This window comes from Streptomyces sp. NBC_01283, assembly GCF_041435335.1.
Classification (GTDB): domain Bacteria; phylum Actinomycetota; class Actinomycetes; order Streptomycetales; family Streptomycetaceae; genus Streptomyces.
Genome location: NZ_CP108430.1, coordinates 4,644,742 through 4,760,084, shown reverse-complemented (window position 1 = coordinate 4,760,084; position 115,343 = coordinate 4,644,742). Strand labels below are relative to the sequence as shown.

The following is a 115,343-nucleotide window of genomic DNA, read 5'->3' as shown; positions in this document are numbered from 1 at the left end:
CAGATACTCCTGCTCGCAGTCCGTGGCCACCACGGAGGTGTACCCCGCGCCGTCCAGGAGCGCGAACAGCTCGTCGTATGCCGCCGAACGCCCGTCGTGTCCGGAGAGCCCGCCCATGGTCCACGCCTGGAGCATGGTCGGCGGCGCGATCGGATCCGGCCCCGCATAGGCCGAGTTCGTGTCGCCCATGGCCTCGCACCAGTGCCGGATCATCGGCTCGTTGACCGGGTCCTTGCCCATCCCCGACGTGGCGGCTGCCCGCCCCTCGAACACCTTCAGCGTCTCGTGCGAAAGATCGGTCATCGCCGTCCCCTCCGCATCCCGAGGCGCATCGTCGCCACGATCTCCCGCTGCACCTCGCTCACCCCGCCCCCGAACGTATTGATCTGCGCCGCTCTGTTCATCCGTTCCAACTCCCCCTCACCGGCCGGGCCGAGCACCAGTGACCCGGGTGAACCGGCCCGGACCAGCCCCGCCTCGCCCGTGACTTCCTGACATATTCGGTACACCTCCACCGCCGATTCGGTTCCCACGAATTTCACGCCGCTGGCGTCTCCCGGCGCCAGCGCACCCGCCCCCACATCCCCCACCAAACGCCAGTTGAGCAGGCGCGTTGCCGCCAGCCGCGCCTGTGCCTCGGCCAGCCTGGAACGGACCCACGGAGCGTCAATCCGGCGCTCACCCGTCACCGGATCGGGTGTACGGGCGAAGGCGAGGGCCGCGGCGTAGAAATCCTCGGCCTGCATTCCGATCGCGGCGAGCGCCACCCGCTCGTGGTTGAGCTGGTTGGTGATGAGCCCCCAGCCGCCGTTCTCCTCGCCGACGAGGTTCGTGGCGGGCACGCGAATTCCGTCGTAGTACGTCGCCGTCGTCGTCAGACCGCCCACCGTCTCGATCGGCGTCCACGAGAAACCGGGTGCGTCGGTCGGCACGAGGATGATCGAGATGCCTTGGTGCTTGGGGGCTTCGGGGTCGGTGCGGCAGGCCAGCCAGATCCAGTCGGCGTTCTGGGCGTTCGACGTGAAGATCTTCTGCCCGTCGATGACCCACGTGCCCTCGGGCCCCTTGGACCCCTTGGACCCTGCGGGCCCCCCGGACCCTTCGGCACCGGGGTCCCCGGCCTCAGGAGGCCCCGCCGCAGGAGCCCCGACCTCGCCGGAAGCCTCACCCTCACGCACCGCCCGCGTCCGCAGCGAGGCCAGGTCCGTGCCCGCCGACGGCTCGCTGTACCCGATCGCGAAGACCAGGTCTCCGCTGAGGATGCGCGGCAGGAAGGCCGCCTTCTGCTCCTGGGTGCCGTACTTCATGAGGGTCGGCCCGACGGTGTTCAGGGTGACCATCGATACGGGCGCGCCCGCGCGGTACGCCTCGTCGAAGAAGACGAACTGCTCGTCGGGCCCGCGTCCTTGGCCGCCGTACTCGACCGGCCAGCCCAGGCCGAGCATGCCATCGGCCCCGATGCGCCGCAGCAGCCGCCGCTGCCCCTCCAGATCGCCCCCTTCGGGCGGACCTGCCGGCATCAGATCACGGAAGTAGGCGCGCAGTTCGGCACGCAGCTGCTGTTGGCGTTCGGTGGGGGCGAGGTGCACGGCGGCGGCCTCTCCTTCGCGTAAGGGCGTCGCACCGACAATGGTTTCTGACTGTCCGTCAGAAACTGTGGCGGTGTCAAGAGATCACGCTCCATACGCCTGCGGTCCGCCAGAGAAACGGACGCCCAGCACCTCGCGCGGCGAAAAGAGCCGCGACCGCCCTCCGAACACGCCTGCGCGGCGGTGCAGTTGCACCGCCGCGCAGAACGCCACACACCCCATCGAGCAGGCCCCGGGAGCTACCCCGGAGTGCCGTCACCTCACCAGAGGTGGGTGAAATTGACGGCGATGTTCTCGTTCGACTGGTCGATCGCCGTGAACGCCGATCCGTTCACCTGGGCGGTGTTGTTCTGGTTCGAGGCGCCCGAGCCGACGGCCTGCTGCTGCGACGTGTTCGAGTTGCCGCTGTTGTTGCCGCCGACGCCGCTGCCGTTGACAGTCGCCACGCCCGCATTCGATCCGTCGTTCGCGAAGGCGCCGTTGTCAGCCATCGCGACACCCGAGAAGAGTGCGGCAGCCAGGGGCAGGGCCGCGGCTGCAGCGATGACGCGGGCGGTACGGATGCTTGCCATGTCAATTCCTCCGTTACGGGGGTACGCACCGGCGATGTGCCGGTAGTACCTGAAGTGCTTCTTGTTCCAAGGCGGTTGGCCGACCGACTTGAGGGTTCTGCACGACGTCGCGAGTCCAGAGTTGCCCACCGAATCCCCGGCGAACCACCCCGGAAGCCCCAATTCCCCCGCAAGCGTGAGTACAAGTCGATAAACACGCTTCGCGCCCCATAGCCGCAGATCAGCCCCCACGACCGGGCCCAAACCCAGGCGCCGCAAGCGCTGAACCGTTCCGTCACTTCATGAAGATCGACGACCACACCCGCGTTTCGTCCGCGCGCCGCACCGCCCCCTCTTCCTTTCTTCGAACACTTGTACGAAAATGAAGCCATGGCCACCATCGACCGCCATGCCACCGCACTCGCACTCGCCCACGCCTTGTCCGCCGCCGAACGCGGCCTCGCCGTCATCCCGCTCTCCCGCAGCAAGCTGCCTGCGCTCCGCTCCCCTCACCACGAGCAGCCCGAACAGACCCCCTGTCACGGCGAATGCGGCCGCCTCGGGCACGGCGTGTACGACGCGTCGACCGACCCGTGGCGCATCCGCGAGCTCTTCACCGCGGCCCCTTGGGCCACCGGCTACGGCATCGCGTGCGGGCTGGCCCCCCACCACCTGATCGGCATCGACCTCGACACCAAGTCCGGTACGGACGCTCCGGCGGCCCTGCGGGAACTGGCGCTGCGCCATCTGTTCACCATCCCGCCCACGGTCGTCGTGGCGACCCCGAGCGGCGGCCGCCACATCTGGCTCGCGGGCCCGCCCGACGCCGTCGTCCCCAACTCCGCGGGGCGCCTCGCCCCCGGCATCGACATCAGGGGCGCGGGCGGCTATCTCGTCGGCCCCGGCTCGCGCACCGAGCACGGCGTCTACAGCGCCGTGGCAGGCACCGCCCATCTCCCTCCGGCGAACTGCCCGCCCGCCCTTCTGCGCCTGTTGACGCCCCCGCCCCGCGTCCACCACCCCACGCTCCCGCAGATGCCGACCCCGGTCCAACGGGGCCAGGGCCTGGTGCAGTTCGTGCTCGCCGCACACGAGGGCCAGCGCAACACCCGGCTGTTCTGGGCCGCCTGCCGCGCCTACGAGAACGGCATCGGCGAGACCCTGGCCGATGAACTCGCCGCTGCCGCGCTCCGGGTCGGCCTCACGGAACGGGAGGCCCGCTCGACGATCGCGTCGGCGGCGCGGCTGACGGGCCACGCGTGACGGAGACCCAGGCATGACGGGGCACGACGAGGCCCGACGAAGTAAGGGGCGTCCGCAGTGGCGGACGCCCCTTACTGCATGCGGTCTGGCGCACCCGGTCACTTGCCGAGCATCGACCGCACCGCCGCACGGTCGATGTTCGTCAGGGCGCGGACCAGCTTCGGGGTGAGGAAGACGATGACGAGGCCGAGCAGGGACGCCCCCGCGATCTGCACCGGCGACTCCAGGTAGAACTCGTGGCGCTCGCCGCCGGAGGTGTAGTCGAACACCCGGTAGCCGGGCCAGTCGAGGTAGCGCGGGAACACCCAGGAGTACGCCGGGAGGAGCGCGACCACCCAGCCGGTGACCAGGAACGTCACGCTGAGGACGAAGGACACGACCCGCGTCGGGAACGTCACGACCTGGAAGAGCAGCGCCCGCCAGCCCGCGCCGTCCGAGAGCCGTGCCCGCATCCCCGCCCACGCACCCGCCTCCCGCGGCGTCTCCACGGCAACGGGCCCGGCCACGTCGAGCCCCAGCTGCGACCGGGCCCGTCCCCTCTCGGCGGCCCCGAGCCCCCGCGCCCCGGCCAGCGCGACCGCGAGGACCGGAAGGCCGAGCACGGTGACGAACAGGCCCACGCCGAGCGAGAACATCGTCACGGCGAAGGTGAAGCCCACGATGGCGATGGGCAGCGACGCCACCGTGTAGCCGATCTCCCGGTACGTGGAGCCGGCGAACGGCGCCCGCCAGAAGCCCGGGGCCCCCGCGGAGCGCTCGGCGGAAGGAGCGGCAGGAACGGAGGGAGCGGCAGCAGCGGCTGCGTACGGACGGGCGCTGATGTTCATGACGGGCCTCTGATCTTCGCGGTGGGGACGTGCTGGGGACGTGCCGTGCTTCGTCCTCCACGATCGCGAATCCGAGCGGCCCGGAACATCCGGCGACCCGGCCTCTCAGGGGTGTTGCTGACACCACCCCCGTACGGAACCGAATCCTCCGGGTAAAGAGGCAGCGAAAGGGGGGTGCCCCTCAGCGAGAAGCACTGAGGGGCACCCCCTGGCCTGACGGGAGAAACCGTCAGCCGTTGTAGCCGAAGAGGCCGTCGAGCGACGAACCGTCACGGTGGCCGCCGTCCGCCTGGCCGGCCGTGGTGATCCCGTAGGGGCCGCCCATGTTGGTGAAGGACTGGCCCGCGTAGCGGCCCTCGCTGAAGGTGCTGCTCGGACCGTCGGAAGCGACGGCGGTGCCGGTGGCCAGGACTCCGGCGACGGTGGCCACGGCAAAGGCGGCTGCGATGCGCTGCAACACGGTTATCTCCTTTTGGGGTGATTCCAGTGATCCTTGGCAGCGACAACACCTCAATCGGCCCGCACCTTCTCCCAGGCTCGCCGGGCAGCGGCCACGTGGAGTACCAGGTTCATCCAAGGTGACCTACGCGCGTACGCGCGGCTGCGAACCATCTGGAAACACGAGAGCCCCTGACCGAACTCGCTGGTCAGAGGCTCTCAAGAACTGCGGTGGGTGTGGGATTTGAACCCACGGTGACTCTCGCCACGACGGTTTTCAAGACCGTTCCCTTAGGCCGCTCGGGCAACCCACCCCGCACCGCCGATCAGGGCGGTGCGGGGACAAGAGTAGCGGGTCAGCTCTCGCCCTTGCGCTGGCCCAGGACCACGTCGGTCTTGTGCTCCTTGCCGTCGCGCTTGTACGTGATCTCGACGGTGTCGCCCGGCTTGTGGGTCCAGATCTGGCCGATCAGGGTCGGGCCGCTGTCGATCGCCATGTCGTCCAGCTTCGTGATGACGTCGCCGGGCTTGAGGCCCGCCTTGTCCGCGGGACCGTTCGGGGTGACCGCCTGCGAACCGCTCGCGCCCTCCCGGGAGATCGTGGCGCCGCCCGTGTTCTCCTGCAGGGCGACCGAGGCACCGATCACGGGGTAGACGGCCTGGCCGTTCTTGATCAGCTGCTGGGCGACGTACTTGGCCTGGTTGACCGGGATCGCGAAGCCGAGGCCGATCGAGCCGGACTGGCCCCCTCCGCCACCGAGGCCGCCGCCGCTCTCCGCGGGCTTGATCGCGGAGTTGATGCCGATGACCGCGCCGCCCGCGTCGAGCAGCGGACCGCCGGAGTTGCCGGGGTTGATGGAGGCGTCGGTCTGCAGGGCGCTCATGTACGAGCTCTTGCTGCTCGCGCCGTCGCTTGAGGTCACCGGGCGGTCCTTGGCGCTGACGATGCCGGTGGTGACCGTGTTCGAGAGGCCGAAGGGGGCTCCGATGGCGATCGTCGAGTCGCCGACGGCCACCTTGTCGGAGTTGCCGAGGGGGAGGGGCTTCAGGTTCGACGGCGGGTTCTTGAGCTTGATGACCGCCACGTCATAGCCCTCGGCACGGCCGACCACCTCGGCGTCGTACTTCTTGCCGTCCGAGAACGTCGCCGCGAGCTTCCCGCCGTCGGCCGCGGAGGCCACGACGTGGTTGTTCGTAAGGATGTGGCCCTGCTTGTCGTAGACGAAGCCGGTGCCCGTGCCGCCCTCGCCGTTGCCGCCCTGGGCCTCGATGGTGACGACGCTGGGCAGCGCCGTGCCCGCGATGTCGGCGACCGTGCCGGGGTCGCGCTTGAGGTCGGCGGGGGTGTTCGACGCGGAGACGGTGGTCGAGCCCGTGCTGTTGTCGTTCCGGTCGGCCGCCCAGAAGCCGATGCCGCCGCCGACACCGCCCGCGACCAGCGCGGCCACGAGCACCGCGGCGATCAGGCCGCCGCGACGGCCCGCGGGCTTGGACCCCTCGGGGTGCTGCGCCGCGTACGACGAGCCCCAGCCGGAGCCTCCGCCGTGGGCGTACGAGGGAACGGTGGGCGGCGGCGGAGGCGGCCAGGCGCCGGCACCGGAGGCGTGCGGGGGCGTGCCCTCGGTGGTACCGGCGTGCGGGGGAACCTGGTGCGCCGCCGGTTCCTGGCCGGGCGCGGCGGACGGCGCCGCGGGATCGGGCGCGGCGGACGGCGCCGCGCGGTCGGCGGAAGCAGCGGGAGATTCCACCGGCACAGGAGGCGCTGACGGGGCCGGGGGTACCTCGTTGCCCTCGTTCTCGGTGCTCACAGCTCTTCTCCTCGGTCCACGCTGTCGTTCTCGGTCACGGCCTGGCTGTGCCCAACTGTGCATGTGTCTGCAGTCAGCTTTTCCCATGGGCTGTCAGGGCACCATAAGCCGATCCTGTGGATCCGGCTCTGTGTGCACCACCTGGGCAAGCCTGCGGGTACCCCGTGATGGCACCATGACGCGGTGACCCTCGCACGACAGCAACAGATCCAGGTCGTCGCCCACCGCGGAGCTTCCGAAGACGCCCCCGAGCACACGCTGGCCGCGTACAAGAAAGCGGTCGAGGACGGTGCCGACGCTCTCGAATGCGACGTACGCCTCACTGCGGACGGGCACCTCGTCTGCGTCCACGACCGTCGCGTGAACCGGACGTCGAACGGCCGGGGCGCCGTGTCGGCCCTTGAGCTCTCCGACCTCGCGGCCCTCGACTTCGGATCCTGGAAGAACAATCACGGTGAGGCCGACGAAGGGCCCGACTGGGAGGACACCTCCGTCCTCACCCTGGAGCGGCTCCTGGAGCTGGTGGCCGAAAGCAATGCTTCGGGGCGCAACGTCCAGCTGGCCATCGAGACCAAGCACCCGACCCGCTGGGCGGGGCAGGTCGAGGAAAGGCTGCTCCTTCTACTGAAGCGCTTCGGTTTGGACTGTCCACCCGCCGATGGCCCCTCTCCCGTACGCGTCATGAGCTTCTCGGCGCGCTCCCTGCATCGGGTGCGGGCCGCGTCCCCCACCCTGCCGACGGTCTATCTGATGCAGTTCGTCTCGCCGCGCCACCGCGACGGCCGTCTGCCCGAGGGCGTCCGGATCGCCGGTCCGGGCATGCGGATCGTCCGCAATCACCCCGCGTACGTGGCCAAACTCAAACGCGCGGGACACCAGGTGCACGTGTGGACCGTGAACGAACCCGAGGACGTGGAGCTCTGCGCCGAACTCGGCGTCGACGCCATCATCACCAATCGCCCCAAGCAGGTGCTGTCCCAGTTGGGCCGTCGCTAACCGCCATCCCGTCAGTTACAGGGTGTGCACCGGCGCGTTCGGTCCGTATTCGATCGTTACGAGTGCGTCACCGCACAAGGATTGGCCGGTTTCCGGTCCAGTCCATTGGGGCATTCACACCGTGGCGTGGGGCGAAGGAGGTCTCGGGGGTGGCGTTGGTGGTGGCACGGGAGGTGCCCGCGTCGTCGAGCATGGCCGTACCCCATGGCCCTGCGGGCGTGGGAGAAGCAAGGCACCGGATGCGCGATCAGTTGCGCGGGAACGGGGTGCCGGAAACGGTCGTCGACGATGCCGTACTGATCCTTTCGGAATTGCTCAGCAATGCCTGCCGGCACGGCAGGCCGCTGGGCGAAGGAATGGTCGGCGACGGTGATGTCCGGGCCGCCTGGCGCGTGGACGCGACAGGCAGGCTGACGGTCGAGGTGACGGACGGCGGTGGCCCGACCCGCCCCGTTCCGGCCACACCCTCGGTCACCGCGCACGGCGGGCGCGGGCTCAACATCATCACGGCCCTCGCCGAGACCTGGGGCGTGCGCGACGACACCCACGGCGAGGTCACGGTGTGGGTGGTCGTCCATGCCGGGCAGTGCCACGAGGACTTCGCTACGCGCGTCGCGGCCCCGTCGGCCGCCGGGATACCCGACCTCGCGTACGCCGACCCGTTCGACGACCGCGACTGAGGCCCACGACCGTCGACCGCGACTGACGCCCGCGACCGTCGACCGCGCCTGACGACCGCGACCGCCCGCTGCGACCGACCGGTCCGCGGGCGGCGACCACGGACCAGGATCACGACCTGCGACCGCGGCCGGCGGTTCCCACCCGCCCAGGCTGAATCCCGACGCCCCCTGGGCGAGCGGCTAGGCTCGCGCCCGTACGCCCCAAGGCGTACGAAGAGCCACGCTGTAAAGCCGCATCCGGGAGACACCCAAGATGGCCAAGAAGCGCCCTCAGACCAAGGGCAAGCAGCCGCAGCTGACGGACGGACAGGTCCCTGTCGTCGGCGCCCGCGAACCCTGCCCCTGCGGTTCGGGCCGCCGTTACAAGGCCTGTCACGGCCGGGCCGCCGCGCACGCGGCGACCGAGCTGGTGCACCGCCCCTTCGAAGGCCTGCCCGGTGAGGGCGACTGGGTGGCCCTGCGCGAGCTCGTCCCGGCGGCGACCGTCGAACTGCCCCTCAAGGACGGGCTGCCGGACGGCGTGCCCTCCGTCTCCCTGGCGACCGTCCTGCCGATGGCCTGGCCCGCGCTGCGCCGCGACGACGGCTCGGTCCTGCTCGGCCTGCAGAACGACACCGCGTCCGGTGACATCAGCCGCGACCTCGCCGACACCCTCCAGCGCGCCCTGACCGCCGAGCCCGGCTCTCCGGTCCAGGCCCGCCGCGCCCCTGCCGACGGGCCGCGCCTGCAGGACCTCCTGGACCCCGAGGGCGTATTCGAGCCGATCGTGCACGCCGGCTTCGAGTTCTGGGTCCCGGACTCGGAGAACGCGTCCACGGAGGTCTCCGCGTCCCTGGAGCGGGCGAACGCCGCCGCCATCCCGACCGTGCGGCTCTCCGGCGTGGACTGCGCGTACTGGTGCGAGACCCCGGACAAGAACCACCTGCGCTGGGTCATGCCGCACCCCGAGGAGCAGCTCCTCGACGCACTCGCCCGGCTGCACGCGGCCGGTACGTCGAGCCTCGGCGACGGCACCCGTCTGGTCGGCTCCTTCCGGGCGCACGGTCTGACGGTCCCGGTGTGGGACCTGCCGACCGGAATGGGCGCCGAGGACATCGAGAAGCCCGCCGCGGAGTTCGCCGAGCGGCTCGCGACGGCGCTGAGCAGCGATGCCCCGCTCACGCCGGAGGAGCGGCGGGCGCGCGGCGGTCTCACCAACCGCCAGGTGACGCTGAGCTGACCCACCAGTCAGTCGGACGGGGAGCGTGACTCCTGTCACAACTCCCCGTCGTCGCAGGTAAATCCCTGTCTGGATATCCGAGATCGAATTTGCCCAGAGCAGATCTCTTGTTACCGTTCAGGTAGCCCGGTTGCTGGTGCATCCCCCGTCGCCAGCAACCGGGCGCTTTCATGTCCGGCCCACTGTCCGGCCTGACCTGCTGTCTCAACTGGCCTTCGGTCGAGCGGAGTTGCTCCCGGAGCGCAGGAGCAACGGTCCGCCACTCCCGTCGGCGAACTCCACCACCGCCGAATACGCCTCGGCATTCCCCGCCGTGCGCTCACGGGGTGTCTCGCACGCCCCCGGCTCGTCCGCCGCGCCGACCGCGCAATGCATCTGCACGGTGCGTGCGCCGGGGCCCATAACGGTCAGTACGGCGCTCAGCTCATCACCGGTCGTGTTGCGGTAGTAAGTGCGCCCCCAGGTGTCGTGCCCCTGGGTCAGGACGCACGTCTGGGCCTCGATGCCCTTGGGGGAGGTCACTTCGGGTCCGCACTGTGCGGCAGTGTCGAGGCCGAGCCCCGTGAGGAGCGACGAGTCGTCCGCGGATGAGGACGCGCCCTCCGTAGAGGCCCGTTTCGAAGTGGGCCTCTCCGTGGAGGGCTGTTTCGCGTCGGGATCCGGCGCCGTTCCCGGTGCCGCGTCCGCCGGCCGCTCCGACGGCTTGGCGTCGGCGTCGCCGTCACCCACAGGCCCCGCGGACGCGCCGGCGAGCGGCAGGAAAACCGTAATGGCCACGACGCCCATGAGCGCGATCAGGCGGGGGTTCATAAGGCCTGACAGTAACGACGTTTGATGGGCGCCCGGCTCGCCGCGCGCCCATTTCCCCTACAACTCGGGCGCGCTCACACCCGTACGAGTGAGCGCGTCGACCACCGCGTCCACCACGGCCTCGACATCGGGGACCCACGGGGCTGCCGAGCCGGGCAACGGAGCCCGCTCCCAGCCCACCGGTCCCTGTCCTGTCTCCGAAGGCGGCAGCGCGATGTATCCGCCCTCTCCGTGGAAGCGCAGTGAGCCCGGTACGTAGTCCTTGGCGTACAGCAGCTCGCCCAACTGCTCCATGGAGTACGGCGCTACGAGCAGAAAAACGCGGGCGGGGGTCGCCACGACCGGGCCGAGCCTGATGCCCATCTCGTCGAGCGCGGCAAGCGCGCGCTCTCCCGCGATGACGGGCAGGCTGACGGCGCATGGGGCGCCGACGCCGGTCGCGAGCACGATGGGAGCGTCCGGGCGGTTCGTCCACCACCAGCTCACCATGCGCTCGTCGGTCGTCGCGGTCAGCAGACCGGGGTCGAGGGGGTGGGCTCCTGGCACCGTGCAGTCGGGGTCGGGGCAGGCGCAGCGGGTGCCGTCTCGCCGGTCGAGGCCGACGCCGGGCACCACGGGCCACTTCCATGCCGTCGCAAAGGTCAGGGCCGCGCCCTTCAGGCTGGGACTCCGGTCAGACTTCCTGCCGGTGAGCCTGGACAGGAGCCTGCTTCGCCTTCCGAGGATCTCGCGCATGAGCGCTCGTTCCTTTCCGTTTACACGCCGAGGAACACGGCGGGCCACATCACACCATGTGTGGATCACTTCGCTGTGCGTAGAACTGGCGCATCACACCCCAGCCTGCGGCATGGGGAACCCCGAAGGGCCGAGCGTTAGCGTGGCGTGGGGTGGCGGTGCCTGGCGTTTGCTGTCCCGCGTGCTTCTCGCCGCCTCCCCCACGGGAGGATGGGGCACGGTCGTCGTGAGTTAAGACGCCCGGGTCCGTCGCCAGGTTCCGGGCTGATCTCAACTGCCCCTGGTCATCACCGAGTACGTACCCATCACGGCCGCTGTGACGCGCCTCCCGTGCCTGAGGGCTCGGGAGTACCCCTTGTTGAACAATCCCAGTCGATCGCAATAGGCCGTCGCCTCAGGCACTTTTGAGCCAAGTTACCAAGATCGCGATACGTCACAGAATTCCCACGGACACCAGGAATCCCAGCTGGACAATGCTGGACATCCCCTAACCAGTGCGTGTAGATGTGGAGAACATTGCTAGCGGCGCAGAATGACATGGGGGTTTGCGATGCTATTGAGCAATACGCACCGGCCGGAAAGCCGTCAGCCATGAACGCTCCGCACCTCCCGAAAGTGGCCGGAATCGATTCAACTGTTCCGCCACCAGCCCACACTGTCGCGCCCGCCCCACAGGCCAAGGGTGCACCGACCCTCATGATCCAGGACCGGCTCGCGGGCTGGATCTCCGATCTGACCACCCTGCAGGAGCTCACCGAGCGCCTGGCCCGCACGGCCACCCTCGACGAAGCCCTGCACGAACTGCTGCACGCCGGAGCCGCCCTCGTCGGCGCGCGCCGCGGCCTGCTCGTCCTCGAACCCGCCGACGGGATCGGCCCCGACACCGCCATCGGCCTGGGCCTCACCCGTGCCGACCTCGGCCACATCGAGACGGTCCCCCGCGCCGTCACCGCCTTCGGGCGGCTCCTTGACGCGCCGCCCACGCCCCCGGGCGCCGAGACCGAGATCGTCAACGCCGACCTGCTCGCCGACGGCAGCCTCGACCCCCGTCACCGCGAGGTGGCCGCCCGGCTCGGCTACGCCGCGACGTACGCACTGCCCCTGTCCAGCGAGGCGGCGGGCCGAATCGGCGCCGCCGTCTGGCTGTACGACGAGCCCGCGGAGCCCGGCGAGCGCCAGCGCCACCTCGTCGGCCTCTACGCGCGCCAGGCCGCCGAGCATCTGGCGCGGCTGATCGAACTGAACCGCGCCCGCACGACGGAGGCCACGCTGCGCGAGGAGCTGCTGCCCTCGCGCCTGCCGCGGGTCTCCGGGGTGCAGCTCGCCGCGCGGCACCGCACCTGCGCGCTCGGCGGCGGCGACTGGTTCGACGCGCTGCCGCTGCCCGACGCCGCGCTCGGCCTCGCGGTCGGGTCCGTCACCGGGTCCGGGCCGAGCGCCGTCGCCGCGATGGGGCGCCTGCGGGCCTCCTTGCGGGCGTACGCCGTCATGGAGGGCGAGGACCCCGTCGCCGTACTGTCCGATCTGGAGCTGCTGCTGCGGCTCACCGAACCGGCACGGTCGGCGACGTCTCTCTTCGCGTACTGCGAGCCGGCCCAGCGCAAGATCATCCTGGCCGGTGCCGGGCACAGCCCGCCGCTGGTGATCGGTGAGCGGCGCACGGAGTTCGTGGAGACCTCGCTGTCGGCGCCGCTGGGAATGCTCGCGTGCTGGGAGGCGCCCAGCGTGGAGTTCAAGACGGAGCCGGGAGAAACGGTGCTTCTCTATACGGACGGCCTGCTGCACCGCACCGGTGACCCGATGGACCGGGCCTTCGCGCGGCTGCACGCGGCGGCGGCCGGGGTGCCGAAGGCGGTGCGCGACGACCCGGACGCGCTCACCGATCACATCCTGCGGACGGTGCTGCCGGACGGGCTCGACACGGTCGACAGCGACGAGGACGTGGTGCTCCTTGCGGCCCGTTTCGAGTGACTCCCGCGATACGCCATGTAATGGGCCTTCTGGCTCTGGGCCCCCTTCCGTACGCCCGTACGATGGAGGGGGCCCAGTGTCGTACATAGGAGGCAGATCGTGTCGGAGGAGCTCAATCCGGAGAACCCGGAGATCGAGTCCGAGGAAGAGCCGATCAAGCAGCGCAAGAACGGCCTGTACCCGGGAGTCTCCGACGAGCTCGCCGAGAACATGAAGGCCGGCTGGGCCGACACGGAGCTGCACGACCTGCAGCCGATCGCCCAGACCGCGCACACCGCCGCCCGCCGTGCCGCGCTCTCCGCGCGCTTCCCGGGCGAGCGCCTCGTGATCCCCGCGGGCAACCTCAAGACCCGCTCGAACGACACGGAGTACGCCTTCCGCGCCTCCGTCGAGTACGCGTACCTGACCGGCAACCAGACCGAGGACGGCGTCCTCGTCCTGGAGCCGACGGACTTCGCGGACGGCACGAGCGGCCACGAGGCCACCATCTACCTGCTGCCGCGCTCCGACCGCGAGAACGGCGAGTTCTGGCTGGACGGCCAGGGCGAGCTGTGGGTCGGCCGCAGGCACTCCCTCACCGAGGCCGAGACGCTGTACGGCATCCCCGCGTCCGACGTGCGCGAGCTCGGCGCACACCTGCGCGAGGCGACCGGTTCCGTCCGCGTCGTCCGCGGCTACGACGCCGGCATCGAGGCCGCGCTGACCGACAAGGTCACCGCCGAGCGCGACGAGGAGCTGCGCGTCTTCCTCTCCGAGGCCCGTCTGGTCAAGGACGAGTTTGAAGTCGGCGAGCTGCAGAAGGCGTGCGACGCGACGGCGCGGGGCTTCGAGGACGTCGTACGCGTCCTGGACAAGGCCGAGGCGACCAGCGAGCGCTACATCGAGGGCACCTTCTTCCTGCGCGCCCGCGTCGACGGCAACGACATCGGCTACGGCTCGATCTGCGCCGCGGGCCCGCACGCCACGACCCTGCACTGGGTGCGCAACGACGGCGCCGTGCGCTCCGGGGAGCTGCTGCTCCTCGACGCCGGTGTGGAGACGCACACGTACTACACCGCCGACGTGACGCGCACGCTGCCGATCAACGGCCGCTTCAACGAGCTGCAGCGGAAGATCTACGACGCCGTGTACGAGGCCCAGGAGGCCGGCATCGCGGCCGTGCGGCCCGGCGCCAAGTACCGCGACTTCCACGACGCCGCGCAGCGCGTGCTCGCCGAGAAGCTCGTGGAGTGGGGCCTCGTCGAGGGCCCGGTCGAGCGCGTCCTGGAGCTGGGCCTCCAGCGCCGCTGGACCCTGCACGGCACCGGTCACATGCTCGGCATGGACGTCCACGACTGCGCTGCCGCGCGCCGTGAGACGTACGCCGACGGTGTCCTGGAGCCCGGCATGTGCCTGACCGTCGAGCCCGGTCTGTACTTCCAGGCGGACGACCTGACGGTGCCGGAGGAGTACCGCGGCATCGGCGTGCGGATCGAGGACGACATTCTCGTGACGGCCGACGGCAACAAGAACCTGTCGGCTTCGCTGCCGCGGCGTGCCGATGACGTCGAGACGTGGATGGCCGAGCTCAAGGGCTGATCGTCCCTGATCCGATCTGCCGCGATCTGCCGGACCGGGCCCCTTCTTTAAGAAGGGGCCCGGTTTCGCGTTTCCGGGGCCATGCGGCCGTCTCCCCGGGCCTAGCGCTCGTCCTCGCCCGCCACCTTGGCGGTGCTCAGGGCTATGCGGTTCCAGGTGTTGATGGTGAAGATCAGGGCCAGGACGTGGCCCAGCTCCGTCTCGTCGAAGTGCGCCGCCGCACGGGCGTAGACGTCGTCCGGGATGCCGCCCCGGTGGACGAGCGTGACGGCCTCGGTCAGGTCGAGGGCCGCCTGCTCCTTCTCCGTGAAGAAGTTCCTGGCCTCGCGCCATACGCCGACCATGTGCAGCCGCGCCTCGTCCTCGCCTGCCTTGCGCGCGTCGGAGGTGTGCATGTGGAGGCAGTACGCGCAGCCGTTGAGCAGCGAGGCGCGGATCTGGATCAGCTCGACCAGGGCCGGGTCGAGGCCGTCACGGGCGGCGGCGTCGAGTCCGATCACGGCCTTGAAGGCCTTGGGGGCGGCCTTGGCGAAGTTGAGGCGGGGAGTCGGGGTGGGGGTGGGGGTGGGGGTGGGGGTGAGGGTCTGTGCGGCGGTCTGGGCGGTGGTCTGCGTGGCGTTCTCGTTGTTCGTCATGACCATGAATCTACGGGTGGGATAGACCTTCGATAGGGTGCATTTCCATGTCGGAATCATGGGTCAATTTGGCCGAGCGCATCGGGAGTGACCTGCACCTGGAGCTCTCCGGGGCGGGTGGCCGCCGCGCCGTCCTCATCCGGGCGCTGCGGGACGCCGTGCGTGAGGGGCGGCTCGCTCCGGGGACGCGGCTTCCGCCCTACCGCTCCCTCGCCGCCGATCTGGGCATCGCCCGCAACACCGTCGCCGACGCCTACGCCGAGCTGGTCGCCGAGGGCTGGCTGACCGCGCGGCAGGGTTCCGGCACCCGGGTGGCCGAGCGGGCTGCGCCACCCGCGCGCACCCGTGTCCCCAAGCGGGCATCCACCCGGCCCGCGGCACCCGCCCCGCCCGCGTACGACCTGCGCCAGGGCCAGCCGGACGCCGCCTCCTTCCCGCGCACCGCCTGGCTCGCCGCGGCCCGGCGTGCCCTCAACTCCGCGCCGAACGAGGCCTTCGGACCAGGTGACCCGCAGGGGCGCGTCGAGCTGCGCCGGGCGCTCGCCGGATACCTGGGGCGCGCCCGCGGAGTGCGCACCGACCCGGAGCGGATCGTGGTCTGCTCCGGCTTCGCGCACGCCTTGCGGCTGCTGTTCGGGACCGGGGGCGGCGGAATGCTGCGCGGGCCGCTGGCCGTGGAGTCGTACGGCCTCGGCTTCCATCGGTCGATCCTCGCGACCGCGGGCGTACGGACGGCCCCGCTCGGCCTCGACGAAAAGGGAGCCCGCATCGAGGAGTTGACCGAGAGTCAGCGAGTCCGGGGTGTACTGCTCACGCCTGCACACCAGTTCCCTACTGGCGGCCCGCTGCACCCGACGCGGCGCGCGGCGGTGATCGACTGGGCGCGCGCCCGCGACGGCCTCGTCCTGGAGGACGACTACGACGGTGAGTTCCGCTACGACCGGGAGCCGGTGGGTGCCGTACAGGGCCTGGACCCCGAACGCGTGGTCTACATGGGCTCGGTCAGCAAGAGCCTCTCCCCGGGAGTGCGCCTCGGGTGGCTTGTTCTGCCCGAACACCTCATCGACGGAGTGCTCGCGGCGAAGGGCGAACGCGAGGCGTGGGCCAGTGTCATCGACCAGCTCACGCTCGCCGATCTGATCGAGTCGGGCCACTACGACCGGCACATCCGCCGCATGCGTCAGCGCTACCGCAACCGCCGTGACCAGCTCGTCTCCGCCCTCGCCACGCACGCCCCGCACATCAGCCCGACCGGTGTCGCCGCCGGCCTGCACGCCGTCCTGCGGCTGCCGCCCGGCACCGAACAGTCCACGGCCAAGGCGGCTGCCTGGCAGGGCCTCGCGCTGGAGGGACTCGCCGGATTCCGCCACCCGGAGGCCACGATGCCCGCGCCCGACGGCCTGGTCGTCGGCTACTCCACGCCGCCGGAGCATGCCTACGGAGCGGCGCTGGAGGCCTTGTGCAGGGCTCTGCCGCCCGGCTGAGCGGGGAAAGGGGCCCGGCAGACCCGGGAGACCAGATGGGGCTCCTACAGCGTTGGAAGGGGCCTCAGGCCGTGACGAGCGGTGCGTCCTCGCGCCACTTGAGGATCTTGTCGAAGCTGATCACCGCGCCGCCCCTGCCCCCCGGCTCGTTGCCGAAGTGGACGTGATCAGCGAGCTCCTGGATGAGGTACAGCCCGCGTCCGTGTTCGGCACTGTCGGATGCGGGCTGCGCGACGGGGACGAATCCCGGGCCGGAGTCGGCCACTTCGATATGGCACTTCTCGCCGTCCAGGTACGCCGTCACCCGATAGGCCCCCGCCGCCCCCTCGGGAGGAACCGCCGCGCCCCCGTGCTCCACCGCGTTGGCACAGGCCTCGCTGAGCGCCACCGACAGGTCGTACGAGACGTCGGGATCCACCCCCGCGGTCTCCATCGTGCCCATCAGCAAGCGGCGGGCCAGCGGGACGCTCGCAGCTTCGCGCCGCAAATGGAGAGACCACCACATGCTCATGCTCCAGCCTCCTGGCCGCGGCTCGACATACCGATACGTATTGCCGCAAGCGCCCGTGTGTAAGCGCGTAGTTGAAGTGATGCCGCCCATACGGCGGACGCGCGGAGGGCTCGGGACGGTGTAGACACGCCTCTCACGAGCCACTTTCGGGCCTCGCCCAAAGGCGCCCATTCGTGGCCGACGGCCATCGATCGGCACTCATCGGCACTCATCGGCATCCATGGGAGCTTGCGGACCTGCCGTATGAGGTGGGTAAGCCCAGTGCAATGATGTTCCGGCCATGACTGCCCCCCACCCACACGAAGCGCGCACCGGAGCAGACCTCCGGCTGCTGAGAGCCGCGGTGTTCGCCGTGCTCTGCGTCGTGCTGTCCGCCGGGGGCCATGTGCTCGCTTCCTGCGCCGCCGTCCCGCTGTGGACGCTCGGCGTCGGATTCCTCGCCGTTTTCGCCCTCGCGGCACCGCTCGCCGGGCGTGAGCGCTCGCTGCCGGGCATCGCCGCCCTGCTCGCTGCCGGGCAGGTGGGCCTGCACGCGCTCTTCGGAGTCGGGCAGCACGGCAGCACGGCGGTGGCGGCCACCGACCCCTCCCTGGCGGAGCGGGCCGCGCGCATCGTGTGCGGGGCCGGCGCCGCCAGCATCAGCCCCGCCCAGGCCCACCGGATCCTGACCACGGCGGGCGTGGAGCCGGGCGGCGGGGCCACCGGCCACGCCCTGCACCACAGCTCCCCGGCCACCACGGCGGCGGACTCGGCGATGGACACGGCGATGGGCTCCATGTCGCTGCTCCCGTCGCTTCCCATGCTCCTGGGGCACGTACTCGCCGCAGTGGCCGCCGGATGGCTGCTGCGCCGCGGCGACATCGCGCTGCTCCGACTCGTGCGGCTCTCGGCGCACGGGGCGTATGGAGTCGCCGAGGGGGCTCTCGTCCGTTCCCTGCGCGGCGCGCTCGCCTTTGTGTGCGCCCTCCGCGCCGGACTTCCCGGGGCGCCCGACGCGGATCTCCGCGCGCCCCGTACGGCCTTCTTCGGACCACCGAAGCCGCACACCTCCGCGCTCCAGCACACGGTGATCAGGCGAGGGCCGCCGGCCACCGCCGCACTCGCACTCGCTGCCTGACGCGACGCACTCCTACCGCAGCACTACGGAGAGGTGCCTCGCGCCCGGCGGCATCCACGCGCGCGTGCCCGCCCGGTTCGTCGCCGCGCGCACTCTCCCCGGTCACCGCCGCCGATCTCGTCGGCACCGCTGACCACCACCGCTGAAAGTGGAGTGTTCCGCCATGTCTGTTCTGTCTGCGCTGTCCACCGTGAAGGCCTCCCGCGTCTCCGTCGTCGGTGGCGTCGCCGCCTCCGCCGTCCTGCTCCTCTCCGTCCCCGCCTTCGCGCACGTCAGCGTCACGGCCGAGGGCCAGGCCGCCAAGGGCGGCTACGCCACGGTCAACTTCAAGGTGCCGAACGAGATGGACGACGCCTCGACCAACAAGCTCGAGGTCTCCTTCCCCAAGGACCACCCGCTCGCCTCCGTCATGACGCAGGACGTCCCCGGCTGGACCGCGAAGGTCACCAAGACGAAGCTCGACAAGCCGCTCGAGATGCACGGCGAGAAGATCGACGAGGCCGTCTCCAAGGTCACCTGGACCGCCGACGGCAAGGGTGTCCGGCCGGGCACCTTCCAGAAGTTCCCGCTCTCCATCGGCGCGCTGCCCGAGGACGCCGACGAGCTCGTCTTCAAGGCCGTCCAGACTTACGACAACAAGGACGTCGTCCGCTGGATCGAGCCGCAGCAGAAGGGCCAGGAGGAGCCGGAGCACCCGGCGCCCGCTCTCGCCCTGACCGCCGCGTCCGAGGACGGCCACGGCGCCGCCGCGTCGCACGACGACGCCAAGGAAGACGCCAAGTCGGACGACAAGAGCGAGTCCGCCGCCTCCTCCGACAGCAGCGACTCCACCGCCCGCGTCCTCGGCATCGTCGGCATCGTCGTCGGCGCCGCCGGTGTGGCGTTCGGCGTGCTCGCCGGTCGTCGGCGCGCCAACAGCTGAGCCACCCTTCGGGCCGCATCGGGGGCGTTTCGACCGCCCCCGATGCGCCCGGGCCCCCTCACATCTGGGACATTTTCGTATGCGCAAGAAGAAGCTGCTCGCCGCCGCCATGCTGGCCGCGGCCACCCTCACCCTGTCCGCCTGCGGCGGCGGTGACGACGGCAAGAAGCCCGTCGCGGACGTCTCCGTCGAGTCCAACGGCGACAAGGCCGCGACCATCCTCGACAAGCCCTTCGAGAAGCCGGACCTCGTCCTCACGGACACGCACGGCAAGAAGTACGACCTGCGCGCCGAGACCAAGGGCAAGCCGACGCTCATCTACTTCGGCTACACCAACTGCCCGGACGTCTGCCCCCTGACGATGAGCAACATCGCCGTCGCCAAGAAGCAGCTGCCCAAGGCCGAACAGGACAAGCTCCAGGTCGTCTTCGTGACCACCGACCCCAAGCGGGACACCCCCGAGGCCCTCGGCAAGTGGCTCAAGTCCCAGGACACCGACTTCATCGGTCTGACCGGTGACTTCGACACCATCCAGGGCAGCGCCCGCACCCTCGGCATCAGCATCGAGCCCTCCAAGAAGGAGAAGGGCAAGGTCGTCTCGATGCACGGCACGCAGGTCATCGCGTTCTCGCCGAAGACCGACGCCGGATACGTCCTCTACGGCGAGGACACCACCGTGGACGACTACACCAAGGACCTCCCCAAGATCGTCAAGGGAGCGACTCCGTGAACCGCCGCATTCTCACCGGCGGCGCCCTGGCACTGACGGCGGGGCTCGCCCTCGCCGGCTGCTCGGAGGCGTCCGCCGACAAGGCATCGGACAAGCCCGAACTCAAGGTCGTCGGCGCCTTCATGCCCGAGCCGGCCATGGATTCCATGGCCTCCGGGTTCTTCACCGTCACGAACAAGGGCAGCGCCGACAAGCTCACCTCGGTGACCAGCTCCCTCGCCCAGAGGGTCACGCTGCACAGCACCAAGGGCAACGCGATGAAGGAGCAGAAGTCGTTCGACGTACCCGCGAACGGCGAGCTCGACTTCGCGCGGGGCGGCAACCACCTCATGTTCGAGGAGCTCAAGCACAAGCCGAAGCAGGGCGACAAGGTCGCCGTGACGCTGCACTTCGAGAAGTCGGACCCGATCAAGATTGAGGTTCCGGTGAAGGCCGCCACGTACAACCCCAAGCCCGGCAAGCACGCGTCGCACTGAGGGACTGATCGCTGATGCAGACCATCGCTCCCCGCTGTGGAGCTCGCTCCGGGGCCGCCGCCCGCTTCGGGATAACCCCCGGCGCCGGACGGCTCCTGCTCGTCGTCGCCGTCTTCCTCGGCGCCCTGCTGGCCACGGCGGCACCCGCTTCCGCCCATGCCGCGCTGACGGGCAGCGACCCCAAGCAGGGGGCGGTGGTCGACACGGCGCCCGCCCGCGTATCGCTGACCTTCTCCGAGAAGGTCGCCATGTCCGACGGCTCCGTACGGGTGCTCGACCCGGCCGGCAAGCGCGTCGACACCGGCAAGACCACCGACCTCGGCTCCAACACGTACGGCGTGCCGCTGCACAAGGGGCTGCCCGACGGCACCTTCACCGTCGCCTACCAGGTCGTCTCCGCCGACAGCCACCCCATCTCCGGGGCGTACACCTTCTCCGTGGGCGCGCCCTCCGACACGAAGGTCGCGCTGCCGGACCAGGAAGTGGGCGGCGGATTCGTCGGCGGGCTCTACGGCTTCGCCCGCTACCTCTCGTACGCCGGTTTCATCCTCGTCGTCGGAGGGGCCGCCTTCGTCCTCGGCTGCTGGCCGCGTGGCGCCGGCGTACGCCCCGTGCAGCGTCTCGTGGTGTCCGGCTGGGTCACGCTCACCGCGTCCACCCTCGTGATGCTGCTGCTCCGCGCGCCCTACACCGGGTCGGGCAAGATCGCCGACGCCTTCGACATGGCCAAGCTCGGCGACGTGCTCCAGACGAAGACGGGAGCCGCGCTGGTCTCACGGCTGCTGCTGCTCGCCGCCGCCGCGCTCTTCGTCGCGGTGCTCTTCGGCGCGTACGAGAAGCGGACCGACCCCAAGGAGCGCAAGGACCTCACCTTCGGGCTCGCGGTGGGCGGAGGCGTCGTCGCCGTCGGGCTCGGCGCGACCTGGGCCATGGCCGAGCACGCGTCGACCGGCATCCAGGCCGGTCTCGCGATGCCCGTGGACGTCGTGCACCTGCTCGCGGTCGCCGCCTGGCTCGGCGGGCTCGCGGCGCTCGTCGTCGCCCTCTACTTCGGGCCGTCGATGGAGGCCGGGGCGGTACGGCGCTTCTCACGCGTGGCGTTCTGCAGCGTCGTCGCCCTGGCAGCGACCGGGCTCTACCAGTCGTGGCGGCAGGTCGGCTCGTGGTCGGCGCTCACCGGTACGCGGTACGGACAGCTGCTCCTGGTCAAGGTCGGCCTGGTGGCCGTCCTCGTCGGCATCGCCTGGATCTCCCGGCGCTGGACGGGACGGATCGCGGGCCAGGCGGGCGACATGGCGCCGGAGGCCGCCGCGGCGGCCGTCGTCGAGAAGCGTGCGGAGAAGCACGCGGGGGCCAAGCGCGTCGAGAAGAAGCCGGTCACGGTGCCCGCCGGAGGCGCCGGAACGGACTCCAAGCGCTCCGCCCAGCTCGCCCGTCAGCAGGCCGCCATGAGCACCGCCCGCGAGAAGCGGATCCGCGACGCCGACCCGAACCGGTCCGGCCTGCGGCGCTCCGTGCTCGCCGAGGCGGGTGTCGCCGTCGTCCTGCTCGCCGTCACCACGATCCTCACCTCCACCGAGCCCGGCCGCACGGAGGAGGAAGCGGCGGCTTCGAAGACGGCCGCCGCCGCACAGCGGTCCGGCCCGCTCACCCTCAAGATCCCCTTCGACACGGGCTCCGACGACGGCAAGGGCACCGTGCAGCTCGACCTGGACCCGGGCCGCACCGGCAGCAACGAGATGCACATCTTCGTGAAGCGCCCGAACGGCAGCGCCTTCGACATCCCCGAGGTGAAGGTCTCGTTCACCCTCAAGTCGAAGGACGTCGGGCCACTGCCCGTCGCCCCCGACCACATCGCCACCGGACACTGGAGCGCGAGCGGGGTGCAGATTCCGATGGCGGGCAACTGGAAGGTCGCGCTGACGGTGCGCACCTCCGACATCGACCAAGTGACCGTGAACAAGAACGTGCAGATCGGCTGAACGGAACCACCATGGCGGACAACGGGATTTCGAGGCGGCGGCTGCTCGGCACCGCGGGTGCCACCGGTCTCGCGCTCGGCGCGGCGGGCGGTGCGGCCGGGTATGCCGCGGCGCCCTCGGACACCCCCGAGAAGGCGGCGTCGCTGGCGTCCCTTGGCGCGGACACGGTCATGTTTCACGGGAAACATCAGCCCGGCATCACCACGCCCGTCCAGTCCCGCGGCCATCTGATCGCCTTCGACCTGTCGGCGGGCACGGGCCGCAAAGGTGCGGCGGCCCTGCTGCGCCGCTGGTCGGCGACGGCCGAACGGCTGATGGCGGGCAAGGCCGCGGCGGGCGAGGACACGGATGTCGCCCGGGACGCGGGCCCGTCGTCGTTGACCGTCACCTTCGGCTTCGGTCACAGCTTCTTCGGGCGCACCGGCCTGGAGAAGCAGCGCCCGTCGGCACTCGACCCGCTGCCGGACTTCTCGTCCGACCACCTCGACAAGGCGCGCAGCGACGGCGATCTGTGGGTGCAGATCGGCGCGAACGACCCGCTCGTCGCCTTTCACGCGCTGCGCGCGCTCCAGAAGGAGGCGGGCGACGCGGCACGGGTGCGCTGGCAGATGAACGGCTTCAACCGCTCGCCCGGCGCGACCGCGCACCCCATGACGACGCGCAATCTGATGGGCCAGATCGACGGCACGAACAACCCGAAGCCGTCGGAGGACGACTTCGACCGGCGGATCTATGTGCCCGCCGAGGGTGACCCGTCGTGGATGGCCGGCGGCTCGTATGCCGTCGTACGCCGTATCCGGATGCTCCTGGACGACTGGGAGAAGCTCGCGGTGAGGGACCAGGAGGCGGTCATCGGACGCCACAAGTCGGACGGCTCACCGCTGACCGGTGGCACGGAGACCACCGAACCGAAGCTGGAGAAGGCTGGCGCGGACGGCAAGTACGTCATCGCCCTCAACGCCCACTCCCGCATCACCCGGCCCGACCAGAACGGCGGCTCCGCGATGCTGCGCCGCCCGTTCTCGTACCACGACGGCTTCGACAAGGGCGGCGAGCCGGACGCGGGCCTGCTCTTCGTGTGCTGGCAGGCGGACCCGCTCCGCGGCTTCGTGCCGGTACAGCGCAAGCTCGACCGCGGTGACGCGCTCTCGGAGTTCATCCGGCACGAGGCGAGCGGGCTCTTCGCGGTGCCGGGCGGGGCCGCGAAGGGCGAGTACGTGGGGCAGCGGTTGCTGGAGGCGTAGCTTCTGCCTTCCCGTAGAGGGTTCCTCCGACCTCCCGTACGAGGGTTCGAGTATGGGTACGTGGGGCGGGCGCCGCTCCGTGAGACGCGTGAGCCGTGCCACGTACAGCCCATTAGGGTGACGGTATGTCGGCGATGCGCTACACCTATCTCGGCCCCGAGGGCACCTTCACCGAGGCCGCCCTCCGCACGCTCCCGGAGGCGGCCACCAGGGAGCTCGTCCCGATGGTGTCCGTGCCGGCCGCTCTGGACGCGGTCCGCGGCGGCGACGCGGCGGCGGCCCTGGTGCCGATCGAGAACTCCGTCGAGGGCGGCGTCACCACCACCGTCGACGAACTCGCCAAGGGCGAGCCCCTGATGATCTACCGCGAGGTCGTCCTGCCGATCGCCTTCGCGCTGCTCGTGCGACCCGGCACGCAGCTCAAGGACATCAAGACGGTGACCGGCCACCCCGTGGCCCAGCCCCAGGTCCGCAACTGGCTCGCCGCGAACCTGCCGGACGCCCTGTGGGAGTCGGCGGCCTCGAACGCGGACGGCGCGCGCCTGGTCCAGGAGGGACGCTTCGACGCGGCCTTCGCGGGTGAGTTCGCGGCGGCGACGTACAGCCTGGAACCGCTGGTCAGCGAGATCCACGACGCGGCGACGGCCGAGACCCGCTTCGTCCTGGTCGGCCGCCCGGCCCGCCCCGCGGCGCCGACCGGCGCGGACAAGACCTCGGTGGTCATCTGGCTCGGCGACGACCACCCCGGCGCCCTGCTCGAACTGCTCCAGGAGTTCGCCGTGCGCGGGGTCAACCTGATGCGGATCGAATCGCGGCCCACCGGCCAGCGCATCGGCAACTACTGCTTCTCCGTGGACGCCGAGGGCCACATCAGTGACCGCCGCGTGGGCGAGGCCCTGATGGGCCTCAAGCGGATCTGCCCTCAGGTGCGCTTCCTCGGCTCGTACCCGCGTGCGGGCGTGTCGCCCGCCGACCTGCGGGCGCCGCGGCCCGGGACGACCGACGGCGAGTTCCTTGCGGCGTCGGACTGGCTGACCCAGTGCCAGGACGGCCGGTTCTAAGCGGTCTGACAGTCAGGGCTAAGCGGTCTGTACTGCCGGGTCCGAGCGGACCGATGAGTCCAGCGAGCGGTCTTACCTGCTGATTTACGTTATCCACAAAGTTATCCACAGGGCCTGTTCTCGACCTGGGGACAAGTCGACAACGAAGCACGACATGGTCGACAAATCGGCCTACACCCCACAAGTCCGTCCACAGTCCCGCACGTCACCCCTCGTCCACCCTTTTCCATTGATCAACTCTTTGGAGCGAACCATTTCCACTCGAAAGTGGGTGTGAGGGTGGTTTGGGACGGGAATCCTTCGTCGCGCATGCGGCTTTCGGAACGATCCCTTCCGGCATCCACAGATCTTTCGCACAGCCTGTGGATAACTTTTCGACAGGGGATATTCCTGTGGACAACCACGCCCCCAAGTCCGGGCCCACACAAGGGGATCGGGTCAAGGGGGCGGGCCCGCTCTGCCCCATTTCGGGGAATGGCACCCTTTTCATTGACCCGGAACGCGAGGGTCCGGAGCGGGGTGCGGCAACCCCTCGACGGCTGCGCGGCGGCCGACCGGTGATCGGCCGATGGCTCATTTCTGTCGATTTTTCGTCGAGTTACCGGCGGGTTCCTTTCGGGAATTCCCATTCCGGCAAATCGGTCATAACGCTTCGGAGTGGAATATCGAGTCGAGAGCCGGAACCGCTCGACGGTAGCCTGGTGGGGTGATTGACCTTCGCCTGCTCCGTGAGGACCCCGACCGTGTTCGCGCCTCCCAGCGCGCCCGTGGAGAGGACGTCGCGCTTGTCGACGCCCTGCTCTCCGCCGACGAGCGGCGCAGGTCGTCCGGGCTCCGCTTCGACGAGCTCCGTTCCGAGCAGAAGGCGCTCGGCAAGCTCATCCCCAAGGCCTCCGGTGACGAGAAGGCCGAGCTCCTGAAGAAGGCCGGCGAGCTCTCCGCCGCCGTCAAGGCGGCCAACGCCGCCCAGGACGAGGCCGACGAGGAGACCAAGCGCCTCCTTGGCCAGCTGGGCAACCTCGTGCACCCGGACGTCCCGGTCGGCGGCGAGGAGGACTTCGTCGTCCTCGACACCATCGGCACTCCGCGCGACTTCGCGGCCGAAGGCTTCGAGCCCAAGGACCACCTGGAGCTCGGCGAGATGCTCGGCGCCATCGACGTCGAGCGCGGCGCGAAGGTCTCGGGCTCGCGCTTCTACTACCTGACCGGTGTCGGCGCCCTGCTCGAACTGGCCCTGGTGAACGCGGCGATCGCGCAGGCGACGGAGGCCGGGTTCATCCCGATGCTGACGCCCGCCCTGGTCCGCCCGCGCGCCATGGAGGGCACGGGCTTCCTCGGCCAGGCCGCCGAGAACGTCTACCACCTGGAGAAGGACGACTACTACCTGGTCGGCACCTCCGAGGTCGCGCTCGCCGGTTACCACATGGACGAGATCATCGACGCCGACAAGCTGCCCCTGCGGTACGCGGGCTTCTCGCCGTGCTTCCGCCGCGAGGCCGGCACGTACGGCAAGGACACCCGCGGCATCTTCCGCGTGCACCAGTTCGACAAGGTCGAGATGTTCTCGTACGTCGACCCGGCGGACGCGGAGAACGAGCACCAGCGGCTCCTGGAGTGGGAGAAGCAGTGGCTGACCGGCCTCGGTCTGCCGTTCCAGGTGATCGACGTGGCCACGGGTGACCTGGGCTCCTCGGCCTCGCGGAAGTTCGACTGCGAGGCGTGGATCCCGACGCAGGGCAAGTACCGCGAGCTGACGTCCGCGTCGAACTGCAACACCTTCCAGTCCCGCCGTCTGTCGATCCGGATGCGCGAGGAGAGCGACGGCAAGAAGGTGACGCAGCCGCTCGCGACGCTGAACGGCACGCTCTGCGCCGTCCCGCGCACGATCGTCGCCCTCCTGGAGAACCACCAGCAGGCCGACGGATCCGTATGGGTGCCCGAGGTCCTGCGTCCGTACCTCGGGGGACGAGAGATCCTGGAGCCCATCAACAAGTGAGCCACCCTGCTCCCGTCACCCCGTCCTTCCCGTACAAGCTCGTCGCGACCGATCTCGACGGAACGTTGCTGCGCTCCGACGACACGGTCTCGGCGCGTACACGCGACGCGCTCACCGCGGCGACCGCGGCGGGCGCCGCGCACATCATCGTCACCGGTCGTGCCGTGCCCTGGACCCGGCACATCCTCGACGACCTGGGCTATGACGGCCTCGCGGTGTGCGGGCAGGGCGCGCAGGTCTACCACGCGGGCGAGCACCGGCTGCTCACGTCGGTCACGCTCGACCGGCAGCTGGCCGGTATCGCCCTCGCCAAGATGGAGGCGGAGATCGGCCCGCTGGCGCTGGCCGCGAGCCGTGACGGCCTCGACGGCGAGGTGATCGTGGGACCTGGGTACGTGGTCCAGGACGGCCCGCTGCCCGCCGTCCCGTTCACCGATGTCGCCGAGCTGTGGGCGGCTCCGCTGAACAAGGTGTACGTCCAGCATCCTGGCCTGAGCGACGACGCGCTCGCCGCGGTGGCGCGTGAGGTGGCGGGCGGTCTGGTCGGCGTGACGATGGCCGGCGAGGGCATCGTCGAGCTGCTCCCCCTCGGCCTCTCCAAGGCGACCGGTCTGTCCCTCGCGGCCCGCCGCCTGGGCGCGAAGGCCGCCGACACGATCGCCTTCGGCGACATGCCCAACGACATCCCGATGTTCGGCTGGGCGGCGCACGGCGTGGCGATGGCCAACGCCCATGAGGAGCTCAAGACGGTCGCCGACGAGGTGACTGCGTCGAACGAGGACGACGGCATCGCGGTCGTCCTGGAGAAGCTCCTCGGCTGACCTTTGTGTGGGCGTCACGCCCCGCACGCACTGAGCCGGGCACCGACATGCGGTGCCCGGCTCAGTGCGATGTCGGGTGGGCGGCCCGCGCAGTGAAGTGCGCGCTCGAAGCGGCCGCCCCGGGCCATCCCGTGGGCCGGCTCGACGGAGTGAGTAACTACTCCGAGGCCTGCCGCGGGCTGCCCTGCCGGGAGCTCGACGGACTGGTGCGGGACACGTCGGCTCCTCTCCCGGTAAACGGGCGCCAGGGTCGTGGCGCGGTGACACCAACTCGGTGACACCCACTACTGTGCCCGCGCCCCGATATGTCCGCCACCGAATTGATTACTCCTCCCCGGCCAGCGTCAGCGACCGGAGCTTCTGCCCCGCGTACCAGGTGGCGAGGACCGTGACGCCGATGAGGAGCACCGTGGCGACCGGCAGTCCGACGTCCGAGGTGACCAGGTCGCCGCCTGCGGTCTTCTGGGCGACGGCGAGCGACCACTGCTGGACGCTGAGCGTGCGAGCCCCGGGGACCAGGGTCCCGAACAGCGCCTCCCATACAAGGGCGTAGACGAGCCCGAAGACCACCGCGTGCCGGGTGATGGTGCCCAGGAGCAGGAAGAGCGCGGCGTACGCGATGGAGGCGACCAGGGCGGCGATCGTGTAGGCGATGGCGATCTGCTGGCCGTTGCCGTTCAGGATCATGCCCGCGATGAACGTCGGGACCGCGGAGAAGGCCATGGTCACGGCGATGGCGACGGTGAGCTTGGTGAGGATGATCGTGGGCCGCTTGAACGGCTTGGAGAGGAGATAGACGACGGAGCCGTCGTCGATCTCCGGGCCGATGGCTCCGGTGCCCGCGATGACACCGATGATCGGCACCATCGTGGCGAGCGCGAAGCCGCCGAGAAGGTCGGAGGCGACCTGGTCGTCGGCGCCGCTGAATCCCCGGACCGCCGCGGAGATGACGATCAGCAGGACGGGCAGGGCCATGAGGATCAGAGCCCGGCGGCGGCCGAGCAGGGCCCGGTAGGTGAGCCGGGCGACAGTGGGGTCGTACACGATGGCTCCCTTCAGGCCGCGACGAGATAGGAGAAGACCGACTCGAGGGACTCGTCCGAGGGCGAGACCGTGAGGAGCCGGATGTCGTGATCGCGGGCGATGCGTGGCAACAGGGCGGTGAAGCGCCCGAAGTCGATGGCTTGGATGCGCAGGGCGCCTTCCTTGAGGTCGACTTCGATTCCTGCCGTCGACGGGTCTGCGATCAGGGCGGCGGCCAGGGCGCGGTCGTCGCTGGAACGCACGAGGTAGCGGTGCGGGCGGTCGGTCATCAGGCGCCGGATCTTGCGGAAGTCACCGCTCGCCGCGTGCCGGCCTGCCACGATCACCTCGATGTGCGAGGCGAGTTGCTCGACCTCTTCGAGGATGTGCGAGGAGAACAGGACCGTGCGGCCCTCGTCGCCCATGCGCCGCAGCAGGTCCATCAGCTGCATGCGCTGACGGGGGTCCATGCCGTTGAACGGCTCGTCCAGCAGGAGCACGGACGGCTCGTGGACGAGGGCGGACGCCATCTTCACGCGCTGGCGCATGCCCTTGCTGTACGTCGAGATCTTGCGGTCCTGCGCGTACTCCATCTCGACCGTGGCGAGGGCCTTGTGCGCGGCCCGCTTGTCCAGGCCGTGCAGTTCGGCGTTGGCGACGACGAATTCGAGTCCGGTGAGGAAGTCGTACATCGCCTCGCGCTCGGGGACGATGCCGATGTCCTTGTAGATCTGTTCGTTGCGCCAGATCGGCTTGGCGTCGAGGGTGACGCTGCCGGTGGAGGGGGCGAGGAAGCCGCCCATCATGTTGATGAGGGTGGACTTGCCCGCGCCGTTCGGGCCGAGGAGGCCGGTGACGCCCGGACCCACGTTCATCGTGATGTCGTTGACCGCCACCACGTTGCCGAACCAGCGGCTGGTGTGGTCGATGTTGAGGGTGCTCACAGCCCGACCTTTCGGTAGCGGCGCATCAGTGCGCCGTAGCAGCCCGCGATGAGGGCGAGGACGACGATCACGTAGACCACGCCCGTGCCGGACGAGGGGCCTTCCCCTCCGGGGAAGGCGGAGGTCGCGCCGAGGAAGGCGGTCTGTACGCCGTCGATGAGCGTGATCGGCGAGAAGAGGCCGAGCCAGGCGATGGCGTCGGTGCTGCCCTGTTCGTAGGCGATGGCCTGGACCGTGGACACCGCTCCGTAGCTGATGGTCAGCACGGCGATGACCGCGGCGATCCCGAAGCCGCGGCGGGGTGTGATCGCCGAGACGATGAGCGCGATGCCGGAGAAGAGGAGCGAGAGCAGCGCCACGGACACGAGCCCCTGGGCGAAGCCCTTGGTCTGGTCCGCGAAGTCGAGCTTGGCGAGCAGCGCCCCTACGTAGAGGACGAGCAGCGGTGCGGCCGTGAGGACGAAGAGCGCCGATGCCATCGCCGCGAACTTGGCGCGCACGTAGTCGCTGTGCTCGATGGGGCGGGAGAAGTAGAGGGGGACGGTCTTGAAGCGCAGGTCGCGCGAGACCGTCTGGGGCGCCTGGGCGGCGAGATAGAGACTGATGACGGCCTGCAGAACGATCGCGTAGCGGGTGTAGTCGAGGGGGAGTTCGTTCGCCTTGGTGGTCACGGCGACGGCCACCATGATCGCGGCGGGTACGCACATCACCGCGAAGAGGATCATGGGGAGGACCTTGGACTTGGCCGAGCGGCCGAGTCCGTAGGCACCGCGCAGGCTCTGTGAGAAGAGGGAGCGGCGGGCATAGGCGCGGCCCAGGCGCGGGCCGTCGTAGTTGCGATAGCCGATGTTGTGGATCTGGGTCTGTTCGCCGGCGTGTGCCGGGGGCTGCTCAACCGCCATGACGGACCGCCTCCTTCCGCTCTTCCTTGCCGGACTGCTGAGGCTGTCCGGACGGCTCGGGCCGTGCGGTCTGTTCGGACTGGAAGACCTCTGCGATGTGGTGCCTGCGCTGTTCCATCCGGACCAGGCCGAGGCCGAGCTCCGCGACGAGATCACGGACCAGGTCGTACGTCTCCTCGCCGGCCGCCTCGAGCAGCACGGTGTGCCCGGCACCGGGCAGGCCGCTTCCCTCGTGGGTGGTGCCCCCTCGGCCCCGCAAGGCCTCCTGGAACGCCTTGGTGCCGTCGGGGTGTTCGTCGGTGTCCGTCACCTCGACGGCCAGCGTCGTGGTGGTCTGGGTGAAGTCTGTGGTGGAGCTGGACCGCAGGAGCTTGCCGCCGTCGATGACGACGACGTGGTCGCAGGTGCGCTCCAGCTCGCCGAGCAGGTGCGAGGTGACCAGGACGGAGATGCCGAAGTCCGTGTGGATGCGGCGGATGAGGCCGAGCATCTCGTCGCGGCCCACGGGGTCGAGGCCGTTGGTCGGTTCGTCCAGGAAGACCAGGTCGGGGTCGTGGACGAGGGCCTGCGCGAGCTTCACGCGCTGCTTCATGCCGGTCGAGTAGCCCCCGATGGGTCGGTAGCGCTCCTCGTACAGACCCACGTGCCGCAGGGTGTCCGCGGTGCGCTCGCGGGCCGCCGTGGGCGGCAGTCCCGACATGCGCGCCATGTGGACGACGAACTCGGTGGCCGAGACGTCGGGCGGCAGGCAGTCGTGCTCGGGCATATAGCCGACACGCTCACGGATCTGGCCGCCACTGGTGGCGACGTCGAGGCCGAGCACAGCGGCGGTGCCCTCCGTGGCGGGGGACAGACCCAGCAGGATCTTGATCAGTGTGGACTTGCCGGCTCCATTGGCTCCGACGAGTCCGGTCACACCGGTCCCGATGTCCATGGAGAGCCGGTCAAGCGCGGTCACCCTCGGGAACCGCTTGCTCAGGCTTTCGGTCGCGATCACAGTCACATTTCGAAGGTAGTGGCGCAGACCACATCAGGCGTCAGACCAGGGTGCTGTCCTCGCCTCACTCTCGGGTATTACGGGCCCGTAGGGGTCGTCCTGAGGTCGCCCCCTGGGGGATACCCCGCAGCTTTCCCCGGAGTCAGGACCGGCTCGGGCTCAGCTATTGACGTAGCCGCTGAGCATTGTCACATTCATCAGTGTCAAGTTACGGACGCGTACTGCGATGGACCGGACACGGACGGACGGTGGCATGACCTCAGCAGTGGCAGGTGAACTCTCCGCGGAACTGCGGGGGTTCAGGGAAGTGCAGACCCTCGCGTATGAATGCGCGGAGGCGGTCGCGGCGCAGCTCAAGCCGGGTGTGACCGAGCGCGAGGCGGCGCGGATGCAGCGTGAGTGGCTGCGTGAGCGGGGTGTGCGGGACTGGTTCCACCTGCCCTTCGCCTGGTTCGGGGACCGCACGGCGTTCGTGAACTTCCGGATACCGCTGCAGTTCTTCCCCACCAACCGCCGCCTTGAGCCGGGGATGCCCTTCATCCTCGACATGGCCCCGGTCTACAAGGGATACACGGCGGACATCGGCTACTCGGGCTGCCTCGGCCTCAATCCCGTGCACGACAAGCTGCTCGCCGACCTGGAGGCGCACCGCGAGCTGCTCCTGCGCGAGGTGCGTGAGCGCCGCCCGCTGCGTGAGATCTATGAGGACGTGGAGCGGCTCATGGTCCGCCAGGGCTATGCGAACCGCCATCGCGCGTATCCCTTCGGAGTCATCGCGCACAAGGTCGACCGGGTCAAGGAGCGCCGGCTGTCGCCGAACGTCTTCGGCTTCGGCACCCAGTCCCTGAAGGGGCTTGCGAGCGACGCGATCCATGGCCATCGGGACGGCTGGTCGCCGCTCTGGTCGCCGTACAAATTCTCCGACCACCCGCCCCAGAAGGGGCTCTGGGCGGTCGAACCGCACCTCGGATTCAGGGGTACGGGCGCGAAGTTCGAGGAGATCCTGGTCGTCACCGACTCCAAGGACCCCGAGCAGAGCGCGTTCTGGCTGGATGACGATCTGCCGCATGTGCGGCGCTGGGCTGAAGAGAGGGCCGCCGCATGACCACGGGAGGAATCAGCAAGGGGATCAAGGGCGCCCGCGAGCGCTGGGTGCGTACGGGCGGGGTGGAGCTGTGCGTCGCCGAGCTGGGCGACCCGACGCAGCCCACGGTGCTGCTCGTCCACGGCTATCCGGACTCCAAGGAGGTCTGGTCGGAGGTCGCCGAGCGCCTCGCCGACCGCTTCCACGTCGTGCTCTACGACGTGCGAGGCCATGGCAGGTCGACGGCTCCGCAGCCGCTGCGCGGCGGCTTCACGCTGGAGAAGCTGACAGATGACTTCGTGGCCGTCGCGGACGCGGTCAGCCCGGACAAGCCGGTGCATCTGGTCGGCCACGACTGGGGTTCGGTGCAGGCCTGGGAGTTCGTGACGGTCAAGCGCACCCAAGGGCGCATCGCGTCCTTCACCTCGATGTCGGGGCCCTCGCTCGACCACTTCGGGCACTGGATCAAGAAGCGGATGACCCGGCCCACTCCCCGCAAGGTCGGGCAGCTCCTCGGCCAGGGCGCCAAGTCCTGGTACGTGTACATGCTGCACACCCCGGTGCTCCCCGAGCTCGCCTGGCGCGGACCGCTCGGAAAGCGGTGGCCGAAGATCCTCGAGCGCGTGGAGAAGGTTCCGTCGGGCGACTACCCGACGTCGTCGCTGCCGTCGGATGCCGCGCACGGAGCGTGGCTCTATCGCGACAACGTCCGCGCTCGGATGCGCAGGCCCCGCGCCGACGCCTACGCCCACGCCCCCGTGCAGCTCATCACGCCGTCCGGCGACATCTTCCTTTCGGAGCGGCTCTACGACGAACTGGAACTGTGGGCACCCGAGTTGGTGCGCCGCAGCATCCCTGCCAAGCACTGGGTGCCCCGCACCCGGCCCGACCAGCTGTCGGCGTGGATCACGGACTTCGTCACCAGGAACGAGGACGGCGTGCCTGTCAACGCCAGTGCGGCCACGGGAAAGCACGCCGATCGCTTCGGCGGCCAGTTGGTCCTGGTCACGGGCGCGGGCAGCGGCATCGGCCGGGCCACCGCCTTCGCGTTCGCCGAGTCGGGCGCGCGCGTCGTGGCCGTCGACCGGGACGCGGAGAGCGCGGCGCGCACGGCGGAGATGTCCCGTCTGATCGGGGCCCCCGAGGCCTGGGGCGAGACGGTCGACGTCACCGACGAGCAGGCCATGGAGAAGCTCGCCGAGAAAGTCGCCAGGGATTACGGCATCGTCGATGTCCTGGTGAACAACGCGGGGATAGGAATCAGCGGATCCTTCCTCGACACGAGTCCCGAGGACTGGAAGAAGGTCCTCGACGTCAATCTGTGGGGCGTGATCCACGGCTGCCGGCTCTTCGGCAAGCAGATGGCCGAGCGCGGCCAGGGCGGCCATATCGTCAACACCGCTTCCGCGGCGGCGTATCAGCCGTCCAAGGCCCTGCCCGCCTACAGCACCTCCAAGGCGGCGGTCCTGATGCTCAGCGAGTGCCTGCGCGCGGAGCTTGCGGGCCAGGGCATCGGGGTCTCGGCGATATGCCCGGGCTTCGTGAACACGAACATCACGGCGACCACTCGCTTCGCCGGCGTCGACGCCGAGGAGGAGAAGCGCCGCCAGAAGAAGACCTCGCGCCTGTACGGCCTGCGGAACTACCCGCCGGAGAAGGTCGCCAACGCGATCCTGCGCGCGGTCGTCAAGAACCAGGCCGTGGTCCCGGTCACTCCGGAGGCCCGTGGCGCCCACCTCATGTCCCGCTTCACGCCCAAGGCCCTGCGTGCGATAGCCCGATTGGAGCCGCCGCTGTGAGCACGGAGAAAAGCACCGAGACGAACACCGAGGAGCACTACACGATCGTTCCGCGCCGGGTCTCGTTCGACTGGGAACGGACGCCGCTGCACTGGATACCGGACGAGCCCACCGCCACCCACGTGATCAACGTGCTGCATCTGCTCCTCCCCGCGGGGGAGCGGTGGTTCGTGAAGGTCTTCAAGGAAGGTCTGCCCCTGGTCACCGATCCGGTGCTCCTCAAGGACGTCAAGGGGTTCATGGGCCAGGAGGCCACGCACAGCGTGCAGCACGCGCATGTGCTCGATCACCTGGCGGCGCAGCGGCTCGACACCGCCGCGTTCACCAAGTACGTCGACCTGCTCTTCGAGAAACTCCTCGGCGAGAACCCGCCGTTGGGTGCCCCGATACCGACGCAGGAGTGGCTGCGTTTCCGCCTCGCGGTCGTCGCGGCGATCGAGCAGTTCACGGCGGTCCTGGGGAACTGGGTCCTGCACGCCGAGGGCCTGGACCAGGCGGACGCCGACGAGGTCATGCTCGATCTGCTGCGCTGGCACGGCGCGGAGGAGGTCGAGCACCGCTCGGTCGCCTTCGACATGTATCAGCACTGCGGCGGCGAGGGCCTGCCCCGCTATGCCCGCCGCATCGCGGGCATGACGGTCACCGCGCCCGTGATGCTGTACCTGTGGGTCTGGGGCACCGCCTATCTGATGCGCAGGGATCCCCAGCTCGCGGGCCGCCTCCGCTACTCACTGGCCGAGCACAACCGGGCCGTCAGGAAGGGCCTGCTGCCCACATGGCGGGAGCTCGGCGCGGCCATACCCCGCTACCTGCGGCGGTCGTACCATCCCTCGCAGGAAGGCTCGTTGCGCAAGGCCGTCGAATATCTGGCGGTGTCACCCGCGGCGCGGGCCGCGGCCGCTGCGGTCGGCCGAGCGGCCATCGCCTAGCACGAGGGTTTACGGAGGCGGGGAGCGTGGACGAGCAGTCGGGCGCCGGGCAGGGGCCGGTGGATCAGCACGCCGCCGAGCACAGGCCCGTGGAGTACCGGATCGAGGATCTGGCGCACCACAGCGGCGCCACGGTCCGCACGATCCGCGCCTACCAGGACCGTGGCCTGCTCCCCCGGCCCGAGCGGCGCGGCCGGGCCAATGTGTACGTCGACGCGCACCTGGCCCGGCTGAGGCAGATCGCCGATCTGCTGGACAGGGGCTACACCCTGGCCTCCATCAAGGAGCTGCTGGAGGCCTGGGACGCGGGCCGGGGGCTCGGCGGAGTCCTGGGACTCGCCGCCGAGGTCGGCGGTCCGTGGACGGACGAGAAGGCCGACCGGATGACCCGGGCGGAGCTGGACGCGGCGTTCGGGGGCGAGCCGGACGAGGCCGCGGTGGCCGACGCGATCGCCCTCGGTGTGCTGGAGCCCATGCCGGGGCGGGACGACGAATTCCTGGTGCCGAGCCCTCAAGAGCTGGCGGTGGCGGTGGAGTTGCACGCCGCAGGGGTTCCGCTGTCCGCTATCTCAGGACATCTACGGGAGTTGAGGGGACAGGTGGAGCACATAGCCGCCCGTTTCCTGGAGTTCACGACCGAGCATGTCTTTGCGCGCTATCTCGACCACCACCCGCCGAGCGAGGCGGACGCGGCCGAGGCGGCGGCTCTCGTCCGGCGCCTGAGGCCGCTCGCCCAGCAGTCAGTGGACGCCGAACTGGCACGGGCCATGCGCCTGTTCGCCACCCGCCACCTCCAGCACCACCTCGCCTCGGGGCAGCCTGCCCAGCGTACGAGCGAGCCGCTTCCCGTGGCCCTGCCGGCGTCCACAATGCAGGCCGTGGAAGGGCTCGTTGGGCGGGAGAGCGCCGCCGCCTTCATCGCAGCGGCCACTGAACGCGAGGTACAGGCCAGGACATTGGACACGCTTGCGGCAAGTCACCTCAATAGTGGATCTGTTGACCAAAAGGCCTAAATTGTTTGGGTGTTGTCCACAGAATCGCCAATTCCCCTGTGGATAACTGGACTTGGCTGTGGATCAAACCTGTGGACGAAAAGTGGTGGATGAAAAGTCGGTGGATGAAAATCAAGTGCGGGGAGAACGCTTCGGAGCGAGGCTGAATGGATGAATAGAGAAGCCCCCTCAGACGAAGCGGCAGACGGCGCGGCGGGGGACGCGGCGGGCGAACGGCGCACCGTGAAGGTGTCGAAATACCTTTCCAAGCACTTGCGGCATCAGCCGGAGAGAATCGGGCTCACGCTCGACGAGAGCGGCTGGGTGGAGATCGACGCCCTCATCGCGGCAGCCGCCGCACACGGTTTCCGCTTCACCCGTGCCGAACTGGAGCACGTCGTGGCCGTGAACGACAAACAGCGCTTCGCCGTGGAGCACGGCCGGATCCGCGCCAGTCAGGGCCACTCCGTCGACGTCGACCTCGATCTGCCTCCGGCGCCCCCGCCCTCGTACCTCTTCCACGGCACGGTGGGCCGCAATATCGCCGCAATCCGCGCCCAAGGCCTGCGGCCCATGAACCGCCATGCCGTGCATCTCTCGCCCGACCGGGAGACCGCCACCCGCGTCGGCGCCCGCCGTGGACGGCCCGTCGTGCTCTCCGTCGACGCGGGCGCGATGCACCGCGACGGACACGTCTTCCAGGTCAGCGCCAACGGAGTCTGGCTCACCGCCGCCGTACCGCCCGGCTATCTCCGCTTCCCGGAGAAGCACTGACCAGGCATGATCGATGGACATGGAGCATCTTCACAGCACCGAGGCCGCGCTCGCCGCGCTCCGTGAGATCGCGCACGAGTACGGCATCGAGATGGAGGTCTCGCACGACATCGGTGCCGACCAGACCTCGCGCCGCAGCTCCGCGGGCATCGGCGTGACCACCGACCCCGACGGATCACTGCCCCATGAGGCCTTCGTGGAATTCGGCGGCTCGCCCCGGCTCTCGGTGCGGCTCTATCCCGACGACGACGCGCTGATCACCGTCGAGGGCGTCGAATGCGCCGACATACCGCGCGACGACGTACCCGCATTCCTGCGCTCGGTCCTCGGCGGTCTCGCCCATGTGAAGGGGCGGCGCTTCCCGCCCGGCTACCACCTGATCGTGCCGATGCCGGGCGACAGGACGCACAAGGAATACATCCCCATGGTCGTCCTCACCCCCTGGCTGAGCAGCAGATTCCGGTGAAGCCCGAGGGGCCCGCAGGACATACGCTCTGATACATGAGTTTGCGTCTGAGCACCGTGATCCTGCCCGTCCGCCGCTGGCACGAGGGGGGCAAGGAGCGCTGGCAGCGGGCCGAGGAGCTGGGCTTCCACACCGCGTACACCTATGACCACCTCTCCTGGCGGACCTTCCGCGACGGGCCCTGGTTCGGCGCGGTGCCGACCCTGACCGCCGCCGCGGCAGCAACCGACCGGCTGCGCCTGGGCACCCTGGTCACCTCGCCGAACTTCCGGCACCCGGTGACCCTCGCCAAGGACCTGATCACCCTGGACGACGTGTCCGACGGCCGGATCACCCTCGGCATCGGCGCGGGTGGCAACGGCTTCGACGCCACCGCGCTGCTCAAGCCCGGCGAGGAGCCCTGGACCCCGCGCGAACGGGCCGATCACTTCGGCGAGTTCCTGCCGCTGCTCGACCGCCTTCTTACTGAGGACGTCGTTTCGTCCGAGGGCGAGTACTACTCGGCATCCGAGGTCCGGAACATCCCGGGCTGCGTCCAGCGCCCCCGGCTGCCCTTCGCGGTCGCCGCCACCGGACCGCGCGGCCTGAAGCTCGCCGCGCGCCACGGGCAGGCCTGGGTGACCACCGGTGACCCCAAGCTCTTCGCGAACGGCACTCCGGAACAGTCAATTCAAGCCATCCGCGGACAGGCCGACAAGCTCGCCGCGGCCTGCGACGCGATTGGCCGGGACGTCGCCGAACTCGACAAGATCCTCCTCACCGGGTTCACCCCGGACCGCCCCCTGGACTCCTTCGACGCCTTCGTCGACTTCGCCGGCAACCACGCTGAGCTGGGCTTCAACGAGATCGTGCTGCACTGGCCGCTGCCCGGAACGGATTTCGCGGCCGACGAGAAGGTCTTCGAGCGGATCGCCACGGAGGCTCTGGTCCAGCTCGGAGGCAGCACAGCAGGGGCATAAAGGCACTCAGATGTGCGCCCCAGCGCACGCCCGTGCACGTTTGTGCGGGACAATCGGTGGCGTGACCTCAGCTACCCCATGGCCCAAGACCCCGGCCGCAACCGCCCCCCACCGGCCCAAGGCCCGGCTGATCGCCACGGACCTGGACGGGACGCTCCTGCGTGACGACAAGTCCGTGTCCGACCGCACCGTCGCCGCACTCGCCGCCGCCGAGCGGGCCGGGATCGAGGTCTTCTTCGTGACCGGCCGCCCGGCCCGCTGGATGGACGTCGTCAGCGCTCACGTGCACGGCCACGGCCTCGCCATCTGCGGCAACGGCGCCGCCGTGGTCGACCTGCACGACGGATCGGGCGGCCACCGCTTCGTGAAGGTGCGGGAGCTGCGGCGCGAGGACGCCCTCGACGTCGTCCGCCTGCTGCGCGCGGCGGCCCCCGGCACATCCTTCGCGGTCGAGCGGACCGGCGGACTGCACCACGAGCCGACGTACCCGCCCCTGCACCTGGAGCCCGGCGAGAGCGTCGCCCCCGCGGAGAAGCTCCTCGGCGTGGACTCCGAGAACGCGACCCAGCCCATCCTGAAGGTCCTCGCCTTCCACCCCGAGATCGCGCCCGACGACTTCCTTGCCGTGGCCCGCGAGGCCGTGCGCGGCCAGGTCGAGATCACCCGCTCAAGCCCGAGCGCCCTCCTGGAGATCAGCGGCCCGGGAGTCTCCAAGGCCAGCACCCTGGAGCTGTGCTGTGCCGAACGCGGCATCACGCCCGCGGAGGTCGTCGCCTTCGGGGACATGCCCAACGACATCGAGATGCTCAGCTGGGCGGGCACGTCGTACGCGATGGGCAACGCGCACCCGGACGTGCTCGCCGCCGCCTCGGGGCACACGGTCGCCAATAACGAGGACGGCGTCGCGGTGGTCATCGAGCGGATCCTGAGCGAGCAGCAGGAACAGTAGGCCCCACCCCGTCCGGGAGGCTCGGAGCGCCCGGGAGACTCAGAGCCCGCACGCCCCCGGTTCGCGCGGCTCTCTCAGAGCCGCACGCCCCGGTCCTCCAGCCACTTGACGGGGTCCACGGCCGACCCCAGATCCGGCGTGATCCGCACCTCGAAGTGCAGGTGCGGCCCCGTCGAGTTGCCGGTGGTGCCCGCCTGTCCGACCCACTGCCCGGGACGCACCCGCTCCCCCTGGTCGACGGTGACGGCGGCCAGGTGCGCGTACTGCGTGTAGTAGCCGCCCTTGTGCTCCACCACGACCTCGATGCCGAAGCCGCCCCCACACGACACGGACACCACCCGGCCCGCGCCGACCGCCCGCACCGGCGCCCCGATGCCGACCGCGAAGTCCTGCCCGGTGTGCCGGTGCGACCAGCGCGCACCGGCGCTGTCGAAGCCCGCGGACAGTTCGTACGTCTCCACGGGCGTCATCCACGCGCGCGTGGAGTCCGTTTCCGGCTGGTCCAGGCGTACGGCACCCCTGCACTGCCCGGCCGCGACCGACCGGTCGGCCTCGCCCTGCAGGGTCCACTGCGCCGACGCCAGCTTGCTCTCGATGCCGCGCTTCAGCTCGGCGAGATCCGCGCTGCGCCGGTCCAGCGTGCGCCTGGCGCGGTCCGCCGTGCGCTTGGCGGTCGCGAGCCTGGCGGCAGCCCGCTGGGTCTTGCCGACGGCGTGGGTGACGGCGAGATCCGCCTGCCCCAGGAGCCGCTGACCACGGATCAGCTCTTCCGGGCTGTCGGCGAGCAGGAGTTGGGCGGCCTGGGGGAGGTCGCCGCCGTTGCGGTACTGGGCGCTGGCCATCCGGCCGAGGTCCGCGTGCAGCACCTCGACCGCGGCCTGCTCCTTCGTGAGGAGCCGGTCCAGTTTCCGGACCTTCGCGCGTTGCGCCTTGGCGGCGTACCGGCCCTCTTCGTAGCGCGCGGTCGCCGCGGAGGCCTCCTCGTAGAGGCGTGCCACTTCGGCGCTCGCGTCCGGTCCTTCGGAGGCATCGGCGGGCATGGGGCACAGGAGCGCGCACAGCAGCACCGTCACGGCGACGAGCGGGTGATGGGTACCGCGGTGGCTCAAGCGCATGTCAGGGATCGTTGCCCTGCCGCCGTCGCCGGGTCCTGCCCGACTCGTACACCCGGGGCACCCGGTGCCCCGAACAGCCCACTCCCGTACGCCCGAACAGGGCGCCTAGTAGGGCGCCTGCCACACCACCGCCGTACCGCCGCCGTCCTCCCCGATGCCCGGCCCGTACCAACTGTCGCCGCCGAGCGACTCCGCACGCCTCTTGAGGTTCTTCAGGCCGCTGCGCCGACCGCCCTCCGCGATGCCGACGCCGTCGTCCGAGACCGTCAGGCGTACGCCCTGCTGCCCGTCGGGCAGGATCACCGTCGCGTCGACGACGACGTCGATGCGGTCGGCCCGCGCGTGCCGGAACGCGTTGGACAGCGCCTCGCGCAGGGCCGCGATGAGGTTCTTGCCGCTGAGCTCGCCGACCACGGTGTCGACGGGTCCCACGAAATGGTGCGAGGGCTTGAAGCCGAGCGGTACGGCAGCCATGTTGATCTCGCGAAGGACCCGCGTACGCAGCCCTGAAGGCGCCTCCGCCGGTCCCTGCTGCAAGGCGAAGATCGCCGTCCGGATCTCCTGGATCGTCACGTCCAGCTCGTCGACGGCCTTGCCCACCCCCGTCTGCACCTCGGGCACGATGGACCTGCGCTGGGCGCTCTCCAGCATCATCCCGGTGGCGAACAGGCGCTGGATCACGAGGTCGTGCAGGTCCCGTGCGATCCGGTCGCGGTCCTCGTAGACGGCGAGCCGTTCACGGTCGCGCTGCGCCTCGGCCATCATCAGCGCGAGCGCGGCCTGCGAGGCGAACTGGGTGGCAAGGGTCCGCTCGGTCTCGCTGAACGGCCGTGCGCCACGCGCGCGTGGCGTGACGAGCGTCCCCATGACGCGGCCGTCGCTCTGCAGCGGCAGCATCATGACGGGGCCGTAGCCGCGGGCGAGGTCGGTCATGACGCGCGGGTCCGTGGCCGCGTCGTCGAGGAACACGGAGTCCCCGGCGAGCAGATCGGTGATGATCCGGCTCTCCGGAGGGATGACGACACCAAGCGCCCCTGAGGGTTCGTCCGAGGAGACGGCGACGATCTCCATGCCGCCCTCCTCGTCGGGCAGGAGCACGATTCCGGCGGCCGAGTCGGCGAGATGGCGGGCCTGTTCGGCGACGACGGCGAGCGCCTCCTCCGCGTCACTGCCCGAGAGGAGCGCCGTGGTGACCGCCACAGAGCCGTCGATCCAGCGTTCGCGCTGCATGGCGGCTTCGTAGAGGCGGGCGTTGCCGATGGCGATGCCCGCCTCCGTCGCGAGCACGCGGACCATGTGCACGTCGTACTCGTTGAAGTCGGCGCCGTCCCGCTTCTCGGTCAGATAGAGGTTGCCGAAGATCTCGCCCTGGACGCGGATGGGGACACCGAGGAAGGTCCGCATCGGCGGGTGGTGGGCCGGGAAGCCGCACGAGCGCGGGTCGGCCGAGAGATCCGCGAGGCGCAGGGTCTCCGGCTGGTGGATGAGGGCGCCGAGCAGCCCCTTGTGCCCGTCGGGCAAGTGCCCGATGCGCTCGGCGGTCACGGCGTCGATACCGGTGTAGACGAAGTCGGAGAGCCCCTTGCCGTCTTCGGAGACGACGCCGATCGCCGCGTAGTGGGCGTCCGCGAGCTCGGCCGCGGTCTCGCAGATCCGGTCCAGCGTGGTGTGCAGTTCGAGCCCGGCGCCTACGGAACGCATCGCCTCCAGGAGCTGCGGCACGCGCGCGGTCAGCTCGGGGGAGAGCCCCTGCAGACTGCGGGTCGCGTTCTTCGCCGCCTCTATCGGGTCCGTTGGGCCGTCGGGCTGCGGTGAGGCGGCGGAGGCCGAGGGGGCTGACATGCCTTGAGAGTAGTTAGTCCTATTTGGTGAGGAAAGTCGGGGCCCGTCCCCAGTCCCGGGTACGGGCCCCCACCGGCCGTGCACGGACCCCACAGTCCTACCCGGCGGCCGTCACCAGCAGGTCCGCGGCCCGCTCCCGTTCCCGCATCCGCCGCAGCGGCCCGTCCACCAGCACGAGGTCCGCGTACGCACCGCGCTGGACCACCCGACCCGCGTCCAGGACGATCACCTCGTCCACCGCGTCGAGCCCGGCGAGCCGGTGCGTGATGAGCAGCGTCGTACGGCCCTCGGTGGCGGCGAGGAGGTCGCCGGTGAGTGCGTCGGCGGTCGGCAGGTCGAGATGTTCGGCCGGCTCGTCCAGGACGAGAACGGGGAAGTCGGCGAGCAGCGCGCGGGCCAGGGCGATGCGCTGCCGCTGGCCTCCGGAGAGTCGGGTCCCGTGCTCGCCGACCAGGGTGTCGAGCCCGTCGGGGAGCGAGTCGGCCCACTCCCGCAGCCGGGCCCGCGCGAGGGCGTGACGCAGTTCGTCGTCGCTGGCGCCCTTCCGCGCGATGAGCAGGTTCTCGCGCACGGAGCTGTCGAAGAGGTGCGCGTCCTGCGCGCAGAGCCCGACGAGTTCGCGCACGGTGTCGCCGTCCAGCGTGGCCGCGTCCGTGCCGCCCAGGCTGTACGTTCCTTCGCTCGTCCCCAGGAAGCGCAGCAGCACCTGGGCGAGCGTCGTCTTGCCGGAGCCCGAAGGACCGACCACCGCGATGCGCCGTCCGCGCTCCAGCGTCAGACCGACGCCCGCGAGCGCGTCCCGGTCCTGGCCCTCGTACCGGGCGTGCAGCCCCTCCACACGGAGCGGGAAGGGCGTCTGCGGGGCCTGTGCGGGCACGGCGGGCTCGGGTACGGGTTCGGGGGCGTCGAGGACCTCGTAGACGCGCTCGGCGCTCTTCCTGACCCGCTGGCGGTACTGCACGGCGAGCGGCAGCCCGAGGACCGCCTCGAAGGCGGCGAGCGGGGTCAGCACCACGACGGCGAGCGCGACGCCGCCGAGCCGGCCGTCATGCACGGCCTGTACGCCGACGAGGGCGGCCGCGGCCACGGTGAGACCGGAGGCGAGCGCCCCGAGTCCGTCACCGAGCGCGGTGGCCGTGGCGGTCCGCGACGCGATGCGGGTCAGCTCGGCATCGGCATCCTTCGCCTTGGCCGTACGCCGGGTCAGCGCGCCCGCGACCGTCAACTCGGCGGTGCCGGTGAGCAGATCGGCCACGCGGGTGGCAAGCACCCCGCGCGCGGGGGCGAGCTTGCGCTCGGCCCGGCGGGCGACTGCTCCGGAGAGCAGCGGTACACCGACTCCGGCGATGAGCAGGCCCACAGCGAGGACCGCGCCCGCTTCGGGCAGCAGCCAGGCGGTGAAGCCGACCGCTCCGGCGCCCACGACCGCGGCGGCCGACGCCGGCAGGAGCCAGCGCAGCCAGTAGTCCTGCAGGGCGTCCACGTCGGCGACCAGGCGGGAGAGGAGGTCGCCGCGGCGGGTCTTCCCGAGCCCGGCCGGGGCGAGGCGCTCAAGGCGCCGGTAGACGGCCACGCGCGTGTCGGCCAGCATCCGTAGGACGGCGTCGTGCGAGACGAGGCGCTCCGCGTAACGGAAGACGGCACGGCCCATGCCGAAGGCGCGGGTCGCCGTCACCGCGATCATCAGGTACATCACCGGCGGCTGCTCGGCCGCCCGGCTGATCAGCCACCCCGAGGTGGCCATCAACCCCACGGAACTGCCGATCGCGAGGGCGCCGAGGAGCAGGGCGAGCACGAGCTTGCCCTTCCGCGCCTGCGCGGCACCCCGCACCCGGGCCAGCACGTCCCTCCGGGGCCGGGGGCTCTCCCACGCCTCCACCGAGGCGTCCGGCGCCTCCGTATGACCAAAGGACGCGTCAACCGCCGCCGCGTCCGCGAGCGGGAGCGCCGCCCCGTTCAGCGCGCGCTCCCGGGGGGCGCTGAGCCGTACGACCCGGTCCGCCACGGCCAGCAGCGCCGGCCGGTGCACGACCAGCAGCACGGTCCGCCCCACGGCCAGCCGCCGGACAGCCTCGACGACCCCTGCCTCGGTCTCCCCGTCCAGCGCCGCGGTCGGCTCGTCGAGGAGCACCACGGGCCGGTCGGCCAGGAACGCCCGCGCCAGGGCGAGCCGCTGCCGCTGCCCGGCGGAGAGACCGGCCCCGTCCTCCCCGAGCAGCGTCTCCACGCCACCCGGCAGCGCGGAAACGAACTCCCATGCCCCTGCCGCCTCCAACGCGTCCCGCACAGCGGCGTCGTCCGCGTCCGGCCGCGCCAGGCGTACGTTCTCCGCGATGGACCCGGCATACAGGTGCGGCCGCTGCGGGACCCAGGCGATCCGCTCGCGCCACCGCTCCGGAGCGACCCCGGCCAGGTCGACGCCCCCGACGCAAACCCGCCCCTCGGCAGGCTCGACGAACCCGAGGATCACGTCGAGCAGCGTCGACTTGCCCACGCCGCTCGGCCCGACCAGAGCCACGGTCTCGCCCTGCTCCACCGCGAACGACACCCCGGAGACCGCGTCCGACGCGCGCCCCGGATACCGGACCGTCACGCCCTCCACGCTCAACGTCCCCGAAGGCGCCGCCGCCTCCCCGGTGGCCCGCACCGGAGCCTCCAGGACCTCGAAGATCTCCTCGGCGGCCGAGAGTCCCTCGGCCGCCGCGTGGTACTGCGCACCGACCTGACGCAGCGGCAGGTAGGCCTCGGGCGCGAGGATCAGGATGACCAGGCCCACGTACAGATCCATGTCCCCGTGGACGAGCCGCATCCCGATCGTCACCGCGACCAGCGCCACCGACAGCGTCGCGAGGAGTTCGAGCGCGAACGACGACAGGAAGGCGATGCGCAACGTACGCATCGTCGCCTGCCGGTACTCGCCCGTGATCTGCCGGATCGACTCGGCCTGCGCCTTCGCACGCCCGAACACCTTCAGCGTCGGCAGCCCCGCCACCACGTCCAGGAAGTGCCCCGACAGACGCGAGAGGAGCCGCCACTGACGGTCCATGTGATTCTGGGTCGCCATGCCGATCAGAATCATGAAGATCGGGATCAGCGGCAGCGTCACGACGATGATCGCCGCCGACACCCAGTCCTCGGTGACAATCCGCGCGAGCACCGCCACCGGAACCACCACCGCGAGCCCCAGCTGCGGCAGATAGCGCGAGAAGTAGTCGTCCAGCGCGTCCACGCCCCGCGTGGCCAGCGACACCAGCGAACCCGTCCGCTGGCCGCTCAGCCAGCCGGGACCCAGCTGCCCCGCCCGGTCGAGCAGCCGCCCCCGCAGCTCCGACTTCACCGCCGCGCTCGCCCGGTGGGCGGCGAGCTCGGTCAGCCAGGCGACCAGCGCCCGCCCCGCCGCGACGACCACGAGCAGGACGAGCGGCGTCCCCAGGTCACCGAGGGCGAGCCCCTTCTGGAAGGCCCCGACCACGATCTCGGCGATGAGCATCGCCTGAGCGACGACCAGGCCCGCCCCGGCGACGCCGAGGACCACCACCGCGGCCAGGAAGAACCGAGTGGCGCGGGCGTACCGGAGCAGACGCGGGTCGATTGGTTTCACGTGAAACACACCCTCCGAAGAGATCAGCGAGCGGAGAACTCAGTGCACGGCGTCCACGGAGGACTCAGTGCACGGCGTCCACGGAGGACTCAGTGCACGGCGTCCACGGAGGACTCAGTGCGCGGCATCCGCGGAGCACTCAGTGCGCCGCGTCAGCGATGTGCTGCGTCCCGATCCGCTTGCGGAACACCCAGTAGGTCCACGACTGGTAGAGCAGCACGATCGGCGTCGCGATGCCCGCGCACCAGGTCATGATCTTCAGGGTGTAGGGACTCGACGAGGCATTGGTGACCGTGAGGTTCCACTCCTCGTTCAGCGACGAGGGCATGACGTTCGGGAAGAGCGTCAGGAAGAGCATCGCGACGGCTGCCGCGATCGTGATGCCCGACAGCGCGAACGACCAGCCCTCGCGCCCCATCTTGATCGCCCCGATGGCACCGACCAGCGCGACCACGGCCACGATCATCGCGACCAGGCTCTTGCCGTCGCCGTTGTCCGCCTGCGTCCAGACCAGGAACCCGAGCGCCAGGACAGCGGTCACCAGGCCGAGCACGAGCGCCTGCTTCCGCGCCCGCATCCGGATGTCCCCCACCGTCTTGAGCGAGGCGAAGACCGCGCCGTGGAAGGTGAACAGCGTCAGCGTGACCAGGCCGCCCAGGATCGAGTACGGGTTCAGCAGGTCCCAGAAGTTGCCCACGTACTCCTTGTGGGCGTCGATCTTCACGCCCCGCGTGATGTTGGCGAAGGCCACGCCCCACATCACCGCCGGGATGAGCGAGGTCCAGAAGATGGCCTGCTCCCAGTTGCGCTGCCACTTCTCCTCGGGCCGCTTGGCCCGGTACTCGAAGGCCACACCGCGCACGATCAGGCAGAGCAGGATGATCAGGAGCGGCAGATAGAAGCCGGAGAAGAGCGTCGCGTACCACTCGGGGAAGGCGGCGAAGGTCGCACCGCCCGCCGTGAGCAGCCACACCTCGTTGCCGTCCCAGACGGGACCGATGGTGTTGATGAGCACCCGCTTCTCGGTCCGGTCACGGGCGAGCAGCTTGGTGAGGATGCCGATCCCGAAGTCGAAGCCCTCCAGGAAGAAGTAGCCGATCCACAGGACTGCGATCAGCACGAACCAGACGTCGTGAAGTTCCATGTCGATCAACTCCCTCAGTACGAGAAGGCCATGGGCCGGTCGGCATCGGCGTCGTCATCGGAACCCGAGCCCGAGCCGGGACCGCCGATCTTGGTGGGCGGGTTGAGGTCGGCCTCGGTGAGCTCGGGCGGCCCCTGCTTGATGTACTTGAGCAGCAGCTTCACCTCGATCACGGCGAGGATCGCGTAGATCGCGGTGAACACGACCAGCGAGGTGATGACTTCGCCCTGCGAAACCCCCGGCGAGACCGCGTCCCTGGTCTTCAGGACGCCGTAGACCACCCAGGGCTGCCGCCCGGTCTCGGTGAAGATCCAGCCCCAGGCGGTGCCGATGAGGGGGAAGATCAGCGTCCACTGGGAGAGCACCCACCACCACTTGCCGAGCTTCGGCGCCAGCTCCTTGTTCTTGGTGAGCATCAGCTTCGGCACGTCGTCCGCGCCCGTGCGGTGCTCCGGGGCCAGCCAGAACTTCTTGCGCGTGAGCCAGAGGCCGGCGGTGCACAGGGCCATCGAGACCCCGCCGAAGCCGATCATCCAGCGGTAGGACCAGTAGGCGGTGGGGATGTTGGGCCGGTAGTCGCCGGGCCCGAACTTCTCCTGCGCCTCCTTGTTGAGGTCGTTGATGCCGGGGATCTCGGCGCTGAAGTTGTTCTTGGCGAGGAAGGACAGTATTCCGGGGATCTCGATGGCCACGTCGTTGTGCCCCTTGGACACATCGCCGTACGCAAAGAGCGAGAACGGCGCCGGCTTCTCCGACTCCCACAGCGCCTCGGCGGCCGACATCTTCATCGGCTGCTGCTCGTACATGACCTTGCCGAGGGTGTCGGCGCTGACCACGGTGAGCAGGGTGCCGACGAACGCGGTGACCAGGCCGAGCCGCATCGACATCCGCATGGTGCGGATGTGCTGCTTCTTGCGCAGGTGGAAGATCGCGATGCCGGTCATGAAGGCGCCGCCGACCAGGACGGCCGCGGAGATGACGTGGGCGAAGTTGACCAGCGTCGTCTCCTGGAACAGCACCTTCGAGAAGTCGGTGAGCTCCGCGCGCTTGGTGCCGTCCCGCTCCACGATCTTGTAGCCGACCGGGTGCTGCATGAAGGCGTTGGCCGCGATGATGAAGTACGCCGACGCGATGGTTCCGGCGGAGACGATCCAGATCGTGGCGCAGTGCAGCTTCTTCGGGAGCTTGTCCCAGCCGAAGATCCACAGGCCGATGAAGGTCGACTCGAAGAAGAAGGCGATGAGCGCCTCGAAGGCGAGCGGCGCCCCGAAGATGTCACCGACGAAGCGCGAGTAGTCGGACCAGTTCATGCCGAACTGGAACTCCTGGACGATGCCGGTGACGACACCCATCGCGATGTTGATCAGGAACAGTTTTCCCCAGAACTTGGTCGCCCTGAGGTAGTGCTCCTTGCCCGTGCGCACCCAAGCCGTCTCCAGGATCGCCGTGAGGGCGGCCAGAGAGATCGTCAGAGGGACGAACAGGAAGTGGTAGACGGTGGTGATGCCGAACTGCCATCGCGCCAATGTCTCGGGCGCCAGAGCCAGATCCACGTCGACTTCTCCTTACGGCCGTGATCACATCGGCAGTTTGCCCCTTTAATCCCACTTACCTTGGGAGCAACCGGGACACGCTTGTGAACGCGTTCACATTCACAAGCATTATGTCGTACTGGCTGTCGGCGCGTGGAGGGGGGTCCCCCCCTCGCCTCGGGAACGCAAGAAGGCCGTACCCCGGGAACGCGAGATGGCCCCGGGGAGCACCCCGGGGCCATCTGGTCCTTCTTCGGCCTTCCTCGTCCACAGCGGCCGGAGGCTAGAGCTCCTTGCGGAACGCCTCCGCCGCCTGCAGGAAGATGTCGTTGGCCTCGGTCTCGCCGATCGTGGCCCGCATCCCCTCGCCCGCGAACGGCCGTACGACCACGCCGGCCTTCTCGCAGGCCGCCGCGAAGTCGGTCGTACGCTCCCCGAGCCGCAGCCACACGAAGTTCGCCTGCGTCTCTGGCACCGTCCAGCCCTGCCCGCGCAGCGCCTCGACCACCCGCGTGCGCTCGGCGACCAGCGACCCGACGCGGCCCATCAGCTCGTCCTCGGCCCGCAGCGAGGCCACCGCGGCGTCCTGCGCGAGCTGGCTCACGCCGAACGGCACCGCCGTCTTGCGCAGCGCGGCCGCCACCGGCTCATGGGCGATCGCGAAGCCGACGCGCAGGCCCGCGAGGCCGTACGCCTTGGAGAACGTACGCAGCACGGCGACATTCGGCCGGTCGCGGTAGATCTCGACACCGTCCGGCACCTCCGGGTCACGGATGAACTCGCGGTAGGCCTCGTCGAGCACCACCAGGACATCGCTCGGCACCCGGTCGAGGAACCGTTCGAGCTCGGCCCTGCGCACCACGGTGCCGGTCGGGTTGTTCGGGTTGCAGACGAAGATCAGCCGCGTCCGGTCGGTGATGGCGTCGGCCATCGCGTCCAGGTCGTGGACGTCCCCCGGCGTCAGCGGCACCTTCACCGACGCGGCCCCGCTGACCTGCGTGATGATCGGGTACGCCTCGAAGGACCGCCAGGCGTAGATGACCTCGTCACCCGGGCCCGACGTGGCCTGGATCAGCTGCTGCGCGACGCCGACGGAACCCGTGCCCGTCGCCACGTGCGACACCGGCACCCCGAAGCGGTCGGCGAGCTCGTTCATCAGGCCCGTGCACGCCATGTCGGGGTAGCGGTTGAACACACCCGCGGCGGCGAGCGCGCTCTCCATGACGCCCGGCAGGGGCGGGTAGGGGTTCTCGTTCGAGGACAGCTTGTAGGCCACCGGGCCATCGGCCGCGGCGGGCTTCCCCGGCTTGTAGGTGGGGATACCCTCCAGCTCGGCACGCAGCCTCGGGCTCTTCTCGCTCACCGCAGTCCTCCTCTTGAACACCTGAACGGCCTGACTTCAATACTCCTCACCTTATGAGGATTCAGCGCTGCTGCGAATGGGTCAGGGGGATCCGCTCCACCAGGCGCACGACGAGGGGGGAGCGCTCTCTCTCACAGCGCGCGCCGGTGGCTCACTCCGTGGCGCGCATCACCCGTGAAGGTGAGTTGAGACCTCTTCGAAACATCGCTCATTTGGCAGGCCTGTGCGCGGCGACAAGGGACCGTCCACCCCGGAACCCAGTAACTCCCTTATAATCCAAGGCAGTTGACCCGTACTGACCATGCAGAAACGTGCCTGTCAACAAGTGAATATGCGTCCGCCCTACCCACCCTCATGAGCCCTACTATCGGCTCGCCATGACAGCAGCAGGGAACCATCAGGTGAGCCGAGCGGAGACCGCCCGCCGGGGCAACCGGCAGAGCCGAGCGGGCATCAGAGACGTCGCCGCCGCCGCCGGTGTCTCCATCACGACTGTCTCCGACGCTCTTAACGGCAAGGGGCGGCTTCCGGACGCCACCCGTCGCCATGTCCGCGAGGTCGCCGAACGGCTGGGCTATCGCCCCTCCGCGGCGGCCCGAACCCTCCGTACCGGCAAGTCGGGCCTCATCGGCCTGACCGTGACGACATACGGGGATGAACCTTTCACCTTCACCGAATTCGCGTACTTCGCGGAAATGGCCAGAGCCGCCACCTCCGCCGCGCTGGCCCGCGGCTACGCCCTCGTCATCCTGCCCGCCACCTCCCGGCGCAGCCCGGTCGACGTGTGGTCGAACGTCGCGCTCGACGGCACCGTCGTCGTCGATCCTTCCGACCACGATCCCGTCGTCAGCGAACTCGTGCGCCAGGGCCTACCCGTCGTGTCCGACGGACGTCCTGCCGGGTCACTCCCGGTCACCGCCTGGGTCGACAACGACCACGAGGCGGCGGTCCTCGAGATCCTCGACCACCTCGCGGCGGCCGGAGCCCGCCGGATCGGGCTGCTCACCGGGACCACCACGGACACGTACACCCATCTGTCCACGACCGCCTATCTGCGCTGGTGCGAGCGCGTCGGGCAGGATCCGGTCTACGAGTCCTACCCGGCCCACGATCCCTGTGCGGGCGCCGTCGCAGCCGACCGGCTGCTCGCCCGGCCCGACCGTCCCGACGCGGTCTACGGCCTCTTCGACCCGAACGGCACCGATCTCCTCGCCGCCGCCCGCCGGTACGGCCTGCGCGTCCCGGACGATCTGCTGCTCGTGTGCTGCAGCGAGTCCACGGTCTACGCAACCACCGAACCGCCCATCACCACGCTCTCGCTCAAACCCCGGCGCATCGGCACAGCCGTCGTCCAGCTCCTCATCGACGCCATCGAAGGCCTGGATTCGGGTCGGCCCGTCGAGCAGGTGATACCGACGGAGCTGATCGTGCGCACCTCGTCCGAGCGACGTCCCCCGCGTACGACGGTCAGCCCACCCCGCTCATCCGGACCCGGTTGAGCGGGCCGCCCGGCGGGGAGAACCCCCGTCAGCCGGTTGTCAGTCGGTCGTCAACCGCCCGACAACCGGCCGACAACCGGCACTGCCTGGCACGTCCCGGTCGTGGACTGGGGGGAAACCCCTACCCAATTCGGGAGAAAACCTCGGTGAACTGGGGTTCAGCACTGATTCACCACCCCTGGTGCACCACACAGCGCGAGCCGCATTCCTATGATGGGCGGACGACACCGCGGGCCGCTGCGACCAGGCAGTCCGATCTCGGTGCAGATGCGGCGCAATGGTGGTGGAGGGGTCGATGACTCAGGGGGCCGGTCAGGGACCCGATGTGCGGACGGCGACGTTGCGCGACTTCCGCGTTCCGGCGTACGTCCATGAGACCGGTCCGGTCCAGGGGGACCCGGCGGGTGTGGCGGTTCCGGGCGCTCCGGGGGTGATCCCCGGAGCGCCGGACGCGGACGACGGCTACACCCCCACTCAGCGCGACCTCCCCGTCATCAATCGCGGGGACACCGTGCGAGTGGAGGTGCAGGTCATGCCCGAGCCTCCCCAGGCGCCGGCGACCGACGAACACGGCCCGCTGTACGTGGTGGGCGATGTGCACGGCTATCTGGACGAGCTGCTCGCGGCGCTCCAGGAGCAGGGCCTCATCGACGCCGAGGGCGACTGGTCCGCGGGCAACGCGCGCCTGTGGTTCCTGGGTGACTTCACCGACCGCGGCCCGGACGGCATCGGCGTCATCGACCTCGTGATGCGTCTGTCCGCGCAGGCCGCGGCCGCCGGTGGCTACTGCAAGGCGCTCATGGGCAACCACGAGCTGCTCCTCCTTGGCGCGAAGCGGTTCGGCGACACCCCGGTCAACTCGGGTGCGGGCACGGCCACGTTCCAGGCCGCCTGGCTCCTGAACGGCGGCCAGAAGACCGACATGGAGCGCTTGGAGGACCACCATCTGCAGTGGATGGCCCGCCTCGACGCCATCGAGGCGGAGGACGGGCATCTCCTGATGCACTCCGACACCACCGCCTATCTGGATTACGGCGACTCGATCGAGGCCGTGAACGACACGGTCCGTGAGACCCTCACGCGCAATGACGCCGACGAATGCTGGGACCTCTTCCGGAAGTTCACCAAGCGCTTCGCCTTCCGCGACGAGTCCGGCCCCTCCGCCGTACGCGAACTCCTCGACATGTACGGCGGCCACCGCATCGTGCATGGCCACAGCCCCATCCCGTATCTGCTCGGTGATGTCGGCTCCGAGGATGACTCGGACGGCGGCGGCCCCGTCATCGAGGGACCCCACATCTACGCAGGCGGACTGGCCATCGCCATGGACGGCGGCGTGACCATGGCCGGAAAACTGCTGGTCTGCCAACTGCCCCTGGATAACTGAGCGTTCGCCGGGCAGGCGCACCACTACAGGATCACGCTGGCCAGGGGGCCTATTTCTGGAAACCCCCTGTCACCGCGTGCCTTCACGGCTCTACCATCGGCTTATCCGTAGCAGGCTCCCCTCCGTTTCTGCCCGACGGCTCGCACCCATGCGAGCCCCAAGCCCTACGGAGCATCGGGGGATGCACATGAACAGCGCTCCACACCTGCTCAATGAGGACCGCCCCGAGTACGAGCGGATCCTCGATGAGGCGCTGCGTACGGCACCGAATCGCCCTGATCTCGCCGCAGTGGGCGAGCGGCTCAATCCCGAGCAGCTGCGCACCATGGCGCTGAACGCCACTGCGCTGATCACTGCCGCCGCCACGACCGAGTACACGCACTATGTGAAGGTCCGCGAGGAACTGCGCGAAAGCGGATCTGCCGCACCATCGATCCGGGAGCGGAGCACCGAGGGTCCGGCGGAAGCCGGCTCCGGGGGCCTCGGTCTCGCCACAACGATGGGGGAGGTCACCGCCCAGACATCGGGGGCGGGAGCCGTCGCCGTCGTCGCGGTGCTCGCACCGGTACTCGCCGGGGCGGCCGCCGCGATCTTTCTGCTCGTCGGCTACATCCTGAAGATGCTCAACCCCGAGCCCGCCTTCGCGGAAACCCTGCTCACCGCGGGGTGGCTGTTCGGCGCGCTCACCGCAGGGGGCATCCTGATCGCCGCGATCGGCCTGCTCCTGACCGCCCTGCGCAACGGCGCCACGTCGCTCCAGGCCGGTTCGTACGGAGAACGGAACGAGGAGGTGGTTCGCGCCAGGGAAGCCTGGGGCGAGGCACTCATGGAGCGCGGCGTCCTGCCGTTCCTGCGGGATGCGCTCGCGGATCCCGGGGCGGCGCACGCGGCGCGCACACCGTCGACGGACCCGGGCAGCCGCATGCCCCAACTCGGCTACAACAGGCCCGGGTTCAGCAGCCCGGACGGCGGCCCGGCGGCGGGACCGCGTCCGAGCTTTTCCAGCCCGGACTTCAGCAGCCCGGACTTCGGCGGGCCCGACCACAAGCCGGAGTAGCACGCGGCACGCCGGGGTAGTACGCGACGCTGCTTCGGGCGGGCATGACACCCGCCCGAAGCACGGCGCGGACCATCGCTGAGCCGATTTGGTCGGCTCGGTCAGCTCAGCCGATTCGGTCGGCTCAGTCGGCTCAGTCGGCGATGGGGAGGTACACGCGGTTTCCTGCTGCCGCGAACTCCTTGGACTTCTGCTCCATGCCCGCCTCGATCTCGGCCTTCGGGCCACCGTGCTCACGCCGGATGTCGTGCGAGATCTTCATGCTGGGCAACTTCAGCCTGGAACCGGCACATTCTCGATGGGCGCCAACCCTGAGCAGCTTCGGGCCGTCTCAGAGAATTGGGCCACGCAGAGTCGCCTACGGCGCAGGGGTTGTCACCTTGATGGAATCCACCTGCAGCTCCGGAGCGGTCCTCTCGCCGCCGATCTGATTCTCGTACTCGATGGATCCGCTCACTTCGACCTTCGCCGTGAAGCTGTCATCCGTCACGATCTTCGCGAACGCTTTTACGTCCCCGGTCAGAACGGTGTTGGTCGGGCACTCGTAAGCGTCGGTGTGCCGAACTCCGTCGACGTCCGCGCGAAGAGCCTCGGCACCAGTTGCTGCGTCGGACCGTGTGACCACTCCGTATACGACGTAGCACTCGCCGGTGTGCGCGTCAGGGTCCTTGGCCAGTGCCAAAGGCGACCAGCATCACCCCGAGGAGTGTCAATCCGCACGCCGGACTGGCACTCCCATCTGCCGCAAAGTCCGTCCGGTGATGCTCTGCCCAGTCCAGCCTTGGCAGGCGCCAGAGGCACCACACCCCTCGGCTCGTCCGGGGCCGGCCAAGCAGGATTGCTCAGCACTTTGGGCAGGTCCCTGAAGGAAAGGCTGCAGAGCAGGGGCTTTTGCACTGAGCCAGGCATACGCTGGGCAAAGAGAGTGCGATCGCTAGACGTACTGAGGACGGGCAACCCGTCTCCGTGGGATTGAGCCGCTGATGTCTCCCCAGAAGAAGATCACACCCGGCACCGACGAGGGCTGATCAACTGGGGGCCCACATGGAACAGCTCCAAGCAGTGCAGCAAGTAGACCGCTACGTGCACGAGAGGCGCTCGACGGACCAGAGATTCGTCGGTTGGGGCATCTACTTCTTTCTCCTGTCATGGGTGACGCTAGGCATCTACGGAGTCGTGCTGTTCTATCGCCGACTCAACCGTGCTGACCTCTTCAGAGGTCGCCGTGTGCACTACTACAACGCGGTCATCGAGGCCTCAAAGCAGTACGCCGAGGAGCATGGCCAGTACGAGGCCAGTCACGATGAGCTGGACGACCTGCAGCGCTTTGTGAAAGGCCGTTTCGAGGATGAGCACAAACCAATCAAAGCTGGACTGTCGGTCTTCCTGTCCTTCATCACGCTAGGGGTCTACGGATGCATCGCGATCTATCGGTTGATGCGCTTCTGGTGGCAGATCCAGCTCACTGAACAGGACTTCGACGACAAACTCAGTGTCGCCTGGACCAAACTCGGGATTGTCCGGTATCCGCTGACCTTCGAGCCCGTCCAAGCGCTGAACCGCAGCTTCGGGATGCACTTCCTTCTCTCGTTCGTCACGCTCGGGATCTACGGCATCGTGTGGGACTACCGACTTCACACCGACCCGGAGAAGCTCTACCCCGAGGTGCACTCCACCGAGGACGCGGTCCTCAACGCTCTGCGGGTCGCCGATCCGGTCCTCCCTCACTAGCCATCCGCTGTGGTTCGCCGTACGGGGAAGCGCCGCTCCAGAAGCCGAAGTCTCCTGGAGCGGCGTTTAACTGCGCGTCAGTCCGCCAGCGGCAGGTACACCCGATTCCCGCTCGCGGCGAACTCCTTCGACTTCTGGAGCATCCCCGCCGCGACCTCCTCAGCCGTCGCGTCCGCAGCCGCAGTACCGCCGAACTGCTCCGTGATGCTGTGGCTAATCTTCATGCTGCAGAACTTCGGACCGCACATCGAGCAGAAATGCGCCGTCTTCGCGGGCTCCGCGGGGAGCGTCTCGTCGTGGAACTCCCGCGCCGTGACCGGGTCGAGAGCCAGGTTGAACTGGTCCTCCCAGCGGAACTCGAAGCGTGCGTCCGAGAGCGCGTCGTCCCAGTCCTGCGCGCCCGGGTGCCCCTTGGCGAGGTCCGCCGCGTGGGCCGCGATCTTGTACGTGATGACGCCGGTCTTCACGTCGTCGCGGTTGGGCAGGCCCAGGTGCTCCTTGGGCGTGACGTAGCAGAGCATCGCCGTGCCCCACCAGCCGATCATCGCGGCGCCGATGCCGGACGTGATGTGGTCGTACGCGGGCGCGATGTCCGTGGTCAGCGGGCCGAGCGTGTAGAACGGCGCCTCCTCGCAGATCTCCTGCTGAAGGTCGATGTTCTCCTTGATCTTGTGCATCGGGACATGTCCCGGGCCCTCGATCATGGTCTGTACGTTATGACGCTTGGCGATCGTGTTGAGTTCCCCGAGCGTGCGCAGCTCGGCGAACTGCGCCTCGTCGTTGGCATCCGCGATCGAACCGGGACGCAGACCGTCACCGAGCGAGTACGTCACGTCGTACGCCGCGAGGATCTCGCACAGCTCCTCGAAGTTCTCGTAGAGGAAGCTCTCCTTGTGGTGCGCGAGACACCAGGCCGCCATGATCGAGCCACCGCGCGAGACGATGCCGGTCTTGCGGTTGGCGGTCAGCGGGACGTACGGAAGGCGCACGCCCGCGTGCACCGTCATGTAGTCCACGCCCTGTTCGGCCTGCTCGATGACCGTGTCCTTGTAGATCTCCCAGGTCAGCGCCTCGGCCTGGCCGTCGACCTTCTCCAGGGCCTGGTAGAGCGGCACGGTGCCGATGGGCACGGGGGAGTTGCGCAGGACCCACTCGCGGGTGGTGTGGATGTTGCGCCCGGTGGACAGGTCCATGACCGTGTCGGCGCCCCACTTGGTCGCCCAGGTCATCTTGTCCACCTCCTCCTCGATGGAGGAGGTCACCGCGGAGTTGCCGATGTTGGCGTTGACCTTCACCAGGAACTTCTTGCCGATGATCATCGGCTCGATCTCCGGGTGATTGACGTTGGCGGGGATCACCGCGCGGCCCTCGGCGACCTCCGCGCGCACGACCTCGGGGTCGAGGTTCTCGCGGATCCCGATGAACTCCATCTCGGGCGTGATCTCGCCACGGCGGGCGTACGCGAGCTGCGTCACCGCCTGGCCGCCACGGCCCCGGCGGGGCTGGCGCGGGCGGCCGGGGAAGACCGCGTCGAGGTTCTTCAGGCCGCCGCGCGGCGAGGTGTGCTTGATGCCGTCGTCCTCGGGACGGGGCGGGCGGCCCACGTACTCCTCGGTGTCGCCGCGGGCGATGATCCAGTTCTCGCGGAGGGGCGCGAGGCCCCTGCGGACGTCGGTGTCGATGGACTCGTCGGTGTACGGCCCCGAAGTGTCGTACAGGGTCACGGCCTTGCCGTTGGTGAGGTGCACCTGTCGGACCGGCACCCGCAGGTCGGGGCGTGAACCCTCGACGTACGCCTTGTGCCAGCCGATGGACTTCCCGGCCTCCGCGGCGACCGTGTTCTCGCCGTTTCCGGCGTTCTCGCCGTTCTTGTTGTTCTCGTCGCTGCTGGAGGCAGGCGTGCGTGTGTCCGATGTGGTCATGAGACCTACTCCCTACGCCGGCATTACCCGGTAACAGGTTCGGCGGTCGACGCAGCGGATTCCGTACGGTTCATACCGTTTCGTACGGAGGTCAGCGCCCTCTCAGCCCGGTGCTCCGAGCTCCCGCGATTGCAAAGGTGCCTCCACGCTAGCGTCACGTCGGGCGCGCTGAACAGAGGGCCCCCTCCGTTCTTGCGATGATCGGGCAGTGACCACCACACAGCCGCCGTCCCAGCCGCCCGCCCAGAACGTGCCGCAGGATCCGCACGGGCACTCCCACAGCCATGGCCCGGCCGCCCCCGTCTCCAAGCATCTGCGCAAGGTCATCGCCGCCGTGCTGATTCCTTTCGCCGCGGCGGTGGTCGTGGGGCTCGCGGTGTTCTGGCCAGGGGGCGCACCGTCCCACGAACGCACCGGAGTCGGCTTCGACCGGCAGACCCAGTCGGCCACGGTGACGAAGCTGCAGGAGCTCCCCTGCAAGGACGTGAACGCCTCCCAGACCCCGCCCAACGGCGACACCTCCACCGCCGAGGGGCAGTCGGCGCAGTCCCGTGCGAAGGGCGTCTGCAAGAAGGCGACGATCGAGGTGACCAGCGGAAAGGACAAGGGCCGCACCTTCACCGAGATCGTCCAGCCGGACTCACCGCGGCAGTTGCGCCAGGGCCAGGAGGTGGTGGTCGCCTACGAGCCCACGGCCCCCGAGGCGTTGCAGTACTCGGTCACCGACGTGAACCGGAAGTTCCCCATGGCGCTGCTCGCCGGGATCTTCGCCCTCGCCGTGGTCGTGGTGGGACGGATGCGCGGCGTCATGGCCCTGGTGGCGCTGGCGTTGAGCTTCCTGGTCCTGACGTTCTTCATCCTGCCCGCGATCCTGCAGGGCTCGAACCCGCTGGTCGTGGCGGTGATCGGGGCCAGCGCCATCATGCTGATCGCGCTCTATCTGTGCCACGGCCTCACGGCGCGTACCTCGGTCGCGGTCCTCGGCACGCTGATCTCCCTGCTCCTCATCGGCCTCCTCGGCTCGCTCTTCATCGGCTGGGCCTCACTGACCGGCAACACGGACGACAACACCGGCCTGATCCACGGCCTGTATCCGTCCATCGACATGAGCGGCCTGCTGCTCGCCGGCGTCATCATCGGCTCGCTCGGCGTGCTCGACGACGTGACGGTGACGCAGACGTCCGCCGTCTGGGAACTGCACCAGGCCAACCCCACGATGGGCTGGCGCGGTCTGTACGGCGCCGCCATCCGCATCGGCCGCGACCACATCGCCTCGGTCGTCAACACCCTGGTCCTGGCCTACGCGGGTGCCGCGCTGCCCCTGCTGCTGCTCTTCTCGATCGCCCAGAGCAGCGTGGGCACGGTGGCCAACAGCGAGCTGGTGGCCGAGGAGATCGTGCGCACCCTGGTCGGCTCGATCGGCCTGGTCGCCTCCGTACCGGTGACGACCGCGCTCGCGGCCCTGGTGGTCTCGGCCGACCGCTCGACTCCCACGGGCCACACGGGCCACACGGGCCACACGGGAGGCACAGCCCACGCGGGAGGCGCGGCCCACCCTGGAGGCGGTGCCACTCCCGCCGCTCCCGCGCCCCCTGTCCACCCCGCACCCAAGCAGAGCCGCGGCGGAAAGGGCCGGCGCCGCAAGGCCTGAGGCTCACGCGTCCCGGCACCGCAAGGCTCACGCGGCCGATGCCACGAAATGCACCAATCTGCCGTACGGCTGCGCCCCTTGGCTCGCGGAGTCAGCCGGCGCTCTGCTCCTCGGCGAGGATCCGGTCCAGCGCTTCGTCCAGGTGGGTCTCGAAGTCGGCGAGCGCCCGCTCCTGCCCCAGCGGAACCAGCTTGTCCGTACGGTCCAGGAAGGCGAGGAGCGGTGGGATCCCCACCCTGAACAGCGCCTGGTCCGCACCGACCTGAAGCCGGATCAGCACCTCGTCGAGCAGCTCGGGATCGGTGGGGGCGATGTGCACGTCCCCGTCACCGCAGGCCCCGCCCACCCCGTCGACCAGCAGCTCCCGCCCGAAGGCCCAGGTCACGGGTGCGTCTCCGGGGAGATGGAAGGTCAGCCGGACGGCGTAGGGATCGCCGGTCTCATAACGCAGCTCCACCGGGATGCGAAACGACAGCTCCTCGGAAACGAGGAAGCTCATCATGACCTCTGCCTGGACCGACTCGCGCATCGTCCGCCTACCCCGTCGCTAAAGCTCGACTGGCCAGGAACCAACTCCCTGACACTCATGGCATCTTGCTTAACGTACACATCAGATCACAAGGAGTGAGTTTTCAGATGCTGATAGAGAAGGCAAGTGTCCCTAGTAGCCTTCCGATCTCATTCTGCAAGCGCTCAGCCGCAGGGAGTAGCCGGTCCGCCTGATAGGCCGGAACGGAAATTGCCATGGTCGCCGCAGTGTTACCCGCAGTGATCGGAATCGCGGCGCAGACCGTCCCCAACGCGTACTCCTGCCGCTCCACCACGGGCTTCATCCGGCCCATCCCGTCCAGGCGTCGGATGAAACTCCGGTTGTCACGGACCGAGTACCGGGTGGTCGACTGCACCGGATAGCGGGAGAGGTGGTCCTGCCGCTGTTCGTCGTCGAGTTGAGCGAGCAGACATTGCCCGATCGCATGGGCGTGTCCGGTCTCGCGGAAGTCGGCCCACTCCTCCACCGCCGGATTCCCGGGTGTGTCCGCGACGGCCACGACCTCGATCTCGCCCTCGCGGTAGACGGCGAAGTACACCGGTACGCCGATGGCGTCCCGCCAGTGCTCCAGGGCCTCCCCGATCATGCCGCGACGATTCTGCTGCGCCCCGCTCGTACTCAGCCTCTCGGCCGCCTCCCCGAGCACGAACACACCCTTCTCGCGGCGCAGGTAGCCCTCGTGCGTCAACGTGCGCAGCAGGTGATACGCCGTGGGGAGTGCGAGCCCGGCCTCCCGGGCCAGCTGTTTGGCGGGCGCCCCCTCCTGATGCGCGGAGGCGGCCTCCAGCAGGTGCATCGCCCGCTGCACCGAACCAATGAGAGTCGGCGCGGCTGCGGTTGAGGCCGTGACGGTCGGCGATGCCTCGAACGGGGGGTCGTTGGAGGAGATGTCGGCGGGTGTGGCGTCAACCGTGGCCAAGGTTCACTCCCGAAACGCGTGGGGGTTCCGCCCGTGCCCGGGGATACACGGGTGGGAGCGCAGTGCGCCCGCGCGCGGGGCTCACCCCGCGTCGGTTTTCGGACTCTAACCGTTGGCCGCCGGCCTAAGGCGCCGCACCAGGAAACTTCCCCCACCCGAGCGAACTGTTGCCAGAAGTCACCAATCGCTGCGGGAAGAGGACGAGCCGGATATGAACTTCCGTACGACGTAGATGAGTCCACCCACCAAGGCGACGAAAATCAGTGCCTTGAACAACAGGCCGACCACAAATCCCACGACGCTCGCTATCAGACCGCCGAAGACGACCAGTGCGATGACAGGCACCGCGACCCACTTCACCCACCACGGCAATCCCGAGAAGATCTCCTGCGCTGCCATCGTCCTTACCTCTCTCCGCATCCGTCCTGCTTCTTGCATTCGATGCTAGGCGGGCGGAGGACCCGACGGGGGCTTCGCATCCCTTGTCCTCCCCTGATCCGCCCCCTAGGGAACCCCGAGGTCGCAGCCCTGAGAAGTCAGCCCTGCGGCGTAGAGGCCCAGCCCTCCAGCGGAGATCAGCCCTCCGGCGGTGAGAAGACGACGAGCACCCGCAGGTCCTCGCTGATGTGGTGGAACTTGTGGGCCACCCCGGCAGGCACGTACACCACGCTGCCGCGCGCGACTTGGGTGGTCTCCATGCCGACCGTGATCGACGCCCGTCCGCTGACGATCATGTACACCTCGTCCTGCTGGTGAGGCTGCTGAGGGTCGGACTCCCCGGCGTCGAGCGCGTACAGCCCGACCGACATGTTCCGCTCACGCAGAAACTGCAGGTACGCGCCGTCGTTCGCGGCGCGCTCCGTCTCCAGTTCATCCAGCCGGAATGCCTTCATCGTCCTCGTACGCCCCTTGCCCCAGCCAGCGGACCGACCGCTCTGGCCGTCCGTCTGCAACGATCAGACACATGAAGAATTTCGTAGTCAAGACGATCGCCAACGCGGCGGCCCTGGCCGTCGCCGTGTGGCTCCTCGACAAGATCACGCTCACCGGCGACAGCACGGGCAAGAAGACGCTCACGCTGATCGTCGTCGCACTGCTCTTCGGCCTGGTGAACTTCCTGGTCAAGCCGGTCGTGAAGGTGCTCACCTTCCCCCTGTTCATCCTGACCCTGGGCCTGATCACCCTCGTGGTCAACGCCCTGATGCTGCTGCTCACGTCGTGGCTGGCCGACAAGTTCGACGTGAGTTTCCACGTCGAGGGGTTCTGGACCGCCGTCCTGGGCGGCCTGATCATCTCGATCGTGTCCTGGGCGATGAACGTCGTCCTGCCCGACGACAAGGACTGAGTCCACCCCATGCCCTTCTCCGTGTGCTTCGTGTGTACCGGCAACATCTGCCGGTCCCCCATGGCCGCAGCCGTCTTCCGTGCCCGGGTGGACGAGGCCGGACTCGGCGGCCTCGTCCAGGTGGACAGTGCGGGCACCGACGGCTGGCACGAGGGGGACGGCGCCGACCCGCGCGCCCTCTCCGTCCTGACGGCGGCCGGCTACGAGAGCGATCACGTGGCGCGCCGTTTCCAGGTCTCCTGGTTTCCCCGGCTCGACCTGGTCATCGCCCTGGACTCCGGTCATCACCGGGCCCTGCGCCGCCTCGCGCCCACTCCGGCCGACGCGGACAAGGTGCGGCTGCTGCGCTCGTACGATCCCGTGGCGGCCGGCCTCGGCGACCTGGACGTCCCCGACCCGTACTACGGGGACGACGACGGGTTCGACGCGTGCCTGAGAATGGTGGAGGCGGCGAGCGAAGGTCTGCTCGACGCCGTACGCGAAGCAAGGGAAGGGCGGGCGGCATGACGGACTCCGCAGCGATATCCGCAGGTACCGGCGCGGGAACAGCCGCGGGCACAGGCGCCGGGATGGGCGACGGCACGAGAGCCGTACGGGCCGGCCTCCCCGAGCCGGTGAAGCACGAGCCGACCCTCCCGGGGCCGGTGTTCGCCGCGCACTTCCACCTGCCGGGCGATCCCACCGGGCCGTACACCTACGGACGGGACGACAACCCGACCTGGACGCTTCTCGAACAGGCCATCGGCGAGCTCGAGGCGCCGGGCGACGGCAGTGACGGCGCCTTCGGCACGGACGTCGAGACCCTGGTCTTCGCCTCCGGGATGGCCGCCATCTCAGCAGTGCTCTTCTCCCAGCTGCGCGCCGGGGACGCGGTGGTCCTGCCGGACGACGGCTATCAGGCGCTGCCCCTCGTCAGGGAGCAGCTCACCGCGTACGGCATCGAGGTACGCACCGCCCCGACCGGTGGCGACGCCCAGCTCGACGTCCTGGACGGCGCCAAGCTGCTGTGGATCGAGACGCCGTCGAACCCGGGCCTCGACGTGTGCGACGTGCGGCGCCTCGCCGGCGCGGCACACGCGCGTGGCGCCCTCGTGGCGGTCGACAACACCCTGGCCACGCCGCTCGGTCAGCGTCCCCTGGATCTCGGCGCCGACTTCTCCGTGGCCAGCGGCACCAAGATGCTCACCGGCCACGGCGACATCCTCCTTGGGTACGTCGCCTGCCGCGACGCGGAGTTGACCGCCGCTGTGCGGCGCTGGCGCAAGATCGTCGGGGCCATCCCGGGGCCCATGGAGGCATGGCTGGCGCATCGCTCGCTCGCCACGCTCCACCTGCGCGCCGAGCGCCAGAACGCCAACGCCCTTGCCCTGGCCGAGGCACTGCGCGCCCGCGGTGAGGTGACGGGGCTCCGCTATCCGGGGCTGCCCGACGACCCCTCGTACAAGATCGCTGCGCAGCAGATGCGGCGCTTCGGGTGCGTGGTCTCCTTCACGCTGCCCTCACGCGCGCGTGCCGATCGTTTCCTCGACGCACTGCGTCTGGTCGACGACGCGACGAGCTTCGGCGGCGTGCGTTCCACCGCGGAGCGGCGTGGCCGCTGGGGAGGGGACGCCGTCGCGGAGGGCTTCATCCGCCTCTCCGCCGGGTCCGAGGACCCTGATGACCTGGTCGGGGACGTGCTGCGCGCGCTGGACGAGTCGGCGGGCTGACGGACCCGAGTGGGTGCGGGCCACCCCTCGCGGCTACTGCTGGAGTACGCACAACTAGTACTGGAGTACGCACAACGAACGGCCCGAGCCTCCCCCCTCGTGGCTCGGACCGTTCCGGTTCTGCGCGCGAAGAACCGCGCGAACCAGGCTAGTTGACTCTGTGTCAGTGTCCAATCACAGTAGCGGCAGACACCTATCGACATATTTATAGTTTGGCTGCGGCCCGCGGGCCGAGAGGGGAGGGCATCGCCGTGGATCTGGCCTTGCTGCGCACGTTTGTGACCGTGCACCGGGCCGGCTCCTTCACACGCGCGGCTGCCCTGCTCGGCCTGTCCCAGCCGGCCGTCACCTCGCAGATACGCACCCTTGAGCAGCAGCTCGGCCGCCCCCTGTTCCTGCGCCAGGCGCGCGGCGTCACGCCCACGACCATCGGGGACGAGCTCGCCCACAAGGCCGCGCCGCATCTCGACGCCCTGGTGGAGATCGCCGAGACAGGACTCGAAGAAGACTCCTCGGTACGCACCCTCCACCTCGCGGGCCCCCCGGAGTTCACCGCGGCCCGTGCGTTACCCGCCCTCACTTCACTGACCGGGCAGGACGGACAGGGCTACGCACTGCGTACCTCGTTCGGCAACGCGGAAGAGGTCATCGAAGGGCTCTCGGCCGGGCATCACGACCTGGCCATCAGCACCGCCAGGCCGCGCGGCTCACTGCTCACCGCGACGCCGCTGTGCGACGAGGAGCACGTCCTGGTCGCGGGCCCGCACTGGGCGGCCCGCATCGGGCCCGGACTGCGCCGCAAGGGCGCTTCGGCGCTGGAGAACCTGCCCGTGGTGGAGGTGCACGAGTCGCTGCCACTGGTCGCCCGCTACTGGTCCGCCGTCTTCGACACCCGTCCGGCCGCATCGGGCGCCGTCATTGTGCCGGACCTGCGGGCCGTGCTCTCCTGCGTCGCCAGCGGGGCGGGTCTTGCCGTGCTACCGCGCTATCTCTGTGCGCCCGCCCTGAAGAGTGGCGAGGTCGTAGCCCTGCTGGACCCAGCGGTGCCGCCCCTGCGCACGTATTTCCTGGTCGTACGCACCGGCACGCTCGCGATGACGCACATCGCGCGGGCGCACGAGTGGCTGCTGCGCGCTGCCGTCGACTGGGCTTGAGCAGGACTCCGGCTGGTTCACGATGTTTCACGTGGAACAGTCCGGGCCACATTCCTCCCATGACCGTCCGACCCGTGGTCAAGCGCACCGCACGCGCCGTCCTGCTCGATGGCGACGACCTGATCCTGATCAAGCGGACCAAACCCGGCGTCGATCCCTACTGGCTCACCCCCGGTGGCGGCGTGGAGCCAGAGGACGCGACCGTCGTCGACGCGCTCCATCGTGAGGTCCACGAGGAGCTCGGCGCCAAGATTTCCGACGTGGTGCCCTGCTTCGTGGACACCGTCGAGCACATCGGCGAGGACGGTGGCGCGACCGGCGTCAAGGTCCAGCACTTCTTCGTCTGCCGCCTGGAGTCCATGGACGCCTCGCTGCGGCACGGCCCGGAGATCGAGGAGCCGTGCGGCGAGTACGAGATCGTCCATGTGCCCTTCACCCGGGTCGGAATCGCCTCGGTCCACCTCGTACCGCTGTCACTGCGGCACTACCTGGACGGCAACATCGAGGGCGTACGGGCGATGCACGCCCCTGACCTGGGCTGATTCTGCCGAGCTGGCCACACATCCCTGATCGAGACTGGCGTGACCGGGGCTACCTGATCGGGGCTAATCGCCCGTGGTGACCAGTTCCTCGACGGAGTCGTGGCGGATGCGGCCGGCCGGGATGCCGATGTCCCGCAACGCGTCCACCCCACTGCGGATCATGCCGGGCGGGCCCGAGAGGTAGGCGTCGTACTCGTTCCAGGGGCCGTACTCGCGCACGGCGTCCGGGAAGTGGGCGTGCCCGTCGACGACCGGGCGGACCGAGAGCCAGGGATGGGTCTGCTGGAGCCGCAGCATCGTGTCGATGTCGTACAGGTCGTGATCGGTGCGGGCTCCGTAGAAGACCTCGACCGGCCGCCGTTCGCCGTGCTCGGCGACGTCCTCGACGAGTGCCTTGATGGGGGCGATGCCGGTGCCCCCGCCCAGACAGAGCAGGCCGCTGTCGGTGGAATGGTCGACGGTCATCGAACCCGCGGGCGCGCCGAGGCGCAGGACGTCGCCGGGGCGGGCGTGGTGCACCAGGGCGTTGGAGACCCAGCCCGCGGGGACGGCCTTCACGTGGAACGAGAGCAGTCCGTCGGAGCGCGGCGCCGACGCGAACGAGTAGTGCCGCCAGATGCGCGGCCACCAGGGCGTCTCCAGGCTCGTGTACTGGCCTGCCAGGAAGGGGTAGGGCTGATCGGGCCGGACGGTGACGACAGCGATGTCAGGCGTCCTGAGGTCGTGCGAGACGACCTCGGCGAGCCACCAGGCAGGGGCGCGCAGTTCATCCGCGGCGGCCGCGTCGATCATGATCTGGGAGATCGTCGTGTACGTCCGGACCCAGGCGGCCTCGGTCTCCTCGTCCCAGATCGCGCTCGCGTACCGGCTGAGCGAGCCGATCAGGCATTCACCGACGGCCGGGTAGTGCTCGGGCCGGGTGCCGTACTTACGGTGTCCACGCCCGAGGTTCTTCAGATACGCGGCGAGCGCGTCGGCATGGTCGATGTTCTCGGCGGCGGTCAGCAGCGCCTTGAGCAGCCGGTCGCGCTGGGTGTCCATCGCGGCGGGGAACAAGGGGCGCAGGTCGGGATGCCGGGTGAAGAGCAGCGCGTAGAAGTACGAGGTCACCTTGTCGGCGACGGGGGCTACTTCGGCCATGGTGCGCTGGACGCGGATCGCGTCGGGGGAACCCGTGGGGGAGGGCTTCCGTGGTTCCGGTACGCGTTCGGAGCGCGGCGGCTCGGGATGGGGCGCCGGGGCCTGAGGTGCGCTCTGCGGCGCGTTCTGCGGCGCGTTCTGCGGCACGAACGGAGCGGGAGCCGGTGCGGGTGTCGCTTCGGCTGCTTCCCGGTCGGCCGGTATTCGCTCCGCTGCCGCGTCGCCGGGTTGGGGCGCGGGGCCGGCTTCCGGGTCGGGGGCAGCCGTGCCGGGCCTGCCCACGGGACGTATGGCGGAGACCCGGCGGCCCTCGGCCGCCTCGGGCTCGCCACCTTCGGGCCGGGTCTGCTGCTCGCCGCCCTCCGGCGGCTTCGGCGCCTTCCGCGGGGTGAACCAGCCGCCTCCACCGCCGCTGTCACCGGAAGTGCCGTTGCCCGCCGACGTGGTGGTCGGAGCGTCCATGCTGTGCCTCGCCTCGAACATCTCTCAGTCGGTCCGTGCACTTCCCTGAAGGAAGCCGCTTACTTTCCCCGCTCCGCCTCGGCCGCCAATGTGGCCACATTGAACCTCGAATTACCGGACCCTACGGACAAGTAGGCGTCAAATGTGACATTGCCCGCAGTCCTCTCATGGCAGCGTCCCATCCCTCGCCGTCACGCCGGTCGCATAACGGAAAGTTCAGGTCTTCGATCACTTCGCCCCGTTAGGCTTCGCTGCCCTCCGCCGTGCCCCCCAGGGGTGCTCAGAGAGCACCCGGCCCGAACCGGACTCGACCATACCGGCAGCCGTCCGGCACACAAGTCCCACCGCCCTTAAGCAGGAATTAAGCGACTGGTGCCCGCCAATTGCTCCAATTACCGGGCGTCGCGCACCAATTCATACGCCTTACGCAGATCACGACCGACATAAGAGTGGGTCGCGAGCCCGACCAGCCGCTGATCCGCATTGACGGCGACCGAGACGGGCACCGCTCCGAACAGCTCCACGTCGGAGAGCGAGTCTCCATAAGCGATGCAATCGGACCGCCCCACCCCGAACTCTTCACAGAGCCGGTTCGCGATCTTCACCTTGGCCGCGGCGTTGAGAATGCCCGTCGGATTCACCGGCTCGGTGAACGGCACAGCGGGGAAAATCGAGCCGTGCGCGGCATGCGCACCCCAGCCGAGCAGCCGTTCCACGAAGAACGAGGGCGACAGCGAGATCACCGCGCAGTAGTCGCCGCCCTCCCGGATCTCCGCCCAGGTCTCACGGATCCCCGTCAGCCACGGTGCACCGTCGAAGGCTGCGGTGACCTGCCCGTCCGTGAGATCCGCCCACAGGGCATGCACACGGGCCGCGTACTGCGGCGAGTCGATTCGCTGCGTCACGAAGTCCCGTTCCAGCTCGGCGATCTCCGCGTCGAGGCCGAGCTGGCGCGAGATCTCCACGGGAGCCGCCGTGCCGTGCAGCAGCGTTCCGTCCAGGTCGAAGAGGTGAAGGCGTGCCATGTACGCCGAGGCTAGTACCCGCGGTTACTCCCGCCGTCAGACGCCTTCGGCCGCCGATCCCGGCACCGTGTTTCACGTGAAACTACGCCGCCCCGCTCGCCGGGCCACCCTCGTCGTCCATGTCATCGCCGCCGCAGGCTGGCTCGGGCTCACGCTCGGCCTGCTCGCGCTTGCCTTCGCGGCCATCACCACGGATTCCCCCGCGGTCACCGAGGCCGCCGCCCGCTCCATGAAGCTGTTCGCGGACTGGCTGGTGCTGCCGCTAGCGCTGCGCACGCTGTTGAGCGGCCTGCTGCTGTCCCTCGGGACTCCCTGGGGCCTTGCCAGGCACCGCTGGGTCTACACGAAGTTCTGGCTGACCTTGGCCACCACCGCCGCATCGGCGTTCGTGCTGCGTCCGGGCATCAACGACACGGTCGCCACCGTGTCCGCGGGCGCCCCGGTGACGGATCCGACCGACTTGATCGCGGGCCCCATCGTCTCCCTGAGCGCCTATCTCTTCATGACGGTCATCTCGGTACTCAAGCCCTGGGGCCTGACCCGCCGTGGCCGGAAGCAACGTGGCCAAAACCAACGTGCTTCTGCCCACAAACCGGTGGACGCCAAGGTCATGCGTCAGACAGCCTGAGCCGAGTGTCGACACCTACCCTCTCCGCCCTGCCCATCCGCCGGCTGACCCTCCGTGATCTCACCGCCTGCGCCGACCTGTCGCAGGATCGAGGCTGGCCACGCGAGGACCACAAATGGGGGCTCCTGCTCTCGGCCGGTACGGGCTACGGCATCGACGACCCCGACGGTGACGGCCTCGTGGCCGCCTGTGTGGTGACCGAATACGGACCACACGAGCGCCCCGGCCTCGGAGCGATCGGCATGGTCCTCGTCGCCGAGCGGCACGCCCGCCAGGGCCTCGGCCGCCGCCTGATGCGATACGTCGTCGAGGGCGCAGGCACCACCCCGCTCACCCTCCACGCGACGCCGACCGGCCTGCCCCTCTACGAGCAGCTCGGCTTCAAGACCACCGGCCGCGCCGAGATGGTCCGCGGCCGGTTCACTCCCGGCGGCCCACTGCCGGACGTCGCCACCCGGCCGGCGACCGCGGAGGACCTGCCCGCGATCGTCCGGCTCGACACCGAGGTCTTCGGCCTCGACCGCACGCACGTGCTCACCCGGCTCCCCGCCTTCGTCGACCAACTGCGGGTCGCGGAGTCGAACGGCACGATCACGGGCTACGCGGGTGCCTGGCCGAACATGGAGACCCATGTCATCGGCCCCCTGATCGCACCGGACACGGAGACGGCTAAGGCCCTGATCGCCTCGCTCGCCGAGGGCTCGGACCGGCCGCTGCGCACCGACATCGACGTACGCCACGAAGAGTTGCTCGCCTGGGTGAAGGAGCGGGGGCTCGCGCCGATCGCCTTCAATGCCGTGATGACGTACGGCATCCCCGAGCTGCCCGGCGACTGGACCCGCCGCTTCGCGCCGCTGACGGTCGCGGCCGGCTGACGGCAGTACTGAACCGCGCTGACCGTAAGTACTGAACCCCGCTGACCGAACGCAAAGGCCCGCCCCCGAACACCCGATGGTTCCCGGTATTTGGGGGCGGGCCTTCGTCATGGCCTCGCGCGGTGTCGTACCCGTGGAGTCGTACTACGCGAGGGCCTCCACGGCCGCCGTGGCGAACCCGTGGTCCTGCTCGGGGGCTCCGCCGCCAACGCCGATGGAGCCGATCAGACGGCCGTCACGGTGGACGGGCACGCCACCGGCAATGAAGAGCAGCGGCCGGTCGAGGGCGGTCGGCAGGGTGTGGAAGGGGCCGTCGGGCTTGACCAGGTCGACGAGGTCGGCGGTCGGGGCGTTGAGCTGAAGCGCCGTGTACGCCTTGCGCGTGCTCGTCTCGCCGGAGATCAGTACGGCTCGGTCGTCGCGCCGGAAGGCGAGCAGATGGCCGCCCGCGTCGAGGACGGTGACGCTGACCGTGACTTCGGCCGCCTCGGCCGCGCGGCGGGCCGCGCTGACGAGTGCCTCGGCGTCCTGCGTGGTCAGCGGGGCGACGGCGGGGGTGGTGGTGCTCATGGGGTGTCTCCTTGTGCGGTGGTGCTCATGAGGGGGCTTGTGGGGGTGGTGGGGGTCAGTGGTGGACGGGCGTCGGCTGCTCGACGGGGGTCACGCCGGCGACGACCAGGCTGGGAGCGGCCGAGCGGCGCTCGAGCGCGGCCGAGACGACGGCAAGGAGGAGCGCGGAGCCCGCGAGTGCCGCACCCGCCCAGTTCGGGGCGGTGTAGCCGAGGCCCGCGGAGATCACGAGGCCGCCGAGCCAGGCCGAGAGCGCGTTGCCGAGGTTGAAGGCGCCGATGTTCATGGCCGAGGCGAGCGTCGGGGCGCCGGAGGCCTGGTCGAGCACCCGCTTCTGCAGCGGCGGCACGGTGGCGAAGCCCAGCGCGCCGATGAGCGTGATGGTCACGGCTGCCGCGATCTTGTTGTGTGCGGTGAGGGTGAAGAGGGCGAGCACGACGGCCAGCGAGCTCAGCGAGATGTAGAGCAGCGGCATCAGGGCGCGGTCCGCGAACTTCCCGCCGACCAGGTTGCCCGCGACCATGCCGAGGCCGAAGAGGACGAGGAGCCAGGTGACGGAGGAGTCCGCGTAGCCGGCGACGTCCGTCATCATGGGCGCCAGGTAGGTGACGGCCGCGAAGACTCCGCCGAAGCCGAGGATCGTCATCGCCATGGCGAGCAGCACCTGCACGTTGCGGAACGCGGCCAACTCGTGGCGCAGCCGTACGCCCTCGGGCTTGGGCAGGTCAGGAACGAGCTTGGCGATGCCGACGAGGCCGATGACGCCGAGTCCCGCGACGATGGCGAAGGTGACGCGCCAGCCGAGGGTCTGCCCGACGAGCGTACCGAGCGGCACTCCGACCACGTTGGCCACGGTCAGGCCCGTGAACATCATGGCGATGGCTCCGGCCTTCTTCTGTGGCGCGACCAGTTCGGCCGCGACGACGGAGCCGATACCGAAGAAGGCACCGTGGGCGAGCGAGGCGACGACGCGGCCCGCCAGCATGACGCCGAAGACCGGGGCTACCGCGGAGAGCAGGTTTCCCGCGATGAACAGGCCCATGAGCAGCATCAGCATGCGCTTGCGCGAGATGCGGGTGCCGAGGACCGTCATCAGGGGAGCGCCGAGTACGACGCCGAGTGCGTAACCGGTCACGAGAAGACCGGCCGTGGGGATGGAAACGCCGAAGTCACCCGCGACCTCAGGGAGGAGCCCCATGATCACGAACTCTGTGGTCCCGATTCCGAAGGCCCCGATCGCGAGGGCCAGTAGCGCGAGAGGCATGGTTCTACCTTCCAAGACGATTGCAGGTGCGCTTAGCTTGCGTCCACAATAGTTGCATACGCGGGTTACTTGCAACCGCTGGATATTGCGGCGGTGGACTACCCTGGTCGCAGCAGCTCCGGGACGGAGGAACAAGAGCCATGACAGCGACGGACCCCGCACTCACCGCCCTTGCGCAGGGCTGGTGCGCGCTCTCCCTGCTCCACGGGAAGATCGAGACCCACATCGAGCGCGCCCTGCAGGCCAAGCACGACCTAAGCGTGCGTGAGTACTCCCTGCTGGACGTCCTCAGCCGCCAGCACGACGGGGAGGGCGGCCATCTGCAGATGAAGCAGGTCGCCGACGCCGTCGTGCTCAGCCAGAGCGCCACCACGCGCCTGGTCACCCGGCTCGAGGACCGCGGGCTGCTGTCCCGCTACCTGTGCCCCACTGACCGCCGCGGCATCTACACGGACGTCAGCGAGTCGGGCACCGCACTCCTCGCCGAGGCGCGCCCCACGAATGACGCCGCATTGCGCGAGGCACTCGACGAGGCGGCGCTGAACCCGGAGCTCACTCCACTGGTCAGGGCCGTCGAAGCGGTGCGGGTCCCCGCGTAGGGGCTGTGGACGTCGAGCGGCGGCCTGCCCTGTCCGACAGGCCGGTGGCTGCATAGGCTGCGTCTCATGGGAGATCTTGAGATACGCCCGGCAGTCGCCGACGACATCCCCGCCATCGTGGAGATGCTCGCCGACGACCCTCTGGGCAGCGCGCGCGAGTCGCCGGACGACCTCACTCCGTACCTCGCCGCGTTCGAACGCCTTGCAGTAGACCCGAACCAGCATCAGGTCGTCGCCGTGCGCGAGGGCCGCGTCGTCGGCACGCTCCAGCTCACGATCGTTCCGGGCCTGTCCCGGAAGGGAGCGCTTCGGTCGATCATCGAGGGCGTACGCGTCCACGCCGACGAACGCGGCAGCGGTCTCGGCACCCGCTTCATCGAGTGGGCCGTCGATGAATCCCGGCGGCAGGGATGCCAGTTGGTGCAGCTGACCTCGGATGCCACCCGTACCGACGCCCGCCGCTTCTACGAGCGGCTCGGGTTCACGGCATCGCATGTGGGCTTCAAGCTGCAGCTCTGAAGCTGTTGTTGATGTGTCAACCGGTGGGGCGTCGTGTTTCACGTGAAACACGACGCCCCATCCGACTCTCACCAGCGGTGGCAGGCTCCTACGAGGGCAGCCCGCGCCACTACAAGGGAAGCCCGCGCCATCCCTCCGGGTCCACTCCGCCCGGCACGGGCGTCCCGGCGTCGTACGGCTCCCGGGTGAAGAAGAACGACCCCAGGTCGAGATGGCTCACCGAACCGTTGGGCCGCCGCACCGCCTGCAGCCGCTCCCCGGCGAAGTAGCCGTCGAGCCCGGTCCAGGCGCCGTGACCGTCCGGCCGGAATCCCGAACCACGGCCATAGCCCGTGAGGGGCGTCAGCTCGAGCGCTCCGTCGGCCTTCGGTCGCAGTACGAAAGTGCTCGTCCCCCAGTACCAGGGACCCGCCAGCTCCAGCAGACCCTCGTCCAGCTCGCGCAGGGGGCGCCAGGCCTTGGGGATACGGGGCTCGGCATCGGCGACGATCTTCAGCAGGTCGAAGGCCAGAGCCGTCACGGCAGGGCCGGAGGTGCAATTGGTCAGCGTGATCGCCACCAGGCCGTCCGCCTCACTCGCCCACAGTCCGGCCATGAAGCCCGGCAGCGAGCCCCCGTGCCCGACCAGAGTGCGCCCGTCCCCACGGATCAGCTGCGTCCCCAGGCCGTACGTCACGTCCCAGTCCCCCGGGCCCATAGGCGACGCGGGCGCCCGCATCTCCTGCACCGTGTCGGCGGACAGGACCCGGTCGTCGCCCTCCAGCAGGAAGGCAGCGAAGCGTCCCAGGTCCGCCGTCGTGGACCACAGCTGCCCGGCCGGAGCCATGAGGCCCAGGTCCTCGGCGGGCTCGGGCATCATCACGTCCGCCCACGGGTGGACGGCCCAGCCACCCGCATGCGGGGCCTGCGGCTGCGCACTCGTACGGTCCAGGCCCAGCGGCTCCAGGATCTCGCGACGCAGCACGGCTTCCCAGGAGTCCCCCCGCAGCGCCTCGATCAGCGAACCGAGCAACGTATAGCCCGGGTTGGAGTAGTGGAACCGGCGCCCGGTGGGGTGCTTGAAGGGCTGCTCGCCGAGAACATCCCCGAGCTCGGGGCGCTGCGACGCGGGCGTACGCTCCCACCACTCACCGGGGGTCTCCGCCGCCAACCCACTGGTATGCGCGAGGAGTTCCGCGATGGTGACGTCACCTGCGGCAGTACCCGGAAGGTGCTTGTCCAAGGGGTCGGAAAGGTCGAGGGCGCCCTCGTCGCGCAGCCGCATCACCAGCACGGCGGTGAAGGTCTTGGTGATCGAGCCGATGCGGTACTGGACGTCCTCGTCGGGCGCGTGCCCCTCGACGCAGGTGCGCCCCTCGGTCCACACCAACTCGCCGTCCCTGAACACCGAGGCGACGAGCGAGGGCGCCCGCCCCTCCGCCTGTGCGGTGGCGACACGGTGCAGCAGGGCTCGACGGGTGGTGGGAAGCAACTCTTCACGCGGTGATGTCATGCCCCCAGTCCACCTTCGCGGAAGCCGCACGTCGAGCGAATTCCGCCGAGCGCGTTACGCGGACCGGCCGCCTGCCTCAGGGCGGGTGCGGCAGGGTTTCACCGGATCCACGGAATACCTGCCCCCACCAAGCAGTTCAGACGATGCCCCGTACAGAGCGGCGTTCTTCCCGGGCGTCGGCCTTCCCAGAGGTGGGGCGCTGAGGCGAGCGAAAGAGGGGCACGAGATGAAGTCCGTCATCCGGACGGCTGCCGGCGGACCCGAGGTCCTGCAGCTCGTCGAGCGTCCGGTGCCCGAGCCCGGCCCGGACGAGGTACGGGTCCGTGTGCACGTCTCGGGCGTCAACCCCACCGACTGGCGTAGCCGCAGGCGCGCACTGCCGACGGGCATGAACTGGCAGGTGCCCCACCAGGACGGTGCCGGGGTGATCGATGCCGTCGGTTCACAGATCGACCCGGCGCGGGTCGGGCAGCGGGTGTGGATCTGGGAGGCGGCATGGGAGCGGCCCTGGGGAACGGCACAGCAGTACACGCTGGTGCCCGACCGGCATGCCGTCGCCCTGCCTGACCATGCCCCGTTCGAGCTCGGTGCGGCCCTGGGCATTCCGGCCCTGACCGCCCACCGCGCACTGACCGTTCATGACGGCGGGCCGGGGCGCATCGCACCCGGCACCCTGGAAGGCTTGACGGTCCTGGTGGCAGGCGGCGCGGGCGCGGTCGGCAACGCGGCCATCCAACTCGCCCGCTGGGCCGGGGCGCGTGTCATCACCACAGTCAGCAGCCCAGCCAAGGCAGCGCTGGCACACGCGGCCGGTGCCCACCGCGCGGTCAACTACCGCACGCAGGACGCGGCAGCGGAGATCCTGGCCTTCGCCCCCAACGGCGCCGACATCATCGTGGAGGTCGCGCCCGGCGCCAACACCGCTCTCGACATCGCGGTGGCCGCCCAGGGTGCTGTGGTGGCCTACTACTCGGGCGGCGAGGGCGAACAGCTCTCCATCCCGGTGCTCTCCTCGCTGGCGGCGAACCTGCGCTGGCAGAGCGTTTTCGTCTACACCGTGCCGCCCGCCGCGAAGCAGCAGGCGCTCACCGACGTCACGGCAGCCGTGGACGCGGGCGCCCTGCGCGTGGGTGAGGAGGCCGGAATGCCACTACACCGCTTCCCCCTGGAACACACAGCCAAAGCCCACGCGGCGCTCGAAGAGGGCGTGGTCGGGAAGGTCCTGCTCGACATCCCGTGACCGTGGCGACGACTGATCTCAGACCCTTCACCCACTGATCAGGCGCTTGCCCGTGTCGGCCGCGTGCCTCACGCTGAGCCCCGAGCACGAGGACCACCGGCGAGCCCAGATCGCGCACCGATGAGTTTCCCGCGCCACGCTGGTCTGTACGCCGGACACCCACGGACGGAAGGCTGGGCCATGCGGAAACTGATCTACGGCATGAACCTGACCCTGGACGGCTACATCGCCGCGGCCGGCGACGACATCGGCTGGGGCGGGCCGCCGAGCCAGGAGCTGTTCCAGTGGTGGCTCGACCACGAGCAGGCAAGTGGCCTGTCGCTGTACGGGCGCAAGCTATGGGAGACGATGAGCTCCTACTGGCCGACCGGCGACCAGCAGCCCAACGCCACCCCGGCGGAGATCGAGTTCGCGCGGAACTGGCGGGACACGCCGAAGGTGGTGTTCTCCTCGACGATCGACAAGGTCGACTGGAACACCCGCCTGGTCACCGGCGACGCGATCGCCGAGATCACCCGGCTGAAGGCCGAGGACGGCGGCCCGATGAACATCGGTGGCGCGACGCTCGCCGGGGCGGCCATGCGCGCCGGGCTGATCGACGAGTACGTGATCGCCGCCCATCCGGTCCTGGTGGGAGGCGGCACGCCGTTCTTCACCGCGCTGGACAGCTGGGTGAACCTGAACCTGGTGGAGACGCGGACGCTTACCGGCGGCGTGGTCCTGACCAGGTACGAGACGAGGCGCTGAGCAGCAGCACCCCACACGCCAGGGACCGTCCCCACGTCCGCTACGTCTGTGCCATGTCCACGAAGCGCGAGTAGTGCCCCTGGAAGGCGACCGTGATCGTCGCCGTCGGGCCGTTACGGTGCTTGCCCACGATGATGTCCGCCTCGCCCGCGCGCGGTGACTCCTTCTCGTACGCGTCCTCGCGGTGCAGAAGGATCACCATGTCCGCGTCCTGCTCGATCGAGCCGGATTCACGCAGGTCGGAGACCTGGGGCTTCTTGTCGGTGCGCTGCTCGGGGCCACGGTTCAGCTGCGAGAGCGCGATGACCGGGACCTCGAGCTCCTTGGCGAGCAGCTTCAGGTTTCGCGACATGTCCGAGACCTCTTGCTGACGGCTCTCGGCGCGCTTGGAACCACCGGACTGCATCAGCTGCAGGTAGTCGATGATCACCATCTTGATGTCAGCGCGCTGCTTGAGGCGGCGGCACTTCGCGCGGATCTCCATCATCGACAGGTTCGGGGAGTCGTCGATGTAGAGCGGGGCCGCCGAGACCTCGGGCATCCGGCGCGCGAGCCGCGTCCAGTCCTCGTCCGTCATCGTGCCGGAGCGCATGTGGTGCAGCGCCACCCGGGCCTCCGCGGACAGCAGACGCATCGCGATCTCGTTGCGCCCCATTTCCAGGGAGAAGATGACGCTGGGCAGGTTGTGCTTGATGGACGCGGCGCGCGCGAAGTCGAGCGCCAGGGTGGACTTACCCATGGCGGGACGGGCCGCGATGACGATCATCTGGCCCGGGTGGAGGCCGTTCGTCAGCGAGTCGAAGTCGGTGAAGCCCGTCGGCACACCGGTCATCTCGCCGCTGCGCGAACCGATCGCCTCGATCTCGTCGAGCGCACCCTCCATGATGTCGCCGAGCGGCAGATAATCCTCGCTGGTGCGCTGCTCGGTGACCGCGTAGATCTCGGCCTGGGCGCTGTTGACGATCTCGTCGACGTCGCCGTCGGCCGCGTATCCCATCTGGGTGATGCGCGTGCCCGCCTCCACGAGGCGACGCAGGACCGCCCGCTCGTGGACGATCTCCGCGTAGTACTCGGCGTTCGCCGCCGTCGGCACCGTCTGCACCAGCGTGTGCAGATACGAGGCCCCGCCGACCTTGGTGATCTCGCCGCGCTTGGTGAGCTCGGCCGCCGCGGTGATCGGGTCGGCCGGCTCCCCCTTGGCGTACAGGTCGAGGATCGCCGTGTAGATCGTTTCGTGCGCGGGCCGGTAGAAATCGTGGCCCTTGAGCACCTCGACGACATCGGCGATGGCGTCCTTGGAGAGCAGCATGCCGCCGAGCACCGACTGCTCGGCGTCGAGATCCTGCGGCGGTACGCGCTCGAAGGCCGTACCACCACCGTCCCAGCCGCCGCCTTCACGGCCGCGGTCGTGCTGATCGTCGCGTCCTCTGCCTCCGTCACGACGCTGTCGGGAGGCGGGCAGACGGTCACTGGGACCGCTGTCGGCCCAGGGGTCGTCCAAGGGCTCGGAAATACTCACCGGGCCACCTCCCTCACGTCCGCCGCGCGGACCTAGCCGTGCCCCTCTTTCTTACGGCACGACACTGACAAATGAGCGACCCAACTCCGGTTCTGACGCGTCGGATTTTCGGGCTTTCCGAGGCAGGATCACGAGGGGGGCGCCGCACCACGGTAGGCCCGCGGCCACCGTCAGCCAATCTGGTTATCCACAGGCGGTGTGGATGACGGGCGCGTTGCTGTGGAGAACCCCGCCAAACCTGTGCACGGCTCGGTGGACAGGCCTGTGAACAAGCACTCAACCTACTCCAGAAACCCACCCTGACCTGCAGCTTTCGCATCCACCGGCTGTGCAGAAGAAAAACTTCCCCAGTCGGCCCAAGATCGCGCCGAACAGCGCCTCGAAGAGTGTCCGACTCGAGACCTAGTAAGGGTCTTAGATACATTGCATCTCTTACCTGTGGAAGATTAGATTGGTGTGCATGACACAGGCTCCCGCGGCGACCAAGGCCGCTCGGCGACAGCATGACCGAGAGATCATCGCCCTCGCCGTTCCCGCCTTCGGCGCACTTGTCGCCGAGCCTCTCTTCGTGATGGCCGACAGCGCCATCGTGGGCCACCTCGGCACCGCGCAACTGGCCGGACTCGGCGTGGCCTCGGCGCTCCTCACCACCGCCGTGAGCGTCTTCGTCTTCCTCGCCTACGCGACCACGGCAGCCGTCGCCCGCCGGGTGGGCGCCGGAGATCTCCAGGCCGCCATCCGTCAGGGCATGGACGGCATCTGGCTGGCCCTCCTGCTCGGTGCCGCCGTCATCGCCGTCGTCCTGCCCGCCGCACCCGCGATCGTGGAGCTCTTCGGCGCATCGAACACCGCAGCCCCGTACGCGATCACATATCTGCGCATCTCCTCGCTCGGCATCCCCGCCATGCTCGTCGTACTCGCCTCCACCGGTGTCCTGCGCGGACTGCAGGACACGAAGACCCCGCTGTACGTGGCGATCGGCGGCTTCGTCGCCAACGGCGTCCTGAACGTGGCCCTCGTCTACGGCGCCGGCCTGGGCATCGCCGGTTCCGCCTGGGGCACCGTCATCGCCCAGTGCGCGATGGCCGCCGTGTACCTCTTCGTCGTCGTCCGCGGAGCCAAGCGCCACGGCGCCTCCCTGCGCCCCGACGCCGCCGGCATCAGGGCCTGCGCCCAAGCGGGCGCCCCGCTTCTCGTCCGTACGCTCTCGCTGCGGGCGATCCTGATGATCGCGACCGCGGTGGCGGCCCGCCTCGGCGACGCCGATGTGGCCGCCCACCAGATCATCCTGTCCCTGTGGAGCCTGCTGGCCTTCGCCCTCGACGCCATCGCCATCGCCGGCCAGGCGATCATCGGCCGCTACCTGGGCGCGAACGATCCCCAGGGCGCCCGCGACGTCTGCCGCCGCATGGTGCAGTGGGGCATCGCCTCGGGGGTCGTGCTCGGCGTGCTGGTCGTCCTGGCCAGGCCGCTGTTCATCCCGCTCTTCTCCAGCGACTCCGTCGTCCAGGACGCGGCCCTGCCCGCACTTGTGGTGGTGGCCATCTCGCAGCCGATCTGCGGCATCGTCTACGTCCTCGACGGCGTCCTGATGGGAGCGGGAGACGGCCCGTATCTGGCCTGGGCGATGCTGGTCACACTGGCGGTCTTCGCTCCGGTGGCGCTCCTCGTGCCCACCCTGGGTGGCGGACTGACCGCCGTCTGGGCAGCGATGGCCCTGATGATGGCGGTCCGCATGGTGACCCTCTGGCTGCGCACACGCTCCGGCCACTGGATCGTCACCGGCGCCACCCGCTGACCCTGACGAGCTGATCGCCACCCGGCTGTTTCACGTGAAACAGCGTCCATGAAACAGCCCGTGAAACACGTTGGGCCGCACCCTGAGGGTGCGGCCCAACGGTTGCTTCAGCCCTGCCAAGCGCAGTGCTTAGGCGGAGACGACCTCGATGTTGACCTGAGCGGCAACCTCGGGGTGCAGACGCACGGACGTCGCGTGGGCGCCCAGCGTCTTGATCGGCGAGCCCAGCTCGACACGACGCTTGTCGATCTTCGGACCACCAGCGGCCTCGATCGCCGAAGCGACGTCAGCCGGGGTGACGGAACCGAAGAGACGACCGGCGTCGCCGGAGCGGACGGCCAGACGGACCTTGACGCCCTCGAGCTTGGCCTTGACCTCGTTGGCCTGCTCGATGGTCGCGATCTCGTGGATCTTGCGAGCACGACGGATCTGCTCGACGTCCTTCTCGCCACCCTTGGTCCAGCGGATCGCAAAGCTCCGCGGGATCAGGTAGTTGCGGGCGTAGCCGTCCTTGACGTCTACGACCTCGCCGGCGGCACCGAGGCCGGAGACCTCGTGGGTGAGGATGATCTTCATTTGTCGGTCACCCTTCCCTTATCGCGCGGTGGACGTGTAGGGCAGCAGCGCCATCTCACGGCTGTTCTTCACGGCCGTGGCGACGTCACGCTGGTGCTGCGTGCAGTTGCCGGTCACGCGGCGGGCACGGATCTTGCCGCGGTCGGAAATGAACTTCCGCAGCATGTTCGTGTCCTTGTAGTCCACGTACGTGACCTTGTCCTTGCAGAATGCGCAGACCTTCTTCTTAGGCTTGCGCACAGGCGGCTTCGCCATGTGTTCTCTCCTGTTTGATCAAGAAGTGTGGGAACGGCCCACCCTTGGCCTGAGGCCTAGAAGGGGGGCTCGTCCGAGTAGCCGCCGCCAGAGCCGCCGGAGCCACCGGAGCTTCCGCCCCAGCCACCGCCGCCGCCCTGCTGCTGGCCGCCGCCGGCCGGCGCACCGGTCGCCCAGGGGTCGTCGGCGGGAGCACCGCCGCCACCCTGAGGCTGACCGCCACCGGAGCCGCCGCCCCAGTTGCCGCCGCCCTGCTGGCCGCCGCCACCGCCGCCGAATCCGCCACCCTGGCCACCGCGACCGGTGGTCTTGGTGACCTTGGCCGTGGCGTTCTTCAAGCTGGCGCCGACTTCCTCGACGTCCAGCTCGTAGACCGTGCGCTTGATGCCCTCACGGTCCTCGTAGGACCGCTGCTTCAACCGGCCCTGCACGACGACGCGCATGCCTCGCTGAAGCGACTCCGCGACGTTCTCCGCCGCCTGACGCCAGACCGAGCAGGTGAGGAAGAGGCTTTCGCCGTCCTTCCACTCATTGGTCTGGCGGTCGAAGGTGCGGGGAGTGGACGCGACACGGAACTTCGCGACCGCCGCACCGGAGGGGGTGAAGCGCAGCTCGGGGTCGTCGACAAGATTGCCGACGACCGTGATGACGGTCTCGCCTGCCATGGGGGAACCTCTCGGCGGGTTTGCTGCTGGCTGCTTTTGCTGCTGCTACTCGGATCCCGAGTACCGCTGAGCTAGGAAGCTCAGTGGGTCTCGGGACGGAGGACCTTGGTCCGGAGGACCGACTCGTTCAGGTTCATCTGGCGGTCGAGCTCCTTGACGACCGCAGGCTCGGCCTGCAGGTCGATGACCGAGTAGATGCCCTCGGGCTTCTTCTTGATCTCGTACGAGAGACGACGACGGCCCCAGGTGTCGACCTTCTCGACCTTTCCGTTGCCCTCACGGACGACGGAGAGGAAGTTCTCGATCAACGGGGAGACAGCGCGCTCCTCGAGATCGGGGTCGAGGATGACCATCACTTCGTAGTGACGCATGTGGAACCCACCTCCTTTGGACTCAGCGGCCACGGTCGTTCCGTGGCAGGAGGGTCGTGATGCGTACGCAACGGTATCGGCAGCCACTGACAATCGGGCTTCCCGGTCGTTGAACCGATCGGGAGTCCCTGCCATGGCCTGGGCAGACACCGGTGCAGACGGTACACACTACCCGCACCTGGGCTTCCGGTTGAAATCCGGCGGGCGACGGGCAGAATCTGTACACATCGGGTGTGTATGGCGCTACGATGCGCCGCCTTCCGCAGGAGGTGCCTTATGGCACAGGTATTGCGACCGAACACCGCTGGTTCTCTCTTCGCCACGGACGGCAAGGCCCATCCCATGCAGGACACGCTCCTCGGCGTGACCCTAGTCCTGGGTGCGATCGCCTTCGTCACGGCGATGTTCCACAACCTCCACCTGCTCAGCTCCTGGGCCGGCCTGGCCGGGATCGCCACGGGTGCGTGGGGACAGTTCATCTCCGAGACGACCCGCGAACGCTTCGGCCTGATTCTCGGCCTCGGTGCATCAGCGGTCGGATTCTTCCTGGGTATGGCCCATGGCGGACTCTTCGGCGGGCTTTGGTAGCCGCCCCTCGACGCCCCCGGCGGGCATAGGCCGGGGGCCAAGGTTCCGTACGCCCAGACGGGGCGCTCTCGGGGCACAGTAGGCTTCGGCGCGAGAGCCGGAGCCCTTGTACCCATGGGGACACACCAGCCCGAGGAGCGCCCCGAATGAGTCTGACCCTGAGGACCATCAGTCGCGAGCAGCATCTGGCGTATATCCAGAGCCTGCCGTCGGCGAGTCATTGCCAGGTCCCGGCATGGGCGGATGTGAAGAGTGAATGGCGTTCGGAGAACCTGGGCTGGTTCGACGACCGGACCGGCGAACTCGTCGGTGCGGGCCTGGTGCTCTACCGACAGCTGCCCAAGGTGAAGCGTTACCTCGCTTACCTTCCCGAGGGCCCGGTCATCAATTGGTACGCACCGAACCTGGACGACTGGCTGCAGCCGATGCTCGCGCATCTGAAGCGGCAGGGCGCCTTCTCCGTGAAGATGGGCCCGCCGGTCGTCATCCGGCGCTGGGGCGCTCCCGCGATCAAGTCGGGCATCCAGAACCCTGACGTGAAGCGACTGCGGGACGTCGAGGCCTCGCACATCGAGCCGCGTGCCTTCGAGGTCTCCGACCGGCTGCGGAAGATGGGCTGGCAGCAGGGCGAGGACGGCGGCGCCGGCTTCGGTGACGTACAGCCGCGTTATGTCTTCCAGGTTCCGCTGGCCAACCGCTCCCTGGACGAAGTCCTCAAGGGCTTCAACCAGCTGTGGCGACGCAATATCAAGAAGGCCGAGAAGGCCGGCGTCGAGGTCGTCCAGGGCGGTTACGAGGACCTCGCCGAATGGCAGCGCCTTTACGAGATCACCGCGATCCGCGACAAGTTCCGTCCGAGGCCGCTGGGTTACTTCCAGCAGATGTGGCGGGCCCTCAACTCCGAGGATCCCAACCGCATGCGGCTGTACTTCGCGCGGCACAACGGCGTGAACCTGTCCGCGGCGACCATGCTCGTCGTCGGCGGGCATGTCTGGTACTCCTACGGCGCTTCGGACAACATCGGCCGTGAGGTCAGGCCCTCGAACGCGATGCAGTGGCGGATGCTCCGGGACGCCTACGCGCTCGGCGCCACCGTCTATGACTTGCGGGGCATCTCCGACTCTCTGGACGAGACGGACCACCTCTTCGGACTGATTCAGTTCAAGGTGGGCACGGGTGGAGAGGCTGTCGAGTACATCGGCGAGTGGGACTTCCCGCTCAACAAGCTGCTCCACAAGGCGCTCGACATCTACATGTCGCGCCGCTGACCGCGCTGCCCGGGCACAATTCGCACCACCGCAAATAGTCTTCATACCTCTGATACACCGCAGCCACTAGAAAGGTTCCGGGATCCGGCCATGGCGCTCACGCTCTATGTCGACACCGCGCGCTGGCGGGCACACCACAAGCACGTGCTGGAGCAGTTTCCGGGAATCGTCCCGGTCTGCAAGGGCAACGGCTACGGCTTCGGTCACGAGCGCCTCGCGGAAGAAGCGACCCGCTTCGGCTCCGACGTCCTCGCCGTCGGCACCACGTACGAAGCCGCCCGGATCAAGGACTGGTTCAGCGGTGATCTGCTGGTCCTGACCCCGTTCCGGCGGGGCGAGGAGCCCGTGCCGCTGCCCGACCGCGTCATCCGCTCCGTATCGTCCCTGGACGGCGTACACGGCCTCGTGGGCGCCCGCGTCGTCATCGAGGTCATGTCCTCGATGAAGCGGCACGGCGTGAGCGAGCAGGAGCTCTCACAGCTGCACGCGGCCATCGAGGACGTACGGCTCGAGGGCTTCGCGATCCACCTGCCGCTGGACCGCACCGACGGCTCGGATGCCGTCGAGGAGGTCATCGGCTGGATGGACCGGCTGCGTGCCGCCCGTCTTCCACTGCACACGATGTTCGTCAGCCACCTCAAGGCGAACGAACTCGCCCGCCTGCAGCAGCAGTTCCCGCAGACGCGCTTCCGCGCCCGCATCGGCACGCATCTGTGGCTGGGTGACCACGAGGCCACCGAGTACCGCGGCGCCGTCCTGGACGTCACGCAGGTGGCCAAGGGCGACCGCTTCGGCTACCGCCAGCAGAAGGTCGCATCCGACGGCTGGCTGGTCGTCGTCGCGGGCGGCACCTCGCACGGCGTCGGCCTGGAGGCCCCGAAGGCACTGCACGGCATGGTGCCGCGGGCGAAGGGCGTGGCCCGCGCGGGCCTCGCGACCGTCAACCGCAACCTCTCGCCGTTCGTCTGGGGCGGCAAGCAGCGCTGGTTCGCGGAGCCGCCGCACATGCAGGTCTCCATCCTCTTCGTGCCCTCGGACGCACCCGAGCCGAAGGTGGGCGAGGAGCTGGTGGCCCACCTGCGGCACACCACCACGCAGTTCGACCGCATCGTCGACCGCTGATCGAGCGGGACCGACTCGGGCACGGCCACAGATTGAAGGGCCGGGAGCGACGCTTGTCGCTCCCGGCCCTTCAGCCGTTCCTTGCCGCCCCTGTGGCCAGGCCTGTTCGCTCAGGGTGAAACGTCGGTAGAGGTCGAGCCCCACCGCACCTGAGGCCTCTCTGTCGCGTGCACCGCATGCCGCGGCGGATGAGCCGCCTGACCGAGGACGAAAACGTCCTCCGCGCCGTCCAGGACGCCCCCTGAGGGGTCATCGTCACCGGACCGCCGTACCGGGTCCCTCTCCGGCATCAGGATGTCGCGTACGACCACGGCGCACAGGTACAGCGTCCCCAGCAGGTGGACCACGATGGCGAGTTGATACCCCTCGGTCGGCAGTCCCTTGTGGGCTTCTCCGCTTGTCGTGTACGCGAGGTACAGCCAGATCCCCAGGAAGTACGCGACCTCGCACGCCTGCCAGATCAAGAAGTCACGCCAGCGCGGCCGGGCCAGCGCGGCGAGGGGGATCAGCCACAGTACGTACTGCGGCGAGTAGACCTTGTTGGTGAGGATGAACGCGGCGACCACCAGGAAGGCGAGCTGCGCGAAGCGCGGGCGGCGCGGCGCGGTCAGGCCCAGTGCGCCGATACCGAGGCAGGCAAGGAGCATCAGCGCCGTCGCCAGGGTGTTGACCGTGTCTGTGGACAGCGGGTCGTCCATGCGCTGCGAGAGGACCAGCCAGAACGAGCCGAAGTCGACGCCCCGCTCCTGGCTGAAGGTGTAGAACTTCGCCCAGCCCTCGCGGATGTGGAAGCCCGTCGCGTCGTGCGTGATCATCACGGGCAGGTTCACCACGAGCCAGGCACCGACCGCGGCCCCGGCCGTCACACAGAAAGCCCGCCAGCGCCCCGCCCGCCAGCACAGGATGAGCAGCGGGCCCAGGAGCAGCGCCGGATAGAGCTTCGCGGCAGTCGCCAGACCCAGCAGGACACCGGCGGCGAACTTCCCCCCGCGCGCCCACATCAGCATCGCGGCGGCCGTGAGAGCGACGGCGAAGAGGTCCCAGTTGATGGTGGCCGTCAACGCGAATGCGGGCGCCAGGGCGACCATCAGGCCGTCCCAAGGGCGGCGCCTGTGGGTGCGGGCGACGCAGACGGCGATGACCGCCGTACAGGCCATCAGCATCCCGGCATTGACCATCCAGTAGAACTTCTCCTGGTGCTGGATGCTGCCGCTGCCAGGTGTCAGCCAGGAGGCCACCTCCATGAACACACCGGTCAGCACCGGGTATTCGAGGTACTCCATGTCGCCGGGCAGCTTGTCGAAGTAGGGCACGAGCCCATCGGCGAAGCCACGCCCCTGGTAGAGGTGCGGGATGTCGGAGTAGCAGGCGTGCGTGTACTGCGAGCTCGCGCCCTGGAACCAGGCGCCGTCGTAACACGGCATCTTCTGCACCATGCCGAGCGCGAACATCCCGATGGCCACGAGCGCGATGACGCGTACGGGAGTCCACCATGTCGCCGCGTACAGCACTCTGCGGCCGATGGGTCCACCGATCAGCTCGCTGCCGGCCGCGGCGACCTCATCCTCCTTGGTCGGCCGTACGGGCTCGGGCTGCTGCGCACTAGTGGTCTTGTGCACGCTCGTGCGCGTCGTCTCTGCACTGGGCATGCCGCACATCCTGCCGTACGCACCTGAGAACGCGGCGAGGGCCGCCACACCGGTGCGGTGTGGCGGCCCTCGTCAGCGCTCGGCGGCGCATGTTTCACGTGAAACAGTGCGTTTCACGTGAAACGCACTCACGGGGAGCTCGGTCAGCCTGACGGGCCTCCGAAGATCCCGCCGTTGCCGTTGCCGTTATTTCCTCCGCCGCCCGTCGGTTCCTCCGTGGCCGGTGGCGACTCCCCGCCGGTGCTTCCATCGGTGGCGCCACCGTCCGCCTGGCCGCCGTTGTTGTTGCACTGCCAGTCCCAGTCGGCACAGGACTCACCGGGATCAGGGGTATCCGACGGACTCGGTGAGGGCCCGGTGTCCGAGGGGCTCGGCGAAGGAGACTTCTCCGGCTCCTCGGTCTTGGACGGAGTCGGGCTCGGGGTGGGCGGCGGGGTCTCACCGACGACCGAACCGATTGGCTTCGGCACCGGGAACGTCTCCACGGGCGCGCCCTTCAGGGCCTGCTCCATGTAGTCCCTCCAGATCTGCGCCGGGAACGAGGCACCGTGGATCTTCTTCTCGCCGCCCGTGCCGAACATCTCCAGGAACTCGCGCTTCTTGTTTCCTTCGTTGTCGTCGAGGCGGTACATGCTGATCGCGGTCGACAGCTGCGGGGTGTATCCCACGAACCAGGCGGACTTGTTGCCGTCGGTCGTACCGGTCTTGCCGGCCACCTGGCGGCCGCTCAGCTGGGCCGAGGTGCCCGTGCCCTTCTCGACGACGGTCCTGAGCACGTCGGTGACGTTGTCGGCCACCTCCTTGTCGAAGGCCCGCTTGGTCTGCGACTTGTGCTGCATGACGGTGTTGCCCTTGTACTCGACTTCCTTCACCGAGTACGGATCGTTCTGCTTACCGCTGGACGCGAAGGTGGAGTAAGCACCGGCCATGCGGATCGCGCTCGGAGAGGACGTACCGAGGGAGAAGGACGGGTAGTTGGCGCTGGCCAGACTGTTCTCCTTGAGGCCGGAGGCGATGGCCGCCTCCTTCACCTTGTCCAGACCGACGTCCATACCGAGCTGCACATAGGCCGAGTTGACCGACTCCCGCATCGCTTCACGCAGATCGATCTGATAGGTCGGCGGGTTGTAGTCCTGATCACCGTCGTTGGTCTGGAGCCACTCCTTGCCTTCCTTGTCCGTCCAGATACTTCCGTCGTAGTTCTGGATCTTGAGCTCGTTCTTGCCGCTGTAGAGGCTCTTGGGGTTGACGATCGTGCGCCGGTCCTCGCCCTGGTCCGGCGGCCCGTTCTTGTCGCGCGTTCCGTCCTTGAAAGCCGCCGCCAACACGAAGGGCTTGAACGTCGAGCCAACCTGCGCACCGGTCTGGTCGGCGTTGTTGGTGAAGTGCTTGGTCGCGTCCTCACCGCCGTAGATGGCCTCGATCGCCCCGTCCTTGGGATTCACGGACGCACCACCGAATTGAACGTGCTTGTCCTTGTCCGGGCGCAGATTGGGCTTGATCTTCGCCTTGCGGACCTTCTCCACGGACTTCTCGAGCTTGTTGACCTTCGACTTGTCGAAGGTCGTGTGGATCTCGTAGCCGCCCCGCTGGAGGTCGTTGGCCGTGATCTGGCCATCGCTGTTGTTGATCACATACGCCTTGGCCAGGTCGACCAGATAACCCACCTGCCCACCCAGCTGAGCGTTGGAGCGGGGGTTCTCCAGCTTCGGGAACTTCCGGTACTTGTTCCGGACCTCGGCGGTCAGGTGCCCGTCCTTGACCTCTTCGTCGAGGATCCAATTCCAGCGCTTGGTGGCACGCGCGCGGTTGGCCTGCGGCGAGGCGGCAGGGTCGACCTCGGGGTAACCCGCCGGGTCGTAGTACGTGGCGCCCTTGAGGACCGTCGCCAGGAGCGCGCACTGGCTGGGGTTCAGGTCGGCGGCGTCCTTGCCGAAGTAGGCACGGGCGGCGGCCTGGATGCCGTAGGCCCCGCGGCCGTAGTAGGCGGTGTTGAGATACCCCGCCATGATCTTCTCTTTGGACTCGGTCCGGCCGACCTTTATGGAGATGAAGAGCTCTTTGAACTTACGCGTGAACGTCTGCGACTGGTCGCCCAGGCGCGCGTTCTTCACGTACTGCTGCGTGATGGTCGAGCCACCCTGGGTCTCCCCGCCCTTGGCCATGTTGACCAAGGCACGCGTGATGCCCATGGGGTCGACGCCCTTGTCGTCCTCGAACGTCTTGTTCTCGGCCGAGATGACGGCGGTCCGCATCTCCTTGGGGATCTTGTCGAAGTCGATGATCTGGCGGTTCGTCTCACCGCCGGTGGCGACCATCTGCTTGCCGTTGGCCCAGTAATAGACGTTGTTCTGCGCCTTGGCCGCTTCGTCGACCTTCGGCACCTCGACCAAGGCGTACGCGATCCCCGTGACCGCCATCAGGCTGCCGAGGAAGCCGACGAACAGGCCGGTGACGAGGCGCCAGGACGGAACCCAGCGGCGCAGGCCGTCCTTGTTCGCACGCGGGTAGTCGATGAACCGCTTCTTGCGGGGCTCATGGCCGCCGCGGCCCCGGCCGCGGCCGGGCCCGTTCGGGCCGCCGCCGCCACGTCGGCCGCCGCCCCCGGCGCCTCCGCGCCCGGCTCCGGCCCCGTCGGCCGCTCTGCGGCGGCCTCCGCCCGCGCCGGCAGCGCCACTCCGCTGCGCGGCACGCCGGGCTTCCGCACGGCCGCCGTAAGAACGGTCCCCGTCATCAGGGGCCCCCGCTCCATGCGAGCCGGTTGAGGAACTGGGCGATCCAGTGGCTCCACGCGGTGCCGCGCGGCGACCCGACGACGGGCCTTGGACGCCGCGTCTGGCCGCGGCGCGTCCGCCGCCCTGCGGCTGCGGCGGTTTGCGACGGTGCTCGCTCATCGAACGATTACTCCTCGGGCAGGCGCAGGTATCCGCGCCTGGAAACGGCGGCTGGTTTCCGGTCCCCCCGAAGTACGGATGCGCCCATCCCCGCGCTCACCCGCACTACACCAGGGTCAACGACGCCCTCACGCGTCACTTGGTTCCCGGCGGTCTGCATGGCGCACAGACTACGCACCGTCAAAACCCTCTTAGGACCGAAGTTCACCCCAAATCAGGCAAGTTACTTCCTACGAATCGGTGATGTGACGCCGTTCACCGTTTCCCCTCTTGTCTCAACAGTCGGGCCGTTCTATCGTCTCGATGTATCGAGTCGATACATCAGCTCGGCATAAAGACCGTGTCGACAGACGCTGGCAGACGGGAGGCGAAGATGAGCAGACGCTCCGGCATCCTCGAGTTCGCCGTGCTCGGCCTGCTGCGCGAGTCCCCGATGCACGGCTATGAGCTGCGGAAACGACTCAATACTTCGCTCGGAGTGTTCCGCGCCTTCAGCTACGGGACGCTCTACCCGTGCCTCAAGACGCTGGTAGCCAACGGCTGGTTGATCGAGGAATCGGGCGGCACCCCCGAGGAGGCCCTCGCGGCTCCCCTCTCCGGGCGCCGCGCCAAGATCGTCTATCGGCTGACGGCGGAAGGTAAGGAGCACTTCGAGGAGCTGCTCTCACAGACCGGCCCCGACGCGTACGAGGACGAACACTTCGCCGCCCGCTTCGCCTTCTTCGGGCAGACCTCGCGGGACGTACGCATGCGGGTGCTCGAGGGGCGTCGCAGCCGCCTCGAGGAGCGTCTGGAGAAGATGCGCGCCTCCCTGGCCCGTACCCGGGAGCGCCTGGACGATTACACGCTTGAGCTGCAGCGGCACGGAATGGAGTCCGTGGAGCGCGAAGTGCGCTGGCTGAACGAGCTCATCGAGAGCGAGCGCGCGGGGCGGGGCCAGCAACGGCCCGCCCCGGACGGCTCCGCTCAGCACGACAGCACATCTGGGGAGTCGGGCGGCCTGCCCCGGCGGCGGGACGACAACCCGCCGCCGGATCCGTCCGATGACACCGCCAAGTGAGGCCCCGCGGTCCGCAGGGTCTCATCCGGAATACACAGATCACACAGGGAGCAACCGGAATGGGTTCGGTTCGCGTAGCCATCGTCGGCGTGGGCAACTGCGCCGCCTCGCTGGTCCAGGGCGTCGAGTACTACAAGGACGCAGACCCGGACGCCAAGGTCCCGGGCCTGATGCACGTCCAGTTCGGCGGGTACCACGTCGGCGATGTCGAGTTCGTCGCCGCCTTCGACGTGGACGCCAAGAAGGTCGGGCTCGACCTCTCCGACGCCATCGGCGCCAGCGAGAACAACACCATCAAGATCTGCGACGTCCCGAACAAGGGCGTCACCGTCCAGCGCGGCCACACACACGACGGTCTGGGCAAGTACTACCGCGAGACGATCGAGGAGTCCGCCGAGGCCCCCGTCGACGTCGTCCAGGTCCTCAAGGACAAGCAGGTCGACGTCCTCGTCTGCTACCTGCCCGTGGGTTCCGAGGTCGCCGCGAAGTTCTACGCGCAGTGCGCCATCGACGCCAAGGTCGCGTTCGTCAACGCCCTCCCGGTCTTCATCGCCGGCACCAAGGAGTGGGCCGACAAGTTCACCGAGGCAGGCGTCCCGATCGTCGGCGACGACATCAAGTCGCAGGTCGGCGCCACCATCACGCACCGCGTGATGGCGAAGCTGTTCGAGGACCGCGGTGTCCGCCTTGAGCGCACGATGCAGCTCAACGTCGGCGGCAACATGGACTTCAAGAACATGCTCGAGCGGGACCGCCTCGAGTCGAAGAAGATCTCGAAGACGCAGGCCGTCACCTCGCAGATCCGCGACCGCGAGCTGGGCGAGGACAACGTCCACATCGGCCCGTCGGACTACGTCGCGTGGCTCGACGACCGCAAGTGGGCGTACGTCCGCCTTGAGGGCCGCGCCTTCGGCGACGTCCCGCTGAACCTGGAGTACAAGCTCGAGGTGTGGGACTCCCCGAACTCGGCCGGTGTCATCATCGACGCCCTGCGCGCCGCGAAGATCGCCAAGGACCGTGGCATCGGCGGCCCGATCCTCTCCGCGTCCTCGTACTTCATGAAGTCCCCGCCGGTGCAGTACTTCGACGACGAGGCGTACGACAACGTCGAGAAGTTCATCAAGGGCGAGGTCGAGCGCTAAAGCTCGTCCCTTGAACAGCTGTTGAGGGTCCCCGGGTATTCCGCCCGGGGACCCTCCTCGTATGTGAGGCTGGGGATCATGGCTGTCGTCGGTGACCTGCGCGTACTGCTGCGCCTGCGGGATTTCCGGCGCCTGCTCGCCGTGCGGCTGATCTCCCAGGGCGCGGACGGCGTCTATCAGGTGGCCCTCGCCACGTATGTCGTCTTCTCACCGGAGAAGCAGGCCTCCGCGGGCGCGATCGCCTCCGCGATGGCGGTGCTGCTCCTGCCGTACTCCCTGATCGGCCCCTTCGCCGGCGTCCTCCTCGACCGCTGGCCACGCCGTCAGGTTTTTCTGTACGGCAATCTGCTGCGGGCCTCTCTTGCCTCGGTGACCGCGCTGCTGATCCTGGGCGGCGTGCCGGACTGGCTCTTCTACGCCTCCGCGCTCTGCGTCACGGCCGTCAACCGCTTCGTCCTCGCCGGTCTCTCCGCGGCGCTGCCGCGCGTGGTCGATGCCGAGCGCCTGGTGATGGCCAACTCCCTCTCGCCGACCGCGGGGACGCTGGCCGCCACCGTGGGCGGCGGGCTCGCGTTCGCCGTGCGCCTGGTGGGTTCCGACTCGGATGCGGTGGTCGTGCTGCTCGGGGCCACCCTGTACCTCTGCGCGGCGCTCGCCTCGCTGCGGATGGCGCGTGAGCTCCTCGGACCGGACCCGGAGGTGGTGCAGCCGCGCCTCGTCGCGGCGCTCTCCGGTACGGCCCGGGACCTGATGGCCGGGGTGCGGCACCTGTCACAGCGCCGCCCCGCCGCCCGCGCGCTACTGGCGATGACGCTCATGCGGTTCTGCTACGGCGCCCTGTCAGTCATGGTCCTGATGCTCTGCCGGTATGCCTGGTCGTCGTCGGAGTCCGACGGGCTCGCCCTGCTCGGGCTGGCCGTGGGGGTCTCGGGAGCGGGCTTCTTCGCTGCGGCCGTGGTGACGCCCTGGGCGGTGAGCCAGCTGACGGCCGGCGGCTGGATCGTCGTCTGCGCGGGCGCCGCCGCGGTCCTGGAACCGGCGCTCGCTCTCCCCTTCACCCCTGCCCCGCTGCTCGTCGCCGCGTTCCTGCTGGGTCTGACGACGCAGGGAGCGAAGATCGCTACGGACACGGTGGTGCAGTCGGCGGTGGACGACCGCTTCCGTGGCCGGATCTTCTCGGTCTACGACGTCTTGTTCAACGTCGCTTTCGTCGGTGCGGCGGGAGTAGCGGCGCTGATGCTGCCGCCCGACGGCCGATCGGTGCCACTGGTGGTCACGGTGGCCGTTATCTACGCGGCGATTGCTGCCGCTATGGCCAAGTTTGACGCGCAGTAAGTGTTACATCAGTGACACAGAGCACCTCTGGGCTTCAGGGATGTCACTGCCTCCCTATAACTTACGGACGTCGTATCCGCGCCATCGCGCTTCCGTTCGAGGGGGACCCCCAAAGTGACTACTCCGCCCCAGGGCCAGAATCCGTACGGCCAGGGCACGCAGCCGTACCCCGGCCAGCCGGGACAGCCCGGCCAGCCCGGCGTTCCGCAGCAGCCCTACCCGCCGTACAACCAGGGAGCGCCGATTCCTCCTCCGGCCGCTCCGAGTGGCGGACGGAAGGTCAGCAAGCTGGTCCTGCGCATCGGTGCCGTCATCGTCATCGGCATCGTCATAGCTGTCGTCAAGTGGCAGCTGGGCAAGAGCGACGCTGAGACCACCGCTGTCGGCGACTGCCTGCACAACAAGGGCTCGCAGTCGCAGCCGGACCTGAAGAACACCGACTGCTCTTCGAGCGACGCCGAGTTCAAGGTCATCGAGAAGTTCGACGGCACGAGCAGCGTCAGCAAGTGCGAAACGGTCAAGGGGACCGAGGTCTCCTACTACCAGACCGGTGGCAGCCACGACGTGGTGCTCTGCCTGAAGAGCGCCAAGTAAGACGTACGCGAAGGGGCACTGTTTCACGTGAAACAGTGCCCCTTCGCATGTCTTCGCCTGTCCGGCGCCGAGCGATGTTTCACGTGAAACATCGCTCGGCGCCTCAGCTCACTCCTGCGCGGCCCACCACTCCTTGAGCGCCGCGATCGCCGCGTCCCGCTCCATCGGCCCGTTCTCCAACCGCAGCTCGAGCAGGAACTTGTAGGCCTGGCCGATCACCGGGCCCGGCCGCACGTCCAGGATCTCCATGATCTCGTTCCCGTCCAGGTCGGGGCGGATCGAGTCCAGCTCCTCCTGCTCCTGAAGCCGCTCGATGCGCTCCTCAAGACCGTCATACGCACGCGACAGCGCATTCGCCTTGCGCTTGTTGCGCGTCGTGCAGTCGGACCGGGTCAGCTTGTGCAACCGACTGAGGAGCGGGCCCGCGTCGCGCACGTAGCGGCGTACGGCCGAGTCCGTCCACTCGCCCGTCCCGTAGCCGTGGAAGCGCAGGTGCAGCTCCACCAGGCGCGAGACGTCCTTCACGAGCTCGTTCGAGTACTTGAGCTCCACCATGCGCTTCTTGGTCATCTTGGCGCCCACCACCTCGTGGTGGTGGAAGGAGACCCGGCCGTCGTCCTCGAAGCGGCGCGTCCGCGGCTTCCCGATGTCGTGAAGGAGCGCCGCGAGCCGCAGCGTCAGGTCAGGGCCGTCCTCCTCCAGCGCCATCGCCTGCTCAAGAACGATCAGCGTGTGGTCGTAGACGTCCTTGTGGCGGTGGTGCTCGTCACGTTCCAGACGCAGCGCCGGAAGCTCGGGCAGCACCCGGTCGGCGATGCCTGTGTCGACAAGTAGAGCCAGTCCCTTCGCCGGGTGCGGCGAGAGGATCAGCTTGTTCAGTTCGTCACGGACACGCTCCGCGGAGACGATGTCGATGCGCTCGGCCATCGACTTCATCGCGGCGACGACCTCCGGAGCCACCTCGAAGTCCAGCTGCGCGGCGAACCGCGCGGCCCGCATCATCCGCAGCGGGTCGTCGGAGAAGGAGTCCTCCGGGGCGCCAGGGGTACGCAGGACGCGCTCCGCGAGGTCCTCGAGCCCTCCGTGCGGGTCGACGAACTCCTTCTCCGGGAGAGCGACAGCCATCGCGTTGACGGTGAAGTCACGGCGTACGAGGTCTTCCTCGATGGAGTCGCCGTACGACACCTCGGGCTTGCGCGAGGTCCTGTCGTACGCCTCGGACCGATATGTCGTGACTTCGATCTGATAGCCGTCCTTCTGGCTCCCGACCGTGCCGAAGGCGATCCCGACCTCCCACACCGAGTCCGCCCACGGCCTGACGATCTTCAGTACGTCCTCGGGACGGGCATCGGTCGTGAAGTCCAGGTCATTGCCGAGCCGGCCAAGGAGCGCGTCTCTGACCGACCCACCGACCAGGGCGAGGGAGAACCCGGCCTCCTGGAAACGGCGGGCAAGGTCGTCCGCGACAGGGGACACCCGCAGCAGTTCGCTGACCGCGCGGCGCTGCACCTGGCTCAGTGCGCTGGGATTTTCTTCATTGGCGTTCGGCACAACAGAAAAGGGTACGTGCCCCGGACGCCCCCAGCCGCCCCGTTTTCGGCGGGCCCCCGGGGCCGCGCGCCCCTCCCCGGCCAGGTCTTCCGATCATGTGGAGCAGTCCGCGGCACTTCGCCACAGCGCACCTCGTTACCATGCGTGGACGCACAACCGACGACCACTGACGACAACGAGGACGGGCAACGCGTGGCCGAGGCGGCAGACTTCCCGGGGACCAGTCCCTCACCTGCCCGCCGGTGGCTGCGGCGTACGGCAGCGTTGCTGGCTGGAGCCCCCTTGCTGGCCGGCATGCTGCAGCTGTCGGCCGAGCCGACAGCGCACGCCGCGGCGCCGAGCGCGCCGGCAGACGCCACCGGTTCGAACACCGTCGACGTCTCGCTCAACAAACTCACACCGACCGCCCCGACGGACGGAGACACGCTCACCGTCTCCGGCACCGTCACCAACGAGGGCAAGCAGCCGGTGACAGGGGCCCAGGTCGGGCTGCGCCTGGGCCCTGTCCTCAACGGCCGGAGCCAGATCGACTCCGCCGCCAAGCGCACCGACTACCGGCCGGGAGCCGACGGCACGGAGGTCGGCGGCAAGTACGTCAAGAAGTTCGCCAAGCTCGCCCCCGGCATCCGCCAGGACTTCAGCATCTCCGTCCCGGTCAAGGCCCTGGACCTCGGCGCCGACGGCGTCTACCAGCTGGGCGTCTCGCTCACGGGCCGGACCGCCGCCCAGCCGTGGTCCCAGGTGCTCGGCTTCGAGCGCACCTTCCTGCCCTGGCAGTCGGGCGCCACCGGCACGAAGACCAAGACGGCCTACCTGTGGCCGCTCATCTCCACCTCGCACCTCACGGCGGAGACCGGCTCGGACGAGCAGCAGACGCCCGTCTTCACGGACGACGACCTGGGCAAGGAGCTCGCCCCGGGTGGTCGCCTGGAGCAGATGCTGTCCCTGGGCCGCCAGCTCGATGTCACCTGGGTCATCGACCCCGACCTGCTGGCCTCGGTCGATCACATGACGCGGAGCTACCGGGTACAGACCGCCGACGGCAAGAGCACTACGGCGGGCAAGAACCAGGCGGTCGCCAAGGACTGGCTCAACAAGCTCGAGCAGACCGTGAAGGCCGAGAAGGACAAGAAGGTCGTGGCACTGCCCTTCGCCGATCCCGACCTGGCCTCCCTCGCCCACAACGGCAGTACCTTCACCGGTTCCCTGAGCCAGCTCAAGGACGCCACCGACGCGGGAGCGCTGGCCGTGGAGTCCATCCTCCACGTCAAGCCGCAGTCGGACTTCGCGTGGCCGGTGAACGGTGCCCTCGACCCGTCGATCGTCGATGTCTCCACCTCGGCGGGCGCCCACTCGGTGATCGCCAGGAGCGACAGCCTGCGTGACGGGAGCTCGCTGCCGTACACGCCCAATGCCGCCCGGCCCATCGGCGGCGGCACGACGGCCGTGGTGGCCGACGCACGGCTCTCGACCGCCTTCCAGGGCGACATGACGGGGGCCGAGAGCTCCACGCTCGCCGTGCAGGAGTTCCTCGCCCAGAGCCTGATGGTCACGCTGCAGGATCCGGACAAGCAGCGCAGCATCGTCGTCGCCCCGCAGCGCATGCCGTCCGCCAGCCAGGCCCAGGCGATGGCGAAGGCGCTGACCGCCCTCTCCGACGAGCGCTGGTCGCAGCCGCAGGACCTGTCCGCGGCGGCGAAGGCCAAGCCGGACCCGAGGGCCACGACCCAGGTGCCGTCGGCCAGGTCCTACCCCGCGTCGCTGCGCAAGCAGGAGCTGCCGAAGGCGGCCTTCAAATCGATTCAGAACACCCAGAACAAGCTCAAGCGCTTCCAGACGATCCTCAGCGAGCCCGACCGCGTCATCACGCCCTTCGGGCGGGCCATAGACCGTGAGATGTCGACGTCCTGGCGGGGCAGGCCCGCCGAGGCGGCGACGTTCCGCCAGGGCGTCGAGCACTACCTGACCACGCTCGTCGAACAAGTGGCGCTGATCAAGAAGTCCGACGCGAAGCTCTCGGGGCGCAGCGCGACGATCCCCGTGACGGTGCAGAACAACCTGGTCCAGGGCGTCGACCACATGGTTCTGCGGCTGACATCGGAGAACCCCACACGTCTGAAGATCGGCGGCAAGGCCTACTCGGAACAGCAGGTCAAGGTTTCGGGCGGGCACGCCCAGTCGGTGAAGTTCACCACTACGGCCAATGCCAACGGTCCGGTCCCGGTCTACGCCCAGCTCTACACGGAGGACGGCCAGCCGTACGGCGAGGCGGTCCAGTTCGACGTGAACGTCACCGAGATCACCCTCACGGTGATGCTGGTCATCGCCGGCGGCGTGCTGCTCCTCGTGCTCGCCGGATTCCGGATGTACACCCAGCGCAAGCGGGCCGCCCGGCAGCAGGCCGAGGAGGGCCCGGAGGACGGACCCGACGGCGAGTCCGGCACGGAGCCGGGGGAGGACGACCCCGAGCAGCCGAGTGACCCGACACCGGACACCGCTCCGGAAAGCACCGACCCGTCGGACACGGGTGAGAGAGTGGACCGTTGAGCGATGTCGTGGCCGGTGGGCCCGGGGACGATGAGGTGGGGTAATCCATGAACGCGCCGTACGACGGTGACCGTGGCCAGGGCGCGGGCGGTTCCGGTCCCCCTGAGGACGGGCAGGTGCCACCCCAGCCCGCTCCGGACGTGTACCTCCAGGATGCCTACGACCAGGACCCCTACCGGGCACAGGACCTCGCCGCCCAGGACCCGGTGACCGAGGCGCTGTACGACCGCGCCGCGCACCCGCCGCCCCCGCCCGGCTACTACCAGGACACACAGCCGCTCTACGCCCAGCCGCCCTCCCCCCAGCACGCCCCGGACCCCCGCGTATGGGCGCAGACCCCGGCCCCCGAACCCGAAGGCCCGACCCGGCACCTCCCGTACGGCGACGACGCCCGTACGACGCAGTTCGTGGGCGTCGACGACCTGGTCACCCACTCCGGCGAGGAGCGCCACGAGCCGGATGCCTTCGCTCACCTCTTCCGGGACCAGCAGCCGGGCGGCTACCGCGAACAGCCCGGCGGCTACCAGCAGGGATACCAGCAGGACGGCTATCCCCAAGGCAATGGCTACCCGCAGGGCAACGGCTATCCCCAGGGCAACGACTACCAGCAGCAGGGCGGCCACCAGCCTCCCGAGCCGCCGATGGTCCCGGCCCCGGCAGCTCCCCCGGCCACCGCACCGGCCCCGAAGTCGGGCGGCGGCGGACGCGCGGCGAGCGTGCTGAAGTCGAGCGCGGTGATGGCCGCGGGCACGATGGTCTCCCGCCTCACCGGCTTCGTACGCACCATGGTGATCACCGCGGCCCTCGGCGCCGCGACACTCGGTGACGCCTGGACCGTCGCGTACACACTGCCGACGATGATCTACATCCTGACCGTCGGCGGCGGCCTCAACTCGGTTTTCGTGCCGCAGCTCGTGCGCGCCATGAAGGACGACAAGGACGGCGGCGAGGCCTACGCCAACCGTCTGCTGACCCTCGTCATGGTCGCGCTCGGCCTCATCGTCGCACTGGCCGTCTTCGCGGCGCCGCTGCTGATCAAGCTGATGTCGACCCCCATCGCGAACAACCCGCCGGCCAACAACGTCGCGGTCACCTTCGCCCGCTACTGCCTGCCCACCATCTTCTTCATGGGCGTGCACGTGGTGATGGGGCAGATCCTCAACGCCCGCGGGAAGTTCGGCGCGATGATGTGGACCCCGGTCCTCAACAACATCGTCATGATCTTCACGTTCGGTCTGTTCATCTGGGTCTACGGAACGTCCGGTGACTCGGGCATGCGGGTCGAGTCGATCCCCGCGGACGGCGTCCGCCTCCTGGGCATCGGCACCCTGCTCGGTCTCGTCGTCCAGGCCCTGGCGATGATCCCGTACCTGCGGGAGACGGGCTTCCGGTTCCGGCCGCGCTTCGACTGGAAGGGCCACGGTCTCGGCAAGGCGGTCAAGCTCGCCAAGTGGACGGTTCTCTTCGTCCTCGCCAACCAGGCCGGCGTGCTCGTCGTCACCCAGCTGGCCACCGCCGCGGGCAAAGCCTCCGGCAAGGACGGCACCGGCATCATGGCCTACTCCAACGCCCAGCTGATCTGGGGCATGCCGCAGGCCATCATCACCGTCTCCGTCATGGCGGCCATGCTGCCGCGCATCTCGCGGGCGGCCCACGACAACGACCCGGGCGCGGTCCGTGACGACATCTCGCAGGGGCTGCGCACCTCCGCGGTGGCGATCGTCCCGGTCGCCTTCGCGTTCGTCGCACTCGGCGTCCCGATGTGCACCCTGCTCTTCGCCTCCAGCGGCAGCCAGGCCGCCCAGTCCATGGGCTTCGTCCTGATGGCGTTCGGCCTGGGGCTGATCCCGTACTCGGTGCAGTACGTCGTCCTGCGCGGCTTCTACGCCTACGAGGACACCCGGACACCCTTCTACAACACGGTCATCGTGGCGGCCGTCAACGCGGCGGCCAGCGCCATCGCCTACGTCCTCCTGCCCGCCCAGTGGGCCGTCATCGGCATGGCCGCCTCGTACGGCCTCGCCTACGCGGTCGGCGTCGGTGTCGCCTGGCGCAGGCTGCGCAACCGCCTCGGCGGCGATCTGGACGGCACCCACGTCCTTCGTACCTACGCCCGGCTCTCCATGGCGTGCATCCCGGCGGCGATCCTCGGCGGCGCCGCCGGCTACGGAATCCTCAAGGCTCTGGGCGACGGCGCAGGCGGTTCTCTGATCGCTCTGGTGGTCGGTGGAATCATTCTCGGTGGCGTCTTCTTCGTCGCCGCCCGAAAAATGCGGATTGCAGAGCTCAATTCGATGGTCGGTATGGTGCGCGGCCGTCTCGGACGGTGAGATAGAGGGGTTCGCACAACCATCACCGGCCACCGCGTGTCGTGCATAGCGCCGGACTGTGGGCACAATTGGCTTTGGCGTCTGACAAAGCGCGATGGATGGGGAGGCAGGAACGACGGTGGCGGAACGGAGCACGGCTGCCGTCGACGTGGCAGACAACAGCGGCGATGAGCCGCTGACCGCGAAGGCGGACGAGGCCACGGCCGACGGGGTGGCCCAGACCCGGGAGCGGGAAACGGCAGAAGAAGGCGCAGCGGAGACCGATGAGCCCACGGGCACGGGGGCGGCATCACCTCCCGAGCTGCACAGCGGTCACAAGCTCGCCAGACGCTACCGACTCGAAGAGTGCGTCACCCGTCTGGACGGTTTCAGCAGTTGGCGTGCGGTGGACGAGAAGCTGCGCCGAGCAGTCGGCGTGCATCTGCTGCCCGCCGACCATCCGCGGGCACGATCGGTACTCGCCGCGGCCCGCTCGTCGGCGCTGCTCGGCGACCCCCGCTTCGTCCACGTCCTGGACGCCGTCGAGGAGAACGACCTTGTCTACGTGGTGCACGAGTGGCTGCCCGACGCCACGGAACTGACGGCGCTGCTCGCCGCAGGCCCTCTTGAGGCGCACGACGCGTATCAGCTCGTCAGCCAGGTCGCGCAGGCCATGGCTGCCGCCCACCGTGAGGGGCTCGCGCACCTGCGGCTGACCCCGAGCGCGGTACTCCGGACATCCTCCGGTCAGTACCGCATCCGCGGCCTCGCCGTGAACGCGGCGCTCCGCGGCATCAGTTCCGACACCCCGCAGCGCACGGACACCGAAGCGATCGGCGCGCTTCTGTACGCCTCGCTGACCCAGCGCTGGCCGTACGAGGACGACGCGTACGGCCTCTCCGGGCTGCCCAAGGGCGTCGGCCTGATCGCCCCCGACCAGGTGCGCGCAGGCGTGCACAGGGGCCTCTCCGAGCTCGCCATGCGCGCGCTCGTGAACGAGGGTGCGACGGCCTCCCGCCAGGAGCCGCCGTGCACGACGCCGGAGGAGCTGGTGAAGGCGATCGGTGAGATGCCGCGCATCCGCCCGCCGGAACCCGCGTTCACCGCGCCCCCCGAGTACCAGCGCACGACGTACCAGCAGGGCACCTACGGCCGCACCGCGCCCCGCCCCGGTGCCACGCAGCCGGTCCCGACCCCGCCGCCCCCGCTGCAGAGCCGTACGGGCAAGGCCCTCAAGTGGGCCGTGTCCGCACTGCTCATCGCGGCCCTGGGGCTCGGCAGCTGGCAGCTCGCGGACGCACTGATGGAACGGGGGAACGCGGACGACCCCGGTAGCGCGGACACCTCCGAGGACGGCGACAAGAACAAGCCGAAGTCCCTGGAGCCGATCAAGATCACGGGCGCCGAGGAGTACGTCCTCGAGGGCGAGGCGCAGGATCTTCCGGGCGTCTCCAAGACGTACGACGGCGACGACTCGACGTACTGGCGGAGCAACAGCTTCATAGGGGGCCCGAAGCTGGCCCCGTACAAGCCCGGTGTCGGCATCGTCTACGACCTCGGCAAGAAGCACGACGTGTCGGCCGTGTCACTCGGGCTCCGCTACGGCGGCGACCACACGACGGTCGAGTTGTACGCCGCGGACTCGATGTCCTCGTCGACGCCTCCGAGCTCGATGAAGAAGATCGGGACCGTGACGACCACGGGCCAGAGCGCGAAGATCAAGGCGAAGAAGCCGGTCGCGACGCGGTACGTGCTGGTCTGGCTCACCGACGTTCCGAAGTCTCCGCGTGACGAGTACAGCGGCGCGGGGTACAAGCAGGCCATCACGGATGTGAAGTTCGCAGGCTGAGGCCGAGGCTCACCGGGGGAGGGGGTTCGACGGTGGACGACACCACGCACGGCGAGATGACCGACCAGGACCTCCTGGCCCGCCACGTGGCAGGGGACAAGGACGCCTTCGGTGAGCTCGTCCGGCGTCATCGCGATCGCCTGTGGGCCGTGGCCCTGCGCACGCTGGGCGACCGTGAGGAAGCCGCTGACGCCGTCCAGGACGCCCTGGTCTCGGCCTACCGCGCCGCGCACACCTTCCGCGGGCAGTCGGCCGTCACGACCTGGCTGCACCGGATCACCGTGAACGCCTGCCTCGACCGGGCACGCAAGGCGAAGTCCCGGAAGACCTCTCCCATCGACGACACCGAACGGCTGGAGCAGCTCCTCGAGCCGCACGAGTCGGCGTCGGCTCCCGTCGAGCGCGGCGACCTCCGCCGCGAGGTCGCCGAGGCACTGGGCACCCTGCCGCACGACCAGCGCGCCGCTCTCGTCCTCGTGGACATGCAGGGCTATCCCGTGGCCGAGGCGGCCCTCGTGCTCGAGGTGCCCACCGGCACCGTGAAGAGCCGCTGCGCACGCGGCAGAGCCAGACTGCTGCCGCTGCTCACCCACCTGCGTACGGAGCCCCGTACACAGAGCGGAGACGGCGGCGACAGAGAAGGCAAGAAGTCGGGCCCGGGAAGGAACCGGACGCAGGGGACATCCGTCCCACCTGCAGCGGGACCACGGGATGCGGGACCAAGCGATTCAGCTGCTGTGAAGGGCGGAGGTGGGCGAGCGTGACAACCACGACCGACTCGGCCGAGCACCCGGAAGTCGCTGAGATCTCCGACCTCACGGAGGGGCTGCTCACCCCGTCCCGAACCGTCGATGTGCGGCGGCATCTGGATGGCTGCGCGCTCTGTGCCGACGTCTATGACTCCCTGGAGGAGATCCGCGGCCTGCTCGGTACGCTGCCGGGTCCGCCACGGATGCCGGCCGATGTCGCCGGACGCATCGACGCGGCGCTGGCCGCGGAAGCGCTCCTCGACTCCATCGCACCCGGTTCCGTCGAGTCCATCGATCCGGATCCGCTGCTCGAGCCCGCGGCCGCCGTACGTGTTTCACGTGAAACATCGCGCGTCTCCGCTGAACCCTCCACGCTCGCCAACCCCTCTGAGTCTTCTCCCTCCCCTGCCTCCAGCGCGCCCTCGGACCGGCCCGCGGGCCACCCCCGCGCTTCCACGGGCCCTGGTCGCCGCAGCCGGTTCCGGGGCGGCCGTCGGCGGAACGTAGTACTCGGTGCCGTGTTCACGGCGGCCGCCATCGGTCTGGGTTCCTTGTTGATACAGAACGTGGGCAGCGACTCGGGCGGTACGAAGGACACGGCTTCGGGCCACACCGACTCCGCGCATGCCTTCTCCGAGGGCAACCTCAAGGGCCAGGTGACGGACCTGCTCGCCAAGGCCCCCACCACGGGACCTGAGTCCGGGAGCACCAAGCCGTCCTTCGACGTGCGGTCCAGCCCGGAGTCCCCCAAGGACCAGAAGATGCGCGAGTCCACGGTCACCGTCCCGAAGTGCATCCAGCTCGGCATCGGCGACAGGTCACCGATCGCAGCCGAAGAGGGCACCTACAAGGGGAAGGACGCCTACCTCGTCGTGGCGTCCCATGACTCCGACACCACGAAGGTCGCGGCGTTCGTCATCGACGCGACGTGCGTGGACAAGGCCTCGTCGGCCAACGCCGCGGGCAAGGTACTGCTGACCAACTCCTACGCGCGGCCCTGACCCTTCCACAGCTGCGGCGGGAGACTCGGCTCAGCGTGGCATCCTGGCGTCCCTGACATGCTTCCGTGCGCTCGGACACGTCGGGAATGCATGCCCCGTAGGATCCGTTGGGTGGGGTGAGAGACCTGAGACAGGCACCCACCAGCACTACGCAGCAGTCTCCAGAGACGAGGAATCAAGCCGTGACCGACGTCCGTAACGTGATCATCATCGGCTCCGGGCCCGCCGGCTACACGGCGGCGCTCTACACCGCGCGAGCGTCGCTGAAGCCCCTGGTGTTCGAGGGCGCCGTCACCGCAGGCGGTGCGCTGATGAACACCACCGAGGTGGAGAACTTCCCGGGCTTCCAGGACGGCGTCATGGGCCCCGACCTCATGGACAACATGCGCGCCCAGGCCGAGCGCTTCGGCGCCGAGCTGGTGCCGGACGATGTGGTCTCCGTCGACCTCACCGGCGAGATCAAGACCGTGACGGACACCGCAGGCACCGTGCACCGCGCGAAGTCCGTGATCGTGACGACGGGCTCCCAGCACCGCAAGCTCGGCCTCCCGAACGAGGACGCGCTCTCCGGCCGCGGCGTCTCCTGGTGCGCGACCTGTGACGGCTTCTTCTTCAAGGACCAGGACATCGCCGTGATCGGCGGCGGCGACACCGCGATGGAAGAGGCGACCTTCCTCTCGCGCTTCGCCAAGTCCGTGACGATCGTGCACCGCCGTGACAGCCTGCGTGCCTCCAAGGCGATGCAGGAGCGCGCGCTGGCCGACCCGAAGATCAGCTTCATCTGGGACAGCGAGGTCGCCGAGATCAAGGGCGAGCAGAAGCTCTCCGGTCTGACGCTGCGCAACCTGAAGACGGGCGAGACCTCCGAGCTGCCCGTGACCGGCCTGTTCATCGCGATCGGCCACGACCCGCGCACGGAGCTCTTCAAGGGCCAGCTCACCCTGGACGACGAGGGCTACCTGAAGGTCGACGCTCCCTCGACCCGGACGAACGTGCCCGGTGTCTTCGCTGCCGGTGACGTCGTCGACCACACGTACCGCCAGGCGATCACGGCGGCCGGCACCGGCTGCTCCGCCGCCCTCGACTCCGAGCGGTTCCTCGCTGCCCTCGTGGACAACGCGACGGCCGCAGCCACCGTCTGACATCCCATCCTCCCCACCGCACCACCGAGTTAAGGAGCCCGCCGTGGCCGGCACTCTGAAGAACGTGACCGACGCCTCCTTCGAGGAAGACGTCCTGAAGAACGACAAGCCCGTCCTGGTGGACTTCTGGGCCGCCTGGTGCGGACCGTGCCGCCAGATCGCGCCGTCCCTCGAGGCGATCGCGGCCGAGCACGGCGAAAAGATCGAGATCGTCAAGCTCAACATCGACGAGAACCCGGGCATCGCCGCCAAGTACGGCGTCATGTCCATCCCGACCCTGAACGTGTACCAGGGCGGCGAGGTGGCCAAGACGATCGTCGGCGCCAAGCCGAAGGCTGCTCTTGAGCGCGACCTGGCGGAGTTCATCGCCGACTAACGAGCGGCGCCGCACCAAGCGACGCGTTGTTTCACGTGAAACACGAATGGGCCAGCCCTCAAGGGCTGGCCCATTCGCATGACAGCAGTGAGCCTGTGACGGGGCGAGCCAGATCAGAGCGGCCGGAGCACCGGCTCCTTCTGTACTGCTCCGAGGAGTCGGTCGAGCGCCAACTCGACGTCCTCCTTCCAGGAGAGCGTCGTACGCAGCTCAAGCCTCAGCCGTGGATATGAGGGATGCGGGCGGACCGTCTTGAAGCCCACCGCCAGCAGGTGATCGGCGGGCAGCACACAGGCGGGCTTCTCCCATCGGGCATCCCCAAAGGCCTCAATCGCCTTGAACCCCCGGCGCAGCAGATCCTTCGCCACGGTCTGGACGATGACACGGCCGATCCCCTGGCCCTGATATCCCGGTCTGATCCAGGCGGTCATCAGCTGCACGGCATCGGGGGACACGGGGCTCGTCGGGAAGGCGGTGGCCCGCGGCACGTAGGCAGGCGGGGCGTAGAGCACGAAGCCCACCGGGACATCATCGACGTAGACGACGCGACCGCAGGATCCCCACTCCAGCAGGACGGCGGAGATCCACGCTTCCTTCTCCAGCTCCGCCGTACCGGCCTTTACTGCGGCCTGGCCGCTGACCGGGTCCAGCTCCCAGAAGACACACGTCCGGCAACGCTGGGGAAGGTCCGGAAGGTTGTCCAGCGTGAGCGGTACGAGCCGACGCCCCATGAAGGCTGTTCCTCACTTCCTTCGCCCGCCGCATCACGGGCGGCAGTCAGAGCGCTCCGTTCCTTCAGCAGGCTGCCGACGAATCCGCCGACGGCTCCCAGCCCAAGGCCCGCAGTCATCAGTCCGGTGCGGCTCACCGATCGCATGGCCCTCCCCTCCCCAATGAGGTGTCGCCAGCTGGATGTGCCATACCCAATCGCATCGTATCCACGATGCGATTGCACCGATACCGTAAGAAAGCAAAGAGCGAGCCGTGTTCCGGTACACACCGGACACGGCCCGCTCTCGTCGGACTACGTGATGAGGCTCAGGCCTCTTTGCCCTTGGACGAGTCGCCCTCGACGGAGTCCTCGACGGAGTCCTCGTCGGAGGCTTCGTCGGAGCCCTCGGCGAGTCCGTTCTTCAGGACCGGCCCCTCACCTGGAGCGAGCGTCGCAAGGATGCGCTCCAGGTCCTCCAGCGAGGCGAAGTCGACGACGATCTTGCCCTTCTTCTGCCCCAGGTCCACCCTCACCCGGGTTTCGAACCGGTCGGAGAGACGCGTGGCAAGGCTGGTCAGTGACGGCGAAACCCGAGCGCCCGCACGCGGCCCCTTGGCCCGCGGAGTGCTCTGCGGCCGCGAACCCATGAGGGTCACGATCTCCTCGACGGCCCGCACCGAGAGCCCCTCGGCCACAATCCGGTGCGCCAGGCGATCCTGCTCCTCCGAGTCCTCGACGGACAGCAGAGCACGGGCATGGCCCGCGGAGAGCACCCCGGCAGCGACCCTGCGCTGAACCGCCGGCGACAGCTTCAGCAGCCGCAGCGTGTTCGAGACCTGCGGGCGGGAGCGGCCGATCCGGTCCGCCAGCTGGTCGTGTGTGCAGTTGAAGTCCCTGAGCAGCTGGTCGTAGGCGGCAGCCTCTTCCAGCGGATTCAGCTGCGCGCGGTGCAGGTTCTCCAGGAGCGCGTCCAGGAGAAGCTTCTCGTCGTCCGTGGCTCGGACGATCGACGGGATGCGCTCGAGTCCTGCCTCACGGCAAGCCCGCCAGCGCCGCTCACCCATGATGAGCTCGTAGCGCGAGTCTCCTACCTGCCGTACGACGACAGGCTGGAGGAGTCCGACCTCCTTGATGGAGGTCACCAGCTCGGCGAGTGCGTCCTCGTCGAAGACCTCACGGGGCTGCCTCGGGTTGGGCGTGATGAAGTCGAGAGGCAGCTCGGCGAAGTGCGCGCCGACCGGACTCTCCTCGATCTCCACCGCTTCGTTCGTCGGCCGTTCCGTTTCACGTGAAACGGGGCTCTGCGGGAGCGCTGTCACCTTCGCGGCAGCCACACCCCTCTCGGCGGTGAGTACCGGTGCAGCACTGGGCGAGGCCGCCGCTCCGCTCATGGCCTGGGCGGTCGACTTCTCCGTCGGGGCCGCAGGGATCAGGGCGCCGAGGCCACGACCCAGCCCTCTCCGTCGCTCGCTCACTGCATCCCCTCCGTCGTGCTGTGCTGATCATTCTGAGCGCCCATGTGGGCGTGCTGTACGTCGTAGCGAATACCGACGCCGCGAAGCGCGATCTCCCGTGCCGCCTCGAAGTACGAGAGGGCACCACTCGATCCCGGATCGTAGGTGAGCACGGTCTGCCCGTAGCTCGGCGCCTCGGAGATGCGGACCGAGCGGGGAATGCTCGTCCGCAGGACCTCTTCGCCGAAGTGGGTGCGCACCTCGTCCGCCACCTGTGAAGCAAGCCGGGTGCGGCCGTCGTACATGGTGAGCAGGATCGTCGAGACGTGCAGATGCGGGTTGAGGTGCCCCCGCACCAGGTCGACGTTGCGCAGGAGCTGACCGAGGCCCTCCAGTGCGTAGTACTCACACTGGATGGGGATCAGCACCTCCGCGCCGGCAACCAGGGCGTTGACCGTCAGCAGCCCGAGGGACGGCGGGCAGTCGATGAGGATGTAGTCCAGCGGCTGCTCGTACGCCTGGATCGCCCGCTGCAGTCGGCTCTCCCGTGCCACCAGTGACACCAGCTCGATCTCCGCACCGGCGAGATCGATGGTGGCCGGGGCACAGAAGAGTCCTTCGACATCAGGGACCGGCTGCACGACTTCGGAGAGCGGCTTGCTGTCGATCAACACGTCGTAGATGGACGGCACTTCGGCGTGGTGGTCGATACCCAGAGCCGTGGAGGCGTTGCCCTGCGGGTCGAGGTCGATGACCAGGACACGCGCGCCGTGCAGAGCGAGTGAAGCGGCGAGGTTGACGGTTGTCGTCGTCTTGCCCACTCCACCCTTCTGGTTGGCGACCACCATGACTCTGGTCTGCTCGGGTCGTGGCAGGCCTTCGCCTGCGCGGCCCAGGGCTTCCACCGCCAGTTGGGCAGCACGACCGATAGGGGTGTCGTCCATCGGGGGCGGTGTTTCACGTGAAACATCCTCCCCCGCCGACTCGGTACGGGGACCGGGGACCGGATCGGTCATCGGTCCCGCGATGTTGGCGTCGGACCGCAAGGATTCACTCTCCTCGACTTCAGGCTCGCAATGAACAGAGCCTCCCATGCTTTGAGGGTCGTGAACCAGCGAGGCCCGGTCTTCTGTGGACGAATCCACCTCTGTGGACAACTCCGTTCCCTTATCGAGGGAACCGAGTGGCCGACGCTCGCGAGGTTCCGCAGCGCGGCCGCGACTGATGATGCCATGCAGCAGTGAGCGACGTTTCACGTGAAACACGATGCACGGCAGCCGGGGTGCCGCTTGCGCGACACCCCGGTATGCGTACGTTTGGCAGCTTTTGTGGAGTATGGCTCGTCGTCAGGACGGATGAACGACGCGGCCCGGAAGGCTCAGCGACGACGCCGGGTTCGGTTCGTACGAGCAGCCTTCGCGCGCTTGGCTGCGAAGCGCACACCGCCGGGGCTCTCCCCGACCTCGACCCGTACCACCGTGGACAGCGGGTCCACCACGCCCTCGCCGACATGCAGCACCGAGGTGGTCACCGCACCGAGCTTGCTCAGTGCGGCACCCGCGCCCTTGACCTCTTCCTCGGCCGTGTCGCCCTTGAGCAGAAGCATCTCCCCGTAGGGACGCAGGAGCGGCACTCCCCAGGCCGCGAGCCGGTCCAGTGGCGCAACAGCCCGCGCGGTCACCACGTGGACGGGAGGCAGCTTCCCAAGGACCTCCTCGGCGCGCCCCCGCACGACGGTCACATGGTCGAGTCCGAGCAGCTCGACCACTTCGGTGAGGAAGGTCGTCCGCCGCAGCAGTGGTTCAAGCAGCGTGATCTTCAGGTCCGGGCGGACGAGAGCCAGCGGAATGCCCGGCAGACCCGCCCCCGAGCCGACATCGCACACCATCACGTTCTCGGGCACGACCTCGGAGAGGACCGCGCAGTTCAGCAGATGCCGCTCCCACAGCCGAGGCACTTCGCGAGGGCCGATCAGACCTCGCTGCACTCCCGCGTCGGCCAGCAACTCCGCGTACCGGACCGCGTCCGAGAAACGCTCACCGAATACCGCCCGGGCCTGCTCGGGCGCCGAGGGGAGCTCCGCTGCCTCCGTCACGGGGACCGTCCTTCCGTACCGCACTGGGGTGGCTGACTATCAGGCTGACAAAGACCGGCCCCGCCTGCGAACAGACGGGGCCGGGGAAACTACGTGCGATCAGGCAGGAAGGACGACGACGAAGCGCTGCGGCTCCTCGCCCTCGGACTCGCTGCGCAGACCGGCGGCCTTGACCGCATCATGCACGACCTTGCGCTCGAAGGGCGTCATCGGCTTGAGGTTCACCGGTTCACCGGAGCTCTTCACCTCGGCCGCTGCCTTGGCGCCCAGCTCGGAGAGCTCCTCACGCTTCTTGGCGCGGTAGCCCGCGATGTCCAGCATGAGGCGGCTGCGGTCACCGGTCTCGCGGTGCACCGCGAGACGCGTCAGCTCCTGGAGCGCCTCCAGGACCTCACCGTCACGGCCGACGAGCTTCTGCAGATCACGGCTGTTCGAGTCGCTGATGATCGAGACAGCGGCGCGGTCGGCCTCGACGTCCATGTCGATGTCGCCGTCGAGATCGGCGATGTCCAGCAGACCCTCGAGGTAGTCCGCCGCGATCTCACCCTCCTGCTCAAGGCGGGTGAGAGTGTCGCCGGCCTCGACCTCGGCCTCGGCGGGGGCGGTGGTGCCTTCCGTCACGGGATGGACTCCTTCTACTTCTTGGACGGGTGCTTGGGCCGCTGCTGGCCCTTGCGCTGCCCCGACTTGGCTTGGCGTGCGTTACCTGACCCGGACTTGCCACCCGCGGGCTTGCCCTGGGGAGCGGCGTCCTCAGGCTCGTCCTGAGTCTTCTCCAGTGACGTCTTCGCCTCCGAAGCCGTCTCCGTGTCGCTCTCCGCCTTGCCGTGTGCGGCGGCGGACTGGCGCTGCGACTTGCTCTGGCGCTTGGGCTGCTGCCGCTTCGGGGCACCGCCGGCGGCGGCCGGCGTGCCGTCCTCGGTCTCCGTGGCGACAGCGGAATCGCTCTGCGCGACGGAGCCGTCGGCCTGGGCCACGAGGCCCGCCTTGCTCAGACCGTTGATGAACTTGCGCTCGAACTCGTTGCGGTCACGGCCCTTGGCGACGATCGCCTTGATGACGTTCGCGTTGCCACGGCCCCGCACCTTCTTGGTGTGCGTGAGCTGCTTCTGCAGGCGCTCCAGGAACGCGGCCTGGGCCTTGGAGCCCGGAGTCGGGTTCCGGCGGATCACGAACATCTGCTGGCCCATGGTCCACACGTTGGTGGTCAGCCAGTAGACGAGAACGCCGACGGGGAAGTTGATGCCGAACACGGCGAACATGATCGGGAAGACGTACATCAGCATCTTCTGCTGCTGCATGAACGGCGTCTTGACCGTCGTGTCCACGTTCTTCGTCATCAGCTGACGCTGCGTGTAGAACTGCGAGAACGACATCAGGCAGATCATGATCGCGGTCACGACGCGGACGTCGGTCAGCGAGGCGTGCAGCGCCGCGACCTTTTCCTCGCTGTCCATGAACTTCGCGGCCAGCGGGGCGCCGAAGATGTGCGCCTTCTGGGCGCTCTCCAGGAGCGGCTTGTCGATGACGCCGATGGTGTCGTTCGACGCGATGCCGGAGAGCACGTGGTACAGCGCGAAGAAGAACGGCGACTGCGCCAGGATGGGAAGGCACGAGGAGAGCGGGTTGGTGCCCGACTCCTTGTACAGCTTCATCATCTCTTCGGACTGACGCTGCTTGTCGCTCTTGTAGCGTTCCTGGATCTTCTTCATCTCGGGCTGCAGCGTCTGCATCGCCCGGGTCGCCTTGATCTGCTTCACGAAGAGCGGGATCAGGCAGATACGGATCAAGATCACCAGGGACACGATGGACAGGCCCCAGGCCCAGCCCGTGTCAGGGCCGAAGATCGCCCCGTACAACGAGTGGAACTGGACGATGACCCAGGAAACGGGTGTCGTGATGAAGCTGAACAGACTGGCAATCGTGTCCACTAATCAGGCTCCTTGAGCATGGGACGGGGTCTCGGCGGCCGGGCTCGGGGTATCCGGGGCGATCTCCCCGGAGGGCACGCCAGCGGCGGAGGGCCCGCCCTTGCGTTCGCGCCACATGGTGCGCAGCATCTCGTGCCACCGCGGTCGCTTGCGCGGCGGGACATGGTCGACACCACCGAGCGACCACGGATTGCACCGAAGGATGCGCCAGGCAGTGAGCGCCGTTCCCTTGATCGCACCGTGTCGGTCGATGGCCAGATAGCCGTAGCGGGAACACGACGGGTAGTACTTGCACACCGGACCAAGCAGCGGACTGATCGTCCACTGGTACAGCTTGATCAGAGCCAGCAGTGGGTACTTCATCGAGCGCCCCCTCCCAGCAGCCGCTGAAGGGCGGCGTCCAGGTCTTGGGCCAGCTGTGCATGGGCGGCGTCGCCCGATCCGGGCAACGCTCGTACGACTACCAGGCTACCGGGGGGCAGCAGAGCCACCCGGTCACGCATCAGATGGCGAAGCCTGCGCTTCACCTTGTTGCGTACGACGGCTCCGCCAACGGCCTTGCTCACGACGAAACCCGCACGCGTCGGGGGAACGCTCTCCCCAGGCGCGTGCGGGTCCGTTGCACCGCTACGTAGATGGACGACGAGAAGCGGGCGTCCGGCCCGTCGTCCTCGGCGTACCGCGGTCGCGAAGTCTTCGCGCCGCCTCAGCCGATGCTCGGTAGGCAGCACGACGTCATGACCTAATGCGATTAGGCGGAAAGGCTGGCGCGACCCTTGCCACGACGGTTCGCGAGAATCGCGCGGCCGGCACGGGTGCGCATCCGCAGGCGGAAGCCGTGGGTCTTGGCACGACGGCGGTTGTTCGGCTGGAAGGTGCGCTTGCTCACTCGGGGGCTCCAGAAATGATTGTGTGGAGGCGGGACATCGCCTGGCTGTCACCGTGCGCCCACGAGAAGCTCGCGAATACGCACCGAGTGCACCGCTTCACAATCACAGATCGTGATCTTTGCCCATCGGAGGCAGGCGGCAGCAGCCATCGACAACTCGACCTGGTCACGGTACGCGGGGCTACGCCATCCGGTCAAACCGCCCGTCAGGGAGAGACACTGTGCACAGCCTGTGGACAACAACTTGAACCGCAGCCATTGCCCTGACTACCTTGGCCAAACTCCGATTCATTCCCTTCTCCCTGCCCATCCCGATTTCCGTCCCAAGAACCACACCTTCGTGGGACCCCGTGAGAGAGCGTGCCTTGTGGCTGACGTACCTGCCGATCTTGCCGCAGTGTGGCCACGAGTTCTGGAGCAGCTGCTGGGTGAGGGGCGGGGGCACGGTGTAGACGCGAAGGACGAGCGCTGGATCAAGCGCTGCCAGCCACTGGCGCTGGTCGCCGATACCGCTCTGCTGGCCGTACCGAACGAATTCGCCAAGGGCGTACTCGAAGGGCGCCTCGCACCGATCGTCAGTGAATCGCTGAGCCGCGAGTGCGGCCGACCGATCCGTATCGCCATCACGGTGGACGACTCGGTCGGCGACCCCATGGACAGGCCCACCCCGCCGGCGCCGCCGCTCCAGCACCAGCCCGGCCAGCATCAGTCCGGCCAGCAACAGCAGCAGCGCTACGAGGAGCCCGAGCAGCACCCGGGCCCCGGTCAGGGCCACGAGCCGTACGACAATTACGGCCGCCGCACCCCGGACGAGCACTCCCCGGGCCGCGGACCCGACCAGCTGCCCACCGCCCGCCCGGCGTACCCCGACTACCAGCGCCCCGGGCCCAGCGCCTGGCCGCAGCAGCAGCCCCAGCAGCAGGACGACTACGGCTGGCAGCAGCCGCGGCTCGGCTTCCCCGAGCGGGACCCGTACGCGAGCCCTCAGCAGCCGCAGCACGACTACCGCTCGCAGCCGCCGCAGGGGCACTCCCCGTACGACCAGCACCGGCAGGACCGGCAGGAGCGCCAGGACCGGCAGGATCAGCAGGACCGCCACGACCGTCACGAAAGACGCGAGCGTCACGACCAGTCCCCGGGCTCCGGCGGCCACGACCCCAGGGGCGGCGGCCACGGAAACGGCCACGGCGTCCATGGCAGCGGCACCCCCGGCCCACTGGCCGCGCAGCCGGCGCCCGCGTCGGCCCCCGGCGAACCCACCGCGCGCCTGAACCCCAAGTACCTCTTCGACACCTTCGTCATCGGTGCCTCGAACCGCTTCGCGCACGCGGCGGCCGTCGCCGTCGCCGAGGCGCCCGCCAAGGCCTACAACCCCCTCTTCATCTACGGGGAGTCCGGGCTCGGCAAAACGCATCTTCTGCACGCGATCGGGCACTACGCCCGCAGCCTCTACCCCGGCACGCGCGTGCGCTACGTGAGCTCCGAGGAGTTCACGAACGAGTTCATCAACTCCATCCGCGACGGCAAGGGCGACACCTTCCGCAAGCGGTACCGCGAGATGGACATCCTGCTCGTCGACGACATCCAGTTCCTCGCGAGCAAGGAGTCGACGCAGGAGGAGTTCTTCCACACCTTCAATACGCTCCACAACGCGAACAAGCAGATCGTGCTCTCCAGTGACCGGCCGCCCAAGCAGCTGGTCACCCTGGAGGACCGGCTGCGCAACCGCTTCGAGTGGGGACTGATCACCGACGTCCAGCCGCCCGAGCTGGAGACGCGTATCGCCATCCTTCGTAAGAAGGCGGTGCAGGAGCAGCTCAACGCCCCGCCCGAGGTCCTGGAGTTCATCGCGTCCCGCATCTCACGCAACATCCGTGAGCTCGAGGGCGCGCTGATCCGGGTCACGGCCTTCGCCTCGCTCAATCGACAGCCGGTGGACCTGGGCCTGGCGGAGATCGTCCTCAAGGACCTGATCCCCGGCGGTGAGGACGCCGCCCCGGAGCTCACCGCGCCGGCCATCATGGCCGCGACCGCGGACTACTTCGGACTGACCGTGGACGACCTCTGCGGATCCTCCCGCAGCCGCGTCCTGGTGACGGCGCGCCAGATCGCGATGTACCTCTGCCGCGAGCTCACGGACCTCTCGCTGCCCAAGATCGGCGCTCAGTTCGGCGGCCGCGACCATACGACGGTCATGCACGCGGACCGCAAGATCCGCGCGCTGATGGCCGAGCGGCGCTCGATCTACAACCAGGTCACCGAGCTCACCAACCGCATCAAGAACGGCTGACGCAGGCTTCGGCAGACACGCGGTCCGCGCTCGCGGACACGCGCACAGAGCTGCTCACAGACGCGCTGAGAGCCACGGAGACGTATCGCTGACACGTCACGAAGGGCGCCCCGGGACAACTGCCGGGGCGCCCTTTGCCGTTGCGTACGCGCGCGTGGAGCCCGTTCGTCCCCCGCCGCTGTTCGATTTCCCCAGCTGAGAGGCCTGTTCTCCACAGATGTGTGTCCTTTTTTCCTTCCACACCCTGGGGACCGGGAAGTTGTCCAGATGATGTCCACAGGGGACCCTGCTGAAGGATCATCAAGCCAGGTCAGGTGGTTGTGGATTGGTGGACGACGGTCCTCCACAGCCTGTGGAGGAAAATCTCGTCCACAGGCTGTGCACGAACTTGTCCACCGGCAACCCACAGGCTCGAGCCGGTTGTCCCCAGCTTTCCCCAGCTTCTCCACACGCCTGTCCACTGTTCGGCAACGCAACGCGCCCCGTCACCGTGCCGAGTGAAAGGCGTCACACCAAGGTGGTCGGTTGGCCTGTGGGGAAGGTGGGTAAAGCTGGGGACAGCGCTGGGGAGAAGTAGCCCCTGCCTGTGCATCGGGTGTGCAGAACTTTCGCCCGTCCACAGAAACCACCGGTTGTCCACCGCCTCCGCCCACAGGCGCAGTGGATAAAAAACCGGCACTGACCTGCGAAAACACGGTTATCCACGGTTTCCACAGGCCCTACTACTACTCCCACTTAGAGTTACCGGGAAATTCGCTTGGAAGAGGGGCCTGTGCACAACTCGCCCTCTGGACCTCCGACGCCGCTCGTCACGACTTGACCCCGACGGGCACCCGCTGTCAGTGCGGTGCGTCAGACTGGTCCCCAGTGCCAGCAACAGCAGGAGGGCGGCTAAGTGAAGATCCGGGTGGAACGCGACGTACTCGCAGAGGCGGTGGCGTGGGCGGCGCGCAGTCTCCCGGCCCGGCCACCGGCACCTGTCCTGGCGGGACTGCTGCTGAAGGCCGAGGAAGGCGCACTCAGCCTCTCCAGCTTCGACTACGAGGTCTCGGCGCGTGTCTCCGTAGACGCCGAGATCGACGACGAGGGCACGGTCCTCGTCTCCGGCCGGTTGCTCGCCGACATCTGCCGCGCCCTTCCCAACCGTCCGGTGGAGATCTCCACAGACGGTGTGCGGGCCACGGTGGTCTGCGGCTCCTCGCGATTCACACTCCACACGCTTCCTGTGGAGGAGTACCCCGCGCTGCCGCAGATGCCCACCGCGACCGGCACGGTCCCCGGTGAGGTCTTCGCCTCCGCCGCCGCCCAGGTGGCCATCGCCGCGGGCCGCGACGACACGCTGCCCGTCCTGACCGGCGTACGCATCGAGATCGAGGGCGACACCGTCACGCTGGCCTCCACCGACCGCTACCGCTTCGCGGTCCGCGAGTTCCTGTGGAAGCCGGAGAACCCCGAGGCGTCCGCGGTCGCCCTGGTGCCCGCCAAGACGCTCCTGGACACCGCCAAGGCGCTCACGAGCGGCGACACGGTCACCCTGGCGCTGTCCGGCTCCGGTGCCGGTGAGGGCCTGATCGGCTTCGAGGGCGCAGGCCGGCGTACGACCACGCGTCTCCTCGAGGGCGACCTGCCGAAGTACAAGACGCTCTTCCCCACGGAGTTCAACTCGATCGCGGTCATCGAGACCGCCCCGTTCGTCGAGGCCGTGAAGCGCGTGGCCCTGGTGGCC

The 115,343-nt window shown here is 68.9% G+C and carries 106 protein-coding genes, 1 tRNA gene and 1 riboswitch (2 of these 108 only partly in view); of the genes, 57 read left to right on the top strand and 50 right to left on the bottom strand.

The genetic code is table 11. The features are described 5' to 3' along the window. The 3 genes from OG302_RS21680 to OG302_RS21670 form a co-directional block, all read right to left on the bottom strand. Positions 1–303, bottom strand: partial view of a bifunctional MaoC family dehydratase N-terminal/OB-fold nucleic acid binding domain-containing protein gene (locus tag OG302_RS21680; protein WP_371528288.1) — the 5' portion only. The gene continues 606 nt to the left of window position 1, outside the view; only the first 303 of its 909 coding nucleotides appear in the window; it begins with the start codon at positions 301–303; its stop codon lies off the left edge, out of view. Further along, positions 300–1,589 carry an acyl-CoA dehydrogenase family protein gene (locus OG302_RS21675; RefSeq protein WP_371528287.1) on the bottom strand — a complete coding sequence of 430 codons (1,290 nt, stop codon included), beginning with the start codon at positions 1,587–1,589 and terminating at the stop codon, positions 300–302. The genes OG302_RS21680 and OG302_RS21675 overlap by 4 nt, the downstream gene beginning before the upstream one ends. A 260-nt stretch (positions 1,590–1,849) precedes the next feature. Next, entirely contained in the window at positions 1,850–2,161 is a 312-nt protein-coding gene (locus OG302_RS21670) for a hypothetical protein (protein ID WP_361828772.1), read from the bottom strand. Between the two features lie 369 nt (positions 2,162–2,530). Between OG302_RS21670 and OG302_RS21665 the strand changes: the two genes are divergently transcribed. Next, positions 2,531–3,403, top strand: coding sequence for a bifunctional DNA primase/polymerase (locus OG302_RS21665; RefSeq protein ID WP_371528286.1), 873 nt, complete (start codon positions 2,531–2,533; stop codon positions 3,401–3,403). A 98-nt stretch (positions 3,404–3,501) separates the two neighbouring features. Here OG302_RS21665 and OG302_RS21660 read toward each other — a convergent pair whose 3' ends face one another. The 4 genes from OG302_RS21660 to OG302_RS21645 form a co-directional block, all read right to left on the bottom strand. Next, positions 3,502–4,230 (bottom strand): sensor domain-containing protein, encoded by a 729-nt coding sequence (locus OG302_RS21660; protein WP_371528285.1) that lies wholly within the window; start codon positions 4,228–4,230, stop codon positions 3,502–3,504. Positions 4,231–4,459: 229 nt separating this feature from the next. Then, on the bottom strand, positions 4,460–4,690 hold the full coding sequence (locus OG302_RS21655) for a hypothetical protein (protein WP_371528284.1): 231 nt from the start codon (positions 4,688–4,690) through the stop codon (positions 4,460–4,462). Between the two features lie 207 nt (positions 4,691–4,897). Next, positions 4,898–4,982 (bottom strand) — tRNA-Ser (locus tag OG302_RS21650). Positions 4,983–5,024: 42 nt separating this feature from the next. Next, the gene (locus OG302_RS21645; protein WP_371528283.1) at positions 5,025–6,476 is read right to left on the bottom strand and encodes a S1C family serine protease; all 1,452 of its coding nucleotides are present in this window, start codon (positions 6,474–6,476) and stop codon (positions 5,025–5,027) included. A 183-nt stretch (positions 6,477–6,659) separates the two neighbouring features. Between OG302_RS21645 and OG302_RS21640 the strand changes: the two genes are divergently transcribed. The 3 genes from OG302_RS21640 to OG302_RS21630 all read left to right on the top strand — a co-directional run bounded on the left by OG302_RS21640 (position 6,660) and on the right by OG302_RS21630 (position 9,371). Continuing rightward, complete coding sequence (locus OG302_RS21640; protein WP_371528282.1) at positions 6,660–7,472, top strand: glycerophosphodiester phosphodiesterase; 813 nt, start codon at positions 6,660–6,662, stop codon at positions 7,470–7,472. A 62-nt stretch (positions 7,473–7,534) separates the two neighbouring features. Further along, positions 7,535–8,152 (top strand): ATP-binding protein, encoded by a 618-nt coding sequence (locus tag OG302_RS21635; RefSeq protein WP_371528281.1) that lies wholly within the window; start codon positions 7,535–7,537, stop codon positions 8,150–8,152. 253 nt (positions 8,153–8,405) lie between these two features. Beyond that, on the top strand, positions 8,406–9,371 hold the full coding sequence (locus OG302_RS21630) for a DUF5926 family protein (protein WP_371528280.1): 966 nt from the start codon (positions 8,406–8,408) through the stop codon (positions 9,369–9,371). A 204-nt stretch (positions 9,372–9,575) separates the two neighbouring features. Here the strand turns inward: OG302_RS21630 and OG302_RS21625 are convergent, their stop codons facing one another. After that, a complete protein-coding gene (locus OG302_RS21625) occupies positions 9,576–10,181 on the bottom strand; it encodes a hypothetical protein (protein WP_371528279.1) in 606 nt (201 codons plus the stop codon). A 57-nt stretch (positions 10,182–10,238) separates the two neighbouring features. Next, the gene (locus OG302_RS21620; protein WP_371528278.1) at positions 10,239–10,916 is read right to left on the bottom strand and encodes a bifunctional DNA primase/polymerase; all 678 of its coding nucleotides are present in this window, start codon (positions 10,914–10,916) and stop codon (positions 10,239–10,241) included. A 537-nt stretch (positions 10,917–11,453) separates the two neighbouring features. On the opposite strand from OG302_RS21620, the gene OG302_RS21615 reads away from it, so the two are divergent. Continuing rightward, a complete protein-coding gene (locus OG302_RS21615) occupies positions 11,454–12,887 on the top strand; it encodes a PP2C family protein-serine/threonine phosphatase (protein WP_371528277.1) in 1,434 nt (477 codons plus the stop codon). A gap of 99 nt (positions 12,888–12,986) precedes the next feature. After that, positions 12,987–14,465 carry an aminopeptidase P family protein gene (locus tag OG302_RS21610; protein WP_371528276.1) on the top strand — a complete coding sequence of 493 codons (1,479 nt, stop codon included), beginning with the start codon at positions 12,987–12,989 and terminating at the stop codon, positions 14,463–14,465. A 101-nt stretch (positions 14,466–14,566) separates the two neighbouring features. Here OG302_RS21610 and OG302_RS21605 read toward each other — a convergent pair whose 3' ends face one another. Beyond that, positions 14,567–15,106 carry a carboxymuconolactone decarboxylase family protein gene (locus tag OG302_RS21605; protein ID WP_371528275.1) on the bottom strand — a complete coding sequence of 180 codons (540 nt, stop codon included), beginning with the start codon at positions 15,104–15,106 and terminating at the stop codon, positions 14,567–14,569. A gap of 41 nt (positions 15,107–15,147) precedes the next feature. Here OG302_RS21605 and OG302_RS21600 point away from each other — a divergent pair, with 41 nt between their 5' ends. After that, positions 15,148–16,584 carry a PLP-dependent aminotransferase family protein gene (locus tag OG302_RS21600; RefSeq protein ID WP_371528274.1) on the top strand — a complete coding sequence of 479 codons (1,437 nt, stop codon included), beginning with the start codon at positions 15,148–15,150 and terminating at the stop codon, positions 16,582–16,584. A gap of 64 nt (positions 16,585–16,648) precedes the next feature. Here OG302_RS21600 and OG302_RS21595 read toward each other — a convergent pair whose 3' ends face one another. Continuing rightward, positions 16,649–17,095: an ATP-binding protein gene (locus tag OG302_RS21595; RefSeq protein WP_361828815.1), complete on the bottom strand. Its 447-nt coding sequence runs from the start codon at positions 17,093–17,095 to the stop codon at positions 16,649–16,651. Positions 17,096–17,375: 280 nt separating this feature from the next. Here OG302_RS21595 and OG302_RS21590 point away from each other — a divergent pair, with 280 nt between their 5' ends. The 9 genes from OG302_RS21590 (at position 17,376) to OG302_RS21550 (ending at position 27,444) form a co-directional block, all read left to right on the top strand. Then, positions 17,376–18,212: a hypothetical protein gene (locus OG302_RS21590; protein WP_371528273.1), complete on the top strand. Its 837-nt coding sequence runs from the start codon at positions 17,376–17,378 to the stop codon at positions 18,210–18,212. Positions 18,213–18,402: 190 nt separating this feature from the next. After that, the gene (locus OG302_RS21585) at positions 18,403–19,134 is read left to right on the top strand and encodes a YcnI family protein (protein ID WP_371750189.1); all 732 of its coding nucleotides are present in this window, start codon (positions 18,403–18,405) and stop codon (positions 19,132–19,134) included. Positions 19,135–19,213: 79 nt separating this feature from the next. Beyond that, positions 19,214–19,864 (top strand): SCO family protein, encoded by a 651-nt coding sequence (locus OG302_RS21580; protein ID WP_371528272.1) that lies wholly within the window; start codon positions 19,214–19,216, stop codon positions 19,862–19,864. Next, positions 19,861–20,340, top strand: coding sequence for a copper chaperone PCu(A)C (locus OG302_RS21575; protein WP_371528271.1), 480 nt, complete (start codon positions 19,861–19,863; stop codon positions 20,338–20,340). The genes OG302_RS21580 and OG302_RS21575 overlap by 4 nt, the downstream gene beginning before the upstream one ends. Positions 20,341–20,354: 14 nt before the next feature. Then, positions 20,355–22,322, top strand: a complete 1,968-nt coding sequence (locus tag OG302_RS21570; RefSeq protein WP_371528270.1) for a copper resistance CopC/CopD family protein — start codon at positions 20,355–20,357, stop codon at positions 22,320–22,322. Between the two features lie 11 nt (positions 22,323–22,333). Further along, positions 22,334–23,566 carry an iron uptake transporter deferrochelatase/peroxidase subunit gene (efeB, locus tag OG302_RS21565; RefSeq protein WP_371528269.1) on the top strand — a complete coding sequence of 411 codons (1,233 nt, stop codon included), beginning with the start codon at positions 22,334–22,336 and terminating at the stop codon, positions 23,564–23,566. 125 nt (positions 23,567–23,691) lie between these two features. Next, positions 23,692–24,627 carry a prephenate dehydratase gene (gene pheA, locus OG302_RS21560; RefSeq protein ID WP_371528268.1) on the top strand — a complete coding sequence of 312 codons (936 nt, stop codon included), beginning with the start codon at positions 23,692–23,694 and terminating at the stop codon, positions 24,625–24,627. A 706-nt stretch (positions 24,628–25,333) separates the two neighbouring features. Further along, a complete protein-coding gene (gene serS / locus OG302_RS21555; protein ID WP_371528267.1) occupies positions 25,334–26,623 on the top strand; it encodes a serine--tRNA ligase in 1,290 nt (429 codons plus the stop codon). Then, positions 26,620–27,444 carry an HAD family hydrolase gene (locus OG302_RS21550; protein WP_371528266.1) on the top strand — a complete coding sequence of 275 codons (825 nt, stop codon included), beginning with the start codon at positions 26,620–26,622 and terminating at the stop codon, positions 27,442–27,444. The genes serS and OG302_RS21550 overlap by 4 nt, the downstream gene beginning before the upstream one ends. 324 nt (positions 27,445–27,768) lie before the next feature. Here the strand turns inward: OG302_RS21550 and OG302_RS21545 are convergent, their stop codons facing one another. Genes OG302_RS21545 through OG302_RS21530 form a run of 4 tightly spaced genes read right to left on the bottom strand, consistent with a single transcriptional unit; the run spans position 27,769 to position 31,310 of the window. Continuing rightward, a complete protein-coding gene (locus OG302_RS21545; RefSeq protein WP_371528265.1) occupies positions 27,769–28,488 on the bottom strand; it encodes an ABC transporter permease in 720 nt (239 codons plus the stop codon). An 11-nt stretch (positions 28,489–28,499) separates the two neighbouring features. After that, the gene (locus OG302_RS21540; RefSeq protein ID WP_371528264.1) at positions 28,500–29,411 is read right to left on the bottom strand and encodes an ABC transporter ATP-binding protein; all 912 of its coding nucleotides are present in this window, start codon (positions 29,409–29,411) and stop codon (positions 28,500–28,502) included. Next, a complete protein-coding gene (locus OG302_RS21535; protein WP_371528263.1) occupies positions 29,408–30,313 on the bottom strand; it encodes an ABC transporter permease in 906 nt (301 codons plus the stop codon). The genes OG302_RS21540 and OG302_RS21535 overlap by 4 nt, the downstream gene beginning before the upstream one ends. Next, complete coding sequence (locus OG302_RS21530; RefSeq protein ID WP_371750188.1) at positions 30,303–31,310, bottom strand: ABC transporter ATP-binding protein; 1,008 nt, start codon at positions 31,308–31,310, stop codon at positions 30,303–30,305. The genes OG302_RS21535 and OG302_RS21530 overlap by 11 nt, the downstream gene beginning before the upstream one ends. A 253-nt stretch (positions 31,311–31,563) precedes the next feature. Between OG302_RS21530 and OG302_RS21525 the strand changes: the two genes are divergently transcribed. From OG302_RS21525 to OG302_RS21490, 8 genes are all read left to right on the top strand, one after another. Then, positions 31,564–32,415, top strand: coding sequence for a M24 family metallopeptidase (locus tag OG302_RS21525; RefSeq protein WP_361828838.1), 852 nt, complete (start codon positions 31,564–31,566; stop codon positions 32,413–32,415). Next, positions 32,412–34,193 (top strand): SDR family oxidoreductase, encoded by a 1,782-nt coding sequence (locus OG302_RS21520; protein ID WP_371528262.1) that lies wholly within the window; start codon positions 32,412–32,414, stop codon positions 34,191–34,193. The genes OG302_RS21525 and OG302_RS21520 overlap by 4 nt, the downstream gene beginning before the upstream one ends. Then, positions 34,190–35,122 carry a metal-dependent hydrolase gene (locus OG302_RS21515; RefSeq protein ID WP_371528261.1) on the top strand — a complete coding sequence of 311 codons (933 nt, stop codon included), beginning with the start codon at positions 34,190–34,192 and terminating at the stop codon, positions 35,120–35,122. The genes OG302_RS21520 and OG302_RS21515 overlap by 4 nt, the downstream gene beginning before the upstream one ends. Positions 35,123–35,211: 89 nt before the next feature. Beyond that, entirely contained in the window at positions 35,212–36,135 is a 924-nt protein-coding gene (locus tag OG302_RS21510) for a MerR family transcriptional regulator (protein ID WP_371750187.1), read from the top strand. A gap of 150 nt (positions 36,136–36,285) precedes the next feature. Next, entirely contained in the window at positions 36,286–36,888 is a 603-nt protein-coding gene (locus OG302_RS21505) for an RNA 2'-phosphotransferase (protein WP_371528260.1), read from the top strand. 19 nt (positions 36,889–36,907) lie between these two features. Next, entirely contained in the window at positions 36,908–37,354 is a 447-nt protein-coding gene (locus OG302_RS21500; protein ID WP_371528259.1) for a hypothetical protein, read from the top strand. A 35-nt stretch (positions 37,355–37,389) separates the two neighbouring features. After that, the gene (locus tag OG302_RS21495; protein ID WP_371528258.1) at positions 37,390–38,313 is read left to right on the top strand and encodes an LLM class flavin-dependent oxidoreductase; all 924 of its coding nucleotides are present in this window, start codon (positions 37,390–37,392) and stop codon (positions 38,311–38,313) included. 61 nt (positions 38,314–38,374) lie between these two features. Next, positions 38,375–39,262, top strand: a complete 888-nt coding sequence (locus OG302_RS21490; protein WP_371528257.1) for a Cof-type HAD-IIB family hydrolase — start codon at positions 38,375–38,377, stop codon at positions 39,260–39,262. A 74-nt stretch (positions 39,263–39,336) separates the two neighbouring features. Here the strand turns inward: OG302_RS21490 and OG302_RS21485 are convergent, their stop codons facing one another. From OG302_RS21485 to hisC, 6 genes are all read right to left on the bottom strand, one after another. Further along, positions 39,337–40,377 (bottom strand): murein hydrolase activator EnvC, encoded by a 1,041-nt coding sequence (locus OG302_RS21485; protein ID WP_371528256.1) that lies wholly within the window; start codon positions 40,375–40,377, stop codon positions 39,337–39,339. 105 nt (positions 40,378–40,482) lie between these two features. Then, positions 40,483–42,219 (bottom strand): GAF domain-containing sensor histidine kinase, encoded by a 1,737-nt coding sequence (locus tag OG302_RS21480; RefSeq protein ID WP_371528255.1) that lies wholly within the window; start codon positions 42,217–42,219, stop codon positions 40,483–40,485. Between the two features lie 97 nt (positions 42,220–42,316). Continuing rightward, positions 42,317–45,820, bottom strand: coding sequence for a thiol reductant ABC exporter subunit CydD (gene cydD / locus OG302_RS21475; RefSeq protein ID WP_371528254.1), 3,504 nt, complete (start codon positions 45,818–45,820; stop codon positions 42,317–42,319). Positions 45,821–45,959: 139 nt separating this feature from the next. Continuing rightward, positions 45,960–46,964, bottom strand: coding sequence for a cytochrome d ubiquinol oxidase subunit II (gene cydB / locus OG302_RS21470; protein ID WP_371528253.1), 1,005 nt, complete (start codon positions 46,962–46,964; stop codon positions 45,960–45,962). Between the two features lie 14 nt (positions 46,965–46,978). After that, positions 46,979–48,517 carry a cytochrome ubiquinol oxidase subunit I gene (locus OG302_RS21465; RefSeq protein ID WP_371528252.1) on the bottom strand — a complete coding sequence of 513 codons (1,539 nt, stop codon included), beginning with the start codon at positions 48,515–48,517 and terminating at the stop codon, positions 46,979–46,981. A gap of 262 nt (positions 48,518–48,779) precedes the next feature. Beyond that, on the bottom strand, positions 48,780–49,859 hold the full coding sequence (gene hisC / locus OG302_RS21460) for a histidinol-phosphate transaminase (protein ID WP_371528251.1): 1,080 nt from the start codon (positions 49,857–49,859) through the stop codon (positions 48,780–48,782). 377 nt (positions 49,860–50,236) lie between these two features. On the opposite strand from hisC, the gene OG302_RS21455 reads away from it, so the two are divergent. From OG302_RS21455 to OG302_RS21445, 3 genes are all read left to right on the top strand, one after another. Beyond that, positions 50,237–51,358, top strand: coding sequence for a LacI family DNA-binding transcriptional regulator (locus OG302_RS21455; protein ID WP_371528250.1), 1,122 nt, complete (start codon positions 50,237–50,239; stop codon positions 51,356–51,358). 280 nt (positions 51,359–51,638) lie between these two features. After that, positions 51,639–52,745, top strand: coding sequence for a metallophosphoesterase (locus tag OG302_RS21450; RefSeq protein WP_371750186.1), 1,107 nt, complete (start codon positions 51,639–51,641; stop codon positions 52,743–52,745). A 181-nt stretch (positions 52,746–52,926) separates the two neighbouring features. Continuing rightward, positions 52,927–53,802, top strand: a complete 876-nt coding sequence (locus OG302_RS21445) for a hypothetical protein (RefSeq protein WP_371528249.1) — start codon at positions 52,927–52,929, stop codon at positions 53,800–53,802. A 133-nt stretch (positions 53,803–53,935) separates the two neighbouring features. Here the strand turns inward: OG302_RS21445 and OG302_RS21440 are convergent, their stop codons facing one another. After that, positions 53,936–54,064 carry a hypothetical protein gene (locus OG302_RS21440; RefSeq protein WP_371528248.1) on the bottom strand — a complete coding sequence of 43 codons (129 nt, stop codon included), beginning with the start codon at positions 54,062–54,064 and terminating at the stop codon, positions 53,936–53,938. A gap of 96 nt (positions 54,065–54,160) precedes the next feature. Continuing rightward, on the bottom strand, positions 54,161–54,484 hold the full coding sequence (locus OG302_RS21435) for a hypothetical protein (protein ID WP_371528247.1): 324 nt from the start codon (positions 54,482–54,484) through the stop codon (positions 54,161–54,163). 362 nt (positions 54,485–54,846) lie between these two features. Here OG302_RS21435 and OG302_RS21430 point away from each other — a divergent pair, with 362 nt between their 5' ends. Beyond that, complete coding sequence (locus tag OG302_RS21430) at positions 54,847–55,533, top strand: DUF4234 domain-containing protein (RefSeq protein ID WP_371528246.1); 687 nt, start codon at positions 54,847–54,849, stop codon at positions 55,531–55,533. 77 nt (positions 55,534–55,610) lie between these two features. Here the strand turns inward: OG302_RS21430 and thiC are convergent, their stop codons facing one another. Continuing rightward, positions 55,611–57,455 carry a phosphomethylpyrimidine synthase ThiC gene (gene thiC, locus OG302_RS21425; protein WP_371528245.1) on the bottom strand — a complete coding sequence of 615 codons (1,845 nt, stop codon included), beginning with the start codon at positions 57,453–57,455 and terminating at the stop codon, positions 55,611–55,613. After that, positions 57,448–57,592, bottom strand: a riboswitch (TPP riboswitch). It overlaps the preceding gene by 8 nt. Positions 57,593–57,663: 71 nt before the next feature. On the opposite strand from thiC, the gene OG302_RS21420 reads away from it, so the two are divergent. Continuing rightward, entirely contained in the window at positions 57,664–59,106 is a 1,443-nt protein-coding gene (locus tag OG302_RS21420) for a YibE/F family protein (RefSeq protein WP_371528244.1), read from the top strand. 91 nt (positions 59,107–59,197) lie between these two features. Here OG302_RS21420 and OG302_RS21415 read toward each other — a convergent pair whose 3' ends face one another. The 4 genes from OG302_RS21415 to OG302_RS21400 all read right to left on the bottom strand — a co-directional run bounded on the left by OG302_RS21415 (position 59,198) and on the right by OG302_RS21400 (position 61,468). Further along, positions 59,198–59,635, bottom strand: a complete 438-nt coding sequence (locus OG302_RS21415) for an SsgA family sporulation/cell division regulator (RefSeq protein WP_371528243.1) — start codon at positions 59,633–59,635, stop codon at positions 59,198–59,200. A 103-nt stretch (positions 59,636–59,738) separates the two neighbouring features. Next, positions 59,739–60,452 (bottom strand): IclR family transcriptional regulator, encoded by a 714-nt coding sequence (locus OG302_RS21410; RefSeq protein WP_371750185.1) that lies wholly within the window; start codon positions 60,450–60,452, stop codon positions 59,739–59,741. A 300-nt stretch (positions 60,453–60,752) separates the two neighbouring features. Next, positions 60,753–60,974: a DUF5326 family protein gene (locus OG302_RS21405; protein WP_371528242.1), complete on the bottom strand. Its 222-nt coding sequence runs from the start codon at positions 60,972–60,974 to the stop codon at positions 60,753–60,755. A 176-nt stretch (positions 60,975–61,150) separates the two neighbouring features. Next, positions 61,151–61,468 (bottom strand): cupin domain-containing protein, encoded by a 318-nt coding sequence (locus OG302_RS21400; RefSeq protein ID WP_160506069.1) that lies wholly within the window; start codon positions 61,466–61,468, stop codon positions 61,151–61,153. 71 nt (positions 61,469–61,539) lie between these two features. Here OG302_RS21400 and OG302_RS21395 point away from each other — a divergent pair, with 71 nt between their 5' ends. From OG302_RS21395 to OG302_RS21375, 5 genes are all read left to right on the top strand, one after another. After that, entirely contained in the window at positions 61,540–61,920 is a 381-nt protein-coding gene (locus OG302_RS21395) for a phage holin family protein (RefSeq protein ID WP_361828875.1), read from the top strand. 9 nt (positions 61,921–61,929) lie between these two features. Then, positions 61,930–62,427 (top strand): low molecular weight protein-tyrosine-phosphatase, encoded by a 498-nt coding sequence (locus tag OG302_RS21390; protein ID WP_371528241.1) that lies wholly within the window; start codon positions 61,930–61,932, stop codon positions 62,425–62,427. After that, positions 62,424–63,629 carry a cystathionine gamma-lyase gene (locus tag OG302_RS21385; RefSeq protein WP_371528240.1) on the top strand — a complete coding sequence of 402 codons (1,206 nt, stop codon included), beginning with the start codon at positions 62,424–62,426 and terminating at the stop codon, positions 63,627–63,629. Before OG302_RS21390 ends, OG302_RS21385 begins: the two co-directional genes overlap by 4 nt. A gap of 251 nt (positions 63,630–63,880) precedes the next feature. Then, complete coding sequence (locus OG302_RS21380; RefSeq protein ID WP_371528239.1) at positions 63,881–64,783, top strand: LysR family transcriptional regulator; 903 nt, start codon at positions 63,881–63,883, stop codon at positions 64,781–64,783. 59 nt (positions 64,784–64,842) lie between these two features. Next, positions 64,843–65,325 carry an NUDIX domain-containing protein gene (locus OG302_RS21375; RefSeq protein ID WP_371528238.1) on the top strand — a complete coding sequence of 161 codons (483 nt, stop codon included), beginning with the start codon at positions 64,843–64,845 and terminating at the stop codon, positions 65,323–65,325. 63 nt (positions 65,326–65,388) lie between these two features. Here the strand turns inward: OG302_RS21375 and OG302_RS21370 are convergent, their stop codons facing one another. Further along, positions 65,389–66,927 carry a globin domain-containing protein gene (locus OG302_RS21370; protein WP_371528237.1) on the bottom strand — a complete coding sequence of 513 codons (1,539 nt, stop codon included), beginning with the start codon at positions 66,925–66,927 and terminating at the stop codon, positions 65,389–65,391. Between the two features lie 392 nt (positions 66,928–67,319). Further along, entirely contained in the window at positions 67,320–67,952 is a 633-nt protein-coding gene (locus OG302_RS21365) for an HAD family hydrolase (protein WP_371528236.1), read from the bottom strand. Positions 67,953–68,028: 76 nt separating this feature from the next. Between OG302_RS21365 and OG302_RS21360 the strand changes: the two genes are divergently transcribed. Beyond that, on the top strand, positions 68,029–68,580 hold the full coding sequence (locus OG302_RS21360) for a DUF2269 domain-containing protein (RefSeq protein WP_371528235.1): 552 nt from the start codon (positions 68,029–68,031) through the stop codon (positions 68,578–68,580). A gap of 5 nt (positions 68,581–68,585) precedes the next feature. After that, a complete protein-coding gene (locus tag OG302_RS21355) occupies positions 68,586–69,455 on the top strand; it encodes a GNAT family N-acetyltransferase (protein WP_371528234.1) in 870 nt (289 codons plus the stop codon). A gap of 144 nt (positions 69,456–69,599) precedes the next feature. Here OG302_RS21355 and OG302_RS21350 read toward each other — a convergent pair whose 3' ends face one another. Beyond that, positions 69,600–70,025, bottom strand: coding sequence for a heme-binding protein (locus OG302_RS21350; protein ID WP_371528233.1), 426 nt, complete (start codon positions 70,023–70,025; stop codon positions 69,600–69,602). Between the two features lie 55 nt (positions 70,026–70,080). Next, entirely contained in the window at positions 70,081–71,289 is a 1,209-nt protein-coding gene (locus OG302_RS21345; protein WP_371528232.1) for an MFS transporter, read from the bottom strand. 140 nt (positions 71,290–71,429) lie between these two features. On the opposite strand from OG302_RS21345, the gene OG302_RS21340 reads away from it, so the two are divergent. Both OG302_RS21340 and OG302_RS21335 read left to right on the top strand, forming a co-directional pair. Beyond that, a complete protein-coding gene (locus tag OG302_RS21340) occupies positions 71,430–71,888 on the top strand; it encodes a MarR family winged helix-turn-helix transcriptional regulator (protein ID WP_371528231.1) in 459 nt (152 codons plus the stop codon). Between the two features lie 66 nt (positions 71,889–71,954). After that, complete coding sequence (locus tag OG302_RS21335; protein ID WP_371528230.1) at positions 71,955–72,407, top strand: N-acetyltransferase family protein; 453 nt, start codon at positions 71,955–71,957, stop codon at positions 72,405–72,407. 109 nt (positions 72,408–72,516) lie between these two features. Here the strand turns inward: OG302_RS21335 and OG302_RS21330 are convergent, their stop codons facing one another. Continuing rightward, positions 72,517–73,899 carry a serine hydrolase domain-containing protein gene (locus tag OG302_RS21330; RefSeq protein ID WP_371528229.1) on the bottom strand — a complete coding sequence of 461 codons (1,383 nt, stop codon included), beginning with the start codon at positions 73,897–73,899 and terminating at the stop codon, positions 72,517–72,519. 226 nt (positions 73,900–74,125) lie between these two features. Between OG302_RS21330 and OG302_RS21325 the strand changes: the two genes are divergently transcribed. Next, on the top strand, positions 74,126–75,139 hold the full coding sequence (locus OG302_RS21325) for an NADPH:quinone reductase (RefSeq protein ID WP_371528228.1): 1,014 nt from the start codon (positions 74,126–74,128) through the stop codon (positions 75,137–75,139). A gap of 180 nt (positions 75,140–75,319) precedes the next feature. Further along, positions 75,320–75,886, top strand: coding sequence for a dihydrofolate reductase family protein (locus OG302_RS21320; protein ID WP_371528227.1), 567 nt, complete (start codon positions 75,320–75,322; stop codon positions 75,884–75,886). 40 nt (positions 75,887–75,926) lie between these two features. Here the strand turns inward: OG302_RS21320 and dnaB are convergent, their stop codons facing one another. Continuing rightward, on the bottom strand, positions 75,927–77,405 hold the full coding sequence (gene dnaB, locus OG302_RS21315) for a replicative DNA helicase (protein WP_371528226.1): 1,479 nt from the start codon (positions 77,403–77,405) through the stop codon (positions 75,927–75,929). A 460-nt stretch (positions 77,406–77,865) separates the two neighbouring features. On the opposite strand from dnaB, the gene OG302_RS21310 reads away from it, so the two are divergent. Further along, positions 77,866–79,203, top strand: a complete 1,338-nt coding sequence (locus OG302_RS21310; protein WP_371528225.1) for an MATE family efflux transporter — start codon at positions 77,866–77,868, stop codon at positions 79,201–79,203. Between the two features lie 129 nt (positions 79,204–79,332). On the opposite strand, the gene rplI is transcribed toward OG302_RS21310, so the two are convergent. The 4 genes from rplI to rpsF all read right to left on the bottom strand — a co-directional run bounded on the left by rplI (position 79,333) and on the right by rpsF (position 81,070). Continuing rightward, positions 79,333–79,779, bottom strand: a complete 447-nt coding sequence (rplI, locus tag OG302_RS21305; RefSeq protein ID WP_361828901.1) for a 50S ribosomal protein L9 — start codon at positions 79,777–79,779, stop codon at positions 79,333–79,335. A gap of 18 nt (positions 79,780–79,797) precedes the next feature. Next, positions 79,798–80,034 carry a 30S ribosomal protein S18 gene (gene rpsR / locus OG302_RS21300; protein ID WP_003949403.1) on the bottom strand — a complete coding sequence of 79 codons (237 nt, stop codon included), beginning with the start codon at positions 80,032–80,034 and terminating at the stop codon, positions 79,798–79,800. A gap of 56 nt (positions 80,035–80,090) precedes the next feature. Then, positions 80,091–80,699 (bottom strand): single-stranded DNA-binding protein, encoded by a 609-nt coding sequence (locus OG302_RS21295; RefSeq protein ID WP_371528224.1) that lies wholly within the window; start codon positions 80,697–80,699, stop codon positions 80,091–80,093. Positions 80,700–80,779: 80 nt separating this feature from the next. Beyond that, positions 80,780–81,070, bottom strand: coding sequence for a 30S ribosomal protein S6 (gene rpsF / locus OG302_RS21290; protein WP_006604399.1), 291 nt, complete (start codon positions 81,068–81,070; stop codon positions 80,780–80,782). A 276-nt stretch (positions 81,071–81,346) separates the two neighbouring features. On the opposite strand from rpsF, the gene OG302_RS21285 reads away from it, so the two are divergent. The 3 genes from OG302_RS21285 (at position 81,347) to OG302_RS21275 (ending at position 84,048) form a co-directional block, all read left to right on the top strand. Continuing rightward, positions 81,347–81,658, top strand: a complete 312-nt coding sequence (locus tag OG302_RS21285; protein ID WP_371528223.1) for a hypothetical protein — start codon at positions 81,347–81,349, stop codon at positions 81,656–81,658. Between the two features lie 146 nt (positions 81,659–81,804). After that, a complete protein-coding gene (locus OG302_RS21280) occupies positions 81,805–82,926 on the top strand; it encodes a lipid II:glycine glycyltransferase FemX (protein ID WP_371528222.1) in 1,122 nt (373 codons plus the stop codon). A gap of 90 nt (positions 82,927–83,016) precedes the next feature. Continuing rightward, on the top strand, positions 83,017–84,048 hold the full coding sequence (locus OG302_RS21275; RefSeq protein WP_190082970.1) for an alanine racemase: 1,032 nt from the start codon (positions 83,017–83,019) through the stop codon (positions 84,046–84,048). 110 nt (positions 84,049–84,158) lie between these two features. Here OG302_RS21275 and OG302_RS21270 read toward each other — a convergent pair whose 3' ends face one another. Together OG302_RS21270 and OG302_RS21265 are read right to left on the bottom strand one after the other, a co-directional pair. Next, positions 84,159–85,706, bottom strand: a complete 1,548-nt coding sequence (locus OG302_RS21270) for a glycosyltransferase family 87 protein (protein ID WP_371528221.1) — start codon at positions 85,704–85,706, stop codon at positions 84,159–84,161. Between the two features lie 134 nt (positions 85,707–85,840). Next, a complete protein-coding gene (locus OG302_RS21265) occupies positions 85,841–88,591 on the bottom strand; it encodes a transglycosylase domain-containing protein (protein WP_371528220.1) in 2,751 nt (916 codons plus the stop codon). A 373-nt stretch (positions 88,592–88,964) separates the two neighbouring features. Between OG302_RS21265 and OG302_RS21260 the strand changes: the two genes are divergently transcribed. From OG302_RS21260 to OG302_RS21245, 4 genes are all read left to right on the top strand, one after another. Further along, positions 88,965–89,651, top strand: a complete 687-nt coding sequence (locus OG302_RS21260; RefSeq protein WP_371528219.1) for a PadR family transcriptional regulator — start codon at positions 88,965–88,967, stop codon at positions 89,649–89,651. Positions 89,652–89,710: 59 nt separating this feature from the next. Next, the gene (locus tag OG302_RS21255; protein ID WP_371528218.1) at positions 89,711–90,793 is read left to right on the top strand and encodes an inositol-3-phosphate synthase; all 1,083 of its coding nucleotides are present in this window, start codon (positions 89,711–89,713) and stop codon (positions 90,791–90,793) included. Between the two features lie 78 nt (positions 90,794–90,871). Beyond that, a complete protein-coding gene (locus OG302_RS21250; RefSeq protein ID WP_371528217.1) occupies positions 90,872–92,128 on the top strand; it encodes an MFS transporter in 1,257 nt (418 codons plus the stop codon). Positions 92,129–92,242: 114 nt separating this feature from the next. Beyond that, positions 92,243–92,722 carry a hypothetical protein gene (locus OG302_RS21245; RefSeq protein ID WP_371528216.1) on the top strand — a complete coding sequence of 160 codons (480 nt, stop codon included), beginning with the start codon at positions 92,243–92,245 and terminating at the stop codon, positions 92,720–92,722. A gap of 108 nt (positions 92,723–92,830) precedes the next feature. Here OG302_RS21245 and OG302_RS21240 read toward each other — a convergent pair whose 3' ends face one another. Then, positions 92,831–94,273, bottom strand: a complete 1,443-nt coding sequence (locus tag OG302_RS21240) for a CCA tRNA nucleotidyltransferase (RefSeq protein ID WP_371528215.1) — start codon at positions 94,271–94,273, stop codon at positions 92,831–92,833. A gap of 192 nt (positions 94,274–94,465) precedes the next feature. On the opposite strand from OG302_RS21240, the gene OG302_RS21235 reads away from it, so the two are divergent. From OG302_RS21235 to trxA, 7 genes are all read left to right on the top strand, one after another. Beyond that, a complete protein-coding gene (locus OG302_RS21235) occupies positions 94,466–96,820 on the top strand; it encodes a DUF6049 family protein (RefSeq protein WP_371750184.1) in 2,355 nt (784 codons plus the stop codon). Between the two features lie 47 nt (positions 96,821–96,867). Then, positions 96,868–99,150 carry a murein biosynthesis integral membrane protein MurJ gene (gene murJ, locus OG302_RS21230; protein WP_371528214.1) on the top strand — a complete coding sequence of 761 codons (2,283 nt, stop codon included), beginning with the start codon at positions 96,868–96,870 and terminating at the stop codon, positions 99,148–99,150. Positions 99,151–99,268: 118 nt separating this feature from the next. Further along, positions 99,269–100,978 (top strand): protein kinase family protein, encoded by a 1,710-nt coding sequence (locus OG302_RS21225; protein WP_371528213.1) that lies wholly within the window; start codon positions 99,269–99,271, stop codon positions 100,976–100,978. Between the two features lie 56 nt (positions 100,979–101,034). Continuing rightward, the gene (gene sigM / locus OG302_RS21220; RefSeq protein WP_371750183.1) at positions 101,035–101,742 is read left to right on the top strand and encodes an RNA polymerase sigma factor SigM; all 708 of its coding nucleotides are present in this window, start codon (positions 101,035–101,037) and stop codon (positions 101,740–101,742) included. Then, positions 101,739–102,728, top strand: coding sequence for an anti-sigma factor (locus OG302_RS21215; RefSeq protein WP_371528212.1), 990 nt, complete (start codon positions 101,739–101,741; stop codon positions 102,726–102,728). The genes sigM and OG302_RS21215 overlap by 4 nt, the downstream gene beginning before the upstream one ends. A gap of 182 nt (positions 102,729–102,910) precedes the next feature. Further along, positions 102,911–103,870 (top strand): thioredoxin-disulfide reductase, encoded by a 960-nt coding sequence (gene trxB / locus OG302_RS21210; RefSeq protein ID WP_371528211.1) that lies wholly within the window; start codon positions 102,911–102,913, stop codon positions 103,868–103,870. Between the two features lie 43 nt (positions 103,871–103,913). Then, positions 103,914–104,246, top strand: coding sequence for a thioredoxin (gene trxA, locus OG302_RS21205; protein WP_371528210.1), 333 nt, complete (start codon positions 103,914–103,916; stop codon positions 104,244–104,246). A gap of 113 nt (positions 104,247–104,359) precedes the next feature. On the opposite strand, the gene OG302_RS21200 is transcribed toward trxA, so the two are convergent. The 9 genes from OG302_RS21200 to rpmH all read right to left on the bottom strand — a co-directional run bounded on the left by OG302_RS21200 (position 104,360) and on the right by rpmH (position 111,327). Further along, positions 104,360–104,977, bottom strand: coding sequence for a GNAT family N-acetyltransferase (locus tag OG302_RS21200; RefSeq protein WP_371528209.1), 618 nt, complete (start codon positions 104,975–104,977; stop codon positions 104,360–104,362). Between the two features lie 307 nt (positions 104,978–105,284). Then, positions 105,285–106,433 (bottom strand): ParB/RepB/Spo0J family partition protein, encoded by a 1,149-nt coding sequence (locus tag OG302_RS21195; protein WP_371528208.1) that lies wholly within the window; start codon positions 106,431–106,433, stop codon positions 105,285–105,287. Further along, on the bottom strand, positions 106,430–107,506 hold the full coding sequence (locus OG302_RS21190) for a ParA family protein (protein ID WP_283779165.1): 1,077 nt from the start codon (positions 107,504–107,506) through the stop codon (positions 106,430–106,432). The genes OG302_RS21195 and OG302_RS21190 overlap by 4 nt, the downstream gene beginning before the upstream one ends. Positions 107,507–107,790: 284 nt before the next feature. Then, on the bottom strand, positions 107,791–108,507 hold the full coding sequence (gene rsmG, locus OG302_RS21185; protein WP_361828938.1) for a 16S rRNA (guanine(527)-N(7))-methyltransferase RsmG: 717 nt from the start codon (positions 108,505–108,507) through the stop codon (positions 107,791–107,793). Between the two features lie 99 nt (positions 108,508–108,606). Continuing rightward, on the bottom strand, positions 108,607–109,128 hold the full coding sequence (locus OG302_RS21180) for a R3H domain-containing nucleic acid-binding protein (RefSeq protein ID WP_135332061.1): 522 nt from the start codon (positions 109,126–109,128) through the stop codon (positions 108,607–108,609). Between the two features lie 14 nt (positions 109,129–109,142). Continuing rightward, complete coding sequence (gene yidC / locus OG302_RS21175) at positions 109,143–110,438, bottom strand: membrane protein insertase YidC (RefSeq protein ID WP_371528207.1); 1,296 nt, start codon at positions 110,436–110,438, stop codon at positions 109,143–109,145. Between the two features lie 3 nt (positions 110,439–110,441). Then, positions 110,442–110,801 (bottom strand): membrane protein insertion efficiency factor YidD, encoded by a 360-nt coding sequence (gene yidD, locus OG302_RS21170; RefSeq protein ID WP_361828944.1) that lies wholly within the window; start codon positions 110,799–110,801, stop codon positions 110,442–110,444. Beyond that, a complete protein-coding gene (rnpA, locus tag OG302_RS21165) occupies positions 110,798–111,169 on the bottom strand; it encodes a ribonuclease P protein component (RefSeq protein ID WP_361828946.1) in 372 nt (123 codons plus the stop codon). The genes yidD and rnpA overlap by 4 nt, the downstream gene beginning before the upstream one ends. A 20-nt stretch (positions 111,170–111,189) precedes the next feature. Continuing rightward, positions 111,190–111,327: a 50S ribosomal protein L34 gene (gene rpmH / locus OG302_RS21160; RefSeq protein WP_006381191.1), complete on the bottom strand. Its 138-nt coding sequence runs from the start codon at positions 111,325–111,327 to the stop codon at positions 111,190–111,192. A gap of 367 nt (positions 111,328–111,694) precedes the next feature. Between rpmH and dnaA the strand changes: the two genes are divergently transcribed. Together dnaA and dnaN are read left to right on the top strand one after the other, a co-directional pair. Then, positions 111,695–113,617, top strand: coding sequence for a chromosomal replication initiator protein DnaA (gene dnaA / locus OG302_RS21155; protein WP_371528206.1), 1,923 nt, complete (start codon positions 111,695–111,697; stop codon positions 113,615–113,617). An 895-nt stretch (positions 113,618–114,512) separates the two neighbouring features. Further along, positions 114,513–115,343, top strand: partial view of a DNA polymerase III subunit beta gene (gene dnaN / locus OG302_RS21150; protein ID WP_344518427.1) — the 5' portion only. It continues 300 nt past the right edge of the window; the window shows 831 of its 1,131 coding nt (coding positions 1–831); the start codon lies at positions 114,513–114,515; the stop codon falls past the right edge of the window.

Excerpts from the sequence above, each read along its gene's own strand:
- OG302_RS21580 (WP_371528272.1), top strand. The coding sequence starts at position 19,214 with ATGCGCAAGAAGAAGCTGCTCGCCGCCGCCATGCTGGCCGCGGCCACC.
- OG302_RS21535 (WP_371528263.1), bottom strand. The coding sequence starts at position 30,313 with ATGGCGGTTGAGCAGCCCCCGGCACACGCCGGCGAACAGACCCAGATC.
- OG302_RS21275 (WP_190082970.1), top strand. The coding sequence starts at position 83,017 with ATGGCGCTCACGCTCTATGTCGACACCGCGCGCTGGCGGGCACACCAC.
- OG302_RS21410 (WP_371750185.1), bottom strand. The coding sequence starts at position 60,452 with ATGCACCTGCTGGAGGCCGCCTCCGCGCATCAGGAGGGGGCGCCCGCC.
- OG302_RS21445 (WP_371528249.1), top strand. The coding sequence starts at position 52,927 with ATGCACATGAACAGCGCTCCACACCTGCTCAATGAGGACCGCCCCGAG.
- OG302_RS21335 (WP_371528230.1), top strand. The coding sequence starts at position 71,955 with ATGGGAGATCTTGAGATACGCCCGGCAGTCGCCGACGACATCCCCGCC.
- OG302_RS21440 (WP_371528248.1), bottom strand. The coding sequence starts at position 54,064 with ATGAAGATCTCGCACGACATCCGGCGTGAGCACGGTGGCCCGAAGGCC.
- rpsR (WP_003949403.1), bottom strand. The coding sequence starts at position 80,034 with ATGGCGAAGCCGCCTGTGCGCAAGCCTAAGAAGAAGGTCTGCGCATTC.
- OG302_RS21480 (WP_371528255.1), bottom strand. The coding sequence starts at position 42,219 with ATGTCAGCCCCCTCGGCCTCCGCCGCCTCACCGCAGCCCGACGGCCCA.
- OG302_RS21295 (WP_371528224.1), bottom strand. The coding sequence starts at position 80,699 with ATGGCAGGCGAGACCGTCATCACGGTCGTCGGCAATCTTGTCGACGAC.
- OG302_RS21600 (WP_371528274.1), top strand. The coding sequence starts at position 15,148 with ATGTCGGAATCATGGGTCAATTTGGCCGAGCGCATCGGGAGTGACCTG.
- OG302_RS21310 (WP_371528225.1), top strand. The coding sequence starts at position 77,866 with ATGACACAGGCTCCCGCGGCGACCAAGGCCGCTCGGCGACAGCATGAC.
- OG302_RS21350 (WP_371528233.1), bottom strand. The coding sequence starts at position 70,025 with ATGAGCACCACCACCCCCGCCGTCGCCCCGCTGACCACGCAGGACGCC.
- OG302_RS21325 (WP_371528228.1), top strand. The coding sequence starts at position 74,126 with ATGAAGTCCGTCATCCGGACGGCTGCCGGCGGACCCGAGGTCCTGCAG.
- OG302_RS21415 (WP_371528243.1), bottom strand. The coding sequence starts at position 59,635 with ATGCGCGAGTCGGTCCAGGCAGAGGTCATGATGAGCTTCCTCGTTTCC.
- OG302_RS21375 (WP_371528238.1), top strand. The coding sequence starts at position 64,843 with ATGACCGTCCGACCCGTGGTCAAGCGCACCGCACGCGCCGTCCTGCTC.
- OG302_RS21270 (WP_371528221.1), bottom strand. The coding sequence starts at position 85,706 with ATGTGCGGCATGCCCAGTGCAGAGACGACGCGCACGAGCGTGCACAAG.
- rpsF (WP_006604399.1), bottom strand. The coding sequence starts at position 81,070 with ATGCGTCACTACGAAGTGATGGTCATCCTCGACCCCGATCTCGAGGAG.
- efeB (WP_371528269.1), top strand. The coding sequence starts at position 22,334 with ATGGCGGACAACGGGATTTCGAGGCGGCGGCTGCTCGGCACCGCGGGT.
- murJ (WP_371528214.1), top strand. The coding sequence starts at position 96,868 with ATGAACGCGCCGTACGACGGTGACCGTGGCCAGGGCGCGGGCGGTTCC.
- OG302_RS21620 (WP_371528278.1), bottom strand. The coding sequence starts at position 10,916 with ATGCGCGAGATCCTCGGAAGGCGAAGCAGGCTCCTGTCCAGGCTCACC.
- OG302_RS21400 (WP_160506069.1), bottom strand. The coding sequence starts at position 61,468 with ATGAAGGCATTCCGGCTGGATGAACTGGAGACGGAGCGCGCCGCGAAC.
- OG302_RS21285 (WP_371528223.1), top strand. The coding sequence starts at position 81,347 with ATGGCACAGGTATTGCGACCGAACACCGCTGGTTCTCTCTTCGCCACG.
- OG302_RS21265 (WP_371528220.1), bottom strand. The coding sequence starts at position 88,591 with ATGAGCGAGCACCGTCGCAAACCGCCGCAGCCGCAGGGCGGCGGACGC.
- OG302_RS21605 (WP_371528275.1), bottom strand. The coding sequence starts at position 15,106 with ATGGTCATGACGAACAACGAGAACGCCACGCAGACCACCGCCCAGACC.
- sigM (WP_371750183.1), top strand. The coding sequence starts at position 101,035 with ATGACCGACCAGGACCTCCTGGCCCGCCACGTGGCAGGGGACAAGGAC.
- OG302_RS21340 (WP_371528231.1), top strand. The coding sequence starts at position 71,430 with ATGACAGCGACGGACCCCGCACTCACCGCCCTTGCGCAGGGCTGGTGC.
- OG302_RS21390 (WP_371528241.1), top strand. The coding sequence starts at position 61,930 with ATGCCCTTCTCCGTGTGCTTCGTGTGTACCGGCAACATCTGCCGGTCC.
- OG302_RS21590 (WP_371528273.1), top strand. The coding sequence starts at position 17,376 with ATGACTGCCCCCCACCCACACGAAGCGCGCACCGGAGCAGACCTCCGG.
- OG302_RS21395 (WP_361828875.1), top strand. The coding sequence starts at position 61,540 with ATGAAGAATTTCGTAGTCAAGACGATCGCCAACGCGGCGGCCCTGGCC.
- OG302_RS21430 (WP_371528246.1), top strand. The coding sequence starts at position 54,847 with ATGGAACAGCTCCAAGCAGTGCAGCAAGTAGACCGCTACGTGCACGAG.
- OG302_RS21200 (WP_371528209.1), bottom strand. The coding sequence starts at position 104,977 with ATGGGGCGTCGGCTCGTACCGCTCACGCTGGACAACCTTCCGGACCTT.
- OG302_RS21320 (WP_371528227.1), top strand. The coding sequence starts at position 75,320 with ATGCGGAAACTGATCTACGGCATGAACCTGACCCTGGACGGCTACATC.
- OG302_RS21630 (WP_371528280.1), top strand. The coding sequence starts at position 8,406 with ATGGCCAAGAAGCGCCCTCAGACCAAGGGCAAGCAGCCGCAGCTGACG.
- OG302_RS21505 (WP_371528260.1), top strand. The coding sequence starts at position 36,286 with ATGAATAGAGAAGCCCCCTCAGACGAAGCGGCAGACGGCGCGGCGGGG.
- OG302_RS21495 (WP_371528258.1), top strand. The coding sequence starts at position 37,390 with ATGAGTTTGCGTCTGAGCACCGTGATCCTGCCCGTCCGCCGCTGGCAC.
- OG302_RS21455 (WP_371528250.1), top strand. The coding sequence starts at position 50,237 with ATGACAGCAGCAGGGAACCATCAGGTGAGCCGAGCGGAGACCGCCCGC.
- OG302_RS21525 (WP_361828838.1), top strand. The coding sequence starts at position 31,564 with ATGACCTCAGCAGTGGCAGGTGAACTCTCCGCGGAACTGCGGGGGTTC.
- OG302_RS21615 (WP_371528277.1), top strand. The coding sequence starts at position 11,454 with ATGGGGGTTTGCGATGCTATTGAGCAATACGCACCGGCCGGAAAGCCG.
- pheA (WP_371528268.1), top strand. The coding sequence starts at position 23,692 with ATGTCGGCGATGCGCTACACCTATCTCGGCCCCGAGGGCACCTTCACC.
- OG302_RS21370 (WP_371528237.1), bottom strand. The coding sequence starts at position 66,927 with ATGGACGCTCCGACCACCACGTCGGCGGGCAACGGCACTTCCGGTGAC.
- OG302_RS21520 (WP_371528262.1), top strand. The coding sequence starts at position 32,412 with ATGACCACGGGAGGAATCAGCAAGGGGATCAAGGGCGCCCGCGAGCGC.
- OG302_RS21500 (WP_371528259.1), top strand. The coding sequence starts at position 36,908 with ATGGAGCATCTTCACAGCACCGAGGCCGCGCTCGCCGCGCTCCGTGAG.
- OG302_RS21260 (WP_371528219.1), top strand. The coding sequence starts at position 88,965 with ATGAGCAGACGCTCCGGCATCCTCGAGTTCGCCGTGCTCGGCCTGCTG.
- OG302_RS21665 (WP_371528286.1), top strand. The coding sequence starts at position 2,531 with ATGGCCACCATCGACCGCCATGCCACCGCACTCGCACTCGCCCACGCC.
- rplI (WP_361828901.1), bottom strand. The coding sequence starts at position 79,779 with ATGAAGATCATCCTCACCCACGAGGTCTCCGGCCTCGGTGCCGCCGGC.
- cydB (WP_371528253.1), bottom strand. The coding sequence starts at position 46,964 with ATGGAACTTCACGACGTCTGGTTCGTGCTGATCGCAGTCCTGTGGATC.
- OG302_RS21365 (WP_371528236.1), bottom strand. The coding sequence starts at position 67,952 with ATGGCACGCCTTCACCTCTTCGACCTGGACGGAACGCTGCTGCACGGC.
- OG302_RS21595 (WP_361828815.1), bottom strand. The coding sequence starts at position 17,095 with ATGAGCATGTGGTGGTCTCTCCATTTGCGGCGCGAAGCTGCGAGCGTC.
- yidD (WP_361828944.1), bottom strand. The coding sequence starts at position 110,801 with ATGAAGTACCCACTGCTGGCTCTGATCAAGCTGTACCAGTGGACGATC.
- OG302_RS21405 (WP_371528242.1), bottom strand. The coding sequence starts at position 60,974 with ATGGCAGCGCAGGAGATCTTCTCGGGATTGCCGTGGTGGGTGAAGTGG.
- OG302_RS21280 (WP_371528222.1), top strand. The coding sequence starts at position 81,805 with ATGAGTCTGACCCTGAGGACCATCAGTCGCGAGCAGCATCTGGCGTAT.
- OG302_RS21670 (WP_361828772.1), bottom strand. The coding sequence starts at position 2,161 with ATGGCAAGCATCCGTACCGCCCGCGTCATCGCTGCAGCCGCGGCCCTG.
- OG302_RS21250 (WP_371528217.1), top strand. The coding sequence starts at position 90,872 with ATGGCTGTCGTCGGTGACCTGCGCGTACTGCTGCGCCTGCGGGATTTC.
- OG302_RS21330 (WP_371528229.1), bottom strand. The coding sequence starts at position 73,899 with ATGACATCACCGCGTGAAGAGTTGCTTCCCACCACCCGTCGAGCCCTG.
- OG302_RS21485 (WP_371528256.1), bottom strand. The coding sequence starts at position 40,377 with ATGCGCTTGAGCCACCGCGGTACCCATCACCCGCTCGTCGCCGTGACG.
- OG302_RS21570 (WP_371528270.1), top strand. The coding sequence starts at position 20,355 with ATGCAGACCATCGCTCCCCGCTGTGGAGCTCGCTCCGGGGCCGCCGCC.
- OG302_RS21190 (WP_283779165.1), bottom strand. The coding sequence starts at position 107,506 with ATGGGAGGCTCTGTTCATTGCGAGCCTGAAGTCGAGGAGAGTGAATCC.
- OG302_RS21255 (WP_371528218.1), top strand. The coding sequence starts at position 89,711 with ATGGGTTCGGTTCGCGTAGCCATCGTCGGCGTGGGCAACTGCGCCGCC.
- OG302_RS21625 (WP_371528279.1), bottom strand. The coding sequence starts at position 10,181 with ATGAACCCCCGCCTGATCGCGCTCATGGGCGTCGTGGCCATTACGGTT.
- thiC (WP_371528245.1), bottom strand. The coding sequence starts at position 57,455 with ATGACCACATCGGACACACGCACGCCTGCCTCCAGCAGCGACGAGAAC.
- OG302_RS21385 (WP_371528240.1), top strand. The coding sequence starts at position 62,424 with ATGACGGACTCCGCAGCGATATCCGCAGGTACCGGCGCGGGAACAGCC.
- OG302_RS21345 (WP_371528232.1), bottom strand. The coding sequence starts at position 71,289 with ATGCCTCTCGCGCTACTGGCCCTCGCGATCGGGGCCTTCGGAATCGGG.
- OG302_RS21660 (WP_371528285.1), bottom strand. The coding sequence starts at position 4,230 with ATGAACATCAGCGCCCGTCCGTACGCAGCCGCTGCTGCCGCTCCCTCC.